The following is a 110633-nucleotide window of genomic DNA, read 5'->3' on the forward strand; positions in this document are numbered from 1 at the left end:
GGCTATGAGGTCTACCTGCGCGGCACCAACCTGCTGAACAAGCTGGCGTACAACCATGCCTCCTTCATTTCGACGGTGGCGCCGCTGCCCGGGCGCAGTGTGCTGCTGGGCGTGCGCATGACGTACTGAGGCTCGGAAACACACAGCAGCAGCGGAGACGGCAACCCCGTCTCCGTTTTTTTTTGCACGCGCGCCGATGCAGGGACCGGTTCCACGGCGTCCGCTCAGGGCTGGCGCTTGCTCAGATGGTTTACGAAGAGCTTGGCGGCGGTCGGCAGGGCGTCGAAGGAGCGCACACAGATCTGGATCTGCCGTCGTGCCCAGGGTTCGGTCAGGGGAATGATGCGGATGTCGAACATGGCCGAGTAGCGGCGCGCGATGTCCAGCGGCAGCACGCCTATGCCCAGCCCAGAGTTCACCATGAAGCACAGCGCGTCGAAGCCAGTGACCTGCACCTTGAGCTGGATGTTGCGCTTTTCATCGCTGGCGGCGTTGGAGAGGATGCGGTTGATGGCGCTGCCGCGGTGCAGCCCCACGAAGTCGTATTCCAGCGCGTCGGCGAAACGAAAGCCAGGCCTGTCCTGCAGCGGGTGGTCAGCGGGCACCACCAGCGCCAGTGTGTCTTCGCGGTAGGGGTGGATCTCGACGTCGTGGTCCGGCGCGGTGCCCGAAAAGATGCCCACGTCCGCCGCGTTCTCGGCGACCGATTTGATGATGGTCGAGGTGATTTTTTCTTCCAGATCGACTTGCACGTTGGGGTAGTCGTTCAGGAAGAGCTTGATGTCCTGAGGCAGGAACTGGGTGATCGCGGAAATATTGGCGTGTACCCGGATGAAGCCCCGCAGGCCGCGCGAGTAGTCGCGCATGTGCACCGAGATTTCATCGAGTTCATGCAGCGCGCGCCGCGCCATGGTGGACAGCGCGACGCCGGCCGGCGTGGGGCGGATGCCCTTGTTGGTGCGGATGAGGAGCCGGATCTTGAGGTTCTCTTCCAGTTCGCTGATGCGCTTGCTGATGGCGGCCGCGGCGATGTGCTCGTGTTCGGCCGCCGCGGCGATGGTGCCTTGCTCGACCACGCTGATGAAGAGCTTGAGGGAGGTGGGGTCGAGACGCATGGCGGGGCGGGCGGGAAAGCGGACGAGAGGTTCCATTGTAGCCATGGCGGGCTTGTCATCGCGGATGGTGATGGCGGCATCGCTAATGACTGCTGTTGCGCAGGCGGGCGCCAGGGCTATCCTCCCCAAAAAATTTCGCACGGCCCAAGCGCGGACGGTGCGGAGCATGATGGATGGAGCGCGAGACAAATGAATCTGCAGAATAGCCAGCTGCTGCGGCAGCAGGCCTACATCGGCGGCGCCTGGTGCGACGCCGACAACGGCGCCACCATCACGGTGCGCAATCCCTTTGACGCCAGCATACTGGGCACGGTGCCCAATCTGGGCCAGGCCGAGACGGCCCGCGCCATCGCGGCCGCCGATGACGCCCTGCCGGCCTGGCGGGCCAGGACGGGCAAGGAGCGCGGTGCCATCCTGCGCAAATGGCATGCCCTGATCGAGGCGCATGCCGACGACCTGGCGCTGCTGCTGACGCTGGAGCAGGGCAAGCCGCTGGCCGAGGCCCGCGGCGAACTGAATTACGCCTTGTCCTTCGTCGAATGGTTCGCGGAAGAGGCCAAGCGCGTCTACGGCGACGTGCTGCCCCACACGCGAGGCGACCAGCGCATGCTGGCCATCCGCCAGCCCGTGGGCGTATGCGCGGCCATCATCGCCTGGAACTTTCCGTCGGCCCTGGTCACGCGCAAGGTCAGCCCGGCGCTGGCCGCCGGCTGCACGGTGGTGCTCAAGCCGTCCGAACTGACGCCGTTCACCGCGCTGGCGCTGGCCTGGCTGGGCGAGCAGGCCGGCATACCGGCCGGCGTGCTCAACGTGGTCATTGGAGACCCCGCGCCAATCGGCACGGAACTGACGCAGAACCCCACGGTGCGCAAGCTGACCTTCACCGGGTCCACCCAGACGGGTCGGCTGCTGATGCAGCAGAGCGCCTCCAACATCAAGAAGCTGTCGCTGGAACTGGGCGGCAACGCGCCCTTCATCGTGTTCGAGGATGCCGACCTGGACGAGGCCGTGCAAGGCCTGGTCCTTTCCAAGTTCCGTAACGCGGGCCAGACCTGCGTCTGCGCCAACCGCGTCTATGTCCACGCCAGGGTCGCCGACGCCTTCAATGACAAGCTGCTGGCGGAAATGCGCCGCATGAAGGTGGGCGGCGGGCTGGAAGAGGGGGTTACCCAAGGGCCGCTGATCGACCAGCGCGCCGTGGACAAGGTGGCCCGCCTGGTGGACGACGCCACGGCGCGCGGCGCACACCTCTTGGCAGGCGGCAAGCTGCGCGAGCCCGGCTCGCTGCTGTATGAGCCGACCCTGCTGGCCGGCATCACGGATGCCATGGAACTGGCGCACGAAGAGATCTTCGGCCCGGTGGTGGGTATCAGCACCTTCGAGTCCGAAGCCGCCGTGCTGGCGCGGGCCAACGATAGCGCCTCGGGCCTGGCCGCCTATTTCTACACCGCCAACCTGGAACGGGTCTGGCGCATGATGGAAGGGCTGGAGTACGGCATCGTCGGCGTGAACACCGGTGCCGTGTCCAACGAGGTCGGGCCCTTTGGCGGCATCAAGGAGTCGGGCGTGGGCCGCGAGGGCTCCAAGTACGGCATCGAAGAGTTCCTGGAAATCAAGTACGTCTGCCTTGCCGGCAAGTCGTTCAACGCGATTCCCTGACGCCCGCGGATTCCAGACATGAGCCAAGCACAGCAGCCCTCCCTCCGCGACGCGGATCAGTTCGATTATGTGATCGTGGGATCCGGCGCGGCCGGTTCCATCCTGGCCAACCGCCTGAGCGCGGACGGCTCGACGGTCTGCGTGCTGGAGGCCGGCCCGCCGGACCGCAGTCCCTACCTGCACATACCCGCAGGCTTCATCAAGGCGGTATTCAACAAGAGGTACGCCTGGCAGTTCTCCAGCGAAGGTACGGCGCAGACCAACGGACGGCGCGTGCCGATTCCGCAGGGCCGAACCCTGGGCGGGTCGACTTCCATCAACGGCCTGGTCTACAACCGCGGCCAGGCGGCCGACTTCGACCACTGGGCCGCGCTGGGCAACAGCGGCTGGTCCTACGACGAAGTGCTGCCGTACTTCAAGTCCATGGAACGGCGCGTGGGCGGCGACGACCGCTACCGCGGCCGCAAGGGCGAGCTGCCGGTCACGGACATAGACTGGATCCATCCGCTTTGCGAGGCCTTCATTGCCGGCGCGGTGGAACAGGGCATCCCGCGCAACCCCGATTACAACGGCGCGGATCAGGCCGGCGTGGGCTACTTCCAGCGCACCATCGACCGCGGTTGGCGCATGAGCACGGCCAAATGCTTCCTCAAGCCGGCCATGGGCCGCAAGAACCTGGAAGTGCGTACCTACGCGCAGGCGACGCGCATCCTGTTCGATGGCGGCAAAGCTGCCGGCGTGGCCTATTGCCACCCGGCGCATCCTTCGCAGGTCCGCGCGGTGCGTGCTCGTCGGGAAGTGATCGTGTCCTGCGGCGCGATCAACACGCCCAAGCTGCTGCAGCTGTCGGGCCTGGGGCCGGCGGACCTGCTGCGCCAGCACAATATCGACGTGGTGTGCGACCTGCCGGGCGTGGGCGAGAACCTGAGTGACCATTATTCGGTGCGGGTCGTGGCGCGCGTGAAGAACAGCCAGACCATGAACCAGCTGGTCAAGGGTCTGAGCCTGGCCGGCCAGATCAGCCGCTGGATGATGAAGCGTCCCAGCATCATGGCCCTGAGTCCGTCGCTGCTGCATTACTTCTGGAAGTCCACGCCTGACCTCGTCTTGCCCGACCTGCAGGGCGTGTTCACGCCGGCCAGCTACAAGGAAGGCTATGTGGGCATGCTGGATGACTTCCCCGGCATGACAGCGGGCGTCTGGCAGCACCGGCCCGAAAGCCGCGGCCAGGTGCGCATCCGTTCGGCGGACCCGCTGCAAGACCCCGTGATCCTGGCCAACTACCTGGAGAACGAGCGCGACCAGATGACGTTGGTGCGCGGTATCCGGCTGGCGCGCCAGCTGCTGCGTTCACAGGCTCTGGCGCCTTACTTCGACAGCGAGGTGCTGCCCGGCCCGCTGTGCGAATCCGATTCCGAATTGCTGGACTTCGCGCGCCGCTATGGCGTGTCGTCTTATCACGTCAACGGCACGGCCCGCATGGGCCAGGCCGATGACAAGTACGCGGTGGTCGATCCCCAGCTGCGGGTGCACGGCGTGGGCAATCTGCGCGTCATCGACTCCTCGGTGATGCCGGCCATGCCGTCGGCCAATATCTGCGCGGCCACCATGATGATCGGCAACAAGGCCGCCGACCTCATCAAACAATCCTGAATTGCCAATCAGCGGTCACCAGAGTGATCCAGAAGGAGACAAGATGTACTTCAAACATTTTCCCAAGACCATGAAATCCCTGCTGCTGGCGGCAGCGTTGGCGGGCGCCAGCGGCGCCGCGCTGGCCGATGACATCAAGATCGGCTTCAACAGCGACATGTCGGCCACCGGCTCGGCGGACTTCGGCATTTCGGCCCTGGCCGGCGCGCGCCAGGCGGCCGACGAACTGAACGCGGCCGGCGGTGTGCTGGGCAAGAAGATCGTCATCGTTGAGCGCGACGACGTGGGCGCGCCGCCCAAGGCCATCCAGAACACCAACGAACTGGTCGACAACGTCAAGGTCAACGCCATGCTGGGCGGGGTCAACTCCGGCAACATGCTGGCCTGGCTGCATCTGGTGCAGCAGAAGAAGATCCCGACGATCTCGCCCGTGGCCACTGCCACCGACATCACCGGCCGCTACGCCAAGTCGCCGCCCAACTACGTGTTCCGCGTGTCCATGCGCGATCGCGACCAGATCGCGTTGCTGGCGGCCTACGCCGCCCGCGCCAGCAAGAACGGCAAGGTCGCCATCATTGCCGACACCACCGGCTACGGCCAGCAAGGCGCCAAGGACGCGGTCGAGATCCTGGCCCTGCACAAGATCACGCCCGTGGCCAACGAGAAGTTCGGTCCCAAGGACACGGACATGTCGTCGCAGCTGAACAAGATCAAGAGTTCGGGCGCCGACACGCTGATCGTCTATGCGCTGGCGGATTCCAACGCGCACGTCATGCGCAGCCTGGAGAAGATCAGCTACTTCCCGACCACGCTGGCCTCCTGGGCCAACCTGAGCTCGCCGTTCCTGCGCATCGCCGGTCCCGAGCTGGCCAGCAAGATGATCTTCACGGCGTCGATCACCGAAGACTCCTCGTCCGAGTCCAAGGCGCTGTATGACACGTTGATGAAGCGCGACGGCCGCGTGCCGACCTACGTCATGGCCGCGCAGGCGTATGACTCCGTCAAGCTCATCGCTGCCGCCATGGAGCAGGCCAAGTCGACCGAAGGCGAAGCCGTGCAGGCCGCGCTGCAGAACCTGGCCCAGGCCAAGGGCGTCATCAAGACCTACGAGAAGCCGTTCACCGCGGAAAACCACGAAGCCCTGTCGGTGAAGGACTTCCGCCTGGTGCGCTGGATCGACGGCAAGGTGGTGTCGGTGGATGACGAATACACCCGCGCGATCAAGCCGGAAGACCTGAAGCTGTAAGACGGCGCGGCAACGAGAAAGATCTCTCCCCGGTGCGCCGCGGCGCGCCGGGGAGTCGTCAATAGGGGGGCATCCAGCATGCAAATACTACAAGCCATCTTGAGCGGGTTGGCCATGGGCAGCGTCTATGCCCTGGTCGCATTCGGGTTCAGCATCACGTACACCACGACCAAGACCTTCAACTTCGGACAGGGCGCGTTCCTGGCGCTGGCCGGCCTGATCGGCATCAGCGCCATCCTGCTGGTCAGCCAGGGCAAGCTGATCGGCTTTCCAAATCCGGAGGACGTGACCTGGGGCACGTTCCTGTTCGCCCTGCTGGCCGCCATGCTGGTCCTGAGCTTGCTGGGGTACGTGCTCTACATCACCGCCATCCGCCACTTCGTGGGCGAGGCGGGCCTGTCCTGGGTGATGAGCACCATCGGCTTTGGCATCATCATCCAGAACCTGGCGCTGCTGGTCTGGGGACCGGCGCCGATAGCAGTGGCTTCGCCGCTGGGCGAGGGCATCATCACGGTCCTGGGGACCGGCGTGCGGCCGCAGGAGATCCTGGTTTTCGGCACCACGCTGGCGCTGATGATCGTGTTCGATTGGGTCTTGCACAAGACCAAGATGGGCAAGGCAGTGCGCGCGGTGGCGTTCAGCAAGACCGCCGCGAGCTTGATGGGCATTAATGCCAACGCGGTGGCGATCGCCGTGTTCGCGATCAGTTCGGCGTTGGCCGCGATTGCCGGCGTGATGGTGGCGCCGATTGCGACCGCCTCGGTATTCGTGGGCACGCTGTTGTCGCTCAAGGCCTTTTCGGCCGCGATCCTGGGTGGGCTGGAGAATCCGCGCGGCTGCATTTTTGGCGGCTTTCTGATCGGGTTGCTGGAATCGCTGATCGGCCTCTGGTATTCGAACCTGCGCGAAATCGCCGTGTTCGCGCTGATCATCGTGGTGCTGTATTTCCGCCCGGCCGGCATCCTCGGCCGCGTGCACGCGGAGAAAGTATGAAGCTCTCCAAGATTCTCATTCCGCTGGTCATCGCGGCGCTTGCCATCGGCTACGCCTATTCGGGCCTGAATGACTTCTATCTGTTGATCCTGTTCAACATCGGGGTCTATTACATCGCTGCCACCGGTTTCAACATCCTGGTCGGCCAGACCGGCCAGAAATCGCTGGGCCATGCCGGCCTGTTCGGCGTGGGCGCCTATACGGTGGCGCTCCTGACCGTGAATTACCAGGTCGATCCCTGGCTGGCGCTGGGCTGCGCCGCGGTTGTGTCCGCGGTCTTCGGCGTGGTGATCGCCATCCCGGCGCTGAAGGTCAAGGGGCCGAGCCTGGCGATGGTGACCATCGCCTTCGGCCTGCTGATCGAGAAGATCGTGTCCGAATGGACCGACGTGTTCAAGGGCCAGGAAGGCTTCTACGGCATCACCGGCCTGACCTTCGGCGGCGCCACGCTGGACAGCCGCCAGTGGGTGGTGGTGGTCGTGGTGCTGGGCCTGGCGCTGCACGCCATGACCTCGCTGCTGTTGAACGGCCGTTTCGGCCGCGGCTTTGCCGCGGTGCGCACCTCTGAAATTGCGGCCGAGAGCGTGGGCATCAGCGTCTACCGCTTCAAGATCCTGGCCTTCGCCATCAGCGCCATCACCTGCGGCATCGCGGGCGGCCTGGTGGCGCAGCAGAACCAGTACATCAATTCGGACTTCGTCAATTTCAACTTGTCGGTGTTTTTCCTGGTGCTGGTGCTGTTCGGCGGCCGTACGCCGGCGGGCTCCTTCCTGGGCGCCGTGGTGCTGACGGTGATCGACGCCATGCTGGCGCGCTGGCCGGAAGTGCAGCATTTCGCCTACGGCCTGATCCTGCTGTTCGCGCTGTACGCCATGCCGGAAGGACTGGCTGGCCTGTTGGCCAAGGTGCTGCCCAAGCGCGGCGAGCGCGAGGCGCTGGCCGCCGAGGCGGGCGCGGCCGATTGGACGCCGGCGCCTCCTGCCGACCATGGCGGCGCGGCGTCCGGCTTCCTGGAGGTGAAGGACCTGTACAAGGCCTTCGGCGGCGTGGTGCCGACCAACAAGGTGTCGTTCTCGCTGGAGCGCGGTTCCGTCGTGTCGCTGATCGGTCCCAACGGCGCCGGCAAGACCACCACGCTGAACCTGCTGTCGGGCCTGGTGGCGCCGGACGCCGGCAGCATCCGCTTCAAGAACCGCCAGATGGTGGGCCTGTCGCCCAATGAGATTGCTGCGTCGGGCATCGGCCGCACGTTCCAGAACCTGAAGCTGTTCGACGGGCTGAGCGCCCTGCAGAACGTGATGGTGGGCTTCTATCGGGTGCAGCAATCCAGCTTCTTCTCCAACCTGCTGGGCCTGCCCGGCAGCCTGGCGGAAGAGCGGCGCATCCGCCGCCAGGCCTACGCCATCCTCAAGTTCTTCGAACTGGACCGCTACGCGGACGAGGCCGCCAACAGCCTGCCCTACGGCCTGCAACGCCGCCTGGAAATCGCCCGCGCGGTGGCGGCCATGCCGGACCTGTTGCTGCTGGACGAGCCTGCCGCCGGCCTGAATCCCGCGGAAACCGACCAGCTGACGGACCTGATCGTGAAGCTGAAGAACATGGGCCTGACCATCCTGTTGATCGAGCATCACATGGATCTGGTCATGGCGATTTCCGACCATATCGTGGTGCTGGATTACGGCGTGAAGATCGCCTCAGGCCTGCCGAACCACATCCAGGAGAATCCGAAAGTCATCGAAGCCTACCTGGGCGCGCCGGCATAGGAGACCGCAATGAGCCGTTTACTCGACATCAAGAACCTGGCGGTCAGCTATGGCGCCGTCAATGCCCTGAAGCAGGTGTCGCTGCATGTGGACACGAACGAGATCGTGACCATCATCGGCGGCAACGGCGCGGGCAAGAGCACCATGATGCGCGCGCTGTCGGGCATCGAGAAATCCACCGGCGACATTGCGTTCGCCGGGCAGGACTTGGGCGGAATCAGCGCGCACAAGCGCGTAGGGCTGGGTATCGCCCACGTGCCGGAAGGGCGCCAGGTGTTCCCCGACCAAACCGTCTACGACAACCTGATGCTGGGCGCGTTCCTGCGCAAGGAGCCGCCCGCTGAACTGGCCGCGCAGATCGAGCAGTGCTTTGCGATGTTCCCGCGGCTGAAAGAGCGCCGCGCGCAGTACGCGGGCACGCTTTCTGGCGGCGAACAGCAGATGCTGGCCATCTGCCGGGCCCTGATGAGCAAGCCGCGCATCCTGATGCTGGACGAGCCTTCGTTGGGACTGGCGCCGCTGATCGTGGCCGAGATCTTCAAGATCATCAAGTCGTTGAAAGAGCGCGGCATGACGATCCTGCTGGTCGAGCAGATGGCCAACCAGGCGTTGGCTATCTCCGACCGCGCATATGTCCTGGAAGTGGGCTCCATTGTGATGGAGGGCACGGGCCAGGAGTTGTTGGCCAGCGAGCGCGTGCGCGAGGCCTATCTGGGCAAACACAAGAGCTGACGAGGCAATCATGTCATCCAAACCATTGAGCGGTATCCGAGTGCTGGAGTTGGGCCAGCTGATCGCCGGACCGTTCGCCGCCAAGATGCTGGGCGAATTCGGCGCCGAGGTCATCAAGATCGAACCGCCCGGCAAGGGCGATCCGCTGCGCAACTGGCGCCTGATCCACGACGGCACTTCCGTCTGGTGGCAGGTGCAGTCGCGCAACAAGAAATCGGTCAGCCTGGACCTGCGCAAGCCCGAAGCGCAGGACCTGATCCGAGCCTTGGTCAAGGACATCGACGTGGTGGTCGAGAACTTCAAGCCCGGCACCATGGAAGGTTGGGGCCTGGGCTGGGAAGAACTGCGCGCCATCAACCCGCGGCTGGTGATGCTGCGCGTGTCCGGCTACGGTCAGACCGGTCCGTACCGCGATCTGCCCGGATTCGGCGCTATCGGCGAGGCCATGGGCGGACTGCGCCACCTGAGCGGCGAGCCCGACCGCACGCCGGTGCGCGTGGGCGTGTCCATCGGCGATTCGTTGTCAGCGTTGCACGGCGTCATCGGCATCCTGCTGGCGCTGCGCGCGCGCGACCAGAATGGCACGGGCCAGATGATCGACGTGGCGTTGTATGAATCCGTCTTCAACATGATGGAGAGCCTGCTGCCCGAGTATTCGGTATTCGGCGAGATCCGCCAGCCGGCCGGCAGCAGCCTGCCGGGCATCGCGCCCAGCAATGCTTACCGCTGCCAGGACAACAAGTACGTGCTGATTGCCGGCAATGGCGACAGCATCTTCAAGCGCCTGATGGGCGTGATCGGCCGGCCTGACCTGGCCGAAGCGCCGGAACTGGCAAACAACGCCGGACGCGTGAAGCACGTGGTCATGCTGGACGACGCGATTTCGCAATGGACCGGCCAGCATCCGCTGGACCTGGTGCTGGAGCGCCTGAATGACGGGCAGATTCCCGCGGGCAAGATCTATGACGTGGCCGACATCGCGGCCGACCCGCATTACCAGGCGCGCGGCATGATCCTGGACGGCGCGCTGCCCGACGGCACGCCCGTGCAGGTGCCGGGCATCGTGCCCAAGCTGTCGGAAACCCCGGGCGAAGTGCGCAGCCCGGCGCCCGCCCTGGGCCAGGACACCGACGAGGTGCTGGCCGGCCTGGGCATCGGCGAGACGCAGCGCCAGGACTGGCGCACGCGCGGCATCATCTGAGGATAGCGGCCATGAATATGACCAACCCCGAAACCACTGCCAGCCGCCCGCGGCTGTACATCCAGGAAGTCGCGCCGCGCGACGGCTTCCAGAACGAAAAGCAGTTCATCGAAACGCAGGACAAGATCGCCTGCATCAACCGGCTGTCCGCCAGCGGATTCGCCAAGATCGAAGCTACGTCATTTACGTCGCCCAAGGCCATTCCGGCCCTGCGCGACGCCGAGATCGTGATGCACGAGATCGAGCGCAATCCGGACGTCGTCTACACGGTGCTGGTGCCTAACGTGCGCGGCGCGCAGCGGGCGCTGGAGTGCAAGGTGGACGAGGTCAATCTGGTGATGTCGGTCAGCGAGACCCATAACCGCGCCAACTTGCGCATGACGCGGGAGCAGTCGTTCGAGCAATTGAGCGATGTGGTCAATGCGGTGCGCGGCAGCCGCGTCGCCATCAACGTGTCGCTGTCCACCGTGTTCGGTTGCCCCATGGAAGGCGACATCAATGCCTTCGAGGTGTTCGAACTGGTGGGGCGCTTCGCGGCGTTAGGCGTGGACGGGGTGACGCTGTGCGATACCACCGGCATGGCCTTTCCCACGCAGGTCGGCAAGATCGGGCGCGAGGTTCGCAAGCTGTTCCCGGGATTGATCACCACCATGCACTTCCACAATACGCGCGGCATGGCGCTGGCCAATACGCTGATGGCCATCGAGGCGGGCATCAACCGCTTCGACGCGTCGCTGGGCGGGTTGGGCGGCTGCCCCTACGCGCCTGGCGCCAGCGGCAACGTCTGCACTGAAGAACTGGTGCACATGCTGGAACTGATGGGCTATGACACCGGCGTGGACCTGGACGCCATACTTGGCGTATCGGCGACCTTGCCCGCGCTGGTGGGACACGACATTCCCAGCCAGCTGCTCAAGGCGGGACCGCGGCTGACCCTGCACCCGGCGCCGGACTTCGGCGCCTAGCGCCGCGGCGATGGCGGGGCGGGCGGTTGTGCTAATTTCCATGCATGCCGCCCGGTCCGGAGCCTCCGCCATGTTGAAGTTCGCCGCCAATCTTTCGATGATGTACACGGAACACGCGTTCCTGGACCGCTACGCGGCCGCCGCGGCGGACGGGTACGCCGGCGTGGAATGCATGTTTCCCTACGAGGCCCCGGCTGCCTTCGTGCGCGAGCGCATGGACGCGGCGGGCGTGACGCAGGTGCTCTTCAACGCGCCGCCTGGCGTGGCCGCTCGCGGCGATCGTGGACTGGCCGCGCAGCCGGGCCGGCAGGCGGAATTCCAGGCGGGCATTGAACAGGCGCTGTCCTACGCCACGGCGCTGGCCTGTCCGAATCTCCATGTGATGGCGGGGCTGGTCCAGCCCGGCGCGTCGCGCGAGGCCATGCTGGACTGCTATCGCGAGAACCTGGACTGGGCCGCGCGCCAGGCGCGTTCGGCCGGGGTCACCGTGCTGATCGAACCCATCAATACCCGCGACATACCCGGCTATTTCCTGAACCGCCAGGACGAGGCGCATGCCGTGGTGCAGACGGTCAATGCGTCCAACCTGAAAGTGCAGATGGATCTCTACCACTGCCAGATCGTCGAGGGCGACGTCACCATGAAGCTGCGCGAATACCTGCCTACCGGGCGGGTCGGCCATCTGCAGATTGCCGGCGTGCCGCTGCGCCAGGAGCCCGACCGCGGCGAACTGGACTATGGCTGGGTGTTCAACGTGCTGCGCGAACTGGAATACGGCGGCTGGATAGGCTGCGAGTATCGGCCGGCCGCCGGCACGTCGGCGGGCCTGCGCTGGCTTGCCGCCGCGCGCACCTGACCCGTGCCGCATCCACGGACTCCGGGTTTCTCCCGTGGTGTGTACCTGCGTGCCGGGCCCGATAATAAATCATTAATATGTTAAATAAATAAGCAGGCGAGGAGAGCGCGTCATGTTCAAAGGCACACTGCATCGCGCCTTGCTGGCCGCGGTGCTGGCAGGGGCTGCGATCGTCCCGGGCCAGGCTGCGGCGGCAGGGTTTCCCGATCATCCGATCCGCTGGCTGGTGCCGTTCAGCGCGGGCGGGGGCAGCGACATCGCCACCCGCATCGTCGCCAAGCATGTGGGTGACGCGCTGGGACAGCCGGTGGTGGTGGAAAATCGTCCGGGCGCGGCCACCATCGTTGCCGCGCAGGAAACCGCCCGCGCGGCGCCTGATGGCTACACCCTGCTGACGGCCGGCATGAGCACGCTGGCGCTGAACCCCTGGCTGTACCAGAAGCTGCCCTACGATCCGGGGAAGGACCTGACCCCGGTTTCCACGCTGGTGTCGCTGCCCATTGTGCTGGTGGTGTCGCCCGATTCCCGGATGCATACGCTGGCCGACGTGAAGGCTTACCTCAAGCGCGATCAGCCGGGCAGCTATGCGTCCCTGGGCGTGGGCAGCCCCCATCACCTGGCCATGGAGCTCTTCCTGGATACCGTCCAGGGCCGCGCCACGGCCATTCCCTACAAGGGCACGCCGCCCGCCCTGCAGGACGTGGCTTCCGGCGTGGTGCCGATGATGATGGCCGACCTGGCCGCCGCCCGGCCCTTGATCCAGGCGGGCAAGCTGCGCGCCATTGCGGTGCCGGCGGCGCAGCGTTCCGGGCAATTGCCGCAGGTGCCGACCTTTGCCGAGGCGGGTGGTCCGGCGTTCGAGGCGGCCGCCTGGCAGGGCGTGGTGGCACCCGCTGGCACGCCAGCGCCAGTGGTGGAGAAGCTCAGCCTGGCCATCGCGCAGGCCTTGCGTTCGCCGGAGGTGGCCGAGCAGTTGAAGCTGCAGGGCATGGAACCCACGGGCAGCACGCCGCAGGCCTTCGCGGACTATGCGCGCAAGGAATACGAGCGCTGGGGGGCGGTGATCCGGAGCAAGAACATTTCCGCCAACTGACGGCGGCCGGTAACAGCCGCCGCAAGGTGTAACCGGCGCGCGCGCGCAGGCGGCGCGGGCGTACGATAAACATACGTACATCCTGCCCGGCAGCCCGGGCAAGGAGCACATCATGTCTCTGATCGTAGCAGCCCGGTTCGAGGGTTTCGAAGCGGCGAACGCCGCGGCCGAGCGCCTGTCCGCCAGCGGTTTTCCCGACTGGGACATCAATACGTTTTACGTCAATCCGGCCGGCGAGCATGGCCGCTACCCCTTGGGCGGCGACCGCCGCTCCGACCCGGACTCGGGACGCGCCGACATCGGCGCATTTCTGGGCGCGGGCGGGGTGGGCGCAGGTTTTGCGGTGTTTGGCGGGTTCGTGATGTCCGAGATCAGCGATTCCACGCCGCTGATCCTGGCCGCGGCCGGCGTCGGCGCCTATCTGGGATCGCTCTTTGGCGCCCTTTGGGTGACGGGCCACGGCAGCACCCAGCATGGCCATTTCAATCCCGATTCCCATGCCGAGATCCGGCAGGCCGGCGTGATGGTCGCGGTACGCACGCGGCCGCAGCGCGAAATGCTGGCATGCCGCGTCCTGCGCGATGCCGGCGGCGTGGACGTGGAGCACGCCAACGGCCGCTGGCGCAACAACCACTGGGAAGACTTCGACCCGCTGGCGCCGCCCCAGCGCGAGATCGGATTCGGCTGAAGCGGCCCTTGGCCGCGGCGGCGGCGCGCGTCCGCGCTCAGTCCGGCGCGGGCGTGGGGGCGGTATTTTGCCGCCGGGCGGTCGCCGCGCAGCCTGCGGAAGCGACGATGATCCCGCCGATGGCCAGCCATTGCGTCTGCGACAGTTGCTCGTTCAACACGATCACGCCAGCCAGCGCGCCCATGGCGGGTTCCATGCTGAGCAGCACGCCGAAGGTCTTCTGCGGCAGGCGGCGCAGCGCCACCATTTCCAGCGAATAGGGCAAGGCGCTGGACAGCACGCCCACCGCGATGCCGGCCAGGATCAGGGTCGGGTCCAGCAGGGCCGTGCCGGCGTGCGCAGCGCCTATGGGCAGCGCCACCAGCGTTGCCGCGGTCAGTCCCAGCGAGGTGGCCTGTCCGCCATGCACGTTGCCGGCCATCTTGCCGAAGATGATGTAGAGCGCCCAGCACACCGCCGCGCCCAGCGCAAAGGCGATGCCGACGGGATCCAGGTCATGCACCGATTGCCCAGTGGGAATCAGCAGCACCAGCCCGGCGATGGCGCAGCCGATCCAGACGAAGTCGATGGTGCGCCGCGACAGCGCCACCGCCAGGGTCAGCGGGCCGATGAATTCGATGGCGATGGCCACGCCCAGCGGCAGCGTGCGCAAGGCCATGTAGAACAGCAGGTTCATGCAGGCCAGCGTCACGCCGTACAGCGCGATCTTGGCCGCGGCCTGGCGCGTCAGCGGAAAGCGCCACGGGCGCCAGATCGCCACCAGGATCAGCGCGCCGATGGCGATGCGGTAGGCGGTGGTGCCCTGCGCGCCCACCATTGGGAAGAGCGACTTGGCGAACGACGTGCCAACGCATAGCGAGGCCATCGCGCCGATCAACGACAGGATGGGGAGCAGGGTGGAGGACGACGCGTTGCGTCCGGTGTTCAGGGTTGCGGCGGTCATGGCAGTGGCGGAAAGGCTGGATACGTACAGGACGGCGGACGGCTCAGGGCGTCAGATTTGCGGCGGTGGAGTAAAGCACATACAGCGCCAGGCCGAGCATGACGGCGCCCAGCAGGCCTTGCTGCATGCGCAGGAACCAGGGATTGCGCCCCACCCAGCCGCGGATGCGGGAAGCGCCGTAGGCGAAGAAACTGCCGTAGGGCAGGCTCAAGACTTTCATCGTCACGCCCAGCACCAGCATCTGGATCCACACCGGCCCATTGTCCGGCGTGGTGAACTGCGGCAGGAAGGCGATCATGAACAACAGCACCTTGGGGTTCAGCAGATTGGTCGTGAAGCCCTGCCAGAAGGCGTCGCGCGCATCCCCGGGGCGCGCGGCCAGCGACACGTCGGCCGAGCGCGCGCAGCGGACGATGGCCTTGACGCCCAGGTAGCCCAGGTACATGCCGCCGGCCGCCTTGATCCCCATGAACAGCGACGGGAACGCCTGCAGCACCGAAGCGAGGCCCAGCACCACCGCCGGCACCTGGATGAATCCGGCGGCGACGTTGCCCAGGACGCTATGGAAGGCGGGCCGGAACCCCTGCGTCATGCCCCGGGAAAGGGTCAGCGCCATATCGGGGCCGGGCGTGAGTTTGAGCGCCGCGTCGGCAGCGAGGAACAGCAGGAAAAGCTGGAGTGACGGCATGATACGGGGGGACGGACGTACCCGCGGCGCGGGCAGAGGGCTCCCAGTGTAAGCAAGCCTGCTGAATAATTCCTGCATCGCGGGACGCGGAAATGAAGTTTCCCGTCAAAATGGGGCCGGATTCCGGCGCGGCCGGGCTTAGAATCTGTTGGCGAGCCCTTTCCAGCCCGTTTCCAGACGTTCCGAGACCCTTATGGAACTAGACGATTTTGACCTTCAGATCCTGCAAAGCCTGCAGGAAGACAACCAGCGCACCAGCCAGGAAGTCGCGCAGCGCGTGAACCTGTCGCCGGTGTCCTGCCTGCGCCGCATGAAGCGGCTGCGCGAATCCAAGGTGGTGCTGGGGGACGTTTCCGTGGTCGATCCGGTCGCCGTGGGCCGCGGCATCATGATGGTCGTGCTGGTGACGCTGGAAAGCGAACGCGCCGACAAGCTCGACCAGTTCAAGCGCGCCATGCAGTCCGCGCCGGAAATCATGCAGTGCCTGTCGGTGACGGGCGAGGTGGACTTCGTCCTGACCATCACCATGCGCGACATGGCCGAATACGAGGCCTTCGCCCAGCGCAATTTCTGGGGCAATCCCAACGTCAAGCGCTTTTCCACGCTGGTGGTGCTGAACCGCGCCAAGTACGGCATGGCGGTGCCGGTGGGCTGATTCCCCCCCGTGCAGTCCGCGCCGGAACGCGGCGCGTTTTCGCGACATCCAACCCCATAAGCAGGCAAGGTTCCTGGCCATTCCGGCCGCGCCTGCATTCATGGTTTGGGGGATGAGATGAAAGCGATTCAAGCAAGATGGTTCCATGCGCTGGCCCTGGTGAGCTGCGGCGTGTTTGCCCATGGCAACGGGCCGACGGATCCGCAGATCGCGGCCATAGTCGTGGTTGCCAACCAGGTCGACATCGACGCCGGCAAACTGGCGCAGGACAAGACCGGCAACAAGGATGTGCGCGAGTTCGCCGCGTTGATGGTGACCGACCATGGCGCCGTCAACCAGTCGGCCGGCGAACTGGTGCAAAAGCTGAAGGTCACGCCCGAACCCAATCCGACCAGCGACAACCTGCAGCAAGGCGGCGACAAGAACCTCGCCGCGCTCAAGGGCATGAGCGGCGCCGCGTTCGACAAGGCTTATGTGGATCACGAGGTGGCCTATCACGAGGCCGTGATCCAGGCGTTGGATACGACCCTGATTCCGGGCGCGACCAACGCGGAGTTGAAGGCCTTGCTGGTCAAGGTGCGGCCCGCGTTCATCGCGCACCTGGAGCATGCCAAATCCCTGCAAAAGAGGCTCAACGGTGGCTGAAAGAACGATCCCCGGCGCGCGCGGGTCCGGACGCGCAAGTCTGGCCGCGCTGGCTGCGGGCCTGTTGCTGGCGGGCGGGTTGGCCACCGCCCAACAGATCCCGCCCGCCACTCAGCAGGCCGAACATGTGGTGACCATCGAAGGGATGCAGTTCACGCCTGCGACGCTGACGCTGAAGCCGGGCGAAAAGGTTACTTGGATCAACAAGGACCTGGTCCCGCATACCGCCTCCGCGGTATCCAAGGCGTTCGACTCAGGGGTTATCGCAGCCGGCGCCTCATGGACCTACACTGTGCGGGAGGCGGGCAGCAGCGCTTATGTCTGCCTGTTCCATCCGACGATGCAGGGCACTTTGATTGCGCAATGACGCATGGCGGAGGTCAGACCCATGACTGCACTTGCGGCGCTGGCGGCACCGCTGGCCGAAGATGAAGACCTGGCGCTCGCGCATCGTATCGTTGCGGGCGAGCAGACCGCGTTCGAATTGATGATGCGGCGGCACAACCGGCGGCTCTACCGCCTGGCGCGAGCCACCCTGCGCAACGACGCCGACGCCGAGGATGCCTTGCAGGAAGCCTACCTGGCGGCATACCGGAACATGGCCGCGTTCTGCGGCGAATCGACGCTGTTCACCTGGCTGACGCGGCTCTTGCTCAACGAATGCTACGGCCGGCTGCGCAAGCACAGCCGGCGCGAGGCGCTGTTGCCCATCGCCGACGACATAGAGAAAGAGGTTGATGCGATGACCATCAACGACTTCAACCCGCCTTACCATGCCGCTGCTCGAGCCGAGCTCAGGGGCCTGCTCGAAGCGCGGCTGGACGCCTTGCCGGTCTCGTTCCGGACCGTGTTCGTGCTGCGCTCGGTCGAGGAGCTTTCCGTCGAGGAAACGGCGCATTGCCTGGGCATCCCCGAGGCCACCGTCCGCAGCCGCCATTTCCGCGCCAATGCGCTGCTGCGCGAAGCGCTGGCGCGGGATGTGGGGGTGGTGGAGAAAAGTTTGTTTGAGTTCGATGGGGATGATTGCGACAGGGTGGTGGCGGGGACGCTGGCGCGGTTGGGCGAGTGTTCCAAAAACTAGGTAAATGTTGATATGTACCTGCATATAGGAACAACGCGTCTGAGCGCAGGCACCTTATAGGCCGAAAACGTCCCATACGCTGTTGTGTGCATCGTCGATGTAGAGCCAGAATTGCTGAAATCCGCAACGACGAGAGAAGCGTATGCAACCGGCGAAGCAAGGGCCCGTGTGTCAGTCTTATAGTGCAAGAATGGGCGTTTCCATTGCCGAGCCTCTAGGTATACTGCGCTTAACAACACCCGCCACACTTCAGGCCTGTGCACGAGCGCAGGCACAGTGCTCCCAGGGCGGGTTTCTCATTTCTGCGATGAATCGAGTTTGGCCAGTGCGAGCGCATTGACGTGGCCGTTCGTACTACCCCAAGTAATGGACGTCCATGCAGTATGGGGCGTTTATTTTTCGCCCCGCAACCTCAACGCATTGAATATCACCGAAGCCGAACTCAGGCTCATCGCCAGCGCCGCAATCATCGGCGACAGCAGCCAACCCGTGAACGGATACAGGACGCCCGCCGCTATCGGCACGCCGATGCCGTTATAGACAAAGGCGAACATCAGGTTCTGCCGCATGTTGCGCACGGTGTCGATGGAGATCTGGCGCGAGGCGGCGATGCCGCGCAGGTCGCCCTTGACCAGCGTCACCTGGCCGCTGTTCATCGCCACATCGGTGCCCGTGCCCATGGCCACGCCCACGTCGGCGCGCGCCAGTGCCGGCGCGTCGTTGATGCCATCGCCCGCCATCGCCACCACATGGCCGTCCTGTTGCAGCTTTTCCACCAGCGCCAGCTTGTCGGCCGGCTTGACCTCGCCGTGCACCTCGTCGATGCGCAGCGCGGCGCCGACGGCGCGGGCGGTGGTCAGGCCGTCGCCTGTCGCCATCACGATGCGCAGACCGCTGCCGTGCAGGTTCTGGATGGCCTCATGCGTGCTGGGCTTGATCGGGTCGGTCACGGCCAGGATCCCGGCGAACTGGCCGTCCACGGCCAGGTGCATGATGCTGGCGCCTTCGCCGCGCAGGCGTTCGCCGTCAGCGCGCAGCGCGTCGACCTGCACGCCTTCCTGTTCCATCAGGGCGGTGTTGCCCAGCGCCAGGCGCTTGCCTTCCACCATGCCGCGCACGCCGATGCCGCTGCCGGAGTCGAAGTCCTCGGCCTTGGCCAGCGTCAGGCCCTGCGCGCGCGCCGCGCTGACGATGGCGTCGGCCAGCGGATGTTCGCTGCCCTGGTCCAGGCTGGCGGCCAGGCGCAGCACCTCGTCGGGCGTGTACCCGGGCGCGGCGACCGCGGTGTCGAAGGCGGGTTTGCCTTCGGTCAGGGTGCCGGTCTTGTCCACGATCAGCGTGTCCACCTCGCGCATCTTTTCGATGGCGCCGGCGTCGCGGAACAGCACGCCCTGTGCGGCGCCGCGGCCCGTGGCCACCATGACCGACATGGGCGTCGCCAGCCCCAGCGCGCAGGGGCAGGCAATGATGAGCACCGCGACCGCGTTGATCAGGCCATACACCCAGCTGGGCTCCGGCCCGAAAAAGCCCCATACCAGCAGCGTGGAGATCGCCACCAGCACCACGCCAATGACGAATTTGCCCGCCACCACGTCCGCCATGCGCTGCATGGGCGCCTTGGAGCGCTGGGCGTTGGCGACCATCTGCACGATTTGCGCCAGCATGGTGGCCGCGCCGACCTTTTCTGACCGCATCACCAGGGTGCCGCTGGTGTTGAGCGTGGCGCCGATCAGCTTGTCGCCTTCGCGCTTGCTGACGGGTACGGGCTCGCCGGTAAGCATGGACTCGTCCACGGCGCTGCGGCCCTCGGTGACGACGCCGTCCACCGGGATTTTCTCGCCGGGCCGCACGCGCAGCAGGTCGCCCACGTGCACGTGATTCAGCGGCACGTCTTCCTCGCTGCCGTCGGCGTTGATGCGCCGCGCCGTCTTGGGCGCCAGGCCGAGCAGGGCCTTGATCGCGGCGGACGTTTGCGAACGCGCCTTCAGTTCCAGGATCTGCCCCAGCATGGTCAGCGAGATGATGACCACGGCGGCCTCGAAGTACACCGCCACGCGGCCCATCGAGACAAAGGAATCCGGGAACACGCCAGGCGCCAGCGTGGCGACCACGCTGTAGATGAACGCGGCCGCCGTGCCCAGGCTGATCAGCGTCCACATGTTCGGACTGCGATGCACCAGGGATTGCCAGCCGCGCACGAAGAACGGCCAGCCCGTCCAAAACACCACCGGCAGGGACAGCGCCAACTCCAGCCAGCTCTGGGTCGCCATGTCGAACCAGCCCAGGCGATGGCCGAGCATGGCCATGACGGCCACGATGAGGGTCAGGGGCAGCGTCCACCAGAAACGGCGCTGGAAATCCTTGAGTTCGCTGTTGTCTTCCTCGTCCAACGGGATGAGCGGCTCCAGCGTCATGCCGCATTTGGGGCAGTTCCCGGGGTGATCCTGGCGGATCTCCGGGTGCATGGGGCAGGTGTAGATGGTGCCTGGGGGGATCTCGGGGGGCGCGGCAGGCTGGGCGGCGGCGTCGTGGCCTGCGTGGCGGCTACCGTGGTCGGGGCCGTGATGCTGGTGCGCTTCATGGTCGCCGTGTGCATGCGCAGCCTGATCCTGTACCTGTCCTTCTGGCACCAGATGCATCTGGCACTTGGGGCAGCGTCCCGGGTGGTCCTGGCGGATTTCCGGGTGCATGGGGCACACATAGAGCGTGCCGTCCTTCGATGCAGCGTCGCCGTGACGAGAGTGATTCATACCCATCCCTTTCGAGTGCCGGTGTGATCCTTCGTGCGCCTATTATGCCCAGGCCGGACGCCTGCGGCGCAACAGACTTGCCGCAGTGGTATCGCTGCGGGGCCGGCCGCAGCGATGACTCATGGCGGTCAGCCCTTGGCCGCCGGGGAAGTTGCGGGTTCCGCCGCCGACGGCGCATCGCCCGTCGATTTCATCATCGATCCCATCATCTCTTGGCAGCCCTGCATGCCGGCGCCATTGGCGGGCATGGACTTCATGTGGTCGGCCATCAAGGCCTGGCGCTCTTCCGGCGTCTGGGCCGTAGCTATTTTCTGATGCATGCCATTCATGGCCTGCATGTGCGCCTCCATGTTCTTCATCATGCCGCCGCCCGGCGCCATTTGCGGCTTCGAGGCCGGCTCGCTCGCCGCGGCGGGAGTGGCGTGATGCGTGGAATGCTCGCCGCCCGCGGCCTGCGCGTGGGCCGCGCCGATCAAGCCCAGGCTCAACGCGCATGCGCTGAAAAAGGTGGTCAGGGTCTTCATGTTCAGCTCCTTTCTGTGGTCTGGAAGTGCATGGACCCCAGTGTGGGGGGCTGACGGGGGCGGGGAGGTTACGTGGGGATTACTTTTCTGTAATGTTGCGGCACAGGTGGGCGTACATCCGACACGATGCGCCGGTCATTGGTTATCAGGCCACCGCGTAAAAATCGCATCCTGCTCCAGCGCGCGCTTGCGCCACGCATTGAGCAGTTCGGCCAACGCTTCGTGGGTCAGCCCGTAAGTTTCACCCAGGCTGGAATTGCGGCCGACGAAATGCCGGTTGAGCCCCATCGTGCCCGCCCGCTCGACCGCCGCGTCGTCGAAAACAATGAGCTTGGACACCGCGCGGCTGACGTTGATCACGCTGAACTCGCTGGTGTCTTGCCAGCGTATCGTCCTGCCGTTCCATACCTGTTGTGTTTCGAAGCCATCGCGGCCCAGGCGCAGGCTGGTGCCGTTCTTGGCGGCGCGCAGCAGCAGCATGACTGCGCCAAACAAAAAGAACGCGGCGCCCGGCCACAGGATCAATTGCTTCAGCGGCGGCAGCGATTCGTGCAGCAGCATCCACAGGATCACGCCGCCGAAGCCCGCCGACAGCAGGGAGAACACCAGCAGCTTGCCTTTCGCTGCCTTGAGCTCCAGGGGGCCTGGATACCGCACCAGCATCGTTGCGGCCGAGCGCGAGTCGCGCTGCAGCAGTTGCGGCCATATCTGTAGAACACCGGTCGCCGCGCAGATGCCGAAGAACAGCGTGACGGGAATGCCCGCCTCGGCGCCGTCCCGGATCATTTCCGTGCCCAGGTAGACAAACACCAGGCTGATGATCAGGCAGACGTAGACGAGCAGGCTGGTCCGCTTTCGGCGGGGAGGGCGCTGCGCGGTATGGAGGGTGGGCGGCTGTGTCATGGATGGTGAGTGTATTGGTCCCAGGCGGCCGTTGTCGCCCATCAAGGATGATGCCGGGCCAGCACTTCGTCGCGCGGTCCCGCATCGACCACGCGCCCCGCGTCCATCACCACGATGGTGTCGAAGCGGTTGAGCAGGCTGGGCCGGTGCACCGAGGCCACGATGCAAGCCGTGGGGAACGCGGCGTACATGCGGTCGAACACCCGGCCTTCGGCTTGCGGGTCGAGCGCGCTGGTGGGCTCGTCCAGCAGCAGCAGGGAACTGCCGTGCGCGGCCAGCGCCCCGCGCGACAGGGCCAGGCGTTGGCGTTGCCCGCCGGACAGGTTGCTGCCCCGTTCATTCATCGGACTGGCCAGGCCGTCGGGCATGCGTTGCAGCACTTCGTCGAACACGCCGGTGTGCACGGCGGCTTGCAGCGCGGCCGCTTCGGCAGGTTCGCCGAAGGTGAGATTTTCCTGCACGCTGGCTTCGAAGACTTCGGCTTCCTGCGGAATCAGCGTGGCCAACGTGCGCAGTTCGGCCCAGTCCACCGGCTTGCCGTCGAGCAGCAGCTCGCCCTGCTGCGGCGGATAGAGTCCGGCAAGAGTGCGCAGCAGGGTGCTCTTGCCGCCGCCGCTGGCGCCGATCAGCGCGACGCGTGAACCGCGCCGCAGCACCAGGTCGACGCCATGCAGGCCGCCGCGGCCTTCATCCGAATAGCGCCAGGTCGCGCCGCGCAACTCCAGGGTCTGCCATGGCGCGTCGGCTTGGACCGCGGGGACGGCGGCATTGGGGTTGCCAGGCGCCTGCCAGATGGGTTCGGCGCTGCTGTAGTCGGTGTGCATGCGCGCGAAGCTCTGGAAGTTGGAAGCGATGGCGCTGACCACGGACGCGGCCTGCTGGGCGTATTGATAGATCATGAAGATAGTGCCCAGCAATAGCGCCTGCCCGGGTTCGCGGTGCCGCAGCACATACTCCACGACGAGGATCCAGGTAAGGCACATGCCCGCCAGGTCCACCACGCACCATTTCACCTCGTTGACCCACAGGGCGCGGCGCAAGGGCTTCATGACCGCCTGCAGGCGGCGGCCCAGGATCTTGCGCGAGGCGGCTTGCAGCCGCAGGCCTATCACGGTGCCGGCATTGCTGACGAAATCGAGCAGCGCCGCGACGTAGCGGCGTTCCTGGTCGTTTTCGTCGCGGGCCAGCCGCATCAGCGCGAGGTCGAAGCGCAAGGTGACCAGGGCGATGATCAGGTAGCCGCTTACGGCGATGATGCCGCTGACGTGGGACAGCAAAGTCAGCGCCACCAGCGGGCCGATGAAATTCAAGGCGCTGTGCAGGTAGCCGTACATGCTGCGGGCGAACGTCGACAAGGCGCGGCTGGATTGCAGCACGCGGTGTTGCAGATCGCCGGAGTGGCGGCCGTCGCGCCAGGTCAGCGGGGCGGCGGCGATACGGGCATAGAGATCGTCGGCCTGCCGTTCGCGGACATGCACGCCCACATTGCCTTCCAGGACGCGTCCCGGCCCGTGGAACACCCAGGACATCATGTAGCTGCCGACCAGGAACAGGATCCACAGGCCGGCGGTGGGCATGTCGTTCTGCTGCAAGGCATTGATGGCGTGCGAGGCCAGCCAGGGCAGGGTCAGCTTGACCAGTTGCGCGCCGGACAGCAGCGCGATGGCGCCCATCAGCTGCCGCCGGGCGCCTTCGGCGTAGTGCCAGAGCGCGCGATACAGCACGAGCGCCGCGCGGCCCATGCCGATGGAGGAAGAGGGGGAGGTGGAGTCAGGCTTCATCGCGTAGGGGGGGAAGTCAGGGATGGCACGGCATGACTATGCTATCCGACATGCGCCGCCGCGCCCCAAAGCAAAAAGCCCCGCCAAAGGCGGGGCCAAGTGCTTGAATTCATTGGTGGCCTGGGGCGGAATCGAACCACCGACACAAGGATTTTCAATCCTCTGCTCTACCGACTGAGCTACCAGGCCAACGCGAAAGTCCGCCACTATACACAATATCCGCGTCATGTGGGCGGCGGCCCGCCATCCGGCGCCGCGCGGCGGGCTTGCGCTAGGACGGCGCTGGCTTCCGGGGAAATGCTGCGCAGGTGCAGATCGGTCTGCGGATAGGGGATCTCGATGCCGGCCTGCGTCAGCGCCTCGTACATTCGCGACAGCATGTCGCTGCGGATGGACATCCATTGGTCGAAGTCCGGCGTCCAGGCGCGGACGCTGAAATCCAGGGAGCTTGCGCCAAAGCCCATGAAGAGCGCGATGGGCGCCGGCTGGGTGGAGACGCCCAGCGTGCCGCGTGCCACCGAGCCCAGCAGTTCGATGGCCTGCGCGGGGTCCGTGCCGTAGGCCAGGCCAAGGTTGATTTCGATGCGGCGGTTGCGGTCCAGCATGGTCCAGTTGGTCAGCTTCTCCGACAGCAGGGTGCCGTTCGGGACCACCACGTCGGCGCCCTCGAAGGTCCGGATGCGGGTGGCGCGCATCCCGATCTCGCGCACCTGGCCGGAGGTTTCGCCGATTTCCACCACGTCGCCGGGCTGGATCGGGCGCTCGAACATCAGGATGAGGCCCGACACGAAGTTGTTGACCACGTTCTGCAGGCCGAAGCCGATGCCCACGCCCAGGGCGCCGAGCACCAGGGCCAATTGGCTGGTCCTGACGCCGGCGGCCGACAGCGCCACCGCCAGGCCCAGCAGCAGCACCGAGTAGTAGGTCAGCGAGGCGATGCTGTTGCCCACGCCGCGCGGCAGCGGCATGCGGGCCAGCACTTCGTCGTGCAGTACCAGGCGGATCGCGCGCGCGGCCCAGAACGCGATCAGCACCGAGATCGCGAACACCAGGATGTTGCCCAGGCTGATGGTGATGTCGCCGAGCGCCAGCGTGTACGAAAGCACCTTCGTGGTGAAGGCGTAGGTGGCGCGCAGGATGCGGAAGCGGTCCATCGTGTAGATGGCCCAGCCCGCGACCGCGCTGGCCATCACCAGGCGGATCAGCAATTGCACCAGAGGCGGAGCATGCTCGCGCGCGATGCGAAAGCGCGACACCCCGGGCCGCGCCAGCATCAGTTGCAGCAGGGTGACGATGATGGTGACCCCGGCGTAGAGCATCAGGCCGAAATAGCCGCTGCTGATGACGGCGCTGGTCAGCATCTCGGCCATCGACAGGTTGCCGACGAGGTTGGCGATGCCGGCAATGGCCAGCAGCGCCACCGCGGCCCAGGCGCCGATGCGCACGGCCTGGTGCAGCCGGCCGGGCGCCTGGGCCGCGCTGCCGCGGCGCTTGGCCCGGGCATGCAGCCACAGCGCCGTGGCCAGGGCCAGCAGGGTGATGACGAGGTTGTGCAGCCGGTACAGCGTTTCGCTGGCCAGGAAGAAGATGCCCAGCCGCTCCGCCAGATACAGCCCGGTGATGGCGTAGGGCCACAGGTCGAGTTGCTCGCGCGCGGTTGGCGGCAGCAGGCGCAGCACGGGGACGACCGCCAGCAGCAGGGCGATCTGCAGCACGATCAGTGGCGCGTCCGACTCCAGCAGTTGCACGCCCATCATGGCTAGCAGCAGCCAGGCTGACAGCGGGCGCCCAAGCACTCGCGCGGCTGTCTCGCTCATTTCGCCGGCCCGGATGGCGTGGCGGCTGTGCCAGGCCAGCCACAGCAGCAGGGGCAGCAGCACCACTTGCAGCACGTGCAGGGCAAGTTGGTTGCCGGTATCGGCCGCCGCGTATTGACGGGCGAAGCGCATTTCCATGTCCAGGCCGCTGCGCAGATAGGCCCTTGCATCGCTGCGGGCGGTGGGCGTGAAGGTGGCGGCCCACAGCGGCGGTCCGTCCAGTTCGAGCAGGCGGGCATCGATGTAGCTGATGGCGTCGGCTACCGAGCGCTGTCCGGCCTGGATGCGTTCTTCGACGGAGTTGGCGCGCTGGCCCAGCGCGATCTGGCGGCCCAGCGGCACCGACAAGGCTTGTTCGGCCCGGGCCAGTTGCGCGATGACCGAATCCATCCGCGCGGTCAGGGCAGGCGGCAGATCGGCGGCGCCGGGCGCGCCCTTGAGCACTTGCCATGCTTCGCGGCGGCGCGCCAGCTCGGCGGCATCGCTGGCGTAGGCGGCGGTCGCCTGGCGCATGTCCGCCTGCCAGTCGGCGAAACGCCTCGCATCGAACATCCAGTGCCGCTCCAGGCTTTCCAGCCGCATGATGGGCAGGGTGCGCAATTGAGCCGGCAGGAACTGCTGGAGCTTTTCGTCCACGGACCGGGAAATCGATTCCAGGCGCGGCGCCAGCGAGTCGGTGGGGTCGGCCCCCGTGATGCGCTCCATGACGCTTTCGGCATAGCGGTGATCGGTGTCCGCGCGCAGCGGGATCTCTGCCACCAGGATCGCGTGGGCCTGCGTGGAAGCCGGGACGGGGCGGGCCGGCTCCGTCGCGGTGCCCTGGGCGTAGGCGGGGCCGAGCAGGCTGGCCAGCAGTGCAATCAGACCGAAAAGCGCTTTTGCTCTTGCCGTTGCTTGGGCGCGCATGTCGCGGCTCCGGTGGATGGATGCGGCGGGCTACGAAAAATGGCGTCTTACGATATCGCGGAAGCGCGCTTGAGGGAAAGGGGCGTCCGGAAAGCAAAAAGCCCAGCCGGTAAGGGCTGGGCTTTTTTTGGCCGCGGATAGAGGGTAGGGCACTGGCAAAAAAACGTCTCGTCAGCGATATTCGTAATTCGCGAATAGCGAATATCACCCTGAGATGGAACTAAAACCTCAAGACCTGCTGGTATTGCTAAAGGTGGCCGCCCATCCGCCGCAGCGCTGGACCTACGCCGCGCTGGGGGCAGCGCTGTCTATGAGCGCTTCGGAGGCCCATGCGAGCGTGAAGCGCTCCGTGGCATCGGGCCTGGCGGTGGCGCCGGCACGCGGTCAATGGTCACCTGTACGTGCCAATCTTCTAGAGTTTGTCGTGCACGGCGCGCGCTACGTCTGGCCGGCCACACTGGGGCCGGTCAAGCGTGGTGTGCCGACAGCCTTCGGCAGCGACCCTTTGGCCAGCCAATTGATGGCAGCTCCAGGAGAGGCGCCCGTCTGGGCACACCCCACGGGCTCATCAAAAGGGCCCACGCTTTCGCCGCTCTACCGCACAGCACCGCAGGCTGCTCTATCGGACCCGGCGCTGCACCGCCTGCTCGCGCTGTTGGATGCCTTGCGCACCGGGCGCGCCCGCGAGCGTGCGCTTGCCGCCAAACTGATGGAGACTGAACTGATGCGCGTTGACGCAGGAGCTGCCGATGCGGGCTGACGACCCTAACCTGCCTTACTTGCGCAGCATCGCCGAGGCACTGGGCGAACTGCGGGGGCAGGTCGTGTTTGTCGGGGGCGCCGTGGCGGGCTTGCTAATCACTGACCCATTGGCCGACCCCGTACGCGCTACGCGCGACGTGGATGCCGTGCTGGAGGGTAATTGAGCCAGGTTCCATCGCTTCGAAGAAGCCGTGGCGGCGCGCGGATTTGCGCGCGATGTGAGCAGCGATGTTATTTGTCGGTGGGTACACAAGAAATCTGGCGTGATCTTTGACCTTATGCCAATTCAGCCGGAGGTCCTGGGCTTTTCCAATCGCTGGTATCCCTACGCGGCCGAGACTGCGGGCACCATTGATCTGGGAAATGGTGTCACGATCAAGCTAATGAGCGCTGTGGCCTTTGTCGCCACCAAACTTGAAGCTTTCGCCAGCCGAGGGGGCGGCGATTTCATAAACAGCCATGACCTGGAAGATGTGCTGAACATCATCGATGGGCGTGGGGAACTGGGCGCAGAACTGGCCGTCGCCCCAGTCGAATTGCGCAAAGCCGTAGGCGATGCATTCGCCCGATTAGTCAAGAATCCTGACTTCGCGAACGTGCTGCCAGGTCTTATTTCCGAGCCAGAGCGCGCCGGCCTCATCATGGAGCGCTTGATCAGCCTCAGCCAATGAAATGAGCCGGCATCAGGGCGCCAAAAGTGGCAGAAGCCGACAGACCAAAGCAAAAAGCCCCGCTTGTGCGGGGCTCGTTGCTTGAATCTTTTGGTGGCCTGGGGCGGAATCGAACCACCGACACAAGGATTTTCAATCCTCTGCTCTACCGACTGAGCTACCAGGCCAACGAAGTCCGCAACTATACACAATTTTTGAGGCTTGCGCCAGTCGGGGAGAAAATCCCTGGATATTTCGCCGCCCTGCCGGGGCGTCGTCTGAATCAAGGGCCGAATTGTTGGGCGGACGGCACGAAAGGTGCGACCCAGGGTCGCGGCCCGGGGGTGAAATGGCCTGGGGATTACCCGCAGGGGTATAATGATTAGCGGTCTGACGCTGCATCCAGGTTTGTATATCCCCGGTGCGGCGCCTCGTTCTTAGTGGCAGTACTTAACGCTTACGCGCGGATGGCCCGGCCATCCTTCCCACATGTCGGTAGCTGTCCTTGCCTTCGGTCTGAATCACACGTCCGCGCCGGTTTCGGTCCGCGAACGCGTTTCCATGCCCGTCGATCTGGTGAAGCCCGCGCTGGAAGGCCTGCGTTCGGCGTTCGGCGGCTCGGTCCGCGAAGCCGCCATCCTGTCCACCTGTAACCGCACCGAAATCTATTGCGCTGCCGACGGCCACGTGGCCGATCAGCTGCCGGCCTGGCTGGCTGACTACAACCGCCTGGACGCCGGCACGCTGCGCCCGCATCTCTACCGCCATCATCAGGACGACGCCGTGCGCCACGCCTTCCGCGTGGCCAGCGGCCTGGACTCCATGGTGCTGGGCGAAACCCAGATCGTGGGCCAGATGAAGGACGCCGTGCGCGCGGCCGGCGAAGCCGGGTCGCTGGGCACCTTGCTGCACCAGATGTTCCAGCGCACCTTCTCGGTGGCCAAGGAAGTCCGGTCGCAAACCGCCATCGGCGCGCAGTCGGTGTCCATGGCCGCCGCCGCGGTGCGCCTGGCCGAACGTGTGTTCGGCAACCTGGACCAGGCCCGCACGCTGTTCATCGGCGCGGGCGAAATGATCGAATTGTGCGCCACGCACTTCGCCGCGCAGCGTCCGCGCAGCATGGTGGTGGCCAACCGCACGGCCGAACGCGCCGAGGTCCTGGCCAACCGCTTTGCGGCCAGCACCATGAAGCTGTCGGACCTGACGGACCGCCTGTCCGAGTTCGACGTCATCGTCTCCTGTACGGCAAGCTCCCTGCCCATCCTCGGTTTGGGGATGGTGGAGCGGGCCACGCGCCTGCGCCGCCACCGCCCCATGGTCATGATCGACCTGGCCGTGCCGCGCGACATCGAACCCGAGGTCGGCCGCCTGGACGACGTCTACCTGTATTCGGTGGACGACCTGGGCCGCCTGGTGCAGACCGGCACCGACGCGCGCCGCGCGGCCGTGGTGCAGGCCGAAGCCATCATCGAAACCCGCGTCCAGGGCTTCATGCACTGGATGCAGTCCCGCGAAGTGGTGCCCGTCATCCGCGACCTGCACCAGGCCGCCGAAGACGTGCGCAGCGCCGAGCTGGAACGCGCCCGCCGCCTGCTGGCGCGGGGCGAATCGCCGGAAGCCGTGTTGGAACAACTGGCCCACGGCTTGACGCAGAAGTACCTGCACGGCCCGCTGGCGGCCCTGAACCGCAGCGAAGGCGAGGACCGCAAGCAGCTGCTTGCCTGGATGCCGCGCCTGTTCCCCGGCCGCGACTCCCGCCGTTAGCGACTCTGCCCCACGTCCCGCCTCCTGGCGGGCGTTCGTCTTTTGGGCGCCCGCTATCCGCTTTCCCGCTTTTCTTTTTGGTCATTCCCCATGAAATCTTCCATGCGCAGCCGGCTGGAGCACCTGTGCCACCGCCTCATTGAGGTCGACGCATTGCTCGCCGAACCGGAAACCGCGTCCGACATGGACCGTTTCCGCAAGCTCTCGCGTGAACGCGCGGAACTGGAGCCCGTGGTCGAGGCGTTCACCGCCTTTGCCCGCACCGAGGATGATCTGGCCGCGGCGCAAGAAATGCTGTCCGACCCGGACCTGAAATCCATGGCCGAGGACGAGATCAAGTCCGGCCGCGTCAAGCTCGAGGAGCTGGAAGGCGCATTGCAGTTGCTGCTGCTGCCGCGCGATCCCAACGACGGACGCAGCGTGTTCCTGGAAATCCGCGCCGGCACGGGTGGCGACGAAAGCGCGCTGTTCTCGGGCGACTTGCTGCGCATGTATACCCGCTACGCGGAGCAACGCGGCTGGCGCGTGGAGCTGATGTCTGAAAGCGCATCCGAGCTCGGCGGCTACAAGGAAGTGATCGCGCGCATCGACGGCGACGGCGCCTATGGCCGCCTGAAGTTCGAGTCCGGCGCGCACCGCGTGCAGCGCGTGCCCGCCACCGAGGCGCAGGGCCGCATCCATACCTCGGCCTGCACGGTGGCCATCATGGCCGAAGCGGACGAGATGTCCGAAATCGTCATCAACCCCAGCGATTTGCGCATCGACACCTTCCGCGCCAGCGGCGCGGGCGGCCAGCACATCAACAAGACCGATTCGGCCGTGCGCATCACCCACCTGCCGACCGGGCTGGTGGTGGAATGCCAGGACGACCGCTCGCAGCACCGCAACAAGGACAAGGCCATGCAGGTGCTGGCCGCTCGCCTGAAGGACAAGGAAACCCGCGAACGGCAGAGCAAGGAGGCCGCCGAACGCAAGAGCCTGATCGGTTCGGGCGACCGCTCCGAGCGCATCCGCACCTACAACTTCCCGCAAGGCCGCGTGACCGACCACCGCATCAACCTGACGCTGTACAAGCTGCAGCAGATCATGGAAGGCGACCTGGAAGAGCTGACCGGCGCCTTGATCTCCGAACACCAGGCCGAGCAGCTGGCGGCCCTGGGCGACGACATCTGAGACCGGCCATGACGCCGCCCCAGCTGAAAAGCCTGCTGCTCGACGCCCGCCTGCCCCGCCTGGAGGTGCGCATGCTGCTGGAGCACGTGCTGGCCAAGCCGCGCGCCTGGCTGCTGGCGCACGATACCGATCCCTTGCTGCCCGAAACGGCCGCGGCCTACGAGGCCCTGGCCCAGCGGCGCCTGGCCGGGGAACCCATGGCCTATCTGCTGGGCCACCGCGAATTCATGGGCCACCGCTTCCGCGTGACCCCGGACGTGCTGATTCCGCGCCCGGACACCGAGGTGCTGGTGGAGACCGCGCTGGAATGCCTGGCCGGCCTGGCCGCGCCCGCGGTGCTGGATCTGGGCACCGGCAGCGGCGCGATCGCCATTTCGATTGCGCTGGCGCGCCGCGACGCCCGGGTGATGGCGTCCGACGTCAGCGCGGCCGCGCTGGCGGTCGCCGCCGGCAACGCCTGGGACCTGGCCGCCTCCGTGCGCCTGGTCGAAGGCAGTTGGTACGAGGCCGTGCCGGCCGGGGAGGGCTTCGACCTGATCGTGTCCAATCCGCCCTACGTGGCCTGCGACGACCCGCACCTGGACCAGGGCGACGTGCGTTTCGAGCCGCGCGGCGCGCTGACCGACGGCGCGGGCGGGCTGGAAGACCTGGCCCGCATCGTCCAGGGCGCCGGCCGCCACCTGAAACGGGGCGGCTCCCTGTGGCTGGAGCACGGTTGGGACCAGGCGCAGGCCGTGCGGGACCTGCTGGCCGCGGCCGGATTCCAGGACGTGCACAGCCGCCAGGACCTGGCCGGCATCGAGCGTATTTCCGGGGGGCGCCAGTCCGCCTGACCGCATTCCCGGCGGGACGCCCGGGGTATCCGGGCGGATTTTCCTGCTGTACCTATAATTGGCGTATTCCGTTATGCCTGTCCAAGAGACCACCATGAGCGACGTTCAAGAATTCATCCGCGAAACCGTGACCCAGCACCCCGTCGTGCTGTTCATGAAGGGCACCGCCCAGTTCCCGCAATGCGGCTTTTCCGGCAAGGCCATTCAGATCCTGAAGGGCTGTGGCGTGAAGAAGCTGGTCACCGTCAATGTGCTGGAGGACGACGAAGTCCGCCAGGGCATCAAGGAATTCTCCAACTGGCCCACGATTCCGCAGTTGTACGTGGCCGGTGAATTCATCGGCGGCTCGGACATCATGAACGAGATGAACGAGTCCGGCGAACTGAAGACGCTGCTGGACCAGTCCGGCGCAACGGCCTGATCAGCCCATGCGGCGATTGGTCATCGGCATCACGGGCGCCACGGGCTCCCTGTACGCCGTGCGCATGCTGCAGGCATTGCGCGGCGTGGACGATGTCGAAACGCATCTGGTGGTGTCGGCCTCGGGCGTGCTGAACATCAAGCACGAGCTGGACGTCAGCCGCCACGATGTCTATGCCCTGGCCGACCACGTGCACAGCGTGCGCGACGTGGGCGCCACGCTGGCCAGCGGCGCGTTCCAGACGGCCGGCATGGTGATCGTGCCGTGCTCCATGCGCACGCTGGCGGCGGTGGCCCATGGCCTGTCGGATAACCTGATCACCCGCGCCGCCGACGTCACCCTCAAGGAACGCCGGCGCCTGGTGATGATGGTGCGCGAGACGCCGTTCAATCTGGCGCATCTGCGCAACATGACGGCCGTCACCGAAATGGGCGGCATCGTGTTTCCGCCGCTGCCCGCGTTCTATCACCGGCCCGCCTCCATCGAAGAGATGGTGGACCACACCGTGGCGCGGGTATTGGAACTGTTCGATATCATCGTGCCCGGACCGCATTGGGAAGGCATGAAGTAGCGGTTGCTGCATGAAAAAGAGCTCCTGTCTGGAGCTCTTTTCATTTGCGCGATGGCGCTTGGTCGCGGACGACTACACCGTTGCGATCGGCGTGACCGGCGATCCAATGGCATGCGGCAGGCGCAGGGGCGGAGCGGTCAGCATGAAGTGGTGGCGGCCGTTGGCGTGCAGCCAGTCCGCCAGATCCTTCAGGTACCAGAGTTCCGCCAGCGGCAATCCCAGCTTGAACAGGCAATGGTGATGCAGCGGCAGCATGGCGCGCGGGCCGGTCTGCTCGCGCGCGGGGTAGGCTTCCACGGCGTAGTTGTCGGCGCAGATGGCGGCGATGCCGCTGTCCGTGATCCATTGCAGCAGCGCCTGGTCGGTGCCGTCCAGCGCGGCGCCGTAGGTGTGCAGCGTTTCGGCGTCGGGCTTGCCGTTCATGGCGACCACCGCTTCCGCGTAGCCGGTGCGCAGCACCAGCATGTCGCCGGCTTCGACGCTGATGCCGTCCGTCGCCAGCACATGCATCAGTTCGACGTGGCCGATCAGCGTGCGGCCGGGGCCGTAGTGGCGCAACAGGTCCACCAGCACGCCGCGGCCCTGCATGCCCTTCTGCGCCAGGTTTTCCACGCCCAGCTTCAGCGCCGCCGACGGGCCGCCGCTGTTGCAGCCGCAGCCGGTATGGTCGCCATCGGCCGGACCGATGACGTCCACGCCAGCCTGGTAGCCGTTGTAGTAGCGCAGTTCGGGCTTGCCGTCGCCGTCGGCGTCGAACAGGGCGCCCACGTGGGCCAGCGCGTCCCATTGCGTCGAATACTGCATCGACAGCAGCACCTGGTCATCGCTCAGCACGTCCACCGCGTCCGGGTTGACGTTGCGCAGCGGGAAGTTCAAGTACGGCGTGTCCGCCAGGCGCGTGGGGCTCAACTGCGGCGGATGGCGCCGCGGGTTGAGCACGTTGCCGCCGGGCAGGTCCAGCGGCAGCGACAGGCAGAAGGTCTTGCCCGCGCGGATCTCGCGTGCGCCCTTCAAGACCTGTTCTTCGGTGATGAGGTTCAGGCGGCCGAGTTGGTCGTCGGGTCCGAAGTCGCCCCAGTTGGAGCCTTCGGGCCGGTTTTTCCAGCGCTGCATGCCGCTTACCCCTTCAGGAAGTCGACGACCGTGCGGGTGAAGACTTCCGGTTGTTCCCAGTTCGAGATATGGGAGGTGTTCATTTCGAAGTAACGCGCGCCGGGAATGGCTGCGGCCAGTTCGCGGCCCTGGGCCGGGGTGGCGGCCAGGTCGTGCGTGCTGCTGATGACCAGCGTGGGCGCCTTGATCGAGGCCACCTGTTCGCGGAAGTCGGCGTCGCGCAGCGCGGCGCAGTTGCCCGAGTAGCCGGCGTCCGGCGTGCGGCGCAGCATGTCGATCAGCACCTGGGTCAGGCCCGGCTCGGCCGCGCGGTAGCTGTCGGTGAGCCAGCGTTCGACCAGCGTGGGCGCCATCTTTTCCAGGGTCTGCTCGGCGACCGCGGCGATGCGGGCGCTCCAGCCTTCGGCGGAGCCGATGCGCGCGGCGGTGTTGCAGAGGATCAGCTTGTCCAGCAGTTCGGGACGCGCGAGCGCCAGCCACAGGCCGGTGGGGCCGCCCATCGACAGGCCGCAGAAGTGCGCGCGCTTGATGTTCAGGTGCGCCAGCAGTTCGGCGACGTCGTTGCCCAGTTGTTCGAAGCTGTATTCGCCTTCGGGGATCGACGACTTGCCGTGGCCGCGGGTGTCGTAGCGCAGCACGCGGAAGTGCTTGCTGAGTTCGGGAATCTGGCGGGCCCACATGTCGGAGCAGGTGCCCAGCGAGTTGGAGAGCACGAGCACCGGCGCGTCGGCGGGGCCATCGATGACGTAGTACAGCCGTGCCTGGCTGAGATCGGCGTAAGACATGTGGGTTTATTCCTTGCGATTACAGATGGCAGACGCCGTCGACGTAGGCCTTGCGCCAGCGCGTGATGGTCACGCGCTCGAACAGGTCGGCCAGGGAGAACGGGTCGGCGTCGATGAACTGCTGCGCGGCTTCGCGCGTTTCCAGGGCCACGATGTACAGGCCGCCGCCGGCGTCCTTGCCGTCGTCCTGCAGCTTGGCGCCGCAGGCCAGCAGCAGCTGCTTGTTGGCGTCCAGGTATTCCAGGTGCGCGGCGCGATGCTGCTGGCGCACTTCCTGGTGGCCGGGCTTGTCGAAGGTTTCGATGATGTAGGGCATCAGCCGCTCCTGGTCAGATTGCCGAGGGGTGGCGCGCCAGCGCCGTGACGTTGATGTCCATGTACGGGAACAGCGGCAGCGAGGACAGCAGCGTGTGCAGTTCGTCGTTGCTTTCGACGTCGAAGATGCTGACGTTGGCGTAGCGGCCGGCCACGCGCCACAGGTTCTTCCATTTGCCGTCGCGTTGCAGCTGCTGCGCCAGGGCCTTTTCGTCGGCCTTCAGTTTGTCGGCGCGCTCGGCGGGCATGTCGACGGGAAGATTGACTTGCATTTGAACCATGAACAACATGATGACTCTCTCCAGGAATGCCGCTCCGGCGGAGCCGGAGCGCGGGATCATGAAAACTCAGCGGGAAAACTTCAGCGGCAGGCCGGTCAGGCGCAGCAGCTCGTCGGCGGTGGTGTCGCCGAACATGTCGATGACGGTCACGCCGTCGGCGCGGATGTCGAATACCGCCACGTCGGTGTACACGCGCGACACGCAGCGCACGCCGGTCAGCGGATAGGTGCAGGCCTCGACCAGCTTGCTCTGGCCTTCGCGGGTTTGCAGTTCCATCATCACGAAGACGTCCTTGGCGCCGATCGCCAGGTCCATCGCGCCGCCCACGGCGGGAATCGCGTCGGGCGCACCCGTATGCCAGTTGGCCAGGTCGCCGTGCTGCGACACCTGGAAGGCGCCCAGCACGCAGATGTCCAGGTGGCCGCCGCGCATCATCGCGAACGAGTCGGCGTGATGGAAGAACGAGCAGCCCGGAAGTTCGGTCACGGGCTGCTTGCCGGCGTTGATCAGGTCGTAGTCTTCCTCGCCCTTGGCGGGGGCGGGGCCCATGCCCAGCATGCCGTTTTCGGTGTGCAGGATGACTTCGCGGTCCGCCGGCAGATGGTTGGCGACGAGCGTGGGCAGGCCGATGCCCAGGTTCACGTAGGCGCCTTCAGGAATGTCCTGCGCCACGCGGGCGGCGATCTGGTCGCGGGTCAGTTTGGTGCTCATTGCTGCTCCTTGGCGGCCGGGGTGGCTGCGATCTGCACGACGCGTTTCACGAAGATGCCGGGGGTCACGACGGTTTCCGGGTCCAGCTCGCCCAGTTCAACCACCTCGCGCACCTGCGCCACGGCCACGCGCGCCGCGCTGGCCATGATGGGGCCGAAGTTGCGGGCGGTCTTGCGGTAGACCAGGTTGCCCCAGCGGTCGCCGCGTTCGGCCTTGATGAGCGCGTAGTCGGCGTGCAGCGGATACTCCAGCACATACTGGCGGCCGTTGATCTCGCGGATTTCCTTGCCGTCGGCCAGCGGCGTGCCGTAGCCGGTGGGCGTGAAGAATGCGCCGATGCCGGCGCCGGCGGCGCGGATGCGCTCGGCCAGGTTGCCCTGCGGCACCAGTTCCAGCTCGATCTTGCCGCTGCGGTACAGGCCGTCGAAGATCTGCGAATCCACCTGGCGCGGGAACGAGCAGATGATCTTGCGCACGCGGTTCGCGCCCAGCAGGGCGGCCAGGCCGGTGGTGCCGTTGCCGGCGTTGTTGTTGATGATGACCAGGTCCTTCGCGCCCTGCTCCAGCAGGGCGTCGATCAGTTCCATGGGCTGGCCGGCGGTGCCGAAGCCGCCGATCATGACGGTGGCGCCGTCGGGTACGTCCGCCAGGGCGGCCGCCGCGCTTGCAACAAGCTTAGAAATCATGATGTTTGCTCATAGGTGGCGTGTCATAATTTGTTCTTAATTAGAACTTTCGTTCTTCTGAAGAACATCGTTTCATGGGGACGAGCCGAGCGTCAAGGCGAGCCGGCGCGGCGTCATCCCCATTTACTCTTTTTGTGGTAGACGGATGGCCGAGCAAGATACCCAGCAACCCAGTGACAGCTACGTGCAGTCCTTCGCGCGCGGCTTGTCCGTGATCCGGGCCTTCGGCCCCGACCGTTCGCAAATGACCTTGTCCGAGGTTGCGGCGGTGACCGGGCTGACCCGCGCCGGCGCGCGCCGCATCCTGCTGACGCTGGAGCACCTGGGCTATGTCACCGTCGACGACCGCAAGTTTTCGCTGACCCCGCGCATCCTGGAGCTGGGCTACGCCTACCTGTCCGGCACGCCGCTGTGGAACCTGGCGTTGCCGTACATGGAAGAAGTGGCCGAGCAGACGCGGGAGTCGTGTTCCGTGTCGGTACTGGAAGGCGCGGACATCGTCTACATCCTGCGCCTGTCCACGCACAAGGTCATGACCATCAACCTGGCCGTGGGCAGCCGCCTGCCGGCCTGGGTGACGTCGATGGGCCGCGTGCTGCTGGCGGGCCTGACGGAGCCGGAGCTGGACCGGGTGCTGGCGCTGAGCCAGATCCAGTCCTACACCCCGCACACCATCACCGACATCGCGGAGTTGAAGCGGGTGCTGGCTGGCGTGCGCGCCGACGGCTACGCCTGCGTCGCGCAGGAGCTGGAGCCGGGGCTGCAGTCGGTGGCCGTGCCCATCATGGACCGCAGCGGCCGCGTGATCGCCGCGATGAACGTCAGCGGCCATGCCAACCGCTTTACGCGTGAGGAAATGCTGGCGGCGTTCCTGCCGCCCTTGCGCCGCGCGGCTGACCAGATCAACCACGCCCTGCTGCGCCGCTAGGCGGCGCAGGGGATGGAGGAGGGCGGCGGACAGGCGCATGGCGGGCCTCAGATGGGCGCGACGCCCAGCGTCGTGCCGCCGCAGACGTACAGCATCTGGCCGGTGACGAAGCCGTTGTCCGGCGACAGGAAGAACATCGCGGCGCGCGCCACGTCTTCGGGCGTGCCCAGGCGCTTGACCACGATGCTGTTGATGATGCGTTCGGTCTGCGGCGCGCCTGCCGGGTTGCTCTTGGTGAACAGGTCGGTGGCGATGGGGCCGGGACCGATGGCGTTGACGGTGATGCCGTCGCCGCCCAGCTCCATGGCCAGCGTGCGGGTCAGGCCCACCAGGCCGGCCTTGGTGGCCGAATAGACCACGCGGTCAGGCTTGCCCAGCGCGGCCCGCGACGACATGTTCACGATGCGGCCGAAGCCGGCTTCGCGCATGGCGGGCAGCGCCGCCTGCACCAGGATCAGCGCGGTGCGCAGATGCAGGTTGACCACGTAGTCCAGATCCGCCAGCGTGGCCGTGTCGGCCGTGCCGGGGCGGGTGGCGCCAGCGTTGTTGACCAGGCCCACGATGTTGTAGGCCGCGGTCACCTCGCGGGCGACTTCCTTGGTGCGCGCTTCGTCGGTCAGGTCGGCCTGATACGACACCAGTCCCGCGGGCGGATTCTCGGGCAGCTTGTAGTCGATGTTGACGACCTTGTGTCCCGCATCCAGCAGCATGCGGATGATCGCCGCCCCGATCCCGGCGCTGCCGCCGGTCACGAGATACGCAGTAGGTTTGCTCATATCGGTTCCGTTCCTAAAGTAAGCGCTTCGATCAGTGAGTGAGATAACCCCAGAGCAGGACCGCAGTGATGTGGATCACGCCGACCCACAGCATCATGATGACGGTATAGCCCATCACGTCGCGCAGCTTGAGCTTGGACAGCGCCAGCGCGGGCAGGATCCAGAAGGGCTGCACCAGGTCGTTCCAGGCATTGCCCAGCATGACGGCCATGGTGGTCTGGTTCAGCGCGCTGCCGATTTCCTTGGCGGCGTCGATCATGAACGGACCCTGGATGACCCAGTGGCCGCCGGCCGACGGCGCGAAGAAGTTGATGACGAACGAGCTGATCAGGCCCCAGAACGGCAGCGACTCGGGCGTGGCCACGTCGACGAACACTTGCGAGATCGTGGTGACCAGGCCAGAGGCGGCCATGATGGCCATGATGCCGGCATAGAAGGGGTATTGCAGGATGATGCCGGAGATCGTCTTGATGCCTTCGGTCAGCTTGGCCACGTAGGCGGCCGGCGTGCCCAGCAGGATGATGCCCAGGAACAGGATGATGAAGTTGATCAGGTTCAGGTCCAGCGAGCCGCCGTCCATGAAGTGGAAGGTCACGTAGGCGATGCCCAGCGCGCCGATCAGCAGGCTCAGGATGCGGCTGTTGTTCAGCTTGGAGGCGATGGTGCCTTTTTCCAGCATGTCTTCGGCGGCGTTGGACGTATTGGCGTCGCGGTCGATGGCCGGGTCCACTTCAACGATCTTCTCGCCCTTCTTGGGGTGCAGCCAGGCATTGAGCAGCGGCAGCGTCACGATGATCACCAGGCTGGTGATCAGCATCGGCACCGAGAAAATGGTCTCCGACAGCGGGATGGTGCCCATCTGCTTGGCGGTGGGGTGGTTGGGGGTGGCGACCAGCACGGGGATGCTGGCCGACAGGCCTAGGCCGTACATGGTGAAGCCGCTGTAGGCCGCGGCGATGATCAGGGGGTAGTGCACGCCCTTGACCTTCAAGGCCAGCTTCTTGGCGACGATGCCGCCGATGACCAGGCCGAAGCCCCAGTTCAGGTAGCTGCCGATGCCGCCGACCAGCGTTGCCACGATGATGGCGGTGTGCGGCTTGTGCACGTGGCTGACGATGCGGTTGAGCATGCGGTCGGTGAGCGGCGCGGTAGCCAGCACGTAGCCCATCGCCAGGATCACGGCCATCTGGGTCGTGAAGGCCAGCAGGCTCCAGAAGCCGTTGCCCCAGGCGCGCGTGATGTCGCCGATGCCCTTGCCCTCGACGCCCATGGCCAGCAGCACGGTAAGCAGGGTCAGCGCGATCGCGAAGACGAAGGGGTCGGGCAGATACTTGCGCATCAGCTCCGTAAAGAATGAAGCCAGTTTATTCATGATGCTTCCTACAAACTCCGGTCAGGCTGGTTTTCTTGCGTCTTGCGCCGCCCGGCGCCGGGTGTCGGCGGGGGCGGGTGGGACGATTGCTTTCTTTGTGTGGTTGGGCTTGTGGCCCGCTGGCGCTGGTGGCGGGATGCCCCGCGCCTTATGGTGTGAATGCTTTGCTTGCTCGTCCGTCAGGAGCCGCTGGCCTTGCCGTTGAGCCACTCAGCCAGTTCGCCCAGCGCGGCGCTTTTCTCGCGCAGCACGCGCTCGCGGCGTTCGGGGCTCCAGGTATAGAAGCCCTGGCCGCTCTTGGCGCCGATCTGGCCGCTTTCGACCTTGCTCTTCAGGAGTTCGGAGGGTTCGGTACGGTTTTCGAGGTCTTTGTAGAGATAGCTGGCGATCGCGTAGTGCACGTCGATGCCGTTCATGTCGCGTTGTTCCAGCGGTCCCGACAGGGCCAGGCGGATGCCCAGGCTCCACTTGACCACTTCGTCGATGTCCTCGGCGCTGGCCACGCCTTTCTCCAGCAGCGAGATGGCTTCTCGGGCCAGGGCGTGCTGGATGCGGTTGGCGATGAAGCCGGGGATGTCCTGGCGCACCAGCACCGGACGCTTGCCCGCGTAGCGCAGCGTGGCCATCACCCGGGCGACGGTGTCTTCAGACGTACCGTCGTTGCGCACCACTTCCACCAGCGGAATCACGTCCGCGGGCGTGAAGAAATGGGTGCCGACGAAACGGTCGCGGCGCACCACCGCGCTGGCGATGGCGTTGATGGACAGGCCGGAAGTGTTGGTGGCGAAGAGGGTGTGCGCGGGGCACAGGGAATCGAGCTTGGCGAAGATGCCGCGCTTGAGTTCCAGGTTTTCTGGCACGGCCTCGATCACCAGGTCGCTGTTGCAGGCTGCTTCCAGCCCGGGCGCGACTTGAATGCGCTGCATCGCTTCCTGGACGTTGCCCGGGGCGTACACATTCAGCTGGCGGTCTATGGTCTGCAGCGCGCGGTCCAGCGCGCCTTCCATCGGGTCGATCAGGACGACGTTCAAGCCCTTCGAGGCGAACAGCGCGGCGATGCCGCTGCCCATGGCGCCTGCGCCGACGATGGCGAGATTCTTGAGGGGAGTATCCATGATGGTTCGCTCGATGCTGACACGCCGGGCTTGCGGGCGGGCACGGGCGGAACCAGGGTGCTTTCTGTCTCTTCCGGGGTGCCTTCCTGTGCGCCTGGCCAGAAAAATCGTTTTGTTCTATATACGAACATTTGTGCGTATATAGAATTTCTGAAAGAGATAGTACTAAAAGTCGCGGGGGGCGGACAAATGGGGAATTTTTGGTGTCCGTCTGGTGGACGGCGGCGGACGGAAGCCACCGGCGGGAGTGAACGCGGTGGCTACGGCAGCAGGGGGCGGCAAGAGGGATGCCGCAAAGGAAGGGCGCGAAAGGGATGGGTGTCGCGGCGCGCGGCCCCATCCTCGGGAATGATCGGGCTCAGCCCGAGTTGCGCAGCCCCGCCGCAATCCCGTTGATGGTCAGGTGGATGGCGCGCTGCACACGCTTGTCCACTTCGGCCTCGGGATGCTTCTGCGCCGCGCGGTGGCGGCGGATCAGGTCGATCTGCAGGTAATTGAGCGGATCGATGTAGGCGAAGCGCTCGCGCAGCGAAGCCTGCAGCGTGGGATTGTCGGCCAGCAGTTCGCGCTGGGTCAGCAGCTTGAGCATGGCCAGCGTGCGGCCGTGCTCGGCGCTGATGGCGCCGAAGATGCGCTCGCGCACGCCGCGCTGCGGCACCAGCTGCGCGTAGCGCGCGGCGATCGCCAGGTCGGACTTGGCCAGCACCATTTCCATGTTGGACAGCAGCGTGCGGAAGGCGGGCCAGTCGCGCGCCATTTCGCGCAACTGGGCCAGGCGGCCGCGGCGCGAGCGGGGCGCGTCGGGGGCGCCGGTTTCCAGATAGGCCTCGATGGCCGAGCCCATGCCGTACCAGCCGGTCAGCATCAGGCGGCATTGCGCCCAGGAGAAGCCCCAGGGAATGGCGCGCAGGTCTTCGATGCGCTGGCCCTTCTTGCGCGAGGCGGGACGCGAGCCGATATTCAGGCCGGCGATTTCGCTGATGGGCGTGGCGGCGAAGAAGTAGTCGGCGAAGCGCGGGGTGTCGTAGACCAGGCCGCGGTAGGTGCGCTGCGCGGTTTCGGACATGAAGGACATGGCGGGGCCGTGCTGGGCCATGTGCGCGTCTTCGGCGCTGGTGGCTTCGGCGCGCGGCGCCAGGCTGGATTCCAGCGTGGCGGCGACCAGCAGTTCCAGGTGCCAGCGGCCGACCTCGGCGTCCTTGTACTTGCTCTGGATGACTTCGCCCTGTTCGGTCAGGCGGATCTGGCCGGCCACGGTGCCCGGGGGCTGCGCCAGGATGGCGTCGAAGCTGGAGCCGCCGCCGCGTCCGACCGAGCCGCCGCGGCCGTGGAACAGGCGCAGGCGCACGTTGCGGGCGGAGAACACGTCGACCAGCGCGCGTTCGGCCTGGTAGAGCGACCAGTTGGACGTGAGGAAGCCGCCGTCCTTGTTGCTGTCTGAATAGCCCAGCATGACCTCCTGCGCGCCGTTCTGCGCCAGCTTCACGCGCTGGCGGACTTCGGGCAGGTCCAGCCAGGCGGCCATGATCTCGGCGCCGCGCTGCAAGTCGGGAATGGTCTCGAACAGCGGCACCACCATCAGGCCGTCTTCGGGCTGGATCTCCTGGCCCGCGGGGGCGATGAGACCGGCTTCCTTCTGCAGCACCATCACTTCCAGCAGGTCGCTCAGGGTTTCGGTGTGCGACACGATGGTCTGGCGCACGGCCTGCTTGCCGTAGCGCGCGCGGCCGGCGGCGGCGGCGCGCAGCACGGCCAGTTCGCGCGTGGTGTCTTCGCTATAGGCGATCCAGGGCGAAGCCAGCGGACGCGCCTGCGCCAGTTCGGCGCGCAGCAGTTCGACGCGTTCTTCTTCGGTAAGCGCCAGGTAGTCCAGCGGCTTGCCGTCGCGCTGCGTGCCGGCGAGGGCGAACAGCTCGGCCAGCGCGCGCTCGTGCACGTCGGAACTCTGGCGCAGGTCCACCGTAGCCAGATGGAAGCCGAACACTTCCACGGCCTGCTGCAGGCCGGCCAGACGCAGCTTGGCGATGGGCGAGCCATGGTGGGCGGCCAGCGACGCGGCGATCACGGCCAGGTCGGCGGACAGTTCTTCCGGACCTTCGTAGGCGCTTGCTGCGACGGTGCTGCGGCGGGCCAGGTCCTGGCCCGTCAGGCGCTGCGCGGTGGCGGCCAGGCGGGCGTACACGCCGACCAGCGCGCGGCGGTAGGGCTCATCGCGGCGGTGCGGCGAATCGTCGCCGCTGGCGTCGGCCAGCGCCAGCAGTTCGGCATCCACGCCGATCAGCAAGGTGGTGACGGACAGCTCCGCGCCCAGCGCGTGGACCTCTTGCAGATAGTGCTCGAACAGCACGGTGGCCTGGCGCAGCAGCGCGCGTTCCAGGGTGCTGGCGTCGACGTTGGGGTTGCCGTCGCGGTCGCCGCCGATCCAGCTGCCCATGCGCAGGAAGGGCTCCAGCGGCGCGGGCGGAGCGGCGAAGGGCTTGGCGGATTCGCGGCTCAGCAGCTTGGACAGGTCGCCGTACACGCGGGGAATGACTTGCAGGAAGGTGCTGCGGTAGTACGACAGCGCGTTCTCGATTTCGTCGGCCACCGTGAGGCGCGTGTAGCGCAGCATGCGGGTCTGCCACAGCGTGGCGACGCGGCCGAGCAGGGAGGCATCCAGGTCGGCCAGCTCTTCCGGCGTCAGCGTGCCTTCGCGCTGCGTCAGCGCGCTGGCGATCTCGCGGTGCACGTCCAGCGTGCTCTTGCGCTGCACTTCGGTGGGGTGCGCGGTCAGCACCGGCATCACGCAGGCCTCGGCCAACAGGCGGCGGATGCGGGCCACGCCCACGCCCTGGCGGCCCAGGGTCTGCACGGCGTCGCGCAGGCTGCCGCGCTCGGGCGCGCCGCTGGCGATGGCGCGGGCGCGCTGGCGGCGGTTCTGGTCGCGGTCTTCGGCGATATTGGAAAGGTGCAGGAAGTAGCTGAAGGCGCGCGCCACCGAGTTGGGGTCGCTGCCTTGCAGGCGCTTGACGCGTTGCTCCAGCAATTTGCCGTCGGCGTCGTTGCCTTCGCGGCGGAACTTCACGGCCGTGCGGCGCAGGGTTTCGATGGTGTCGAAGACGCGTTTGCCCTCACATTCCTCGATGACGGTGCCCAGTAATCGGCCTAATAGCCGGATATCGTGACGCAAGGGTTCTGCTGAATCGGACTGCGGGCGCATGGCATTCATCTGGCGGGGATCCGTCGAGGCTGCTGAGAGAGGGGGAAGGGGTGGGAAAGAAGAGGCGTTGCAGGTAAACCGGGAAAAAGAACCAGGAAGATTTTACGCAGACTTTTTACGCCAGCCGCCGGCGTCGGTTTAAAGTCCGCCAGCAGCATGTTTACACTAAAGGCAGGCCGTCACCTGTGCGTACAAGCCTTCAGTCCCTTCGTCTTTCCAGAAGCCCCCATTTATGCAAAATCATCAACGTCGCGCGCTCGTGCTGTTTTCGGGTGGCCAGGATTCCACTACCTGCCTGGCCTGGGCGCTGGACCGCTATGCCCATGTGGAAACCGTGGCGTTCGATTACGGGCAGCGCCATCACATCGAACTGACAGCGCGGCTGAACGTGCTGCGCGAGATCCGCAGCAACTTCCCTGACTGGGCGCCGCGCCTGGGCGAGGACCACCTGCTGGACCTGAAGGTGCTGGGCCAGGTGGGCGACACCGCCATGACCAGCGACCGCGCCATCGAGATGCAGGCCAACGGCCTGCCCAACACGTTCGTGCCTGGGCGCAACCTGCTGTTCCTGACGCTGGCCGCCGCGCTGGGCTACCGGCGCCAGCTGGACGTGCTGGTGGGCGGCATGTGCGAAACCGATTTCTCTGGCTATCCCGACTGCCGCGACGACACCATCAAGGCGCAGCAGGTGGCGCTGGGCCTGGGACTGGGCTCGCGGATCACGATCGAGACGCCGCTGATGTGGATCGACAAGTCCGAGACCTGGGCGCTGGCGCATCAGCTGGGCGGCGACGCGCTGGTGGAAACCATCGTCGAGGAAAGCCACACCTGCTACCTGGGCGAGCGCGGCGCGCGCCATGACTGGGGCTACGGTTGCGGCGAGTGTCCCGCCTGCAAGCTGCGCAAGATCGGTTGGGAAAAATGGGTGGTGGCTTCCGCCGCCGAAGGCTGAAACGCCGGCCGCCGCCATCGCGCGGCGGGCGCTTCAGGCAAGTGCCGCGCGCGTCCTGGCGATGAACTTCCACCTTAGCGCGAACGCCGCCGCACCGATAGCCGCGGCCAGGCCCAGCGACAGCGCCATCGCGCCGCGCGCGCCGTAGCTGTCCACGATGTAGGCATAGGCGACCGGCGAGGCGGCGGTGAGCAGGAAGCTGGGGATCAGCAAGGAACCTACCAGCGTGCCATAGCTGCGGAAGTCGAAGAGCGCCAGCGGCAGGGTGCCGCGGGTAATGGTCAAGAGGCCGTTACAGGCGCCATAAAGCAGCGCGTAGGCGGCGGTGGCATAGAGGTTGCCGCCGGACAGCAGCGCCAGCAGGAAACACAGGGGCAGCATCGCGCCGACCGCCAGGGTCAAGGTCAGCGGATGCAGGCGCGAGCCCAACGCCACATCGGCCAGACGGGCCGCGAACTGGCCGACGCCCCACAGGGCCGCGACGCTTACCGCGGCGGCCGCGGCCAAGCCCAGGCCCGACAGCAATGAAATCAGATGGGCCGCGTTGCCCGCCGCCAGGAAGTTGGTCAGCATGGCGACCAGCGCGTACAGCGCGCCCGCCAGGCGGCGCTCGGCGGCGTTGCGGGTGAGGCCGGCGGGCGCCTTGTCCTTGCTGCCGGGCGCCGCGGCATAGCGTTCGCGCGGCAGCGCCAGGTAAAGCGGCACCGTGGCCAGCGCCAGACCGGCATAGGCCAACGCCGCGCCGCGCCAGCCCAGCCAGCCCGACAGCGCATGACCTACCGGCCACATCACCGTGGACGCCAGTCCGCCAAACAGCGTGATCTGCGACATGGGCCGCCGCGCCGACGGTCCGGCCGCGCGCGCCAGCGAGGCGAAAGCCGCGTCGTACAGGCTCAGCCGCATGCCGATGCCCAGCACGGCCCAGGACAGGAAGTACCAAGGGATGGCGTGCGCGATCGACAGGCCCGCGCAGCCCAGCGCGCCCAGTACCGCGCCCAGCGGCATGACGCGATGTCCGCCCCAGCGGTCCACGGCCATGCCGGCCAGCGGCGACACCAGGGCCATCACCACGATGGCCGCCGAAAAGCCGCCGTAGACGGTGGCGGCGTTCCAGCCCAGGTCGGCGGCCATGGCGGGTCCCAGGGCGCCGATCAGGTAGTACGTCACGCCCCAGCCGACCAGTTGCGTCAGCCCCAGGCAGACGATGGCGCGCGGCGCAATCACGGCCGTTGCGGCGGCGTGTTGTCGCCTTCGCCCAGCGCGCGCTGCATCAGCACCGTGTCGCGCCATTCGCCGTGCTTATGCCCCACCGAACGCAGGGTGCCGGCGGGATGGAAGCCCTGGCTGGCGTGCAGCGCGAGCGACGCGGCGTTGCGGCTGTCGCCCACCACGGCCAGCATCTGGCGCCAGCCGGCGGCGGTGCAGCGTTCGATCAGCGCGGCCAGCAGCTTGCCGCCGATGCCCAGTCCGGAGCGGCCCGCCTTCACGTACACCGAATCTTCGACCGTGTGGCGGTAGGCCGGGCGCGGGCGGTAAGGCGTGACGTAGGCGTAACCCACGACCTCGCCGTTGATCTCGGCCACCAGATAGGGCATTTCCTTTTCCAGTACGGCGCCGCGGCGCTGGCGCATTTCCTGGATGGACGGCGGCTCCAGCTCGAACGAGGCCGTGCCGTGCAGCACGTGGTGGGCGTAGATGGTCTTGATGGCGGGAAGGTCGGCTTCCGCGCTGTCGCGGATGAGGACGGTGGGAGCGGGGGACGACATGGGCGGGCCGTGAGCAGGAAAGAAAAATAGAAGCCGCCAGTGTCGCGCAAGCTTATTTATTAATAAAGCTTTGGTCCATTATGATTTGTATAAGTAAAACTTTGGATTGAGCGATGCGCGGTCTCAACCTGGATCACCTGCGCACCTTTGCGCAGGTGATCGAACTGGGCAGTTTTTCCGCCGCCGCGGAGCGGGGCGGCGTGACGCAGCCCGCCGTCAGCCTGCAAATCCGCCAGTTGGAGCGGCGCTTCGGCATGAAGCTGGTGGAACGCATCGGCCGCCGCGCCGGGCCGACAGCGGCAGGGCTGGAGCTGCTGTCGCACGTGCGCGTCATCGACGCGGCGCTGGCGCAGGCCGAACTTGCCATGACCGCGCATGCGTCGCAGGTGTCCGGCCGGGTCCGGCTGGGCACGGGCGCTACCGCCTGCACCTATCTGCTGCCGCCTATCCTGGCGGATCTGCGGCGGCGCTTTCCGGCATTGGACATCGTGGCCAGCACCGGCAATACGGCGGACATGCTGCGCGGGCTGGAGAACAACACGCTCGATATCGGCCTGGTCACCTTGCCCGCGCCGGGACGCATGTTCCAGGTCACGCCGGTGCTGGATGACGAGTTCGTGGCGATCTTTCCCGCCGGCGATGCTGCCGCCATTCCCGCGGCCGCCACGCCGCAGGCGCTGGCGCAGTTGCCGCTGGTGCTGTTCGAACCGGGCGCGCGCACCCGCCGCCTGGTGGACGATTGGTTCGAGGACGCCGGGCTGGCCGCCAAGCCCGTGATGGAGCTGGGCAGCACCGAAGCCATGAAGGAGATCGTCGCCGCCGGCCTGGGCTGCGCGATCCTGCCCAGGCTGGCGGTGTCGGGCGCGGGCCGGCGCCAGGCGCTGGAGGTGCGCTCGCTGGCGCCGCGCCTGTCGCGCAGCCTGGCCATCGTGCTGCGGCGGGACAAACCGCTCAGCCGGGGGTTGCGGCATCTGCAGGAGTCGCTGCTGGCGTTGCGTGGATGAATCCGAGGACGTGGGTACACTGGCGCAGACCATTCCACGCCACTTGAATCGCAATCATCGCAAAATGGACAAGCCTGCTGCCCGCAAGCCCTACAAGCCCGCAGAGCTGGACCTGTTTCCCTATGAGTCCTCGCGGCGTCCGGTGGCCGGGCTGGCAGTGGATTACGAAGACGGCCATCGCGTCCGCCGGCACCGCCACCGCCGCGCCCAATTGCTCTATGCGATCTCCGGCGTGATGGTGGTGGATACCGACGCCGGGATCTGGGTGGTGCCGCCCACGCGCGGCGTCTGGGTGCCGGCCTGGGTATCGCACGGCCTGCGCATGAGCGGCGAGCCGCGCATGCGCACCGTGTTCGTCGAGCCCGGCGCGGCCGCGCACCTACCGTCCAGCTGCTGCGTGTTGTCGATTTCCCCCCTGTTGCGGGAGCTGATGGTCGCGGCCGCCGAGGTGCCGCTGGACTGGGCGCCCGACACGCGCGACGGCCGGCTGATGATGCTGCTGCTGGATGAATTGCGCCAGGAGCCGGTGCTGCCGCTGCATCTGCCGCAGCCCGCCGAGCCCCGCCTGGCGCGCATCTGCCGGGCCATCGTGCGCCACCCGGAACGCCAGGACGGCGCGGCCGATTGGGCGCGCGCGCTGGGGGTGGACCCGAAGACTGTGCACCGCCTGTTCCTGCGGCATACGGGCATGACTTTCGGCCGCTGGCGCCAGCAGGCGCGGCTCCTGGCGGCGATGGAGCGGCTGGCGCGCGGCGAGCGCGTGCTGGAGGTGGCGCTGGACCTGGGCTACGAAAGCCCCAGCGCCTTCGCGGCCATGTTCCGCAAGGCCGTGGGCGAGCCGCCCAGCGCCTTTGCGGCCCGTGGCATGGCGTCCGCCTGATGGCCGCGGCCGCGGCCCGGGGGCGGCCAGCGGGCGGGCGCGGCCCGAACCAGCGTATTATTTAACGTTTTGCCGCCTACGCTAACAGCTACAGCCAGAGACAAACCATGCCGCACTACCGCTCCCGCACCTCGACCCACGGCCGCAACATGGCCGGCGCCCGCGCCTTGTGGCGCGCCACCGGCATGAAGGACGGCGACTTCGGCAAGCCGATCATCGCGGTAGTGAACTCGTTCACGCAGTTCGTGCCGGGCCACGTGCACCTGCGCGACCTGGGCGCACTGGTCGCCAAGGAAATCGAGGCCGCAGGCGGCGTCGCCAAGGAATTCAACACCATCGCCGTGGACGACGGCATCGCGATGGGCCACGGCGGCATGCTGTATTCGCTGCCCTCGCGCGAACTGATCGCCGACTCGGTCGAATATATGGTCAACGCGCATTGCGCCGACGCCATGGTCTGCATCTCGAACTGCGACAAGATCACCCCGGGGATGCTGATGGCCGCGATGCGCCTGAACATCCCGGTCGTGTTCGTGTCGGGCGGTCCGATGGAAGCGGGCAAGGTCAAGTCGCCCACCGATGGCAAGGTCATCGCCAAGATCGACCTGATCGACGCCATGATCAAGGCCGCCGACCCCAAGGTGTCGGATGCCGAAGTGGCCGAAGTCGAACGCAGCGCCTGCCCGACCTGCGGCTCCTGTTCCGGCATGTTCACCGCCAACTCGATGAACTGTCTGACCGAGGCCATCGGCCTGGCGCTGCCGGGCAACGGCACCATCGTCGCCACGCACGCCTGGCGCAAGGGGCTGTTCGAACAGGCCGGCCGCCTGGTGGTGGACCTGTGCCGCCGCTACTACCAGGAAGAAGACGAGTCGGTCCTGCCGCGCAGCATCGCCACCAAGAGCGCGTTCCAGAACGCGATGGCGTTGGACGTGGCCATGGGCGGCTCGACCAACACCGTGCTGCACTTGCTGGCCGCGGCGCAGGAAGCGGGCGTGGACTTCACCATGGCCGACATCGACCGCATTTCGCGCAAGGTGCCCTGCCTGTGCAAGGCGGCGCCCGCCACCGACAAGTACCACATCGAAGACGTGCACCGCGCTGGCGGCATCCTGGGCATCCTGGGTGAACTGGCGCGCGCGGACCTGCTGGACCTGTCCTGCGGCAACGTGCACAGCGGCACGCTGGGCAACGCAATCAAGCAATGGGACGTGGCCGGCGGCGCTGGCGAAGAGGCGCAGAAGTTCTACCGTGCGGCTCCGGGCGGCATTCCGACCACGGTGGCGTTCAGCCAGGACGCAACCTTCCTGACGCTGGATACCGACCGCAAGACGGGCTGCATCCGCAGCAAGGAAAGCGCCTATTCCAAGGATGGCGGCCTGGCCGTGCTGTACGGCAATCTGGCTGAAAAGGGCTGCATCGTCAAGACGGCGGGCGTGGACGAGTCGCAATGGGTCTTCACCGGCCGCGCGCGCGTCTTCGAAAGCCAGGACGATGCGGTGGAAGGCATCCTGGGCGACCAGATCGTTCCGGGCGACGTGGTGGTGATCCGCTATGAAGGCCCGAAGGGCGGTCCGGGCATGCAGGAAATGCTGTATCCGACGTCGTACCTGAAGTCCAAGGGCCTGGGCAAGACTTGCGCGCTGTTCACGGATGGCCGTTTCTCGGGCGGTTCGTCGGGTCTGGTGATCGGCCATGCTTCGCCGGAAGCGGCGGAAGGCGGCACGATCGGCCTGGTGGAAGAGGGTGACGTGATCGAGATCGATATCCCGAACCGCAAGATGCATCTGGCGGTGTCCGACGAGGAACTGGCGCGCCGCCGGGCGGCCATGGATGCTCGTGCTGACGGCTGGGAGCCGGTCGGCCGCGAACGTGTCGTGTCGCAGGCGCTGCAGGCGTATGCGGCGTTGGCGACTTCGGCGGATCGCGGGGCTGTGCGGGATTTGTCGCAGCTGAAGCAGAAGGGCAAGCGTTGATTTTGCTTGCTGGTGGATAAGAGGGCGGCGCTTTTTAGCGCCGCTTTTTTTTGGTCGTTTGGTGAGTGCTGGTTGGTGTTGACGCCGTGTGGGTGCCGGTGTGGGTGCCGGCGCCGACGGGCTACTTGAGTCTTGACTTGTGGCGCTGCTGCATCCGTGGTCGGGGGCGGGGCTTTTGGTGCCCGTCATTATTGGCCGCGCGGGCGGCCAATAATGACATACGTGATTTCTTTCATTTCTATTGTGTTCGCTGGCGCGAATGCCGTAGCGGAGGCGGCAAGCGCGTCCCTATTTAGGGGCTCAAAGTATCTAGATACTTTCCCCATTTGCGCCTCGGGATCTTCAGGTATATATTTCAAGCCTAAACTATCCAGGTTTAAATATCTGCGGCCGCCAGCTCCAGGAATTCAGAGCGGATGTCGCTTACCACGGAGCGCTACGGCAATGAAAATAGTCTGCATCGGCGGGGGCCCCGCCGGCCTGTATTTCGGTCTGCTCATGAAGCTGCAAGACCCCGCCAACGAAGTCACCGTGATCGAGCGCAACCGCCCTTACGACACCTTCGGCTGGGGGGTGGTGTTCTCCGACGCCACCATGCAGAACCTGCGTGAAGCCGACCCCGTTTCCGCCCAGACCATCGGCGACGCCTTCAACCACTGGGACGACATCGACATCAACTTCAAGGGCCGCAGCATTCGCAGCGGCGGCCACGGCTTCATCGGCATCGGCCGCAAGAAGCTGCTGAACATCCTGCAGGCGCGCTGCGAGGACGTGGGCGTGAAGCTGGTGTTCGAACAGTTCATCCAGGACGACCAGGCCATCGCCCGCGAATACGACGCCGACCTGGTCATCGCCTCGGACGGCATCAACAGCCAGGTCCGGACCCGCTACGCCGACACTTTCCTTCCGGACATCGACCAGCGCCGCTGCCGCTTCGTGTGGCTGGGCACCAAGAAGGTGTTCGACGCCTTCACCTTCGCCTTTGTCCAGACCGAGCACGGCTGGTTCCAGGCGCACGCCTACCGCTACGAAGACGGCATGTCCACCTTCATCGTGGAAACGCCCGAGGAAACCTGGCAGGCCGCCGGCATCGAGCAGATGAGCCAGGAAGAGGGCATCGCCTACTGCGAAAAGCTGTTCGCGCCCTGGCTGGACGGCAATCCGCTGATCAGCAACGCCACGCACCTGCGCGGCTCGGCCATCTGGATCCGCTTCCCGCGCGTCATCTGCAATACCTGGGTGCACTGGAACAAGCTGGATACCGCCCGCGGCGAGCGCCGCGTGCCCGTGGTGCTGATGGGCGACGCCGCCCACACCGCCCACTTCTCGATCGGCTCCGGCACCAAGCTGGCCCTGGAAGACGCGATCGAGCTGGCGCGCTGCCTGAGCGGCGCCGAAGGCAGCGTCGAAGCCGGCCTGAAGCACTACGAGGAAGTGCGCAGCGTCGAAGTGCTGAAGATCCAGAACGCCGCCCGCAACTCCACCGAATGGTTCGAGAACGTCGAGCGCTATGCCGACCTTGAGCCTGAACAGTTCGCCTATTCGCTGTTGACCCGTTCGCAGCGGATCTCGCACGAAAACCTGCGCCTGCGCGACCCGGCCTGGCTGGAAGGCTTCGAGCGCTGGATCGCGGAACGCGCCGGCGCTGCCGCCGCGCCGGGCCAGCGGCCCGCGATCCCCATGCTGACGCCCTATCAGGCGCGCGGCGTGCGGCTGAAGAACCGCATTCTGGTGTCGCCGATGGCCATGTATTCCTGCACCGATGGCGTGCCGGGCGACTTCCACCTGGTGCACCTGGGCGCACGCGCCATGGGCGGCGCGGGCCTCGTCATGGTCGAGATGACCTGCGTGTCGCCGGACGGCCGCATCACCCCGGGTTGCCCGGGCCTCTGGAATGACGAGCAGCGCGACGCGTTTGCCCGCATCGTCGGCTTCGTGCATGGCAACAGCGATGCCCGCATCGGCCTGCAGCTGGGCCACGCCGGTCGCAAGGGTTCCACGCAGCTGGGCTGGCAGAAGATCGATCATCCTCTGGCCGAAGGCAACTGGCCGCTCTTGTCGGCGTCGGCCCTGCCTTACATCGAAGGCGTGTCGCAGACGCCGCGCGCCATGACGCGCACCGACATGGACGACGTGCGCGACAACTTCGTGGCCGCCGCCCGCCGCGCCGAGCAGGCCGGCTTCGACTGGCTGGAGCTGCACTGCGCGCACGGCTACCTGCTGTCGAGCTTCATTTCGCCGCTCACGAACCATCGCACCGACGAATACGGCGGTAGCCTGGAGAACCGCCTGCGCTTCCCGCTGGAGGTGTTCCATGCCGTGCGCGCGGTATGGCCCGAGAACAAGCCCATGTCGGTGCGGATTTCCGCCAGCGACTGGGTCGAAGGCGGCATCACGGCCGATGACGCGGTGGAGATCGCGCGCCACTTCAAGGCTGCCGGCGCCGACATGATCGATTGCTCGTCCGGCCAGGTCAGCAAGGAAGAAAAGCCGGTCTACGGCCGCATGTTCCAGACCCCGTTCGCGGACCGCGTGCGCAACGAGGCCGGCATCCCGACCATCGCGGTGGGCGCCATCTTCGAGGCCGACCACGCCAACGGCATCATCGCCTCGGGCCGCGCCGACCTTTGCGCGCTGGCGCGTCCCCATTTGGCTGACGCCTCCTGGACGCTACGCGAAGCCGCGCGAGTGGGCTACCGTGATGTTTCCTGGCCGAGCCAGTACTTCGCCGGCAAGCGCCAACTGGAAACCAACTTCGAACGCGCCGCCGCGATGGCGCAACTGGATATCAAATGAACGCAACTCCGCTCCCGCTGGCCGGACGCCACGCCCTGGTGACGGGCGGCGCCCGCGGCATCGGGCTGGCCTGCGCCCGGGCGCTCTTGCAGCGCGGCGCGCGCGTCACGCTGCTGGGCCGCGACGGCGCCGCGCTGGACGCCGCGGCCGACAGCCTGGCCAGCCTGGGCCAGGTGCAGGCCGTCAGCGCCGACATCGCCAACGAAGCCTCGGTGCGGGCGGCCTTCGCCCAGGCCGAGGCCGAGTTCGGTCCGGTACTGGTGCTGGTGAACAACGCCGGCCAGGCCGTCAGCCAGCGCTTTGACCGCACCGACGCGGCGCTGTGGCAGTCGATGCTGGACGTCAATCTGACCGGGACCTTCCACTGCATCCAGGCGGCCTTGCCCGGCATGCTGCAGGAAAAATGGGGCCGCGTAATCAACGTGGCCAGCACGGCCGGCCTGATCGGCTACGGCTATGTCAGCGCCTATTGCGCCGCCAAGCACGGCGTGATCGGCCTGACCCGTTCGCTGGCGCTGGAAACGGCGCAGAAGGGCGTCACGGTCAACGCCGTATGCCCCGGCTACACGGAAACCGACATCGTGCGCGGCGCGGTGTCGAACATCGTCGACAAGACCGGCATGACGCCGGACGCCGCGCGCGCCAAGCTGGCCGAGCGCAACCCCCAGGGCCGCCTGGTGCAGCCCGAGGAAGTGGCCGAGACGGTCGCCTGGCTGGCCTTGCCGGCTTCGGCTTCGGTCAACGGCCAGGCCATCGCCGTAGACGGCGGCGAAGTGATGACCGGCTGAAGCCGGCGCCCCATCCACCCCAATTCACGAACGGAGACACCATGAGCACCCAGCCCGAAGAGCACACCATGAAACACCACAAGCGTCCGTTCGCCGGCTACCAGGCCAAGACGTTCCTGTGGCAGGTGTCGGCCGACGGCAAGATCGGCACGGTGACGCTGAATCGCCCCGAGCGCAAGAACCCGCTGACGTTCGATTCCTACGCCGAGTTGCGCGACCTGTTCCGCGCGCTGGTGTACGCCACCGACATCAAGGTCGTGGTGGTGACGGGCGCGGGCGGCAACTTCTGCTCGGGCGGCGACGTGCACGAGATCATCGGTCCGCTGACCAAGATGAGCATGCCCGAGCTGCTGGACTTCACCCGCATGACGGGCGATCTGGTCAAGGCCATGCGCGCTTGCCCGCAGCCCATCGTGGCGGCGGTCGACGGCATCTGCGCCGGCGCCGGCGCCATGGTGGCGCTGGCCTCGGACATGCGCCTGGGCACGCCCGCCGCGCGCACCGCCTTCCTGTTCACGCGAGTCGGCCTGGCCGGCGCCGACATGGGCGCATGCACCTTGCTGCCGCGCATGATCGGCCAGGGCCGCGCGTCCGAACTGCTCTACACGGGCCGCGCCATGACGGCGGAAGAAGGCGTCAGCTGGGGCTTCTTCAATGCCCTGCATGAACCCGGCGCGCTGGCCGACGCCGCGCAGACGCTGGCCGCGCAGCTGGCGGCGGGGCCGACCTTCGCCCACGGCGTGACCAAGAAGCTGCTGCACCAGGAATGGAACATGGGGGTGGACGAGGCCATCGAGGCCGAAGCCGAGGCCCAGGCCATCTGCATGCAGACGCGCGATTTCCGTCGCGCCTACGAGGCCTTCGTGGCCAAGCAAAAACCGGTGTTCCAAGGGGACTGAGCATGCGCGACGCAAGCTGGCTGGATTGGCCGTTTTTCGACGATGCGCACCGCAAGCTGGCGCACGAGGTCGACGCCTGGTGCGAAGCGTCCCTGGGGAACGTGGATCACCATGACGCCGACGCTGCCTGCAAGAAGCTGGTGCGCGCCATGGGCGAGGCCGGCTGGCTGCGCTACGCCGTCGCGGGCGGCCCTGGCGGCGCCTGGGGCGGCGCGCTACCGGAAGTGGATTCCCGCGCGGTGTGCATCCTGCGCGAAACCCTGGCGCGCCATGAAGGGCTGGCCGATTTCGCCTTTGCCATGCAGGGCCTGGGCAGCGGCGCCATTTCGCTGATGGGCTCGGACGAACTGCGTCAGCGCTATCTGCCGCGCGTGGCGCGCGGCGAAGCCATCGCCGCCTTTGCGCTGTCGGAGCCCGACGCCGGCTCGGACGTGGCCGCGCTGGCCTGCGAGGCCACGCTGGACGGTGACCATTATGTGTTGAACGGCGCCAAGACCTGGATTTCCAACGGCGGCATCGCGGACTTCTATTGCGTGTTCGCGCGCACGGGCGAAGCCCCCGGCGCGCGTGGCATCAGCGCCTTCGTGGTGGATGCCGATACGCCGGGCTTCGAGGTCAGCGAACGCATCGACCTGATCGCTCCGCACCCGCTGGCGACCATCACGTTCGACAACTGCCGCATTCCGGCGTCGCACCGGCTGGGCGACGCGGGCCAGGGCTTCAAGCTGGCCATGATGACGCTGGACATCTTCCGCGCCTCGGTGGCGGCCGCCGCGCTGGGTTTCGCGCGCCGCGCGCTGGACGAAGGGCTGGCGCGTTCCAAGTCGCGCCGCATGTTCGGCCAGACGCTGTCGGACCTGCAGCTGACGCAGGCCGCGCTGGGCGACATGGCGACCGCCATCGACGCCTCGGCGCTCCTGACATACCGCGCGGCCTGGATGCGCGACGTGCTGAAGCAGCGCACCACGCGCGAAGCGGCCATGGCCAAGATGACCGCCACGGAATCGGCGCAGACCGTGATCGACCGCGCGCTGCAGATGTTCGGCGGCGCGGGCGTGGTGTCGGGGATGCCGGTGGAGAAGCTTTACAGGGAAATACGCGCGCTGCGGATCTACGAAGGCGCGACAGAAGTGCAGAAGTTGATCATTGCCCGTGAACTGCTGAAGGCGTAAGGCAGCCATCGAGCTCCGTCGTCCCGGCACAGCAACTACACCGCAATAGCAAGGGGAATTCCATGGAAGCATCCGCCCACATCGACACTTTCGCCCGGGACAATCTGCCCCCGGGCGAACAATGGCCAGAGTTCCTGCTCGACGGCCCCGACGTGGCCTATCCGAAACGTTTGAACTGCGCGGTCGAACTGGTGGACGCCATGGTCGAGCGCGGTCACGGCGAGCGCGTCGCGCTGCGCTGGAGCCAGGACGGCAAGCACGCCACGATGACCTACCGCGAACTGGCCGCGCTGACCAACCGTATCGCCCGAGTGTTGGCCGAAGATATGGGCCTGGTGCCGGGCAACCGCCTGCTGCTGCGCGGACCGAACAATCCCATGATGGCGGCCTCGTGGCTGGCAGCGATCAAGGCCGGGCTGGTGACGGTGCCGACGATGCCGCTGTTGCGCGCCAAGGAACTCAAGCAGATCATCGACAAGGCGCAGATCCAGGCCGTGCTGTGCGATGCCCGCCTGAAAGACGAGGCGGAGTTCTGCACCCAGTCCAGCCATGAGCATTATTGCCCTGGCCTGACCAAGGTCATGTACTTCAACGACAAGGCGCCCGACGCGCTGGATGCGTTGGCAGCGGCCAAGCCGGATGATTTCAAGGCCTGCGATACGGCGGCCGACGACGTGTGCCTGATCGCCTTCACCAGCGGCACCACCGGCGCGCCCAAGGGCTGCATGCACTTTCATCGCGACGTCCTGGCGATGTGCGACCTGTTCCCCAAGCACGTCATCAAGCCGGGTCCGGACGACATTTTCTGCGGCACGCCGCCGCTGGCATTTACCTTCGGCCTGGGCGGCCTGCTGTGCTTCCCGCTGCGCGTGGGCGCGAGCACGGTGCTGGCCGAGAAGCTGTCGCCGGAAAGCCTGCTGCAGCTGATCCAGGATTTCCGCGCCACCATCGTGTTCACGGCGCCCACGTTCTACCGCCAGATGGCGGCATTGGTGGGCAAGTTCGATCTGTCGTCGCTGAAGAAGAGCGTGTCGGCGGGCGAGGCGCTGCCGGATGCGACGCGCCAGCTCTGGAAAAAAGCCAGCGGCATCGAGATGATCGACGGCATCGGCGGCACGGAAATGATCCACGTGTTCGTGTCCAGCCCGCCGGAGTCGGTCAAGGCCGGCGCCATCGGCCGCGTGGTGCCGGGTTATGTGGCGCAGATCGTCGATGACGATATGAATCCCGTGCCCAACGGCACGGTGGGCCGGTTGGCGATCAAGGGGCCTACCGGCTGCCGCTATCTGGCGGACGAACGCCAGCGGCGCTTCGTGCAGAACGGCTGGAACCTGCCGGGCGATACGTTCCTGCAGGATGACGACGGCTATTTCTTCTATCAGGCGCGCAATGACGACATGATTGTTTCGGCGGGCTACAACATTGCCGGACCCGAGGTCGAGGACGCGCTGCTGCGTCACGAGGCCGTGGCGGAGTGCGGCGTGGTGGGCGCGGCGGACGACGAGCGCGGCCAGGTGGTCAAGGCCTTCGTGGTGCTCAAGCCGGGCTATGAAGCCGGCAGCGAGCTGGTCGCGGCGCTGCAGCAGTTCGTGAAGGCCAATATCGCGCCCTACAAGTATCCCCGTGCCATCGAGTTTGTCGACGCGCTGCCGCGCACCGAAACCGGCAAGCTGCAGCGTTTCGCGCTGCGCAAGATGGCCTGAACCGGCAACAAGGAAATTCCATGGCAGCCCCTTTCATCAGCCAGGTCGAAGTCCGCTTCCGTCATTGCGATCCGGCGGGCATCGTTTTCTACCCTCGCTACTTCGAGATGATCAATGACTTTGTCGAGGAATGGTTCGACAAGGGCATGGGGTTGCCGTTTCATGCGCTGCACGTGGAGCGGCACATCGGCACGCCGATGGCGTCGGTGCAGTGCGATTTCAGCGCGCCCAGCCGCTGGCACGAGCGTCTGCGCCAGGTGCTGGAAGTACAGCGCATCGGCGGCGCGTCGTTCAAGGCGCTGGTGCGCTTCGAGGGGCCGGATGGCCAGTTGCGCTTGTCGGCGACGCTGACGATCGTAACGGTGGATTTGCGGACGATGAAGTCCATGCCGCTGCCTGCGGATCTGCGGGAACGCATGCAGGCTTATCTGGTTCCCGCAGCGTAAGCGGCGGGGATCGTTTGCTTTTCTTAAATATAGGATGACGTTATGAAAATTCTGCAACCGCCGGATTGGATGGCGCCCCGGGGCTATTCGAATGGCGTGCTCACCGAGATGCAGGTGGGCAGCAAGCTCGTATTTGTGGGCGGGCAGGTGGGGTGGAATGGCCAGCAGCAGTTCGAGACCGACGATCTGGCGGAGCAGGTGCGCCAGACGCTGGCGAACATCGTCGCGATTCTGGCCGAGGGCGGCGCCAAGCCTGAGCATATCGTCCGGATGACGTGGTACGTGACGGACAAGAACGAGTATGTGGCGGCTTATCCCGCCATCGGCAAGCACTATCGTGAGTACATCGGCCGGCATTTCCCGGCGATGACGGCCGTGGAGGTGGCGGACCTGGTCGAGGACCGCGCCAAGGTGGAGATTGAGGTTACTGCCGTGGTGCCGGCGCAGTAATCGCCGGTTGCTCCTGAGCGCCGAGGGCCGGCTATCGCCTGGCCTTCGGCGTTTTTTTTGCAGGCTTCTTGAGCGCTGGGGCTCGATACAATCGATCCATCAACCAAGGAGCCTGCCTCATGTCCCTGAACTCTGACGCGGTACGCCTGTTCCTGGGCGTGGTGGACGCCGGATCCCTCAGCGCCGCCGCCGAGCTTCTGGGCCATACTGCGTCGGGCGTCAGCCGCGGCCTGTCGCGGCTTGAGGAAGAGCTCGGCGTCATCCTGATCAATCGCACCACCCGGCGCATGGAACTGACCGAGGAGGGCAAGCATTTCCTGCCCAAGGCCCGGCACATCGTCGCGTCGCTGGACGAAGCCGAGGATTGCATGCGCATGGTGCATCAGCGCCCGGCGGGCCGCTTGCGGGTGGATGCGTCGGTGCCCGTCATGCTGCATTGCGTGGTGCCGCTGGTGGCGGAGTTCCGGCACGAGTATCCGGCGATCACGCTCGAACTCACCAGCAACGACCGCATCGTGGACCTCATGGAACACCGCACCGACGTGGCGCTGCGCATGGGGCCGCTGACGGATTCCACCCTGCATGCGCGCACGCTGCGGCCGTCGCCGCGCTGGGTGATGGCCAGCCCGGACTACGTGGCCCGGCGCGGCGCGCCGCAGACGGTGGAGGACCTGGCGGCGCATGAAGTGCTGGGTTTCACCCAGCCTGAGAGCCTGAACGTCTGGCCCTTGCGCCACGCGGGCGGGTCCAGCTATCTGGCGGTGCCGACGCTGGCGACGTCCAGCGGCGAGACGCAGCGGCAACTGGCGGTGCGCGGCGTGGGCATCGCCTGCCTGTCTGACTTCGTGGTGCGCGAGGACGTCAAGGCCGGCCGGCTGGTGAAGCTGATGGAAGCCGCGCACACGGACTATCTGCAGCCCATGCACGCGGTGTATCACCGCAACACGCAGCTCTCGCGGCGCATCGCCTGCTTCCTGGATTTCTTCGCGGCGCGGATCTGAACCCGCGCCGCGCTTGGCATGGCGCCTAGGCGTGCAAGGCGCGGCCAAAGGCCGACAGCACCGATTCGTGCAGCGTTTCCGACAGGGTCGGGTGGGCGAACACGGTGTGCATCAGGTCTTCTTCCGTGGCTTCCAGCGAGGCCGCCACGCCGTAGCCCGTGATCAGCTCGGACGCTTCGGGGTGGATGATGTGCGCACCCAGCAGCTCGCCGCTCTTGGCGTCGAACACCGTCTTCACCAGTCCCTGGTCCTCGCCCATGGCGATTGCCTTGCCGTTGCCGGCGAAGGTGAATTTGCCCACGCGGATGTCGCCGCCGGTCTTGGCGGCGTGTTCGCGGGCGCGGGCTTCGCTCATGCCGATGCTGGCGACCTGTGGGTACGAGTAGGTGCAGGCCGGGATGCGCAACGGATCGATGGGATGCGCGGGCCTGCCGGCGATGGCTTCCACGCACAGCACGGCTTCGTGGCTGGCCTTGTGGGCAAGCCACGGCGCGCCCGCCACGTCGCCGATGGCATAGACGCCGGGCTCGCCCGTGCGGCACAGGCCGTCGGTGACGATGTGGGTCTTCTCCACCTTGACGCGGGTCTGCTCCAGGCCCAGGTTCTCGACGTTGCCGACGATGCCGGCGGCGACGATGACGCGGTCCACTTCCAGCTCGCTGCGCTTGCCTTGCTGGTCCAGCGTCACCTTCACGCCGCTCGCGGTCAGCGAGGACGAGGCCACGGCGCACTGCGTCAGTACCCGGATGCCTTGCTTTTCGAAGGCCTTGCGCGCCAGCGCCGAGATCTCGGCGTCTTCCTGCGGCAGGATTTCCGCAGTCATGTCGATCAGCGTGACTTCCGCGCCCACGGCGCGGTAGAAGCTGGCGAACTCCGCGCCAATGGCGCCCGCGCCCACCACCAGCAGCGACTTCGGAATCTCGGCTGGGACCAGCGCCTGGCGGTAGGCCCAGACGCGTTCACCCAGGGGCAGCGCCGGCAGCTCGCGGGCGCGCGCGCCCGTGGCCAGGATGATGTGCTTGGCCGACAGCGTGCTGCCGTTGTCCAGCACCAGGCGGCCGCCGCCCGCCAGCTTGGCGCTGGCGGCGAACACGGTCACGCCGTTCTTCTTCATCAGGTGCGCCACGCCCTGGCCCAGGCGGCCCGCCACCTTGCGTGAACGCGCCACCATGGCGGCCAGGTCCGGACGCGCTTCGCCCGCGCCCGCGACGCCGTAGTGCGCCGCCTCGCGGCAGGCGCGCAGCACGGTGGCGCTGTGCAACAGCGCCTTGGTGGGGATGCAGCCCCAGTTCAGGCAGATGCCGCCGAGTTCGGCGCGTTCCACCAGCGCGACCGACATGCCCAGCTGGGCCGCACGGATGGCCGCGACATAGCCGCCGGGGCCGCCGCCCACCACGACGAGATCAAACGTAGTCTTGGTCATGGCGGGGCTCACAGCAGGATGCGCACGGGGTTTTCGATCAGCGTGCGGAAGGCGGCCAGCCAGCGCGCGCCCACCGCGCCGTCCACCACGCGGTGGTCCGCGGACAGGGTCACGGTCATGACGGTGGCGGCGGCCAATTGGCCGTCGCTGTCCACCACCGGACGCTTTTCCGCCGCGCCCACCGCCAGGATGGCGGCCTGCGGCGGATTGATGATGGCGGCGAACTGGCTGATGCCGTACATGCCCAGGTTGCTGACGGTCAGCGAGCCGCCGGTGAATTCCTCGGGCTTGAGCCGGTTGATCTTGGCGCGTCCGGCCAGCTCGACGATTTCGCCTGCAATGGCGGACAAGGATTTCACGTCGGCATCGCGCACGATGGGCGTGACCAGGCCGCCGTCGGTCGCCACCGCCACCGAGATGTCGGCGCCGGCATGGTATTCGACCGCGTCCTCGTGCCAGCTGGCATTGACCTCCGGCACTTCGCGCAGGGCCAGCGCGGCCGCGCGCACGATGAAGTCATTGACCGACAGTTTCACCGCGCCGCCCTGGTTGGCCTGGGCGCGCAGCGCCAGCAGCGCGTCCATCCGGCAATCCACCGTCAGGTAGAAGTGCGGCACGTTCTGCTTGCTCTCGGTGAGACGGCGGGCGATGGCGCGGCGCATGCCGGTATGCGGCACGCGGCGCGCGGCGGGACGGCCGGCCAGCGCTGCGGGCGCCGCGGCCGGGGCGCGGTCGCGCGCCGCTTCCACGTCGCGGCGCACGATGCGGCCGTGCGGACCGGTGCCGGTCACGCCCAGCAGATCCACATGCCATTGCGCGGCCAGGCGGCGCGCCAGCGGGCTGGCGAACAGGCGCCCGCCGGGGACCGGAGCGTTGCTGGCGGCGGCCGGCGCCTTGGGCGCGGCTGCGGCGCCGGCAGGGGCGGCAGCGCAGTTGGCCGGGGGGCAAACGGCGGCGGCATTGCCGGCGGGAGCCGAAGCAGCGGCAGCGGCTGCCGGCTGCACGGCCGCGCCGGCTTCGGCCAGCGCGCGGTCGATGGCCGAGGCGTCTTCGCCCTGCGCCAGCAGCACGCCGATCACGGTGTTCACCGGCACGGAGGCCGCGCCTGCCTGGACCACGATGCGGCCCAGCACGCCGGCCTGCTCGGCATTGATCTCGACAATGGCCTTTTCGGTTTCGATTTCCGCCAGCGCATCGCCCACGGCGACCACGTCGCCTTCTTTCTTGAGCCACTGGTGCAGCGTGCCGCCCGAGGTGTCGGCAGCAACGGAGGGGAGCTTGATAAGGTGTGCCACGATATTCGTCCTATTCAGCGGCGCCAGCCAGGTCCGGCCGGTAGGTGGCGGGATCGTCGTATTCGACCAGTTCCAGCACATTGCCTTCAGGGTCGCGGAAGAACGCCAGCCAGGTGCCGGGGCGCACTTCCATCGGCGCGGGCTTGCTGTCGAAGACCACGCCCCGGGCTTCCAGGTCGCGGACCACGCCGGGCAGGTCCCGCACGATGAAGGTCAGGTAGGTTGCGCCCTGGCGGTCCAGGATGGCCGCGCCGCGCGCAGCGGCCTCGGGTGCGGCGGCGGGTTGCAGCAGCTTGATGCGTTCGCCGTAGCTGGTCTGCAGGCGCGCCACGTCGTAGCCATGGCGCGTGAGGCCGGTGGCCTGCGCCTTGTCGGCCGGCACGTGCACGCGGTTGACGAGCTTCAGGCCCAGGATGCCGGTGTAGAAGGCCAGCTGCGCGTCCAGGTCGGCGCAGCAGATGCCGACTTCCATCGGCACGGTCATGTGCAGGGTCATGCCTGTTCTCCCAGATCGGCCAGCACGTCGGCCAGGCCGGCCATGACTTCCTCGGTGTCGGCGAAGGCCGCGCGCTCGAGCACCTTGGAGATGCTGGGCGAGGCTTCGCCGCCGGTCACGCGCTTGACCGGCTGGTCCAGCCAATCGAAGTAGCGGCGCTGGATCTCGTCGGCCAGCATGGCGCCGTAGGAGGTGCCGCGCGCGCCTTGCTCCACGATCAGCACGTTGTTGGTCTTCATGATGCTGGCGCCGATGGTGTCCCAGTCCAGGCTGGCGCGGTCCAGCGTGCGCAGGTCGATGACCTCGGCGTCCACGCCGGCTGCTTCAGCCGCCTTGAGCGCGCGGCTGACCATGGACAGATAGGTCAGGATGGTGACCTTGCCGCCCTCGCGGCGCACGCGGGCCTTGCCAAACGGGATCGCATAGTCGAGGTCGTCCGCGGGCACTTCGCCCGAGGAGGCGTACAGGTCCACGTGCTCGATCACCAGCACCGGGTCCTTGGAGGCCAGCGCGGTGTTCATCAGGCCGACGTACTCGTAAGGCGTGGACGGCGCGACCACGCGCCAGCCGGGCGCGGTGGCGAAGATGCCGGCCGGATCCATCGAGTGCTGCGAGCCGTAGCCCGTGCCCATGGCGACCTTGGTGCGCAGCACGAAGGGCACGTCGATGTCGCCGCCGAACATGTGGCGGGCCTTGCCGATCTGGTTGAAGATCTGGTCGGCCGCGACCCACATGAAGTCGGGGTACATGAACTCCACGATGGGCCGGTAGCGGCCGTCCATGGCCAGGCCGCCGCCCAGGCCGGCGAAGGCGTTCTCGGAAATGGGGGTGCCCAGCACGCGGTCCGGATACTTGTCCTTCAGGCCGCGCGTGGCGCCGTTGGTGCCGCCCTTCAGGCGGTGCACGTCTTCGCCCAGCACCACCACACCGGGGTCGGTTTCCATGCGGCGGTCCAGCACGTCGGCCACCGCGTCGACGAACTTGCGCTCGGCGGATTGGCCGGCGTAGTCGGCGGCTTCCTGGTAGCGCAGGCCGGCCAGTTCCGAGCCGTCGCTGCGCAGGCCCACGTCGCGGAAGTCCGGGCTGGGCCAGAGGTCGGCGCGCACGCGGCGCTTGCCGCCGTCGGCGGCTTCGGTCAGGCGGCCGGTCACGTCCTTCATCACGTCCTTGCAGCGCTGGCGCAGGGCGTCCACTTCGGCTTGCGTGATCAGCTGGCGGGCGATCATTTCCGCGGCGATCTTGTCCAGCGGATCGCGGCGGCGCCATTGCGCTTCCTCGTCCTTGCTGCGGTAGCCGAAGGCGCTGCCGGGGAACGGGCCGTTCTGGTGGAAAAAGCGGTACACGTCCACTTCGACGATGGTGGGACCGTTGCCGGCGCGCATGTGCGCCACGGCTTCGGACATGGCCAGGTGAACCGCCAGCGGATCCATGCCGTCCACCTTCCACGACGGGATGTTGAAGGCCAGGCCGCGCGCCGACAGGCGCGGTTCGGCGGTGGACTCTTCCACGGTGGTGGACACGGCGTAGCGGTTGTTCTCGATGAAGAAGCACAGCGGCGTCTTCCAGGCCGCGGTCAGGTTCATGGTTTCCAGCACCGAGCCGATGTTCACCGCGCCGTCGCCGAAATAGGTCACGGCGACGCGGTCGGTGCCGGCGTGCTTGTGCGCCCAGCCCGCGCCGGCCGCCAGCGGCACGCCGCCGCCGACGATGGCGTTGGTGCCCAGCGCGCCGGCTTCGAGCCAGCGCAGGTGCATGCTGCCGCCGCGGCCGCGGCAGTAGCCCTGGGCCAGGCCCATGATCTCGGCCAGCGTCTTCTGCAGGACCTCATCGATGGCGGGCGTGAGCGGATTGCGCGGGTCCAGGCCCAGCGGCGCGACGTGCTGCAGCGCCTTGGCCAGGAACTGGTGGTGGCCGCGGTGCGAACCGTTGATCTGGTCGCCGGCGCCCAGCGCCAGCACCGAGCCGACCGCGCCGCCTTCCTGGCCCACGGACGAATGCGCGGGGCCGTGCACCAGGCCTTCGGCGGCCAGGTCGAGCACGGCTTCTTCAAAGGCGCGGATCCAGTGCAGCTGGGTCAGCATGGTGCCCAGCAGGGCCGGGTCCGCCTGTTGCCAGTCCTTGGCGTCTACCGTCAGTTGCCGCCAGGGCGCTTGGGGCTCAAGCGGTTGGTGGGTGGCCATGAGTGAATCTCCAGAGATGTGTGTATGCGTTCTTGCGATTAGAGGTAGCTGTAGCGGCTCCAGCCGCCGTCGGCCACCAGGGTGTGTCCGTTTACGTAGGCGGCCTGGCGCGAGGCCAGGAACACCGCCAGGTCGGCCATTTCGGCGGGTTGCGCCAGCCGGCGCAGCGGCGTGCGCTGCTTGAGGCGCTCGGGGTCGAGACGGCCGCGCGCGGCCAGGTCGCGCACCAGGTCCGTTTCCACGTAGCCCGGCGCCAGCGCGTTCACGCGCACGCCCATCGGGCCCCATTCCACGGCCAGGGTCTCGGTCAGCAGCACCACCGCGCCCTTGGTGGCGCAATAGGCGGCGCGGTCGGGCGCCGCCACCACGCCGTACATGGAGGCCAGGTTGATGATGGCGCCTGCGCCAGCGGGCACCATGCGGCGGCCGGCGGCCTGGGCGCACAGGAACACGCCGGTCAGGTTGATGTCCACGGCGCGGCGCCATTCGTCCACGGTGACTTCCAGCGTGGGCTTGTTGGCGGAGACGCCGGCGTTGTTGACCAGCACGTCGATGCGGCCCCAGGCCCTTTCGACCTGTGCGAAAGCCTGCTCGACCGCGTCGGCGTCGATGACCGAGGCCTGCACGGCCAGCGCTTCGCCACCCAGCGCGGCCAGGCCGGCGACGGCTTCGTCCAGCGCAGCGGCGTCCATGTCCAGCAGCGCCACGCGCGCGCCCTGGCGCGCGAAGGCCTGCGCCGTGGCCAGGCCTATGCCTTTGGCGCCGCCGGTGATGACGACGCTCTGGCCGCGCAGGTCGGGATGGATGACTTCCGGAGTTTGGTCCAAGATGTTTGCCTCTTAGCGATGTATTTGCCGGCGCTCAGACCGCCAGCCATTCCTGGACCACGTCCTGGCGCTCATGCAACTGCGCGGGCGGTCCTTCGAAAACGATGCGGCCGTGGCCCATCACGCTGACGCGGGTGGAGACCTTCAGCGCGATGGTCAGCTTCTGCTCCACCAGCACCACGGACACGCCGCGCTTGTGGATGTCGCGGATCACGTCGGCGATCACTTCCACGATCTTCGGCGCCAGCCCTTCGGTGGGTTCGTCGATCAGCATGACCTTGGGGTTGCCCAAGAGCGAACGGCACATGGTCAGCATCTGCTGTTCCCCGCCCGACAGGTTGCCGGCCTTGGTGCCGCGACGTTCCTTCAGACGCGGGAAGTAGTCGAACATCTGCTCGGTCGACCAATAGGGCGCGTCGTCGCGCTTGGGCTGTTCGCCCATGCGCAGGTTTTCGTCCACGGTCAGGTTGGCGAACACCTCGCGCTCTTCCGGCACGAAGCCCAGGCCGGCGCGGGCGATCTCGAAGGGGCGCTTGTTGGTGATGTCGCGGCCTTCGATGGCGATGCTGCCGCCGGTCACGTCCACCAGGCCCATGATGCTCTTCATGGTGGTGGAGCGGCCCGCGCCGTTGCGGCCCAGCAGGCTTACGACTTCGCCGCGGCCGACCGTCAGGTCGATGCCGTGCAGGATGTGGCTCTTGCCGTAGTGGGCATGCACGCCTTGCAGGCTCAGCAAGGGGGATTGCGTCGTCATACCGTTTCCTCTCCCAGGTAGGCTTCGCGCACGCGGGCGTCGCCGCGGATGTCGGCCGGCGTGCCGGTGGCGAGGATCTCGCCATAGACCAGCACGCTGATGCGGTCGGCCAGCGAGAACACCACCTGCATGTCGTGCTCCACGATCAGCAGCGTGCAGTCGCGGGTCACGTCCTTGATGAGCTCGACCGTGTAGTCCACCTCGTGCTGGGACATGCCCGCCATGGGCTCGTCCAGCAGGATGACCTTGGGGCGCGAGGCCAGCGTCATGCCGATTTCCAGCGAACGCTGTTCCGAATAGTTCAGGTCGCCGGCGGCGGTGTGCTGCTTGGCGGCCAGGCGCACTTTCTCCAGCAGGCGGTCGACGTCTTCGTTGACGGCGCGGTTGCGGGCGATGGGGCGCCAGAAGTTGTAGACCAGGCCGTGCATGCGCAGCACCGCCAGCCGCAGGTTCTCGCGCACCGACAGGCGCGGGAACACGTTGGTGATCTGGAACGAGCGCGCCAGCCCCAGGCGGTTGATGCGCTCCGGCGGCAGGCCGCCGATGGAGCGCGAACGCAGGCTGATGTCGCCCGAGGTCGGCGCGAACGAGCCCGACATCAGGTGGAACAGCGTGGACTTGCCGGCGCCGTTCGGGCCGATGACGGCATGGCGTTCGCCGGCCTCGACCTTCAGGTTCACGCCGCGGATGATCTGCGCGTCGCCAAAGGACTTGCGCACGTCGGTCAGGGTCAGGATTTCGTGGCTCATTGTGCAGCCTCCAGCGCGGGAGCGGCTTGTTCGTCGTCGCGCCACAGGGCCAGCGCCCAGCGGCAGGCCGCCAGGCCCGCCACGAACAGCGCCAGCGGAATCAGCCAGGTCGACAGCGCCAGCGGCGCCCAGTCGTGGCCGAACAGCGGAATCTCGGGCCAGCCGGCCTCGGGGTTCATGGCCAGCAGCGAGCGGTAGTCGCGGGCGAACATGCGTTGCAGCAGCTCAACCGTGAAGACCGTGGCGCAGGTCAGCAGCAGGCCGCCCGCCACCGAGACCGCCGCGCGCGGCAGCCAGTTGCCCAGGCCGCGCTCGCGCAGCGAACGGGCGGCGCCCTGCACCAGGCCGACCAGGCCGTCCGGCACGAACAGCATCACCAGCACGAACAGGATGCCCTGGTACAGCAGCCAGGAGCGCGTGATGTCGGCCAGCGTCTGCGACAGGAAGGTCAGGATGGAGGCGCCCAGCACCGGGCCGAGGAAGGCGTTGACGCCGCCGATGTAGGCGAACAGCACCGCGTCGGTGGACAGCTTGACGTCGAACAGCACGTAGTTGCCGGCCTCGATGTTCAGCGCCTGCAGGCCGCCGGCGATGCCGGCGAACATGGCGGACAGCGCGAACACCAGGGTCTTGAGCGTGTGCGGCCGATAGCCCAGGTAGCGCAGGCGGTTGGCGTTCTCGCGCAGGCCCAGCGTCAGCCGGCCCAGCGGCGTGCGCGTCAGGCCATAAAGCGCGGCCAGCGACACCAGCACCCAGGCCAGCACCAGGAAATAGACCTCGATGTCGGAACCGAAGGTGAAGCCCCAGGCCGGCATGCGCATGGCGGATACGCCCGCCTCGCCGCCGAACACGCCTTTCAGGTGCGGCGCCAGCGCATGCAACAGCTCGGCCAGCGCCAGCGTGATCATGGCGAAGTAGACGCCGGCGCGCATGGTGGCGAACCAGCCCGCGACCAGGCCGAACAGCAGGCCGGCCACGCCGCCCGCCAACGGCATCAGCGGCGTGGGCAAGAGGCCCGCGCCGCCCAGCGCATTCATGGCGTGGATGGTGGCGAAGGTGCCCACGCCGAAGTAGGCGGCGTGGCCGAAGGACAGCATTCCGCCCTGGCCGGCCAGCAGGTTGAAGGCGCAGGCGAACAGCGCGGCGATCAGCATCTGCACGGCTGCCACCAGCTGGCCCGGGGGCAGCAGCCAGGGCAGCGCGCAGAGCGCGGCCACGCACAGGACGAGGAGCAGCAGGGCGGAAGTACGGCGGGTCTGGCTCATGCCTGTTCTCCCTTCAGGCCCGAAGGCTTGACCAGCAGCACCACCAGCATCAGCAGGAAGGGCAGGGTCGCGGCCAGGCTGGAAATCTTCACGGTCATCAGGCCGCCCACGCTTTCGGCCCATTCGCCGGCGCCGAACAGGCCGAACAGGGTCGCCAGGCTGGCGTCGATGCCGACCGAGAACGAGCTGATCAGGCCGATCAGCAGCGAGGCGATCATCGCGCCTTCGAGCGAGCCCAGGCCGCCCACCACCACCACCACGAACACCAGCACGCCCAGTTCCAGCGCCATGTTGGGATTGGTGGTGTAGAAGGCGCCTGCGACCGCGCCGGCCAGGCCGGCCATGGCCGCGCCCACGCCGAACACGCTCATGAACACCAGCGGCACGTTATGGCCCAGCGCCTCGGCCATGCGCGGACGGTAGATGGCCGAACGCACCACGATGCCCACGCGGGTGCGCGACAGCAACAGATAGATCACGGCGAACATCGCCAGGGACACGCCGCCCATCAGCAGGCGGTAGAACGGATAGTCCGCGTCGAACACGCGGAAGGCCGCGAAGTTGAGGAACTGCGGCACGCGGTAGTCGACCGGGAAGTCGCCGTAGAACAGCTTGATCAGCTCCGCCACGATGAAGGCCAGGCCGAAGGTCACCAGCAGTTCCTGCGCATGGCCGAACTTGTGGACGCGGCGCAGGAAATAGCGCTCAACGCCCATGCCGAGCAGGCCGGCGATGATGGTGGCCAGGACCAGCGCGGTCCAGAAGCCGGTGACGGGCGTCAGGGTGTAGGCGGCGTACGCGCCTATCATGTAGAACGAGGCGTGCGCGAAGTTGAGCACGCCCATCATTCCGAAAATCAGTGTCAGGCCTGCCGACACCATGAATAGCAGCAGGCCGTAAATCACGCCGTTCAACAGCGAGACGGTAAAGTATTCCATGTCCGCTCCAGGATTCTTGCGCTAAGACGACGGACGTCTTGCGAGCGATTGCGCACCAGGTTTTTCCGGCCCGCGCCGGGGGTGCGCTTATTGGGGTTGCCAGGGGCAATGAGGGGGTGTGCGCGGCCGGGCCGTCACGCGCAAGCTGACGGTCCGGCCGCGCAACCCATCAGTTCGGCCGCTGCATCTTGCAGGTGGCTTGCGGCGGCGCCGACACGTCGGCCGCGGCCAGCACCTTGACCGGCTCGAAGCCCATGTCGGTGCCGTCGGCCTTGTACTTGGCGTTCTTGCCGACCTTGGACACCACCATCGGCAGCTGCACCTGGTGGTCTTCCGCGCGCATCGTGTAGGTGCCCAACGACGAGGTGTAGGTGACCTTCTCCAGCGCGCCGGCCAGTTGCGGCACGGACAGCTTGCCGTCCTGCGGCTGCACTTGCTTGAGCGCTTCGCCCAGGAAGCGGATGCCGATCACGGTCTGCGGCTCGGTATAGCTGGGATAGTGGCCGGTCTTGGACTTGTAGTCCTCGGCGAACTTGGCGCCTTCCTCGCCCGCGGCTTCGATGTTGTAGGGGTGGGCGATGTAATGGCCCAGCGCGACTTCACCGGCGTTGGCCAGGTTGCCCACCTGGTCCAGGAACACGGTGGCGAAGCGGACCTTCAGACCCGCGGCCTGCGTGGCCTTCATCAGCAGCAGCAGGTCGTTGGACCAGTTGCCGGTGATGACGGTGTCGGGGTTGGACGAGCGGATGCGCGCGACGTAGGGCGCGAAGTCCTGGATCTTGTTGACTTCGTGCAGCGTCTTGCCGACCACTTCATAGCCGTACTGCTTGGCGAAGCGCTCGGTGGCGCCTTCCATGTCCTGGCCCCAGGAGTAGTTCTGGTTGATGGCGTACACGCGCTTGCCCAGCGTGCCGTCGGCCGACATGACCGAGGCCAGCGCCTTCACGCGCAGGTCTGCGTTGGTGGTGAAGCGGAAATGATAGAAGTGGCATTTCTGGCCGGTCAGTTCCAGCGCCTCGCCGCCCACGTTCAGGAACACGACTTCCTTGCCCGGGTTGCGCAGGTTGTGCTTGCGCACGTCTTCGGTCAGCTGGCCGGAAATGGCGGACGACGAACCCTGCACCAGGATCTGCACGCCTTCGGCGGCGGCCGCGCGGAAGCGGTCGGACGCGCCCACCGGGCCGCCCTGGTTGTCGAACTCGACCAGTTCCAGCGGCTGGCCGTTCCAGCCGCCGGCGGCGTTGATGCGGTCCAGCTCATATTTGACCGCGGCGCGGAACATCAGGCCGGTCGAGGCCTGCGGGCCGGACAGCGTCTCGATCAGGCCGATCTTGACGGGCGCGGCCTGGGCCGATGCGGCGATGCCGGCCAGGCACAGCAGGCCGGTGGTGAAAGCCAATTTCATGCGTGTCTCCTCCGTGGGACGGGAGTGTGGTGAATGTGTTGATCAGGCAAGCGCGCGGGCGGGCTTGCGCGGCTCTTCTATGCCCAGGAACCGGGCAATTTCGGCAATCTGTCCTTCCAGCATGTACAGGCCCGGATGCGTGCGGCAGCCGCGCGCGGCGGCGGCGCGCAGCAAGGGCGTATCGACGCGGCTCATGACGGCGTCGGCGATGACGGTGCCGGCGGCAAGCGCGTCCAGCTGGAAGGGCAGGGGATCGGTGTCGTTCAGGCCCAGCGAGGTCGCATTGATGGCGATGTCGCAAGCCTCGGGCGTGACGCTGGCCACGCTGATGGCCAGGCCGGGATATTGGCGGCCCAGATGGGCGGCGAAGGACAGCGCCTTGTCGGCGCTGCGGTTGTACAGGCGCAGGCTGGCGGGGCCGGCGTCGGCCACGGCACAGGCGATGGCCTTGCCGGCGCCGCCCAGGCCGGCCAGGTAAACGTGGCGGCCGGCGGGATCGTGGCCCTGGCTGCGCAGGCCAGCGACGAAGCCCAGTCCGTCGAAGTTGCCGCCGGTGAGCACGCCGTCGCGCAGGCGCACCGCGTTGACCGCGCCGCTCAATTGGGCCGAGGGCGTCAGCGCGTCGCACAGGGCGGCGGCATGTTCCTTGTGGGGCACCGTCACGACGATGCCGCCCAGATTGGCCAGCCCGCGGATGCCGGCGAACAGGCCGGGCAAGGCGTCGGGGGCCACATGGAACGGGACCATGACCGCGTCCACGCCACGCTCGCGCAGCAGGTTGTTGAGCCGCTGGGGCGTCTTGACGTGCGCGATCGGGTCCGCCGCGATCGCGAAAACGGTAGTGCTGCCGGTGATTTCCACCTGTTTGTCCCCTGCCTGGGTAGCGGTTTGCCGCTGTGTCGTTCCCGACTCTCTTGCCTGAAAGCGTCAGTTGCTTTACGCTTTCGGAATAAGTTGTCAGGCAACTTTATTAAGTTGTCCGATAAATCATAGGGCAAGCGTTTTTCCCGTGTCAAGCGGCGGTTTCGGGAGTCCAATCGGAATTTCCGCCGCCGCCGGAACGGCGCTCAGCCCGCGTACGAGCGTGCTACAGGAGACAGAATGATTTCGTTCGAAGGAAAGGTTGCCGCCATCACCGGCGCGGGCAATGGCATCGGCTTGGCGACGGCGCGGCTGATGGCGGCGCATGGCGCCCGGCTGGTGCTGACCGATATCGACAACGCGCGCCTGGAAGAGGTGGCGGCCGAGCTGGATCCCAGCGGGCAGCGCGTCTACACGCACGCGCTGGACGTGTCGGCATCGGCCGACTGCGAACGCGTGTTCGAGGCCGCGGCCAAGCATTTCGGCGGGCTGGACCATCTGGTGCATTGCGCCGGCATCTACCCGGAGCAGCTGGTCAAGGACACCAGCGACGAGGCCTGGCGCACGCTGATGCGCGTGAACCTGGACGGCACCTTCTATGTGTGCCGCGCCGCCCAGCGCCACTTGCGCCATGACGGCGCCATCGTGCTGCTGACCTCGCTGGCGGCCCAGCGCGGCAGCTATGCGCACGCGGCCTACTCCGCGTCCAAGGGCGCGGTGCAGAGCTTCACGCGCAGCCTGGCGCTGGAACTGGCGCCGCAGATCCGCGTGAACGCGGTGGCGCCGGGCATCATCGCCACCTCCATGACCCAGGACCTGATCGGGCAAAAGGGCGCGCAGCTGCTGGAAAGCACGCCGCTGCGCCGCTACGGCACGGCCGAGGAAATCGCCGGCTCCATCGCGTTCCTGTGCTCGCCGCTGGCCGGTTTCGTCACGGGCGAAGTCATGCAGGTCAACGGCGGCATCTATATCGCGTAAAGTCCCAGGATGGCGCGGCTGCCCATGCCGCGGCCGCTCTTCCGGGCATTCCCATAAACAAGAGGCGGCGCGCCTGCGCGCCGCCCGCAAGTTTCCACCATTCGACCATGCAGCCCAACCAAGAACAGGATCCGCCGCGCGCCGCGCCCAAGAGTTCGCTTTCGGCGGCGCTGGGCGACGCGTTGGCGGAGCAGATCCGCCAGGGCGTGCTCGCGCCCGGCGATCGCTTGCCCACGGAAAAGCAGCTGACGGAAACCTATTCGGTCAGCCGCGCCGTCGTGCGCGAAGCGCTGGCGCGCCTGAAGTCCGAAGGCCTGATCACGTCGCAGCAAGGCAGCGGAGTGTTCGTCGACCCGAACTTCCAGAAAAACGCCTTCCGCATTGCCGCGCCCACGCCGGGCGACAACCAGGAACTGGAACACATCCTGGAGCTGATGCTGTCCATCGAAGTCACCGCCGCGCGCTATGCCGCGCAGCGCCGCACCGATGCGGACCTGAAGAAGATGCGCCAGGCGCTGGTGGGCATGGAATATGCGCTGCTCAACGACAAGCTGGGCGACGAAGAGGACTACCAGTTCCACCACGCCATCGTGCAGGCCACCCATAATCCGCACTTGGTGGCCCTGAACGATTACCTGGAAGCCAATGTGCGCCGGGTCATCCGCAGCGCGCGCAACAACACGGCGCGCATGTACACCGAACGCATGGCCGCAGTGCAAAGCGAGCATCAGGCGATCTTCGCCGCCATCGACGCGGGCGATCCGGACGCCGCTGGCCGCGCCGCCGACCAGCACCTGCGCAACGCCGCGGATCGTCTGCGCCTGTTCCAGGCGGAGCGGCCGGCGCCGGTCTAGGGCGCGGGGGACTGCCCGCAGCGCGGGCGGACTCTAGGCGAAGGTCTGTTCCATTTCGCGGCGGAACTGCACCGCCGTGGACCTTTCGTCGTACTCCACGTCGGCCCAGCGGATCGCCTGGGACTGACGCACCGGGTTCTTCAGCTTGACCTGGTGCGACAGGCCCAGCGGCAGATAGCCTTCATCGACCGAATCGCGCGCCGGCATCAGCCGGCCGTACACCGTGTAGCCGCCTTCGCCGTCCAGGATCTGTCCGGCCGGCAGGTCGCGCTTGGCGGTGGCGACGACGTCGCCATGCCAGCCGGCGGGCGCGCCGGTGGGTTCGCGCCGCAAACCGACGCTGGCCACGCTGATGCCCAACTCCAGCCCGATCAGGTGATAGGGCTTGTACATGGCGGTGTAGTTGCCGCTGGGATCCGTGACCAGGCCGTATTCCTTGAAGCAGCGGCGCACGTAATCGCTGTCGGCGGCCAGTGTCACGTACACGCCCCAACGCAGGTCGCGGAACACCGGGCGGCCGTCGCGCTCCAGCGAGGAAATCACCTCGACCTGACCGCGGTGGTGCAGGATGCCGCCGCTTTCGCGCGGCCGCAGCACGCGCGCCAGATCGTCCACGCCGCAGGGCGGGAAGTGCAGGCCGGACGGCGAGGGCAGCAGCCCGGTGGCGTTGGAAACCGCGGCCATCTCGATGGCGCTCTTGGTGCCGTCGAGGAAGCTGTTGAACATCTGCGCGTTGAAGTCGCCGGCCGCGACCATCTCGGCGGTGAAGCCGTAATAGGGCCAGACGGTGTCCGGCGTGGAGGTATGGAATTCCGGCAGGTACTTGGTGCCCTTGCCCGCGGCCATGACCTCGAAACCGCTGGCGCGGGCCCAGTCCACCATTTCGCAGATCAGGGCGGGCTGGTCGCCGTAGGCCAGCGAATAGACAATGCCGGCTTCGCGTGCGCGCCGCGCCAGCAGCGGGCCGGCCAGCGCGTCGGCCTCGACGTTGACCATGATGATGTGCTTGCCGTATTCGCAGCAGGCCAGCACATGGCTGATGCCGGCGGCGGCCTGGCCGGTGGCGTCGATGACGATATCGACATCGGGGCTGGCGATCACGGCGTGGGGGTCGTCGCAGAAATAGACCTTGCCGTTCTTCAGCGCATCATTGGTGCTGGCGGCATTGAGTGCCGTGGCGGGCCAGCCGACGCGGGTAAGCGCCGCGCGGGCCCGGTCGGGTACCAGATCGGCGACCGCGACCAGCCTCATACCGGGCGTGCGCGGGGCCTGGCTCATGAACATTGCGCCGAACTTTCCGGCGCCCAGCAGTGCAACACGCAAGGGCTTGTGATCGGCTTCACGCTGCTTCAGAAGACGGTACAGATTCATGGCGCAGGCTCCTCCGGGGTGGGGCTACAGCAACACAGAATAGTCCCAAATCGCGGCTGCTGAACAGGACTCACTCATCTGCCGTATACAGCTCTCCGGCCAGTACGTTGCGCCAGTTCTGCCAGCTGATGCGGGGGCGGTCCGACACCTCGCGGTTGTAGGGCGCGTCGAACAGGATGTGCTTCCAGCGCGGCTTGACCGCGCCTTCGATCAGCGGCTTGTCGTCGATCAGCAGGTGGCCGTGCACCAGGGTCTTGTCCTTGGTCAGGATCAGGCGGTTGGTCGCTTCGCGGCCCAGGTGCTTTTCCACCCACAGGTACTTTTCCGCCACGCAGTTCTCGAACTGCGACAGGGGCGAGGAGCAGATGCGCACGTCCATGCCCAGCGCCAGCAATTCCTTGATGGCTTCCAGCGCGCCGGGTACCGGCGGCAGGTCGCGGATGAAGCCGGGCGCCGTATAGATAGCTTCGGCCATGCCGCGCAGCTCGGGGGCGTAATCCTGGCGGATGTAGAAGGACTTGCGGTCCTCGAACGCCACTGGCGGGATGTCAGGATGGCGCGCGCGCCAGGCGTCGATGAAGGCGTGTTCGAAATCGGCGAGCACGCCGTCTTGGTCCAGCAGGATGATCATGGCGGTCCCGGGGGGTGGCAACCGGCTGATTGTGCCAGAGCGGGAGGTCAGGAGGCTTGCGGCCGGGACTGCGTCACGATGCGATAGCGGCTGCCGCCCGATTGCGATTCGGAGGCGACCAGCACCATGCGGTCGTAGCGCCAGGGCAGGGGGACGGGGGCCTCGGCAGGGGGGCTGGCGCGCTCGATGTTGCGCAGCAGGGTGACGTGCGGGCGGAAAGGCTGGGGCGGCGCGGCCAGGCCGAAGCCGGACAGCCACAGCCAGAGCTCATCGTGGGCGGCCTGCAGGCCCGCGGGCGTGTCGCCGGGGCCGGCCCACAGGATGCGCTGGCGGCCGAAGACGCCGTAGCGGTCCAGCAGGATGTCGTCGGGGGCGAGGCGGCGTTCAGGAGTCGCCGCGGCCAGCTCGTCGGCGAGCGCCGCGTCGACCGGCCCCAGGAAGGCCAGGGTCAGGTGCAGGGTTTCCGTGCGCATGGCGCGCCCGCCGCAGCCGGGACGCGCCTGCTCCGCCCAGGTCGCGAGCTGGGCGGCCAGCGAGGGGGCAGGCCACAGGGCGTAGAACAGGCGGACGGTGGACATGCGCTGATTGTAGGGGCGCATGCGGCGCGATGCGCGTGCGCGGCCCTTCAGTCGCTTGTGGTCTCGGTGCGGCGCCGGCGGGTCAGGGCGGTGTCGAAGCGTTCCACGCCTGGGCGGGCGGGACGGTCGAAGCGTTCCACGCCCGGACGGGCCGGGCGGTCGAAACGTTCCACGCCGGGGCGGGTGAAGCGCTCGACGCGCTGCGGGGTTTCGGTCTTGGCCTGCACGCTCTGGGCGGCCGCCTGTTCGCGCTTGGCGATGATTTCCTCGGCGCGCTGGTGGTGCGGCGCCATCTTGCGGACCATCACCCGGCCGTCGCGCGGGAAGTAGTTGATGCGGCGCGCGTGCACGTCGCCCAGGTCTTGCGCCTTGACGGGGATGCCTTCGGTCTTGAGATAGCTCAGCACGAACTGGCCGTTGCGTTCGCCGATGTTCATCTGCTGCATGGCGGACAGCACGGCGCCGCCGCCGAACACCTTGGCTTCGAGCCGGTCGCGCACCGCGCCGGCCTTCAGCAGTTCGTTGATCAGCACTTCCATGGCGAAGGCGCCATAGCGCATGGTGGCCGAGGCGGGCGACTGCATGTCGCCCTCCGGCAACATGAAATGGTTCATGCCGCCCACGCCCGTGACCGGGTCGTGGATACAGGCGGCGACGCACGATCCCAGGACGGTCGAGATCATCAGGTCTTCGTTGGTGACGTAGTACTCGTTGGGCAGTACTTTCACCGCCTGACACTGGAACGCGCTGTCGAAATAGTGGCGCGTCGCACGGGCTTCAAGACGGGCGGCCATGGGACTCGATTAAGGGCAAGAACAACGATTGGGACACGAAGTTGGCAGCTCGGAAATCAGGTATGTATCAAAATATGTAAGAAAATGTCGCTTTATTCTTGCATACTCAAGCTTCCAGCGGGTGAATTGCTATGTAACGGGCGCAGTAATGTGTCCTGTTTTTGCAGCGCGGCCCAAAGCCGAAGACGCCCGCGGGCAGGCATGCAAGCATCCTACACAGGCGGGCGGAAGTCGTTCCCCGGATCACGGGGAAGAAGGGGCTTTATACGGAGCTTTAGGCGCCGCGCGTCAGAAGCGCGTGCTGCGGGTAACCGACCAGCGGGCCGACAGGGCGCCCAGGGCGGCCGAAGCCACCACCGCGCCGATCAGCACGGCCGGGCCTGGCAGGTGCAGGGCGAATTCGGCCCCGTAGCTGCGGGCCAGCCCGACCAGGGCGTCGTTCAGCGGCGACAGCGCGACCGCCGCCACGCCGATGGCCAGAAGCGAGGCCACCGCGCCCGATAGCGCGCCCAGGTAGAGGAAGGGGCGGCGCACGAAGGATTCGGTGGCGCCGACCAGCCGCGCCACGCCGATCTCCTCGCGTTGCGAGAGCGCCTGCATACGCACGGTGTTGAAGACCGTCGCCAGCACCACCACCGCCACGCAGGCGGCCAGGAAGGCCAGGCCGATGCGGGCAAAGCGCAGGATCGCCTCCAGGCGCTGCACCCAGGCGCTGTCCAGCTGCACCAGGTCGACGTGGTTCCATTGTTTCCAGGAGGCGGCCAGCTTGTCGGCCCGGCCGGCGAGGTTGTCGCCATCGGCCAGCGTCACCACCACCGCGTCCGGCAGCGGATTGCCCGGCAGCACGGCCAGCGCCTGCTGCCAGGCCGGGTTGGCGCGCAGATCCGCCAAGGCGTCCTCGCGGCCAACCACGCGCACGGCTCGGATGTCGTCCTTGAATTCGTCCTGGATGCGTTTGGCCACGTCCGCGGCGGCGCCCGCGGGGGCGTCCACGCGCATGAAGACGGTGACTTCGGGGGTGACCGACATCTGGCGCGCCACCGGCTGGACCGAAACCAGGATGGCGCTGCCCAATAGCGGCAGCGCCAGCGCCAAGGCCATGACCAGCAGGTTGGCCAGGGAGGAGAACGGTTGCTTGATCAGCCGGCGCAGGGTGACCAGCAGCGCGTAGCGATGTTGCCGCAGCCAGGCGTTCATGCGGACTCTCCCGGGTAGGCGCGGCCGGACGCGGCGCCCGGCTGCTGTCCGATACCGGGTTGTCCCGCGCCGGCCTCAGGCGGCGGCGTTGCGGAACCCTGGGAGTCGGCGAACTTGCCCGGGTCGATGCGCAAGGTGCGGGTGGCGTAGCGCGCCATGAGGTCCTGGTCGTGCGAGGCGATCAGCGTGGTCACGCCGACGCGGTTGAAGTCGCGGAACACATTCATGATGCGCTGCGCGTTGTCATGGTCGAGGTTGGCGGTGGGTTCGTCGGCAATCAGAATGGCGGGCCGGTTCACGATAGCCCGCGCGATCGCCAGGCGTTGCTGTTCGCCGCCGGACAGTTCGATCGGATTCAGGTCTTCCTTGCCGGACAGTCCCACCTTGTCCAGGGCGGCGCGGGCGCGCGCCGCAGCCGAGTCCCAGGCGTGGCCGGTGACCGCCAGCGGCAGCATGACATTTTCGAACGCGCTTCGATCGAACAGCAGATGCGTGTCCTGAAGAATCACGCCCACGGCGCGGCGCAGGTACGGCCGGGCGCGGGCGGGCAGCTTGTCCAGCCGCTGGCCGTTGACCTGGATCGAACCCCGGCTGGCGGGCTCCAGCCCGCCGATCAGCTTGAGCAAGGTGGACTTGCCGGCGCCGGACGGCCCGGATACGAAAACGAATTCTCCCGCGCTCACGCGGAAGTTGATGTCGGCCAGGATATTGCGGCCGCGACCATATGATTTGAATACGTGCTGGAATTCGATCATGGCGGCTGTCAGATGAAGCCGCAATAGTAACTCGGGGACACTAAGGTGGCCTAAACCGCCTGGACGAGGGGCGGACAAATATTTGCGCGCAAGGCGTCCGGGCGCGTTTGTCCCGGCTCAAACAGTGCCCCCATTTTTGGTAGAAAACAGCGTTTCATTTCACCCAGTGTCCCTATATTTCAAGGGAATTCCCGGATGCGCCGCGTGCTGCGCGGACGCTACCATCCGCCCCATACGTGGACCCAACCCGGCCTGCGTGCTACTTCGCTTTATCCCACACGGAGAACACGATGAAAGTACTGAAACTCGCTGCGATCGGCGCCGCTTTGTTTGCTGCATCCACGGCTGCCAATGCGGGCGCAACCTTCGATAACGTCAAGAAAAAAGGGTTTGTCCAGTGCGGGGTTTCGACGGGCATTCCGGGGTTCTCCATCGCTGACAGCAAGGGCGAATACAAGGGCATCGACGTGGACCTGTGCCGCGCCATCGCCTCGACCATGTTTGGCGACGCCACCAAGGTCAAGTTCACCCCGCTGAACACGCAACAACGCTTCACTGCGCTGCAGTCCGGCGAAGTCGACGTCCTCACCCGCAACACCACCGTCACGCTGACGCGCGACACGACGCTGGGCCTGATCGGCGTGGGCGTGAACTACTACGACAGCCAGGGCGTCATGGTCTCCAAGGACCTGAACGTCAAGAGCGCCAAGGAACTGAACGGCGCCACCATCTGCGTGCAGCCCGGCACCACCACCGAACTGAACCTGGCTGACTGGTTCCGCGGCCAGAAGATCGAATTCAAGCCGGTCGTGATCGACAAGTACGACGAAATCATCCGTGCCTTCTCGGCCGGCCGCTGCGACGCCTTCACCACCGACAAGTCGCAGCTGGCTTCCACCCGCACCACGCTCGAGAACCCGGACAAGTTCATCATCCTGCCGGAAGACTTCTCCAAGGAGCCGCTGGGCCCCATGGTCCGCCAGGGCGACGAGCAATGGTTCAACATCGTGCGCTGGTCGCTCAACGCCATGCTCGAAGCCGAGGAATACGGCATCACCAAGGCCAACGTCGATGAAATGGCCAAGAGCCCGAACCCCAACATCCAGCGCATCCTGGGCGTGACCCCGGGCATGGGCAAGAACCTGGGCGTGGATGACAAGTGGGCCTACAACATCATCAAGAACGTGGGCAACTACGGCGAGAGCTTCGAAAACACGCTGGGCAAGAGCAGCGCGATGAAGCTGGAGCGCGGTCTTAATGCTTCCTACAAGCAAGGTGGCTTGATGTACGGCTGGCCGGTGCGCTAACACACGGCTGCCTGGAAAAACGGAGCCCCGCGCTCCGTTTTTCCTCTCCCGCCCTCGGGCGGGTGGCAGGAGTGGGTGGCGCGGCCCTACCGGCTTCGCCGCCCGGTGTCCGACTTCTGTAGATTTACTCATGAATACTCCCAATAAAAGCGCGCCTGCATCGGCACCTCCCCGGCGTCTGAACTGGAACGATCCCGGGGTGCGCTCCGTGGTCTATCAAGTCCTGGCGCTGGCCGCGGTGGCCTGGGCCGTGTGGTTCCTGGTTTCAAACACGCTGCACAACCTGTCCGTGCGCAACATCGCCACGGGCTTCGGCTTTCTGGACCGCGAGGCCGGCTTCGCGATCGGCGAAACGCCCATCGCCTATACCCCTGCGGATACCTATGGCCGCGCCATCCTGGTGGGCCTGCTCAACACGCTGCGCGTGGCGGTCATCGGCATCGTGCTGGCGACCATCCTCGGTACGCTCATTGGCATCGGCCGCCTGTCCAAGAACTGGCTGGTCGCCAAGATCACCTCGGTCTACGTCGAGATAATGCGCAACGTGCCGCTGCTGCTGCAGCTGTTCTTCTGGTACGCGCTGATCACGGAAAACATGCCGGGTCCGCGCCAGGCGCACAATCCGCTGCCCGGCGTCTTCATCTCCAACCGCGGCTTGAAGGTGCCGGGGCTGGAAGGCAATTCGCTGGACTGGATGCTGGCCGGACTGGGCCTGGCCATCGTGGCGATCATCCTGCTGGGCCACTGGGGCAAGAAGCGCCAGGAGGCGACCGGCCGCGTGTTTCCGCTGGGCCGCGCCGCCATCGGCCTGCTCATCGGCTTGCCCATCGTCGGTTGGCTGGTCAGCGGCGCTTCGCTGACCCTGGACATGCCGGAGCTCAAGGGCTTCAACTTCTCGGGCGGCCTGACCTTGTCGCCGGAATTCGCCGCCCTGATGGCGGGCCTGGTGATCTACACCTCGGCCTTCATCGCCGAGGTGGTGCGTTCGGGCATCCAGGCGGTCAACAATGGCCAGTGGGAAGCTGCCGGCTCGCTGGGCCTGCGCCGCAAGCAGGTGCTGCGCCTGGTGGTGCTGCCGCAGGCGCTGCGCGTGATCATCCCGCCGATGACCAGCCAGTACCTGAACCTGACCAAGAACAGCTCGCTGGCGGTGGCCATCGGCTACCCCGACATCGTGTCGGTGGTGAACACCACGCTGAACCAGACCGGCCAGGCCATCGAGGGCATCCTCATCATCATGGCCGCGTACCTGACGGTCAGCCTGTCGATCTCGATATTCATGAACTGGTACAACAAGCGCATCGCGCTGGTGGAGCGTTGATATGAGCAGCACTTCGCATATCCCCGCCGAAGGCCTGCCGCCGCCCAGCACCCACGTGGGCGCCTGGGCCTGGATCAAGTCGCGCCTGTTCTCGTCGCCGCTGAACATCCTCATCACGGTGCTGCTGGCCTGGTTCCTGCTGATGGCAGTGCCGGCGTTGGTGGAATGGGCCTTCATCAAGGCGAACTTCTCCGCGGCCAACGCGCAGGAATGCCGCGCTTCCGGGGGCGCCTGCTGGGCGTTCATCATCGAGAAGCACCGGCTGATCCTGTTCGGCACCTATCCCTACGACGAGCAATGGCGTCCGCTGATCGCAACCATCATCCTGGTGGCTGTGATCGTCTGCAGCGGCATCCGCCGCTTCTGGAACTGGAAGCTCGCCGTCATCTGGACCGTGGGCCTGACGGCCGTGGCGCTCCTGATGTGGGGCGGCGTGTTCGGCCTGACCTACGTGGAAAACGCGCGTTGGGGCGGCCTGCCGCTGACGCTGATCCTGTCCACGTTCGGCATTGCCTTCGCCTTCCCCATCGGCGTGCTGCTGGCCCTGGGCCGGCGCTCCAAGATGCCTGCCATCAAGGCGCTGTGCGTCGTGTACATCGAGCTGATCCGCGGCGTGCCGCTGATCAGTCTGCTGTTCATGTCGTCGGTGATGTTGCCGCTGTTCTTGCCTGAAGGCTTCTCCATCGACAAGCTGTTGCGCGCGCAGATCGCGATCATCATGTTCGCGGCGGCGTACATCGCCGAAACGGTGCGCGGCGGCCTGCAGGCGATTCCCAAGGGCCAGTACGAGGGCGCGGATTCGCTGGGCCTGAACTACTGGCAGCAGATGCGCAAGATCATCCTGCCGCAGGCGCTGAAGATCGTGATTCCGCCGCTGGTCAGCATTTTCATCGCGCTGTTCAAGGACACCTCGCTGGTGGTGATCATCGGCATCTTCGACCTGACGCTGGCGGCCAAGGCGGCCTTGTCCGACGCGGCATGGCGCGGATTCGGGGTGGAGGCGTACCTGTTCATTTCGCTCATCTACTTCGTCTTCTGCTTCTCCATGTCCAAGTACAGCCAGGCGCTGGAAAAACGCCTGGCCACGGGACACGCACGCTAGAACTTTGCAGCGCGTCCGCCCCGGGCGGACGCGCACCGCGATACTTACGGGAGTACAGGCATGTCTGATGCCATCATCAAATTGCAGGACGTGAACAAGTGGTACGGGCAGTTCCACGTGCTGCGCAACATCAACCTGGACGTCGCGCCGGGTGAGCGCATCGTGGTGTGCGGGCCGTCGGGTTCGGGCAAGTCCACCATGATCCGCTGCATCAACCGCCTGGAAGAGCACCAGAAGGGCCACATCATCGTGGACGGCACGGAACTCACCAACGACCTCAAGCACATCGAAACCATCCGCAAGGACGTCGGCATGGTGTTCCAGCACTTCAACCTGTTCCCGCACCTGACGGTGCTGGAGAACCTGACGCTGGGACCCATGTGGGTGCTGAAGAAGCCGCGCGCCGAAGCCGAGGCCACGGCCATGAAGTACCTGGAGCGCGTGCGCATTCCGGACCAGGCCAAGAAATTCCCCGGCCAGCTGTCGGGCGGGCAGCAGCAGCGCGTGGCGATTGCGCGTTCGCTGTGCATGAGCCCCAAGATCATGCTGTTCGATGAGCCGACCTCGGCGCTGGACCCGGAAATGGTCAAGGAAGTGCTGGACGTGATGGTCAACCTGGCGCAGGAAAGCGGCATGACCATGATCTGCGTGACCCACGAAATGGGCTTCGCGCGCAAGGTCGCCAACCGCGTGATCTTCATGGACCGCGGCGAGATCATCGAGCAGAACAGCCCGGATGAGTTCTTCGACAATCCGCAGAACGACCGGACCAAGCTCTTCTTGAGCCAGATCCTGCACTGATGCTTCAAAACCGCCTTCGGGCGGTTTTTTCTTGGGGCGGCCTGTTGCCGCGGCGGGGGCAGCGGCGTGAACAGCCGGGGGTTGTGCTGGTATCTCTTTGTTACGCCTGATTCCTCGCTGCGGTATGCTACTGACCGCTATTGATCCGAAGCGAGGAGAACAACATCATGACGCAGACCCCCCGCAGCGCTGTGCGCCGCGCCCTGTTGCAAGGCGCCGTGGCGCTGGCCGCCACCCTGCCTTTCGGCGCTCCGGCGCTGGCCCAGGCCACCGATTTCCCGACCAAGCCGCTGCGCTTCGTCGTGCCTTACCCGCCCGGCGGCCCGCTGGACACCATGGCCCGCATGCTGGCCGAGAAGGTGCGCGGCTCGCTGGGGCAGCCGGTCATCGTGGAAAACCGTTCGGGCGCGGGTGGCAACATCGGCGCCGACCTGGTGGCCAAGGCGCCGGCCGACGGTTATACGCTGGTGATGGGCGCGGTCGCGACCCACGCCATCAATCCCTGGCTGTTCGCCAATCTGCCGTATGACCCGGTGAAGGATTTCGCGCCGGTGACCATCGTGGCCTCGGTGCCCAATGTGCTGGTGATGAACGTCGAGTTCGCGCAGAAGAACAAGATCGAGAAGCTGGCCGATCTGATCGACTACGCCAAGAAGAATCCGGGCAAGCTGAACTACGGTTCGGGCGGCAACGGCAGCGCGGGCCATCTGTCGGGCGAGCTGTTGAAGGCGCGCGCGGGGATCAATGTCGAGCACATTCCTTACCAGGGCGCGGCGCCTGCGCAGCTGGCGTTGCTGTCGGGCCAGTCGGATTTCATGTTCGATAACCTGGCGGCTTCGGCGCCGCTGATCAAGGACGGCAAGGTCAAGGCATTGGCCGTGACCACCGCCAAGCGTTCGTCGCTGCTGGCGGATGTGCCTACGGTGGAAGAGTCGGGGATCAAGGGTTTTGACCTGGGGACCTGGTTCGGAGTGTTCACGACGGGCGGTACGCCGGCGCCGGTGGTGGCGAAGCTGAACAAGGCTTACTCGGAGGCGATGCAGCAGGCGGATGTGAAGCAGCGCTTGCTGACGATGGGGTCTGAGGCTGCGCCGATGACGCCTGAGGCGTTTGCCGAGTTCGTCAAGAGCGAGAAGGCGAAGTATCAGGAGATTGTGAAGATCTCGGGTGCTAGTTTGAATTGATTGGTTTGTCTTGATGGGCGTCGTTGGTTCTTAAGACGCCCGGTGCGTCGGTGGCCCGGGAGGCGCGGGTCAACGATTGCGGTCCGGAGCCTTCGCTCCGGACTTCCCCGTCCTCATCCTCGTCCAGGCCTTCGGTCTTCCCTACGGATTCCGTCGGGCTTATCGACGCCCCGCGCCTCCCGGGCCACCGACGCACCGGGCTCTGGCGGTTGAAACTTGACGTCAGCTGGGGCGATTGGCGTTCTTCTGGTTCTTGCCGACATCTGTGTGGGGGGGCGTGTCTTGCGGGGCCCGCCCCAGGCCGGCCGCGCGGGCGGCCTTTTGGGGCTTACGCGGTGTCTTGCGTCGTGATGCTGTGTGCCTTGTGCCTTGTGCTTTGCGCTTTGCGGTGCGGCTTGTGATCTATGCTGAGCGTCCTTGCTTTTTTATCTGGGGCCGTCATGCATCTGCAAGCTGCCATTCCCATTTTGCGCATTTTCTCCGTGGAGAAGGCGCGTGAGTTCTATCTGGATTTCCTGGGGTTCGAGTGGGACTGGGAGCATCGCTTCGAGCCGGGCATGCCGCTGTATGCGCAAGTGCATCGCGGTGACCTGGTGCTGCACCTGAGCGAGCACCACGGCGATGCCACGCCCGGGTCCGCGGTGTTCGTGCGGATGCGGGGCGTGGACGAGTTCCAGGCCGAGGTGAACGCCAAGGGCTATGGCTATATGCGGCCCGGCGTGGAAGAGATGCCTTGGGGGCGGGTGATGGCGGTCATCGATCCGTTCGGGAATCGGCTGAGCTTCTGCGAATCATCCGATTAGACGCCCAGGTAGCGCTGCGCCAGTTCGGGCTGCGCGGCGAGTTCCGTGGGGCTGCCTTGCCAGACGACGCGGCCTTTTTCGAGAACGTGGTGGCGGTCGACGAGCGTCGCCATTTCCTTCAGGTTCTTGTCTATCACCAGGATGGTCTGGCCTTCTTCCTTCAGGCGGCGCAGGCAATTCCAGATTTCGTGGCGGATCAGCGGCGCCAGGCCTTCGGTGGCTTCGTCCAGGATGAGCAGGCGCGGGTTGATGAGGAGGGCGCGGCCGACGGCGAGCATTTGCTGTTCGCCGCCGGACAGGGTGCGAGCGGATTGGGCGCGGCGTTCCTTCAGGCGCGGGAACAGGTCGAAGACGCGGCCGACGTGCCAGCCGGCGCGGGTGTTGCGGGCGGTGGCGATCAGGTTTTCTTCCACCGACAGCGAGCCGAAGACGCGGCGGCCTTCGGGCACCAGGCCTATGCCCAGTTGGGCGATGCGGTGCGGCGCCTGGCCCGCGATGGGTTGGCCGTCGAGCAGGATGCTGCCGCCTTGGGCGGGCAGCATGCCCATGATGGTTTTCACGGTGGTGGTCTTGCCCATGCCGTTGCGGCCGATCAGGGATACGACCTGGCGCGCGGCGATGTCCAAGTCCACGCCGAACAGCACTTTGCTTGCGCCGTAGCCGGCCTGCAGTTGCTTGAGTTGCAGCATCAGTCCTCCTCGCCCAGATAGGCGGCGCGCACGTCGGGGTGATGGCGCACCTCGTCGGGCGTGCCGGTGAAGATGGTCTTGCCATAAACCAGCACGGTGATGCGGTCGGCCAGGGCGAAGACGGCGTCCATGTCGTGTTCGACCAGCAGGATGGCGTAGCGGCCCTTCAGTTCCTGCAGCAGCGCGGTCATGCGCTGGGATTCCTCGGCGCCCATGCCGGCCATGGGTTCGTCCAGCAGCAACAGCGAGGCATCCAGCGACAAGGCCATCGCCAGTTCCAGCTGGCGTTTCTCGCCGTGGGCCAGTTCTGAAACTCGCACGTGGGTGCGGCCGCCCAGGCCGACGCGTTCCAGCGCCTCTCTGGCAGGTTGGCGCAGTTGCGGCAGGCTGCGGGCGTTCTTCCACAGGTTGAAGCCGCCCGGGCTGCGCGCCTGTACCGCCATGGCGACGTTGTCCTCGGCGCTGAAGGCGGGATAGAGCTGGCTGATCTGGAACGAGCGCGCCAGACCCGCCGCGGGCCGCTTGTGGGCCGGCATGCGGGTGATGTCGCGGCCGTCCAGCAGGATGCCGCCCGCGTCCGGCAGGATCTCGCCGCTGATCTGCGACAGCAGCGTGGTCTTGCCCGCGCCGTTGGGGCCAATGAGCGCATGCAGTTCGCCGGGCCGGACCCGCAGGTTGACGCCTTGCGTCGCACGCACGGCGCCGAAGGATTTCTGCAGGTCGCGGATTTCCAGTTTGGGATGATCAGTCATGGTGCTTGCCTCCCACCAGCCAGCCATAGACGCCGCGCTTGCCGAACAGCACCACCAGCACCAGCACCGGGCCCAGGATCAGCATCCAGTGCTCGGTCCAGGCGGTGGCGATCTGTTCCAGGCCCAGGTACACGGCCACGCCCAGAACGGGACCGAAGATGGAGCCCATGCCGCCCAGGATCACCATGGCCATGAGTTCGCCGGACTTCTGCCAGGAAGTCATGTCGGGGCTGACGAAGAGCGCATAGTTGGCCCATAGCGCGCCCGCCAGCCCGGTGCCCGCGGCCGACAGCACGAAGGCGGTGAGCCGGTAGCGCAGGGGCGCCAAGCCCAGGCCGATGCTGCGGCGCGGATTCTGCTTGATGCTTTGCAGCGCCATGCCGAAGGGCGAGTTGACGATGCGGCGGCAGGCCAGGATCCATGCCGTCATGAGCGCCAGGCAGACGTAATAGAAGGTCGCGGGACGGTTCATGTCCATGCCGGGCAGGGTGTTGCGCACGTCGATGGACAGGCCGTCATCGCCGCCATAGACCATCAGGCCGACCAGGATGAAGTACAGCATCTGTCCAAAGGCCAGGGTGATCATGATGAACTGCACGCCGGAGGTGCGCAGCGACAGGAAGCCCACCACCAGGCCGGCCAGCGCGGCGGCAGCGATGGCCAGGGGCCACATCACCAGCGCCGCGTTGCTGCCGCTCCAGCCGAACAGCGTGTCGCCCTGGGCCAGGTGAAAGCCGGCGATGCCGATCACGTAGCCGCCCAGTCCGAAGAAGGCGGCATGGCCGAAGCTGACCATGGCGCCGTAGCCCAGGATCAGGTCCAGGCTGACGGCGGCGATGGCGTAGATGAGAAAGCGGGTCATCAGGTTGACCAGGAAGCTTTCGCCGGTGGCCGACGCGATGGCCGGCACCAGGGCGAACAGCAGCAGCCCGATCATGTTGACGAGTGTTTTTCTGGTCATGGATATCGTTCCTATCGCTGCGCGGGTACCAGGCCGCGCGGCTTGAACAGCAGCACGATGGCCATCAGGATGTAGATGCTGGCCGAGACCAGGCTGGAACTCGCCGAGTCCGACAGCTCTGGCGGCAGCAGCCGCGACATCCAGAACGGGATGTAGGCGCGCCCCAGCGCATCGGTCATGCCTATCATGAGCGAGCCGACCAGCGCGCCGCGCACCGAACCCACTCCGCCCACCACGATGACGACGAAGGTGGTGATGAGGATGCGCTCGCCCATGCCGATTTCCACCGCCAGGAGCGGCGCCGCCATCACGCCGGCAAAGCCGCAGAGCAGGGCGCCCAGCGTGAAGATCAGCGTGAACAGGCGCTGGATGTTCACGCCCAGCGCGTCGACCATTTCGCCGTCGTCGGCGCCGGCGCGCACCAGCATGCCGACGCGCGTGCGCGAGATCAGCAGCCACAGCCCCAGCGCCACCAGCACGCCGGCGCCGATGAAAGCCAGCCGCATGAGGGGATAGTTAAGGCCGGGCAGAATCTCCACGGAACCTGACAGGAAGGGCGGAATGTCCATGAAAGGCGGGCTGCGGCCGAACAGAACCGTCACCATCTCGTTGGTGAACAGCGTCAGGCCCAGCGTGGCCAGCACCTGGTCCAGGTGGTCGCGGCGGTACAGATGGCGGATCACCAGCAGTTCCACCACCAGCCCATAGAGCGCCGCGCCCGCCAGCGCCGCCAGCAGCGCGGCCAGGAACGATCCGGTGGCCGCCGCCGCGCTGGCCGCGCAGAACGCGCCGACCATGTAGAACGAACCGTGCGTCAGGTTGATGACGTTCATGATGCCGAACACCAGCGTCAAGCCCGCCGACAGCAGGAACAGCAATGCGCTGTACTGCAGGCCATTCAAGACCTGCTCCAGGAACATCAGCATGGGGACTCCTTGTGGAGTGGGCCCGGCGGACTGCGCGCAATCCGCCAGGCGTCGTGCGGACTTACATCTTGCAGTCGGCGGCGTGCACGTCGGTATGGTCGCGGGCGATGACCTTCAGGTTCTTGTAGACCAGCTTGCCGTCCGGGCCATCTTCAATGTGCAACAGGTACCAGTCCTGGATCGGATGCTGGTTGGAGCCGAACTTGAACTTGCCGCGCACGCTGGGGAAGTCGGCGCGGCGCAGCGCGTTGCGGAAGTCGTCGGCGCGGCCGGTGATGTCGCCGTCCACCGCCTTCAGCGCGGAGCCGATCAGGTTGGCGGTGTCGTAGGCCTGCGCCGCGTAGGCGGTGGGCGCGCGGTTGTAGGCTTTGGTGAAGGCTTCGACGAAATGCTTGCTCTGCGGGTTGTCGAGATCCGCGCTCCACAGCGAGCTCAGGTAGAAGCCCTTGCCGGCGTTGCCGGTGGCGGCCAGCATGCGGTCGTCCATCGAGTAGATGGGCGTGATCATGCGGATCTTGTCGGCCAGGCCGGAGTTGGCGAATTGCTTGGTCAGGTTGATGCCGGCGCCGCCAGGGTGGAACTGGAAGATGGCGTCGGGATTGAGCGAGCGGATGCGCGCCAGTTCCACCGAGAAGTCGGCCTGTTCCAGCTTGGTGTAGATCTCGTCGGCGATTTCGCCTTTGTAGGTGCGCTTGAAGCCTGCGACGGCATCGCGTCCGGCCTGGTAGTTGGGCGCCATGATGACCACGCGCTTGGCGCCCAGCTCGTTGGCGGCCAGGCCCGCGGTGTCGGCGTAGGAGTCGTTCTGGAACGCCACCGAGAAGTAGTTCGGGTTGCAGGCCTTGCCGGCGTAGTTGGAGGGGCCTGCGTTCAGGCTGACATAGAAGCCGCCCGCGTTCAGCACCGTGGGCCCCACGGCCGCCATGACGTTGGAGAAATTGATGCCGGTGAACAACCGCACGCCGCCCTGCACCATCTTGTCGGCGATCTGCTTGGCGTTGGCGGGTTTGAGCGCATCGTCCTCCACGCGCACATTGACCGGCACGCCGCCCAGCTTGCCCCCGCCTTCCTTCACGGCCAGCATGAAGGCGTCGCGCTCGTCTTCGCCGATGTAGCCGGCGGGCGTGGACAGGGTGCCGATGAAGCCGATATCGACCGGCTTCTGCTGCGCGGCGGCCGCGAACGCGGTCAGCGCAAGCGCGAGGGCGGCGCTGCCGCGGATTGCGGTTTTTCTCATGGTTGTCTCCTTGGGTGCCTGCATTTTTTCTATTGAGAGGAATGCCCCGCGAGGCAGTTTTCCACCTTCCAGCCGTACAGCCACTGCAACGCGTCGTAGAACTGCGACTGGCTGCGGCCAGTCCACAGCATGTTGCGCACGGTGCGTTCGACGCCCCGCGCGTGATAGAGCCTGCCCATTTCGCGCGTGGACCACACCACCCGCGCGCTGCGCGGGATGCGGACGGATTCGTACAGGCGGAACGCGGCCTCCAAGTCGTGGCCGCACTGCTTCACGGCCTCGCCCAATGTCACCGCATCCTCCAGCGCCATGCAGGCGCCCTGGGCCATGTATTGGGTCATGGGATGGGCGGCATCGCCCAGAATGGTCACGCGGCCCTGGCCCCAGCGCTCCACGGGTTCGCGGTCGGCGGTGGCCCAGCGCTTCCAGGAACTGGGGCGGTCCAGCATCTGGTGCGGACGCGGGTGGATGCCCTGGAAGTAGGAAAGCACTTCTTCCTTGCTGCCCTCGCGCACGCCCCATTCTTCTTGTTCGCGGCTGTGGAAAGTCACCACCAGGTTGTATTGTTGGCCGCCGCGCAAGGGGTAGTGCACCAGATGGCAGTGCGGGCCGGCCCACAGCACCGGCGCGTTGATGCGCAGCTCCTCGGGCATGTTCTCGCGTTCGACCACGGCGCGGTAGACCACGTGGCCGGTCACGCGCGCCGGGTCGCCCACCATGCGTTCGCGGATCACGGACTTCACGCCGTCCGCGCCCACTACGGCGTCGGCGCGATAGCGGTTGCCCTGCGTGTCCACGGCCTCCACGCCCTTGTCGTCCTGCGACATGGAGGCGATCTGGGTGGAGGTGCGAAAGCTGATCAGCGGATTCTGCCGCACGGCCTCCAGGATGGACAGGTGGATGTCGGCGCGGTGGATCACGGCGTAGGGGCCGCCGAAGCGCTCGCGGAAGGCCTCGCCTGTATCGATGCGCACGACCTCTTTGGCGTCGACCGCGTCCATCATGATGATGTGGTCGGTGAAGACGGCGCGGGCGCGCGCGGTCTGGCCCACGCCCAGGGCGTCCAGCGCCGCGAAGGCGTTGGGGCCCAGCTGGATGCCGGCGCCGATTTCGCCGATGTGCGCGGCCTGCTCCAGCAACTGCACGGCGATGCCTTGCCGGGTCAGCGCCAGCGCGGCGGCCAGGCCGCCGATGCCGCCGCCCACCACGATCACGGATTTATCGGTTTGCGTTGCGTTCATATGTGGCCTCCGCGCCGTTCAGTCCTGGCCGCCCAGGAACACGCCTTGTTTCAACAGCTGCGCCTGCAAGGCGGAAATGGGCACGTCGCCCGGTGCGATGCCGGCGCGCAGCGCCATGGCGGCCGCCGTGCCCGCGGCCTCGCCCATGACGAAGCAGCTGCCGCTTACGCGCGCGGCCGACTGGCCTTCGTGCGTCATGGAGGCGCAGCGTCCGGCCACCAGCACGTTGCCCGCCACGCCCGGGGCGCGTTTGGGGACCATCATGCGGAATGGCAGCTGGTTATAGCCGCGGGACTCGGGGATAGGAGGCCAGAGCCATTGCACGTCGCCGGCCGTGTGCATTTCCAGCGGCCAGCCGTTGACGCCGATGCTGTCCGGAAAGTCGGCGCAGCCCAGCACGTCTTCCTTGCTCAGGACGGCCTCGCCCACGATGCGGCGCGTTTCGCGGATGCCCAGCTGCGGTGCGATGTCCAGCACATAGGCGTTCTCGAAACCCGGCACCTTGGCGCGCAGGAAGGCGAGGTATTGCACGATCTGGCGGCGGCCTTCGAGTTCGCCGGCCGACAGGGAATCGGCGTCGGTGCCGTCGGCCGCGCTGCCGTCGGCGTTGGCCAGCTGGGTGACGTTGACCCGCCATTCGTAGTCATGTTTTTGCGGGCGCACGATGGCGCCGCGGCGCGGGAAGGTGAATTCGCCGCTGGCCGCGGCCTGGTCCATCAGCTGCGGAATGGTCTTCCAGGCTTCCTGGGCGCGGGCGCCGTCGACATTGCCGACCTTGAACATCAGCGTGGGGTAAAGCATGCCGCCGTGCTCGTCGCCCTTTTCGAAGGGCAGGCCGCCCCATTGGGCGATGTCGGCGTCGCCCGAGCAATCGATATAGACCTTGGCGCGCACGGCGCAGCGGCCGGACTTGGTTTCCAGGAACAGCGCATCCACGCTGCCGTCGGCGCCGCGCGCCAGGCCGGTGGCCAGCGCATGGAACAGCACCTGCGCGCCGCTGGCCTGGACCAGCCCGTCGGCGGCGCACTTGAAGGCCGAGATGTCGTAGGCCTGGGCGTGGATCTTGCCCAGGATCAGATGCGGCTCGTTGAGGCCGTCCAAGGCCCGCATGCGGTCCAGCAAGTCCTCCGTCATACCGTGGACCACCTGGCGGATATTGCCGCGGACGTTCGCGTGCAGGCCGCAGAAGTTGGATACGCCGGCCGCCGTGCCCATCCCTCCCAGGAAGCCGTAACGTTCCACCAGCAGCACGCTGGCGCCGTTGCGCGCGGCGCTGGCGGCGGCCAGCAGGCCGGCGGGGCCGCCGCCCAGCACGACGACGTCATATTCGCCGTAGAGCGGAACCTGGCGGGCGGGTTCGGTGATGAGCATCCCGAGTTCTCCTTGTGTGGATTGCGAGGCGTGGCCGGGCGCCGGCTTACTGGCCCTTGATGCCCAGTTTCTTGATGAGCGGCTCCCAGCGCTTGAGTTCGTCATCCATATAGGCGCGGAATTCGGCGGGCGTGGTGCCGGCGGGATCCATGAACTGGGCCTGCAGGCGCTTGGTGACCTCGGGATCGCGTATGGCCTGGATCAGCGCGTCGGACAGCTTCTTCTGGATGTCGGCGGGAACCTTGGACGAGATCACAAAGCCGATCCACGCCGAGCCTTCGATTCCCGGCACGCCGACTTCGGCCAGCGTCGGGATGTCGGGCAGCAGGGCCGAGCGCCTGGAAGAGGTGACGGCCAGCGCCTTCAGGCGTCCGTCCTTCACCATGGGCATGACGGCGATGGGCGGCAGCGCGGCGAACTGTGTGTCGCCGGACAACAGCGAGGTCAGCGCCGCGGGCGACGAGGGATAGGGCACGTGGGTGGCGCGCGCGCCGGTCTGCTGCAGCATCAGTTCCACGGCCAGGTGCGACACCGTGCCGGCGCCCGTGGACGGGAAGTTGTACTTGTCTGAATTTTTCTTCAGCGCTTCCAGCAACTGGCCGATGTTGTCGATGCCGGCCGAGGCGGGCACGACCAGCACATTGGGCTGGTGCACCGCCAGCGTCAGCGGCGCCAGGTCGGTAGCCGGCGCATAGGGCAGCTTGTCGAACAGCAGCGTGTTGTTGACCAGCGGGCCGGTAATGGACACGCCGAAGGTGTAGCCGTCGGGCTTGGCGTTGGCGATGGCATAGGTGCCGATGTTGCCGCTGGCGCCCGGCTTGTTCTCGATGACGATGCTCTGGCCCAGGATGGCGCCGGCCTTTTCGCCGACGATGCGCGCCACCTGGTCGGGGCTGGAGCCCGGGCCGAAGGGCACGATGGCCTTGAGCGGCTGGGCCGGCCAGGCCTGGGCTTGCGCGGCGGCCAGCGGCGCAAGCGCGGCCAATCCCAGGATCAGCGCATGGGCGGCGATACGGCGCGCGTAGGGCTTATGCATGGGTGTCTCCGAGATCTTTCATGGTGTTGAAATAGGTTTGTTCGTTGGCGATGAAGGCCGCGACCATGGCGCGATAGGTGGCGTCCACGACCTGGTCCAGATTGGCGAAGCCCTGGTTGTGGCGTTCGGCCAGCAGGCGCGCCTTTTCGAAGACCTGGGCCTGGCGGGCCGGGGCGCTGACCTGGAAGGCGTCGCGCTTGAAGCGCGCGGCGTCCTTCACGTACATGGCGCGCTCGGCGATCAGGCGCACGATCTCGTCGTCCAACCGGTCGATGTTGGCGCGCACGTCCGCCAGGGTGGCGCATAGAGGGCGGTAGGCGGGATCGGTGTATTCGCGCAGCGGCGCGCCCTGGGTGTCGGGTTCCTGGTTGCTCACTTGGTGTAGTCCGGTTGCTGGGTGGGGGCCGCCTGCTGGAAGGCGGGCTGCGCATTGCAGTACTCATAGACGCGCATGGCGCGCGGATAGGCCGACAGGTCGCAGCCCATGCGCTGGGCGTTCGCCATCTGCGGCACCAGGCAGCAGTCCGCCAGCGTGGGCGCATCGCCGTAGCAATAGGCGCCGTGGCCGTGGCGCGCCAGCAGCGCTTCCACGGCCGTCATGCCTTCGCGGATCCAGTGGTGATACCAGGCGTTCTTCTGTTCTTCGCTGGCGCCCAGCACGTCCTGCAGATAGCGCAGGATGCGCATGTTGTTGACGGGGTGGATGTCGCAGGAAATGGCGTCGGAAAGCTCCAGCACGCGGGCGCGTTCCAGCGTGCCGGCCGGAATCAGGCGCGGCTCGGGGTGGGTGGCGTCCAGGTAGTCGATGATGGCCAGCGACTGCGACAGCTGGGTGTCGCCATCGATCAACAGGGGTACGCCCGCCGAGGGATTCCTGGCCACGTAATCCGCGGCGCGCTGCTCCTGCTTGCGCAGGTTCACGGGCAGGTACTCGTACGGCAAACCCTTGAGCGCCAGCGCGATGCGCACGCGATAAGAGGTGGAACTATTGAAGAAGCTGTGCAGTTGCATGCGAATTTCCGGAGGGTTCACGCCATCTGCACGCTGAGCGTGCCCAGGCCGTCCACGCCGCCGACCATCTTGTCGCCGCGCACCACCGGGCCTACGCCTTCGGGCGTGCCGGTGTAGATCAGGTCGCCGGCTTCCAGGCGGAAGTACTTGGACAGGTAGGCGACGGTTTCGGCGACTGACCAGATCAGCTTGCCGATGTCGCTTCTTTGTTTGTCGGCGCCGTTGACCTGCAGCCAGATGGCGGCCTGGTCGATGTTCTTGACTGCGCCAGCAGGATGCAGGGGGCCGATGGGCGCGCTCTGGTCGAAGGCCTTGCCCAGTTCCCACGGGCGGCCGGCTTCGCGCATCTTCATCTGCAGGTCGCGGCGGGTCATGTCCAGGCCCACGGCATAGCCCCAGACGTGTTGCAGGGCCTCGTCGACGGAGATGTTGGCGCCGCCCTTGCCAATGGCCGCCACCAGTTCGATCTCGTAGTGCAGATTGGCGGTCTCAGAAGGATAGGGCAGCGACAGGGTGCTGCCTTCAGCCACCGGCACCACGGCGTCGGCCGGCTTGCAGAAGAAGAACGGCGGTTCGCGGTCGGGGTCGAAGCCCATTTCGCGGGCATGGGCGGCGTAGTTGCGGCCGACGCAATAGACGCGGCGCACGGGGAAGCTGTCCTGGCTGCCGGCAACGGGCACGGCGATGGGGGCTGCGGGGTCGAAGACGAAAGACATGGGTCACCTTTAAGGAATGCGGAGCGGGGCCTGGCGCGGCCCCGGCCTGAAATGGAAGCGGAGGGAGCGCGCCGGCTTCTAGCCGATGCGCGCTTCGCGCCACACGCCCAGCGCGTCCTGCACGGGGCGGTCGGAATAGCTGAACAGGGTGGCGTCGTCCAGCGCGGCCAACTGCACCGGCTGCCAGGACGGCGCGACGAAGACGTCGCGCGGCCCGAAGTGGAATTCCTGGTCGCCGATGCGCGCGGTGCCGCGGCCTTCGACCACGCTGTAGACCGTCGAGTCGGTGCTGCGGCAGGTCTTGCCCTGGAATCCGGCAGGCAGGAATTGCATGAAGGTGGCCATGGTCGGCATGGGGTAGCCGCCGGTGGCCGGATTCAGGTAGCGCAGCTTCACGCCGTCCCAGGGATCCAGTTCGCCGTGGCGGTAGAGCTGGTCCAGCGCCTCGCGGCTGCGTTCATAGGGATAGTTGAAGATGGGCGAGGTGCCGCTGGCGGTCTGGTGGCGCACCGGCGCCATGTTGTGGCCGTAGCGCGCCATGCTGTCGCCCTCGGGGCGGGTCACGGGTTGTGTGGCCGAGGGATAGTTTTCGGCGAAACCCGCGTCCAGGAAGCGCAGCAGCGGAATGTCCAGGCCGTCCAGCCAGACCACGGGCTCGCCGCCTTCGGCGGTTTCGGCGTTGCCATGGTCGTGCCAGGTCCATGACGGGGTGATGATGAAGTCGCCAGGGTGCATGGTGGTGCGTTCGCCGTTGACCGCGGTGTAGGCGCCGCGGCCTTCGACGATGAAGCGCAGGGCCGACTGCGTGTGGCGGTGGCTGGGCGCGATCTCGCCGGGCAGGATCAGTTGCAGGCCCGCGTACAGGCTCTGCGTGATGCTGGCCTGGCCGGGCAGGCCGGGATTCTCCAGGATGAGCACGCGCCGCACGGCTTCTTCCGCCGTGATGAGCGAACCGGACGCCATGACGTCGTCGCGCACGTCTTCGTACTTCCAGATGGCGGGGACGCAACGCGGCGCGGGTTCGCGCGGCACCAGGTTGTGCAGCGACTCCCACAGGGGCGCCATGTGTTTTCTGGCAATGCGTGCGTAATAGGCGGCGCGGTCCGCGCCGGGGGGGTGACCGTCGGGCATGCTTGTCTCCGGAATGTCCGGCTGGCGCCGGCTTCGCGTGGCCGCCGCGTGGTTCGCGGCTGGTCCTGATATGGAGACGATTATGCGTAAGGAGCTATGTGTTTTGAAATGAATTTATCTTATTATCCATACCAATAAGAATATACATAGACGAGACGAGGGCCTGCATGGACTGGACCCACCGGTTGCGCCTGCGCAACCTGAAAATGCTGCTCAGCCTGGCCCAGACCCGCAACATCAGCCACTCGGCCGCGATGCTCAATACGACGCAGCCGGGCTTGTCCAAGTGGCTGAAGGATCTGGAAGACGACATCGGGCTGCCGTTGTTCGAACGGCATGCGCGCGGCCTGCGGCCCACGCCGTACGGCGACGTGCTGATCGCGCATGCCCAGCGGGTGGAGGCGCAACTGGATCGCGCCAGCGCGGACATGGCGGCCTTGCGCGAGGGCGGCGGCGGCCGGGTGGTGATAGGCGCGTCGGGCGCGTCGGCGTCGGACACGGTGCCGCTGGCGGTGATGAAGCTGCTCGAGCGCATGCCACAGGCCCGCGTCAAGCTGGTGGAGGGCACGACCGACCAGCTGCTGGCGCAGTTGGCGCAGGGCGACCTGGACATCGTGGTGGGACGTTCGGCGCCGGAGCATCACGACCCGGCGATCCGCTTCGAGGCCCTGTACCTGGAACCCATCCATCTGGTTGCGCGGCCGCGCCATCCGCTGTTCGCGATCGAGCAGCCCTCTTGGCCGGACCTGCTGTCTTACCGCTGGATCCTGTGGCCCAAGGGCACGCCCATCCGCAATGCGGTGGACGCGGCGCTGGCGGCGGCGGGCCAGGCGCCGCCGCCGGACCACGTCGAATCGAATTCGGTGACCATCAATCTCACGTTGATCAACAACAGCGACATGATCGGCGTGGCTTCGCACCGGGCGGCGCTGCGGTTTTCGCAGATGCGGGCGATGCGGATCATTCCGGTGCGGCTATCCGGCTTCGGGTCGGTGGCGATGTACTGGCGCGAGGACCCGTTCCGTCCGATCGCGGTGCAGGAGGCAATGGCGGCTTTGCGCAGCACGGTGGCGGAACACGCGCCGGGCGCGGCGAGGGCGTGATGGATGCGCCGCGAGCGGGGCTGAACGCGTTGATCGCGCAGTGCCGCAAACTGGAGGCGGCGCTGCCGCAGCGGGACCAGCTAGCCATGTCGGCGGCGATGCATCGCTTCGTGGCAGAGATGGATGCGCGTCGAGCGCCACCGGGGATGTGGTCGCCGCTGGTGTTGGCGGTGCTGGTGATGACGGGCGGGTTGGGTGTAGGGATAGGCCTGCTGAGCCTGCTGCTGCGCGGCGCGGGGCCGGCATTGGCGGCGTTCGCGCTGGTGCTGGTCTGTGCGGCGACGGCCCTGGCGTTGGCCATCGGCGTGGTCGCCTTCATGGGCGGGCACGCATTCGGGCTGGTGGTGCTGAAGCGGCTGTCCTTGGGCTTGATAGCTGTCGGCTTCCTGGGCTTGATCGCGTGGACGCAAGGGGATGTTCGGGCGGTGGGGCCGGTGGTTGCTCTGCTCGGCGGGCTGGGAGCTTGGCTGGTGCTCAATAGCAACGGGTTTTATGTGTTTGCGGGGTATCAGATGGCGCGGAGGTATATGGAGCGGCGGGGATAACAACTTTTAAAACGCCTCGCCCACAAGAATACGGACAGGCTCAGACCTGCCGTTTATGCCAGCCGAACTGGAGGATCAATTTTTTTATCGCTTAAATAGCATCAACAGGCCTGATCTGAACAACGATCAGGCTTCCAACGCCTTAAACACAAAAAAACGGACCTCTCCCTGTTCGCTGCCCCCAGGCTGCCGCCAGAGCAGAAGGCTCTACTCCTGCCCGCCCACAGCCGGACTAATCTCCCCGATATACCGGCAATCCAGCTCCAGAGACAACTCATCCATCCCCAGGATATCGATCTCCACCGCAGTCCCCCGCTCCAGCTCCGGCATCCCGCCCACCCGAGTCACCAGCGGCGCATTCGCGAACCGCACCAGATCCTCGCGCAGTACGTGCGCCACGGTGCGGGTCACGTTGTGCTGTTTCAGCCAGCGCAGGCACCAGTAGCGTTCCATTGCGCTCTGGAACTCCGCCCAGGCCGCGTATTGCGCATCGAACGCGCCGATGATGGCGAACAGGTCCGCGTCGCGCGGCTTGAAAGGGGCGACCAGGCGGGCGGACACGCCGTGTTCGACCGCAGCGATCAACTGCCACTGGTTCACCAGGTCCACGTAGCGGCGTAGCGGCGAGGTGCTCCAGGCGTATTGCGGTACGCCGATGGCCTCGTGCGGCAGGGCCTGGGTGCTCATGCGCACGCGGCCCGCCTGTTGCGAACGGTAGATGCCCGGCACGCCGTGCTGGTGCAGCAGGCCGCCCCAGAGGTTGTTCGCCAGGATCATGTATTCCGCCACCATGCGGTCCAGCGGCGCGTTGCGCTGGCGCGGCACCAGGCGTACCGGCGTGTCGGGATCGTCGGGGTTGCCGTCCAGGTAGAAGCTGTACTCCACCCGCGAATTGTTTTCCGGCTTGCCGCGCACGTTTTCGCGTTGCGCCGACAGGGCCTGCGCCAGCTTCCACAGCGGGCGCAGCCAATGACCATAGGGCAGGTCGGCCGACGGATCGGACAGGCTGGCTTCCGTGACCTGGGCGTCCAGCATGTTGTGGCGCAGGTTCTCGCGCACCACGATACGTTCCAGGCGGGTTTCCGATTCGATGATTTCGCCGGTTTCCGGATCGGCCACGACGTACAGGGACAGCGCCGGCACTTCGCGGCCGGCATCCAGCGAGAACGCCTGGATGATGCTGTCCGGCTGCATCGGGATCTTGTCGCCCGGCATGTAGACGGTGGACAGGCGCGCGCGCGCCAGCTTGTCGAAATCGCTGTCGCGGGTCACGGTGATGCCCGGCGCCGCCACGTGCACGCCGACGCGCAGGCGGCCGTCGGGCAAGGTGGAGACGGACAGCGCGTCGTCGATTTCCGTGGTGGTGACGTCGTCCACCGAATAGATTTCGGCGTCGGACAACGGCAGCTCGCGGTCGATGGCAGGCAGTTCCAGATCCGGGAACGCCAGCCCGCGCGGGAAGTTCACCGCCAGGAAGCGGCGCTTGTGCAGCGCCAGCGCGTGCGGCCAGGCGCCCAGCTCCAGCAGCAGGCGGTCGGGGCTCTTGCCCAGCTTGGCGCAGGCTGCATCCAGCGCCTTCCATTGCTGCGAATTCTTGTCGGGGCGGATCAGCAGCGATTCCGCGGCCTGGGCGATGGGCTCGGGCAGGCGTCCGGCAGCCATTTCATCGACCCATTCCTGCTGCTGCTCGGCCTGGCGCTGCTTTTTCTCCAGGGCGGCCAGCGCGGCGGCCAGGATGTCCGGCGGGGCGGGGCGGTAACGGCCCTTGCCGCGACGATGGAAGTACGCCGGCGCGCCGTGCAGGCGCATCAGCAGCGCGGCCTGTTCCACCGGCGTGGGCGCGTGGCCGAAATAGTCGGCGGCCAGCGCGGGGGAATCGAATTCATCCTGCGGCGCGCATTCCCACAGGAATTGCAGGTCCAGGGTTTCGGCGGTCGCGGCCGCCTGGCTCATCAGCGCGGCCGGTTCGGGCGAGGCGAAGGTGAACAAGGTATTGGCGCGCTTGATCTTGCTGCGCTTGCCCGATTCCGATTCCACCTGCAGGCTGGCGTCGGTCTCGGACAGGATATTGCCGGCCTTGAAGCTGCCGTCGTCTTCGTAAAACACATACATGGTGGGGATCGTCCTGGGCGGCGCGCACGCGCCGCCTTGCGCTGCTATATAGAGTGGTGAAGTCTGATACTGATTATTGGGGGCGAACCTGCTTGTCGCCAAGGGCGAATTCAAGCACTTCGGGCATCCATTCCGCAAAATCGGACAAACCGTGGTCGCTGCCTTGCACGATGCGTTGGCGGCAGCCCGCGTAACGGTCGCGCATTTCGCGCCAATCCAGCACCTCGTCGCCGGTGGCCGCCACCAGGAAGTAGCGGTCGGGGTGGGTGATGCGGGGGACATGGATGGCGGCCAGTTCGTCCACGTATTCGGGCAGGAAGACGAACGGCGCGTCGGAATGATACATGCGGTGCTCGCCGATCTGGGTGGCGAGGTCGCGGGCGGCCTCGACCGCCGGATTCAGCAGCACCGCCTTGCAGCCCAGCTGTTCGGCCAGCCAGGTGGCGTAGAAACCGCCCAGCGAAGAGCCGATGACGGTCAGCGCGCGGGGAGAATCCGCGCCTTCCAGCTGGCGCCGGGCGATCTCCATCGCCAAGGCGACGGCCTCGCGCGGGCTGGCGGGCAGTTGCGGGCAGGCCCAGGCCGCCGACAGGCCGCGTTCGGCCATGGCGTCGGCCATCATGCGGGCCTTGAGCGAGGTCGGCGAGGAACGGAAACCGTGCAGATAAAGAATCATTGCTCGCCTTTGCGGTGTCTTTGGCGGAATCAGCCGCGCGCCTGCAGGGCGTCCAGCAGCTTGCCGTGCACGCCGCCGAAGCCGCCGTTGCTCATGACCAGCACCTGGTCGCCCGGACGAGCGGCGCCGGCCACGGCGGCGACCAGCGCGCCGATGTCATCGTAGCTGGAAGCCCGGTCGCCCAGGGGCGCCAGCACTTCCGCCGGATTCCAGCCCAGGGCGTGCTTGCCCGCGTGCGCGCCGAAGCAGAACACCAGGTCGGCGTCGGCCAGGGCTGCGGGCAGGCGGGCGGCCATGGTGCCCAGCTTCATTGTGTTGGAGCGCGGCTCCAGCACTGCCAGGATACGGGCCGGCCCGACCTGGCGGCGCAGGCCTTCCAGGGTGGTGGCGATGGCGGTGGGGTGGTGCGCGAAATCGTCATAGACCTTGATGCCGTTGACCGTGCCGCGCAGCTCCATGCGGCGCTTCACGCCCGCGAAGCGGCTCAAGGCCTCGATGCCCTGGGCTGCCGGCACGCCCACGTGTTCGGCGGCGGCCAGCGCCGCCAGCGCGTTCATGCGGTTGTGTTCGCCCGTCAGGTTCCAGCGCACGGTGCCGGCTGTCACGCCGCCGCGCAGCACGCTGAACGCGCCTTCGGCATCCGGCGCCGTTGCCTGCCAGGCGCCATCGGCGCCGAACGTGACGGTTTCGGACCAGCATCCGCGCGCAATCACGCGGTCCAGCGCGGCGCAGCGCGCCGGACGCACGATGCGGCCCGATCCGGGAATGGTGCGCACCAGGTGATGGAACTGGGTCTCGATCGCCGCCAGATCGGGGAAGATGTCGGCGTGATCGTATTCAAGATTGTTCAGGATGGCCGTGCGCGGACGGTAATGCACGAATTTCGAGCGCTTGTCGAAGAAGGCCGTGTCGTACTCGTCCGCCTCGATCACGAAGGGACGACGCGACGGATCGAAGCGCGCCGACACGTGCAGGTCCTGCGCCACGCCGCCAATCAGGAAATTGGGCGCCATGCCCGCGGCTTCCAGCACCCAGGCCAGCATCGAGCTGGTGGTGGTCTTGCCGTGGGTGCCGGCCACCGCCAGCACGTGCTGGCCGGGCAGGATGTTGTCGCCCAGCCATTGCGGGCCGGACACGTAGCGCGCGCCGGAGTCCAGGATGGCCTCCATCAGCGGATTGCCGCGGCTGACTACGTTGCCGATCACGTAGAGATCGGGCTTGAGCGCCAGCTGTTCCGCGCCGAAGCCTTCGATCAGCTCGATGCCTTGTTCGGACAGTTGCGTGCTCATGGGCGGGTACACGCCCGCGTCGCAACCAGTGACCTTGTGGCCGGCAGCGCGCGCGATCAGCGCCAAGCCGCCCATGAACGTACCGCAGATGCCAAGAATATGCAGGTGCATTGAAAAACTCTCCTGTCCTGCATTGTATATATATAGAGTGGCGACCCGCCGCGGCCCGCACGGCGCGAAACCTGCGCGGCGCAAAACCTGCGCGGCGCAAAACGGCGGCAGCGGTTATGATCGCGCCATGAATCGACGCCTACTTCTTTCCGCCGGCGTGGCCATAGCCGCCACGGTTGCGGGCGGCTATACCCTGATGGGCCGTAAGACCTCGACGCCCTCGGCTACTGCCGATGCCGGCGATCCCGTCGCCGCACTGATGCAGATGCCGCTGCCGGACTTGAACGGGGCGTCTCATACGCTGGCAGGCTGGAAAGGCCAGCCCATCGTGGTCAATTTCTGGGCAACCTGGTGCGCGCCTTGCGTCCGAGAAATGCCCGAACTCGACGTCTTGCAGAAAAAATACCCGCATGTACGGTTTGTCGGCATTGGCGTCGATTCGGCTGCGAATATGCAAAAATTTGTCGAGAAAGTACAGGTTTCCTACCCCTTGTGGGTGATAGGCGCCGGCGCTATCGATACATTGCGCAAGCTGGGAAACCCCAGCGGCGGCCTGCCTTTTACTATTGTTTTCAACGCAGATGGCGGAATTAACCGGAAGATATTGGGTGAAATTCAGCCCGATGACTTGGATCGCACCCTGTCTGGTTTAAAGGCGTAAGTCTGTTGGACAAATAGTAGGAATTGGCGTAAAAAGCTGGTTTATCGGCTGTTTTGCCAACAATTGGCAAACCACTCATTGGCAAGCGCATGGCGCAAAACATACTGGTATTGCATGGCCCGAACCTGAACCTGCTCGGCACCCGAGAACCTCACATCTACGGCAGCCTCACGCTGCAACAGATCAACGAGGGTCTTGAGCTGCTCGCAGGCGAACTGGGCGCCACGCTGACAGCGTGGCAAGGCAATCACGAAGGCGCATTGGTTGACCGCATCCAGGCGGCCCGGCAAGACGGCACCGACTTCATCATCATCAACGCGGCGGCATATACGCACACCAGCGTCGCAATTCGCGATGCGCTGGCTGGGGTCGCGATCCCATTTATTGAAGTACATTTGTCCAATCTGTATAAGCGAGAGCCCTTCAGGCATCACTCGTATCTGTCCGACTTGGCGGTAGGCCTCATCAGCGGCCTGGGCGCGGACGGCTACGAGGCGGCTCTGCGTTACGCAGTGCGGCACTGATCTCGCACCAAACCACAGCATTTACATCTTATACGGCGCGGACCCGACGCAGGGACGTCGCCGACACTATCTCGGGAAGCAGCTTCTATGGACCTCCGAAAACTCAAAACCCTGATCGACCTGGTGGCTGAATCGGGCATCGCCGAGCTGGAAATCACCGAAGGCGAAGGCAAGGTGAGGATCGTCAAGTTCTCGCAGACCTTGCAACCGGTCGCCTACCACCACCCCGAAGCCGGCGTGCCGGTTGCGCCAGCGGCCCAGGCCGTCGCTCCGGCCGCGCCCGCCGCCGCCGAAGCTGCGCCGGTGATCCAGGGCCATGTCGTGAAGGCTCCGATGGTCGGCACGTTCTACCGCGCGCCGAACCCGGGCGCCGCGCCGTTCATCGACGTGGGCGCCACCGTCAAGGAAGGCGATCCGCTGTGCATCATTGAAGCCATGAAGCTGCTCAATGAAATCGAAGCCGACAAGTCCGGCGTCATCAAAGAAATCCTGGTCGAAAACGGCGAGCCCGTCGAGTACGGTCAACCCCTGTTCGTCATTGGCTGATAGCTGAAAATGTTCGAAAAAATCCTGATCGCCAATCGGGGCGAAATCGCCCTGCGCATTCAGCGCGCTTGCCGCGAGCTGGGCATCAAGACCGTGGTGGTGCACTCCGAGGCCGACCGCGAAGCCAAGTACGTGCGCCTGGCCGATGAATCGGTGTGCATCGGGCCCGCGCCGTCGCGTGAAAGCTACCTGAACATGCCGGCCATCATTTCGGCGGCCGAAGTCACGGATTCCGAGGCAATCCACCCGGGTTACGGGTTCTTGTCCGAAAATGCCGACTTCGCCGATCGCGTCCAAAAGAGCGGCTTCGTCTTCATCGGTCCGCGTCCCGACACCATCCGCCTGATGGGCGACAAGGTCAGCGCCAAGCGCGCCATGATCGAAGCCGGCGTGCCGGTGGTGCCGGGTTCGGAGGGCGCGTTGCCCGACGATCCGCAGGAAATCGTCCGCATTGCGCGCGAAGTCGGGTATCCGGTCATCATCAAGGCGGCAGGCGGCGGCGGTGGCCGCGGCATGCGCGTGGTGTACACCGAGGCCGCACTGCTGAACGCCGTCACCATGACGCGTTCCGAAGCGGGCGCCGCGTTCAACAACCCCGAAGTCTATATGGAGAAGTTCCTGGAGAATCCGCGCCACGTGGAAATCCAGGTGCTCGCCGACGGCGGCCGCAACGCGGTCTGGCTGGGCGAGCGCGATTGCTCCATGCAGCGCCGCCACCAGAAGGTCATCGAAGAAGCGCCGGCGCCCGGCATCGCGCGCCGCCTGATCGAGCGCATCGGCGACCGCTGCGCCGACGCCTGCCGCAAGATGGGCTACCGCGGCGCGGGTACGTTCGAGTTCCTGTATGAAAACGGCGAGTTCTATTTCATCGAAATGAACACCCGCATCCAGGTCGAACACCCGGTCACCGAGCTGATCACCGGCATCGATCTGGTCCAGCAGCAGATCCTGATCGCCGCCGGCGAAAAGTTCACGCTGCGCCAGCGCGACATCGAATTCAAGGGCCACGCGATCGAATGCCGCATCAACGCGGAAGATCCGTTCCGCTTCGTGCCCAGCCCCGGCCGTATCACCAACTGGCATACGCCGGGCGGCCCGGGCGTGCGTATCGATTCGCATGCGTTCAACGGCTATTTCGTGCCGCCGAACTACGACTCGATGATTGCCAAGGTCATTACCTACGGCGACACGCGCGACCAGGCGCTGGCCCGCATGCGCACCGCGCTGTCGGAAATGGTGGTGGAAGGCATTTCCACCAACATCCCGCTGCATCGCGAAATGCTGCAGGACGCCCGCTTCATCGAAGGCGGCACCAGCATCCATTACCTGGAACACAAGTTGGCTCAGCGTCCCTGACCGCGATCCGGGGGCTTTCCGCTCCCGGGCCGCTCCTGTTTTGTTTTACGGTCAACGGGCCGCGGCGCAAGCCGCGGCCCGTTGACCAGATGGAAGAATCATCATGCGTGAACTCGTGCTCCATTGCCTGGAGGCGCAAGCCGAAGCCCTCTCGGACGCCTTGCTGGAAGCAGGCGTGCTGTCGGTATCCGTCGAAGATGCCGACCTGGGCACCGATGACGAACGCCCCTTGTTCGGCGAGCCGGGCACCGAGCCCGACGTGCAGGCCTGGGACCGCAATCGCGTCGTCGCCCTGCTGCCCGACGGAGCCGATCCCGCGCAGATCATGGAAGAAGCCGCCGCCGCGGGCGAACTCGATCCCGCCGTGTTCGAGGGCTGGAGCCTGCGCGACGTGCCCGACGCCGACTGGGTGCGCCTGACGCAGTCGCAGTTCGGCCCCATCCATATCGCCGAACGCCTGTGGATCGTGCCCAGCTGGCACCGCGACAACCCCGATGTGCCGGCCTTCGAGCCGGACGCCGCCACCCAGGAAGGCGCGATCCACATCGAGCTGGATCCGGGCCTGGCTTTCGGCACCGGCAGCCATCCCACGACGCATCTGTGCCTGGCCTGGCTGGAAGCCGAGTTGCCGGCCGGCGCCACGCTGCTGGACTACGGCTGCGGCTCGGGCATCCTGGCGATCGCAGCGCGCAAGCTGGGCGCGGGCCCGACCCAGGCGGTGGACATCGATGCCCAGGCGGTGCAGAGCACCATCTTCAATGCCGAGGTCAACCATGTCGAGCTGCAAGCCATGCTGCCCGATGGACTGGCGGAAGGCACTTTCGAAGTGGTGGTGGCCAACATCCTGTCCAACCCCCTGAAGGTGCTGGCGCCCATGCTGGCCGGACGCGTCGCCGCGGGCGGTCATCTGGTGCTGTCCGGCGTGCTGGAGCGGCAGGCCGAGGAAGTGGCCGCCGCCTACGCGCCCTGGATCGCCATGTCGGTCTGGCGCGCGCGCGACGGCTGGGTGTGCTTGCACGGCCAGAAGGCCTGAGCGCTGCCGCTGCTGGATCGCGCCATGGCCCTGACCACCCGTTGCCCGCAGTGCGGCACCACCTTCAAGGTGGTGCCTGACCAGCTACGGGTCCGCAATGGCCTGGTGCGCTGCGGCGCCTGCTCGACCGTGTTCGACGGGCGCGCCTGCCTATTGCCGGCCGCCGGAGCGGCGCCGCAAGCCGTGCCGCCCGCCGCGCCGCCGATGCCGGTGACACCCGCCGCCAGCCAGGCCGCACCGGTCCTGGCGACGCCGGCAGCGGCTGTTGCGCCGCAGGTGCCGGCAGCCCCCATTGCACCTGTGCCTCCCGCCGCGCCGCCGGCTGCGCGTCCCGCGCCCGCGGTGGATTTTTCACAGATCCCGCCCTGGGACGACGAGCCGGAACCGCCGCGCGCGCCCGTGGCGGCGCCCTATGGTGCGCCCGCGGTGCCGCCTGCCGTGCTGCGCGGCCGCGACGATATCCGCCGGCGCGCCGAACCGATACCAGGCGAGGAAGATGCGGGGCGTCATGAGTCGGACGACCTGGCCGACGACGACATCGACGCTGACGAGGATCCGCTGCGCTGGACTGCGCCCGCCGTTTCGAGGGCGGGGCATCATGCCGATACGGCCGCGCGCGGCCCGCTCGCTGAGCCGTCCTTCACCATAGGCCGCGCTCGCGCCGATGTGCGCGACGAAGCGCGCGACGACGAATACGACAACGAATACGCCGACGAGCATCGCGACGAGGACCCCGGCGATTACCGGGAAGACTACCGCGACGATCACGGCCCCGGCCGCGAAGACGCTGGCGAGCCCGTGCTGGGCGACACCCGCACGCGTTATTCCAGCGCCACCGACGTGGGCCGCGCGCCGCCCGAATTCCTGGATCAGGACCGCGAGGAGCGGCAAGGCCTGTTGCGCAAGGTCTGGGGCTATGCCTGCCTGGTCGGCCTGATCGCGCTGGGCCTGCAGCTGGTGTACGCGTACCGCACCGATATCGCCAATTCCGTGCCCATTCTGCGGCCGGCGCTGGAGATGGCGTGCCAGCCGCTGGGCTGCACCGTGGGATACGCGCGCCGCCTGGAACTCATTCACATCACCTCCTCGTCGCTGCAGCCGCCGACCGGCGCGGCAGCGATCGATGACGGCCGCAGCCGCTTGGTGCTGACGGTGGTGATGCGCAACCGTCACGACAAGCCGCAGCACTGGCCCGCCCTGATGCTGGACCTGAACGACCTGTCGGATACGGTGGTGGTGCGCCGCGCGCTCAAGCCCGAAGATTATCTGACGCCCGAGCAGCTGCGCGGTCCTTTCGCGCCTCAGGGCGAATTGAAGATTTCCGTGCCGATCGAAGTGACTGGCGTCCAGGTCAATGGCTTTCAAATCAATAAATTCTTTCCTTAAGGGATGACTCGCATGGCTACCCCAGTTCTGGTTTGCGGTTCGATGGCGTTCGACACCATCGCGGTGTTCGAAGGGCGTTTCAAGGAACACATTCTCGCTGACCGCATCCAGTCGTTGAGCGTGTCGTTCCTGGTGCCCAGCATGCGCAAGGAATACGGCGGCTGCTCGGGCAACATCGCCTACAACATGAACCTGCTGGGCGGCAAGCCCGTGCCCGTCGCGACCGTGGGCGAAGACGCGGGCGAGTACATGGAGCGCATGGCGGGCCTGGGCATCGATGTCAGCCGCGTGAAGGTGATTCCGGAAACGTTCACCGCGCAGTGCTTCATCACCACCGATCTGGACGACAACCAGATCACCGCCTTCCATCCGGGCGCCATGTCGCACGCGGCGGAAAACGATCTGAGCGACGCCGATGCGGCCTGGGCCATCGTTGCGCCCGACGCCAAGGAAGGCATGTTCGCCCATGCCGAGCGCCTGCATAAGCGCGGCATTCCGTTCATCTTCGACCTGGGCCAGGCCATGCCGCTGTTCGACGGGGCAGACCTGGAGCGCATGCTCAAGCTGGCGCAGGCGTTGACGGTGAACGATTACGAAGCCGGCGTGGTGGAGCAGCGCACGGGTCGCAGCATGGACGACATCGCCCGCAGCTTGCAGGCGGTGGTGGTGACGCGCGGCGCGGAAGGCGCCACGTTGCTGACCGAAGGCAAGACCATCCTGATCCCGCCGGTGCGCGCGGCGCAGGTGGTCGACCCGACCGGCTGTGGCGACGCGCAACGCGGCGGCCTGCTTTACGGCCTGACCAGCGGCTGGGGCTGGGAAGACAGCTGCCGTCTGGGCAACGTCATGGGCGCCATCAAGATCGCTTCGCGCGGACCGCAGAATCATGCGCCCTCGCGCGCCGAGATCGACGCCGTGCTGCACGCGACTTACGGCATTCATCTGCCGCTCTGAGACCCTCGGGAACCCGGCAGTTGAGCTGAGGTCGAAGCGTTGGGAAGGGATGAAGACGCGCTGTTCCGGCGTCTTGACCAGCCGAGCTTTTCGCCGGGTTTTTCAGCTTCTGGCGGTGCGTTTCAGTGTGTTGCAGCATCGCTGGCCCCAATTCGGGGTCAGGGTATGATGAGTACATCGTCGGCAACGGCCGATCGAGGAGTCCAAATGAATCAAAGCAAAACTTTTTCCCTGGTGACGCCGCGCGCGGGGCGCTGGCTCGCGATCGCCGCCGTCGTGACCTCGATGGCGGTCCTGGGTGGCTGCGCCAACCGCAGCGCGTCCAGCGGCGTCTACAGCTATGACCAGGCGCAGCGCGAGCAGATCGTCCGTACCGGCACGGTCACTGGCGTGCGTCCCATCGTGATCCAGAACGACAAGTCCAGCGGCGTCGGCATGGTGGCCGGCGGCGCGCTGGGCGGCGTGGCGGGCAACGCCGTCGGCGGCGGCACCGGCCGCACCATCGCCACCGTGGGTGGCGTGATCCTGGGCGCGCTGGCAGGCAATGCCATCGAGAACCAGACCGGCAAGAATTCCGGCTACGAAATCACCGTGCGCCTGGACAACGGCGAAACCCGCGTGGTCGCGCAGGAAGCCGATGTGCCCATCAGCGTGGGCCAGCGCGTGCAGGTGATCAGCGGCGCCGGCCCGACCCGCGTCACGCCGATGTAATTACTGTCCAGCGCCGCTTGCGGCGCGGCCAGTCGAGAAAGCCCCCGCCAGGGGGCTTTTTTGTTGCCGGCGACATTGGGCGAAAACGGGGGCAAGGTGGTAGGAGCCGCGCAAGCGTAAAAATCTGTCGCTCGGCCGCAACGCCGCGCCCAGGGACTTACCCGCGAACGTTACGTTTGCCAGCGTTTTCTCGCGATTTCCTCCAAAAGCGTCATGGAGATTTGACGAACGTAGTGCCATGATTGCGCCTGCGAACGACGTCGCATTGCGAAAATCATGTAACTGAGTGCATCGGGGCGTCGTTTGTCGGGGGGCTGGATGTTCAGCCTGGTTTCAGCAGTTTCTTTGTAATCTCGTCGTCCTGAATCCCGGGGGCGGGGGATTGTTGGCCGATCAGGCCTGTAACGCCGCACTATCTATGCATACCGAGCAAGAACTCCACACCAAGATCGGCGAGATCGTCGAGTCGATCGTCATGAAGAAAGTCACCCCCGATACGCAGTTGATTGCTACCGGCCTGGTCGATTCGCTCGCCGCCGTGGACATCACGCTGGCGGTCGAGTCGGAGTACGGCTGCAGCATCCCGGCTCCCGAGATCGCGGAGCACCTACAGTCGGTCCGCACGCTTGCCGGCTATGTCGCTGCCCATACTTCGTAATACCCGGCTGTTGTCTCACGTCGCGGCAGCCGCGACGGCGGTGGCTCTGGCGGTGGGTACGTATTGCGGCGCGGACGATCTGC

108 protein-coding genes and 2 tRNA genes (2 of these 110 cut by a window edge) are annotated in these 110633 nt (G+C 66.5%); 56 read left to right on the plus strand and 54 right to left on the minus strand.

The window, feature by feature from the left end:
* On the plus strand, positions 1–129 hold the end of the coding sequence (locus ACZ5YA_RS24845; protein ID WP_410469193.1) for a TonB-dependent receptor domain-containing protein. 1896 nt of this gene lie to the left of the window's left edge; only the last 129 of its 2025 coding nucleotides appear in the window; its start codon lies beyond the left edge, outside the window; its stop codon occupies positions 127–129.
* 95 nt (positions 130–224) lie between these two features.
* Here the strand turns inward: ACZ5YA_RS24845 and ACZ5YA_RS24850 are convergent, their stop codons facing one another.
* Positions 225–1115, minus strand: a complete 891-nt coding sequence (locus tag ACZ5YA_RS24850) for a LysR family transcriptional regulator (RefSeq protein ID WP_059378055.1) — start codon at positions 1113–1115, stop codon at positions 225–227.
* Between the two features lie 189 nt (positions 1116–1304).
* Here ACZ5YA_RS24850 and ACZ5YA_RS24855 point away from each other — a divergent pair, with 189 nt between their 5' ends.
* From ACZ5YA_RS24855 to ACZ5YA_RS24905, 11 genes are all read left to right on the plus strand, one after another.
* Positions 1305–2774 (plus strand): NAD-dependent succinate-semialdehyde dehydrogenase, encoded by a 1470-nt coding sequence (locus ACZ5YA_RS24855; protein ID WP_464091375.1) that lies wholly within the window; start codon positions 1305–1307, stop codon positions 2772–2774.
* A gap of 18 nt (positions 2775–2792) precedes the next feature.
* On the plus strand, positions 2793–4427 hold the full coding sequence (locus tag ACZ5YA_RS24860) for a GMC family oxidoreductase (RefSeq protein ID WP_464091376.1): 1635 nt from the start codon (positions 2793–2795) through the stop codon (positions 4425–4427).
* Positions 4428–4470: 43 nt separating this feature from the next.
* Complete coding sequence (locus tag ACZ5YA_RS24865) at positions 4471–5673, plus strand: ABC transporter substrate-binding protein (protein WP_464091377.1); 1203 nt, start codon at positions 4471–4473, stop codon at positions 5671–5673.
* A gap of 114 nt (positions 5674–5787) precedes the next feature.
* Entirely contained in the window at positions 5788–6666 is an 879-nt protein-coding gene (locus ACZ5YA_RS24870; protein ID WP_240633203.1) for a branched-chain amino acid ABC transporter permease, read from the plus strand.
* Positions 6663–8429: a branched-chain amino acid ABC transporter ATP-binding protein/permease gene (locus tag ACZ5YA_RS24875; RefSeq protein WP_464091378.1), complete on the plus strand. Its 1767-nt coding sequence runs from the start codon at positions 6663–6665 to the stop codon at positions 8427–8429. Before ACZ5YA_RS24870 ends, ACZ5YA_RS24875 begins: the two co-directional genes overlap by 4 nt.
* Positions 8430–8438: 9 nt before the next feature.
* Entirely contained in the window at positions 8439–9161 is a 723-nt protein-coding gene (locus ACZ5YA_RS24880) for an ABC transporter ATP-binding protein (protein WP_280015739.1), read from the plus strand.
* 10 nt (positions 9162–9171) lie between these two features.
* Positions 9172–10362, plus strand: coding sequence for a CaiB/BaiF CoA transferase family protein (locus ACZ5YA_RS24885; protein WP_059378044.1), 1191 nt, complete (start codon positions 9172–9174; stop codon positions 10360–10362).
* Between the two features lie 11 nt (positions 10363–10373).
* On the plus strand, positions 10374–11327 hold the full coding sequence (locus tag ACZ5YA_RS24890; protein ID WP_464091379.1) for a hydroxymethylglutaryl-CoA lyase: 954 nt from the start codon (positions 10374–10376) through the stop codon (positions 11325–11327).
* Between the two features lie 70 nt (positions 11328–11397).
* Positions 11398–12183 carry a 2-oxo-tetronate isomerase gene (gene otnI, locus ACZ5YA_RS24895; RefSeq protein WP_251878083.1) on the plus strand — a complete coding sequence of 262 codons (786 nt, stop codon included), beginning with the start codon at positions 11398–11400 and terminating at the stop codon, positions 12181–12183.
* A 112-nt stretch (positions 12184–12295) separates the two neighbouring features.
* Positions 12296–13276, plus strand: a complete 981-nt coding sequence (locus ACZ5YA_RS24900; protein WP_059378039.1) for a Bug family tripartite tricarboxylate transporter substrate binding protein — start codon at positions 12296–12298, stop codon at positions 13274–13276.
* A gap of 112 nt (positions 13277–13388) precedes the next feature.
* Positions 13389–13964 carry a hypothetical protein gene (locus tag ACZ5YA_RS24905; RefSeq protein WP_118931667.1) on the plus strand — a complete coding sequence of 192 codons (576 nt, stop codon included), beginning with the start codon at positions 13389–13391 and terminating at the stop codon, positions 13962–13964.
* A 37-nt stretch (positions 13965–14001) separates the two neighbouring features.
* Here the strand turns inward: ACZ5YA_RS24905 and ACZ5YA_RS24910 are convergent, their stop codons facing one another.
* Complete coding sequence (locus ACZ5YA_RS24910; RefSeq protein ID WP_464091380.1) at positions 14002–14907, minus strand: EamA family transporter; 906 nt, start codon at positions 14905–14907, stop codon at positions 14002–14004.
* A gap of 43 nt (positions 14908–14950) precedes the next feature.
* Positions 14951–15595 (minus strand): LysE family translocator, encoded by a 645-nt coding sequence (locus ACZ5YA_RS24915; protein ID WP_118931668.1) that lies wholly within the window; start codon positions 15593–15595, stop codon positions 14951–14953.
* Positions 15596–15788: 193 nt separating this feature from the next.
* Between ACZ5YA_RS24915 and ACZ5YA_RS24920 the strand changes: the two genes are divergently transcribed.
* The 4 genes from ACZ5YA_RS24920 to ACZ5YA_RS24935 all read left to right on the plus strand — a co-directional run bounded on the left by ACZ5YA_RS24920 (position 15789) and on the right by ACZ5YA_RS24935 (position 17976).
* Entirely contained in the window at positions 15789–16250 is a 462-nt protein-coding gene (locus tag ACZ5YA_RS24920; protein WP_280015743.1) for an Lrp/AsnC family transcriptional regulator, read from the plus strand.
* A gap of 117 nt (positions 16251–16367) precedes the next feature.
* The gene (locus ACZ5YA_RS24925) at positions 16368–16895 is read left to right on the plus strand and encodes a DUF4142 domain-containing protein (RefSeq protein ID WP_118931669.1); all 528 of its coding nucleotides are present in this window, start codon (positions 16368–16370) and stop codon (positions 16893–16895) included.
* The gene (locus ACZ5YA_RS24930) at positions 16888–17262 is read left to right on the plus strand and encodes a cupredoxin domain-containing protein (protein WP_240633189.1); all 375 of its coding nucleotides are present in this window, start codon (positions 16888–16890) and stop codon (positions 17260–17262) included. The genes ACZ5YA_RS24925 and ACZ5YA_RS24930 overlap by 8 nt, the downstream gene beginning before the upstream one ends.
* Before the next feature lie 21 nt (positions 17263–17283).
* A complete protein-coding gene (locus ACZ5YA_RS24935; protein ID WP_464091381.1) occupies positions 17284–17976 on the plus strand; it encodes an RNA polymerase sigma factor in 693 nt (230 codons plus the stop codon).
* Positions 17977–18368: 392 nt separating this feature from the next.
* On the opposite strand, the gene ACZ5YA_RS24940 is transcribed toward ACZ5YA_RS24935, so the two are convergent.
* The 6 genes from ACZ5YA_RS24940 to ACZ5YA_RS24965 form a co-directional block, all read right to left on the minus strand.
* The gene (locus tag ACZ5YA_RS24940; RefSeq protein WP_464091382.1) at positions 18369–20726 is read right to left on the minus strand and encodes a copper-transporting P-type ATPase; all 2358 of its coding nucleotides are present in this window, start codon (positions 20724–20726) and stop codon (positions 18369–18371) included.
* A 128-nt stretch (positions 20727–20854) separates the two neighbouring features.
* Positions 20855–21250 (minus strand): hypothetical protein, encoded by a 396-nt coding sequence (locus ACZ5YA_RS24945; RefSeq protein WP_464091383.1) that lies wholly within the window; start codon positions 21248–21250, stop codon positions 20855–20857.
* A gap of 135 nt (positions 21251–21385) precedes the next feature.
* Positions 21386–22153, minus strand: a complete 768-nt coding sequence (locus ACZ5YA_RS24950) for a hypothetical protein (RefSeq protein ID WP_464091384.1) — start codon at positions 22151–22153, stop codon at positions 21386–21388.
* A 41-nt stretch (positions 22154–22194) separates the two neighbouring features.
* Complete coding sequence (locus ACZ5YA_RS24955) at positions 22195–23934, minus strand: ABC transporter ATP-binding protein (protein WP_251878066.1); 1740 nt, start codon at positions 23932–23934, stop codon at positions 22195–22197.
* Positions 23935–24047: 113 nt separating this feature from the next.
* Positions 24048–24123: transfer RNA gene (locus tag ACZ5YA_RS24960), tRNA-Phe, on the minus strand.
* A 35-nt stretch (positions 24124–24158) separates the two neighbouring features.
* Positions 24159–26657: a mechanosensitive ion channel family protein gene (locus tag ACZ5YA_RS24965; RefSeq protein WP_464091385.1), complete on the minus strand. Its 2499-nt coding sequence runs from the start codon at positions 26655–26657 to the stop codon at positions 24159–24161.
* Positions 26658–26871: 214 nt separating this feature from the next.
* On the opposite strand from ACZ5YA_RS24965, the gene ACZ5YA_RS24970 reads away from it, so the two are divergent.
* Complete coding sequence (locus ACZ5YA_RS24970; RefSeq protein ID WP_118931677.1) at positions 26872–27417, plus strand: MarR family transcriptional regulator; 546 nt, start codon at positions 26872–26874, stop codon at positions 27415–27417.
* 265 nt (positions 27418–27682) lie between these two features.
* Positions 27683–28090: a hypothetical protein gene (locus ACZ5YA_RS24975; protein WP_464091386.1), complete on the plus strand. Its 408-nt coding sequence runs from the start codon at positions 27683–27685 to the stop codon at positions 28088–28090.
* Positions 28091–28181: 91 nt separating this feature from the next.
* On the opposite strand, the gene ACZ5YA_RS24980 is transcribed toward ACZ5YA_RS24975, so the two are convergent.
* Positions 28182–28257 (minus strand) — tRNA-Phe (locus ACZ5YA_RS24980).
* A 301-nt stretch (positions 28258–28558) separates the two neighbouring features.
* On the opposite strand from ACZ5YA_RS24980, the gene hemA reads away from it, so the two are divergent.
* The 5 genes from hemA to ACZ5YA_RS25005 all read left to right on the plus strand — a co-directional run bounded on the left by hemA (position 28559) and on the right by ACZ5YA_RS25005 (position 32831).
* Positions 28559–29833: a glutamyl-tRNA reductase gene (gene hemA, locus ACZ5YA_RS24985; RefSeq protein ID WP_059378015.1), complete on the plus strand. Its 1275-nt coding sequence runs from the start codon at positions 28559–28561 to the stop codon at positions 29831–29833.
* A gap of 90 nt (positions 29834–29923) precedes the next feature.
* Complete coding sequence (prfA, locus tag ACZ5YA_RS24990) at positions 29924–31006, plus strand: peptide chain release factor 1 (protein WP_054457628.1); 1083 nt, start codon at positions 29924–29926, stop codon at positions 31004–31006.
* A gap of 8 nt (positions 31007–31014) precedes the next feature.
* The gene (gene prmC / locus ACZ5YA_RS24995) at positions 31015–31839 is read left to right on the plus strand and encodes a peptide chain release factor N(5)-glutamine methyltransferase (RefSeq protein WP_118931679.1); all 825 of its coding nucleotides are present in this window, start codon (positions 31015–31017) and stop codon (positions 31837–31839) included.
* Positions 31840–31933: 94 nt separating this feature from the next.
* Positions 31934–32260 (plus strand): Grx4 family monothiol glutaredoxin, encoded by a 327-nt coding sequence (gene grxD, locus ACZ5YA_RS25000; RefSeq protein ID WP_042797530.1) that lies wholly within the window; start codon positions 31934–31936, stop codon positions 32258–32260.
* Positions 32261–32267: 7 nt separating this feature from the next.
* Positions 32268–32831 (plus strand): UbiX family flavin prenyltransferase, encoded by a 564-nt coding sequence (locus ACZ5YA_RS25005; protein WP_054457626.1) that lies wholly within the window; start codon positions 32268–32270, stop codon positions 32829–32831.
* Between the two features lie 72 nt (positions 32832–32903).
* Here the strand turns inward: ACZ5YA_RS25005 and ACZ5YA_RS25010 are convergent, their stop codons facing one another.
* Genes ACZ5YA_RS25010 through ACZ5YA_RS25035 form a run of 6 tightly spaced genes read right to left on the minus strand, consistent with a single transcriptional unit; the run spans position 32904 to position 36722 of the window.
* Positions 32904–33944, minus strand: coding sequence for a cyclase family protein (locus ACZ5YA_RS25010; protein ID WP_464091387.1), 1041 nt, complete (start codon positions 33942–33944; stop codon positions 32904–32906).
* A gap of 5 nt (positions 33945–33949) precedes the next feature.
* Complete coding sequence (pcaD, locus tag ACZ5YA_RS25015; protein ID WP_118931681.1) at positions 33950–34729, minus strand: 3-oxoadipate enol-lactonase; 780 nt, start codon at positions 34727–34729, stop codon at positions 33950–33952.
* A 19-nt stretch (positions 34730–34748) separates the two neighbouring features.
* Positions 34749–35045 carry a YciI family protein gene (locus ACZ5YA_RS25020; protein WP_088143190.1) on the minus strand — a complete coding sequence of 99 codons (297 nt, stop codon included), beginning with the start codon at positions 35043–35045 and terminating at the stop codon, positions 34749–34751.
* A 13-nt stretch (positions 35046–35058) separates the two neighbouring features.
* Positions 35059–35334 (minus strand): muconolactone Delta-isomerase, encoded by a 276-nt coding sequence (gene catC, locus ACZ5YA_RS25025; RefSeq protein ID WP_042796227.1) that lies wholly within the window; start codon positions 35332–35334, stop codon positions 35059–35061.
* 57 nt (positions 35335–35391) lie between these two features.
* Entirely contained in the window at positions 35392–36036 is a 645-nt protein-coding gene (locus ACZ5YA_RS25030; protein ID WP_013396545.1) for a 3-oxoacid CoA-transferase subunit B, read from the minus strand.
* A complete protein-coding gene (locus ACZ5YA_RS25035) occupies positions 36033–36722 on the minus strand; it encodes a 3-oxoacid CoA-transferase subunit A (RefSeq protein ID WP_013396544.1) in 690 nt (229 codons plus the stop codon). Before ACZ5YA_RS25035 ends, ACZ5YA_RS25030 begins: the two co-directional genes overlap by 4 nt.
* A 145-nt stretch (positions 36723–36867) precedes the next feature.
* On the opposite strand from ACZ5YA_RS25035, the gene ACZ5YA_RS25040 reads away from it, so the two are divergent.
* On the plus strand, positions 36868–37650 hold the full coding sequence (locus tag ACZ5YA_RS25040) for an IclR family transcriptional regulator (protein WP_059378008.1): 783 nt from the start codon (positions 36868–36870) through the stop codon (positions 37648–37650).
* 47 nt (positions 37651–37697) lie between these two features.
* On the opposite strand, the gene ACZ5YA_RS25045 is transcribed toward ACZ5YA_RS25040, so the two are convergent.
* From ACZ5YA_RS25045 to ppc, 4 genes are all read right to left on the minus strand, one after another.
* Positions 37698–38426, minus strand: coding sequence for an SDR family NAD(P)-dependent oxidoreductase (locus ACZ5YA_RS25045; protein WP_054459427.1), 729 nt, complete (start codon positions 38424–38426; stop codon positions 37698–37700).
* A gap of 31 nt (positions 38427–38457) precedes the next feature.
* Positions 38458–39798: a short-chain fatty acid transporter gene (locus tag ACZ5YA_RS25050; protein ID WP_118931682.1), complete on the minus strand. Its 1341-nt coding sequence runs from the start codon at positions 39796–39798 to the stop codon at positions 38458–38460.
* A gap of 179 nt (positions 39799–39977) precedes the next feature.
* A complete protein-coding gene (locus ACZ5YA_RS25055) occupies positions 39978–40913 on the minus strand; it encodes a 3-hydroxyacyl-CoA dehydrogenase family protein (protein WP_059378003.1) in 936 nt (311 codons plus the stop codon).
* Between the two features lie 358 nt (positions 40914–41271).
* Entirely contained in the window at positions 41272–44121 is a 2850-nt protein-coding gene (ppc, locus tag ACZ5YA_RS25060; RefSeq protein WP_118931683.1) for a phosphoenolpyruvate carboxylase, read from the minus strand.
* 223 nt (positions 44122–44344) lie between these two features.
* Here ppc and queC point away from each other — a divergent pair, with 223 nt between their 5' ends.
* Positions 44345–45064: a 7-cyano-7-deazaguanine synthase QueC gene (gene queC / locus ACZ5YA_RS25065; RefSeq protein WP_118931684.1), complete on the plus strand. Its 720-nt coding sequence runs from the start codon at positions 44345–44347 to the stop codon at positions 45062–45064.
* 33 nt (positions 45065–45097) lie between these two features.
* On the opposite strand, the gene ACZ5YA_RS25070 is transcribed toward queC, so the two are convergent.
* Together ACZ5YA_RS25070 and ACZ5YA_RS25075 are read right to left on the minus strand one after the other, a co-directional pair.
* Positions 45098–46288 carry an MFS transporter gene (locus tag ACZ5YA_RS25070; protein ID WP_280015756.1) on the minus strand — a complete coding sequence of 397 codons (1191 nt, stop codon included), beginning with the start codon at positions 46286–46288 and terminating at the stop codon, positions 45098–45100.
* Positions 46285–46830 carry a GNAT family N-acetyltransferase gene (locus ACZ5YA_RS25075; RefSeq protein ID WP_059377986.1) on the minus strand — a complete coding sequence of 182 codons (546 nt, stop codon included), beginning with the start codon at positions 46828–46830 and terminating at the stop codon, positions 46285–46287. Before ACZ5YA_RS25075 ends, ACZ5YA_RS25070 begins: the two co-directional genes overlap by 4 nt.
* Before the next feature lie 113 nt (positions 46831–46943).
* Between ACZ5YA_RS25075 and ACZ5YA_RS25080 the strand changes: the two genes are divergently transcribed.
* From ACZ5YA_RS25080 to ACZ5YA_RS25130, 11 genes are all read left to right on the plus strand, one after another.
* Positions 46944–47834, plus strand: a complete 891-nt coding sequence (locus ACZ5YA_RS25080) for a LysR family transcriptional regulator (RefSeq protein ID WP_059377982.1) — start codon at positions 46944–46946, stop codon at positions 47832–47834.
* Between the two features lie 64 nt (positions 47835–47898).
* A complete protein-coding gene (locus ACZ5YA_RS25085; RefSeq protein WP_059377979.1) occupies positions 47899–48714 on the plus strand; it encodes an AraC family transcriptional regulator in 816 nt (271 codons plus the stop codon).
* Positions 48715–48821: 107 nt separating this feature from the next.
* On the plus strand, positions 48822–50690 hold the full coding sequence (gene ilvD, locus ACZ5YA_RS25090) for a dihydroxy-acid dehydratase (protein WP_059377972.1): 1869 nt from the start codon (positions 48822–48824) through the stop codon (positions 50688–50690).
* A gap of 444 nt (positions 50691–51134) precedes the next feature.
* Positions 51135–53486, plus strand: a complete 2352-nt coding sequence (locus tag ACZ5YA_RS25095) for a bifunctional salicylyl-CoA 5-hydroxylase/oxidoreductase (protein ID WP_464091388.1) — start codon at positions 51135–51137, stop codon at positions 53484–53486.
* Positions 53483–54274 carry an SDR family NAD(P)-dependent oxidoreductase gene (locus ACZ5YA_RS25100; RefSeq protein WP_059379141.1) on the plus strand — a complete coding sequence of 264 codons (792 nt, stop codon included), beginning with the start codon at positions 53483–53485 and terminating at the stop codon, positions 54272–54274. Before ACZ5YA_RS25095 ends, ACZ5YA_RS25100 begins: the two co-directional genes overlap by 4 nt.
* Positions 54275–54315: 41 nt before the next feature.
* Complete coding sequence (locus tag ACZ5YA_RS25105) at positions 54316–55173, plus strand: enoyl-CoA hydratase family protein (protein ID WP_464091389.1); 858 nt, start codon at positions 54316–54318, stop codon at positions 55171–55173.
* Between the two features lie 2 nt (positions 55174–55175).
* On the plus strand, positions 55176–56345 hold the full coding sequence (locus ACZ5YA_RS25110; protein WP_464091390.1) for an acyl-CoA dehydrogenase family protein: 1170 nt from the start codon (positions 55176–55178) through the stop codon (positions 56343–56345).
* Positions 56346–56407: 62 nt separating this feature from the next.
* On the plus strand, positions 56408–58048 hold the full coding sequence (locus tag ACZ5YA_RS25115; RefSeq protein WP_059379137.1) for an AMP-binding protein: 1641 nt from the start codon (positions 56408–56410) through the stop codon (positions 58046–58048).
* A 20-nt stretch (positions 58049–58068) separates the two neighbouring features.
* Positions 58069–58494: an acyl-CoA thioesterase gene (locus tag ACZ5YA_RS25120; protein WP_013391343.1), complete on the plus strand. Its 426-nt coding sequence runs from the start codon at positions 58069–58071 to the stop codon at positions 58492–58494.
* 42 nt (positions 58495–58536) lie between these two features.
* On the plus strand, positions 58537–58944 hold the full coding sequence (locus ACZ5YA_RS25125) for a RidA family protein (RefSeq protein ID WP_042796274.1): 408 nt from the start codon (positions 58537–58539) through the stop codon (positions 58942–58944).
* A gap of 119 nt (positions 58945–59063) precedes the next feature.
* On the plus strand, positions 59064–59945 hold the full coding sequence (locus ACZ5YA_RS25130) for a LysR family transcriptional regulator (RefSeq protein WP_059379131.1): 882 nt from the start codon (positions 59064–59066) through the stop codon (positions 59943–59945).
* Between the two features lie 25 nt (positions 59946–59970).
* Here the strand turns inward: ACZ5YA_RS25130 and lpdA are convergent, their stop codons facing one another.
* The 11 genes from lpdA to ACZ5YA_RS25185 form a co-directional block, all read right to left on the minus strand.
* On the minus strand, positions 59971–61368 hold the full coding sequence (gene lpdA, locus ACZ5YA_RS25135; RefSeq protein ID WP_251878044.1) for a dihydrolipoyl dehydrogenase: 1398 nt from the start codon (positions 61366–61368) through the stop codon (positions 59971–59973).
* A gap of 8 nt (positions 61369–61376) precedes the next feature.
* Positions 61377–62663, minus strand: coding sequence for a pyruvate dehydrogenase complex dihydrolipoamide acetyltransferase (locus ACZ5YA_RS25140; RefSeq protein ID WP_187774069.1), 1287 nt, complete (start codon positions 62661–62663; stop codon positions 61377–61379).
* Between the two features lie 10 nt (positions 62664–62673).
* Positions 62674–63159: a VOC family protein gene (locus ACZ5YA_RS25145; protein WP_464091391.1), complete on the minus strand. Its 486-nt coding sequence runs from the start codon at positions 63157–63159 to the stop codon at positions 62674–62676.
* Positions 63156–65339, minus strand: coding sequence for an alpha-ketoacid dehydrogenase subunit alpha/beta (locus ACZ5YA_RS25150; protein WP_059379123.1), 2184 nt, complete (start codon positions 65337–65339; stop codon positions 63156–63158). The genes ACZ5YA_RS25145 and ACZ5YA_RS25150 overlap by 4 nt, the downstream gene beginning before the upstream one ends.
* A gap of 38 nt (positions 65340–65377) precedes the next feature.
* Positions 65378–66166 carry an SDR family NAD(P)-dependent oxidoreductase gene (locus ACZ5YA_RS25155; RefSeq protein WP_464091392.1) on the minus strand — a complete coding sequence of 263 codons (789 nt, stop codon included), beginning with the start codon at positions 66164–66166 and terminating at the stop codon, positions 65378–65380.
* A gap of 34 nt (positions 66167–66200) precedes the next feature.
* Positions 66201–66920 (minus strand): ABC transporter ATP-binding protein, encoded by a 720-nt coding sequence (locus tag ACZ5YA_RS25160; protein ID WP_054458931.1) that lies wholly within the window; start codon positions 66918–66920, stop codon positions 66201–66203.
* Positions 66917–67669 carry an ABC transporter ATP-binding protein gene (locus ACZ5YA_RS25165; RefSeq protein ID WP_059379120.1) on the minus strand — a complete coding sequence of 251 codons (753 nt, stop codon included), beginning with the start codon at positions 67667–67669 and terminating at the stop codon, positions 66917–66919. Before ACZ5YA_RS25165 ends, ACZ5YA_RS25160 begins: the two co-directional genes overlap by 4 nt.
* Positions 67666–68934 (minus strand): branched-chain amino acid ABC transporter permease, encoded by a 1269-nt coding sequence (locus ACZ5YA_RS25170; RefSeq protein ID WP_059379118.1) that lies wholly within the window; start codon positions 68932–68934, stop codon positions 67666–67668. Before ACZ5YA_RS25170 ends, ACZ5YA_RS25165 begins: the two co-directional genes overlap by 4 nt.
* Positions 68931–69872, minus strand: coding sequence for a branched-chain amino acid ABC transporter permease (locus ACZ5YA_RS25175; protein ID WP_054458937.1), 942 nt, complete (start codon positions 69870–69872; stop codon positions 68931–68933). Before ACZ5YA_RS25175 ends, ACZ5YA_RS25170 begins: the two co-directional genes overlap by 4 nt.
* Positions 69873–70041: 169 nt before the next feature.
* Positions 70042–71277, minus strand: a complete 1236-nt coding sequence (locus tag ACZ5YA_RS25180) for a branched-chain amino acid ABC transporter substrate-binding protein (protein WP_059379114.1) — start codon at positions 71275–71277, stop codon at positions 70042–70044.
* A gap of 42 nt (positions 71278–71319) precedes the next feature.
* On the minus strand, positions 71320–72138 hold the full coding sequence (locus ACZ5YA_RS25185; RefSeq protein ID WP_464091393.1) for a shikimate dehydrogenase family protein: 819 nt from the start codon (positions 72136–72138) through the stop codon (positions 71320–71322).
* 240 nt (positions 72139–72378) lie between these two features.
* Between ACZ5YA_RS25185 and ACZ5YA_RS25190 the strand changes: the two genes are divergently transcribed.
* Both ACZ5YA_RS25190 and ACZ5YA_RS25195 read left to right on the plus strand, forming a co-directional pair.
* Positions 72379–73116, plus strand: coding sequence for an SDR family NAD(P)-dependent oxidoreductase (locus tag ACZ5YA_RS25190; RefSeq protein WP_059379111.1), 738 nt, complete (start codon positions 72379–72381; stop codon positions 73114–73116).
* Positions 73117–73223: 107 nt separating this feature from the next.
* A complete protein-coding gene (locus tag ACZ5YA_RS25195) occupies positions 73224–73970 on the plus strand; it encodes a FadR/GntR family transcriptional regulator (protein ID WP_059379110.1) in 747 nt (248 codons plus the stop codon).
* A 33-nt stretch (positions 73971–74003) separates the two neighbouring features.
* On the opposite strand, the gene ACZ5YA_RS25200 is transcribed toward ACZ5YA_RS25195, so the two are convergent.
* The 6 genes from ACZ5YA_RS25200 to ACZ5YA_RS25225 form a co-directional block, all read right to left on the minus strand.
* Positions 74004–75341: an NAD(P)H-dependent oxidoreductase gene (locus ACZ5YA_RS25200; RefSeq protein WP_059379109.1), complete on the minus strand. Its 1338-nt coding sequence runs from the start codon at positions 75339–75341 to the stop codon at positions 74004–74006.
* A 70-nt stretch (positions 75342–75411) separates the two neighbouring features.
* Positions 75412–75972: a 5'-3'-deoxyribonucleotidase gene (locus ACZ5YA_RS25205; RefSeq protein ID WP_059379108.1), complete on the minus strand. Its 561-nt coding sequence runs from the start codon at positions 75970–75972 to the stop codon at positions 75412–75414.
* Between the two features lie 47 nt (positions 75973–76019).
* Positions 76020–76571, minus strand: a complete 552-nt coding sequence (gene thpR / locus ACZ5YA_RS25210) for an RNA 2',3'-cyclic phosphodiesterase (RefSeq protein WP_464091394.1) — start codon at positions 76569–76571, stop codon at positions 76020–76022.
* 26 nt (positions 76572–76597) lie between these two features.
* Positions 76598–77344 (minus strand): chemoreceptor glutamine deamidase CheD, encoded by a 747-nt coding sequence (gene cheD / locus ACZ5YA_RS25215; protein ID WP_059379106.1) that lies wholly within the window; start codon positions 77342–77344, stop codon positions 76598–76600.
* Positions 77345–77632: 288 nt separating this feature from the next.
* Positions 77633–78541 (minus strand): cell division protein FtsX, encoded by a 909-nt coding sequence (locus ACZ5YA_RS25220; RefSeq protein WP_059379105.1) that lies wholly within the window; start codon positions 78539–78541, stop codon positions 77633–77635.
* Complete coding sequence (locus ACZ5YA_RS25225; protein WP_306634325.1) at positions 78538–79296, minus strand: cell division ATP-binding protein FtsE; 759 nt, start codon at positions 79294–79296, stop codon at positions 78538–78540. Before ACZ5YA_RS25225 ends, ACZ5YA_RS25220 begins: the two co-directional genes overlap by 4 nt.
* Before the next feature lie 290 nt (positions 79297–79586).
* On the opposite strand from ACZ5YA_RS25225, the gene ACZ5YA_RS25230 reads away from it, so the two are divergent.
* From ACZ5YA_RS25230 to ACZ5YA_RS25255, 6 genes are all read left to right on the plus strand, one after another.
* A complete protein-coding gene (locus ACZ5YA_RS25230; protein WP_059379103.1) occupies positions 79587–80603 on the plus strand; it encodes an amino acid ABC transporter substrate-binding protein in 1017 nt (338 codons plus the stop codon).
* Positions 80604–80733: 130 nt separating this feature from the next.
* On the plus strand, positions 80734–81924 hold the full coding sequence (locus tag ACZ5YA_RS25235) for an amino acid ABC transporter permease (RefSeq protein ID WP_118933915.1): 1191 nt from the start codon (positions 80734–80736) through the stop codon (positions 81922–81924).
* A gap of 1 nt (position 81925) precedes the next feature.
* The gene (locus ACZ5YA_RS25240; RefSeq protein WP_280016898.1) at positions 81926–83026 is read left to right on the plus strand and encodes an amino acid ABC transporter permease; all 1101 of its coding nucleotides are present in this window, start codon (positions 81926–81928) and stop codon (positions 83024–83026) included.
* Between the two features lie 60 nt (positions 83027–83086).
* Positions 83087–83827 carry an amino acid ABC transporter ATP-binding protein gene (locus ACZ5YA_RS25245; RefSeq protein ID WP_042795434.1) on the plus strand — a complete coding sequence of 247 codons (741 nt, stop codon included), beginning with the start codon at positions 83087–83089 and terminating at the stop codon, positions 83825–83827.
* A 167-nt stretch (positions 83828–83994) separates the two neighbouring features.
* Entirely contained in the window at positions 83995–85011 is a 1017-nt protein-coding gene (locus ACZ5YA_RS25250; RefSeq protein WP_059379098.1) for a Bug family tripartite tricarboxylate transporter substrate binding protein, read from the plus strand.
* Between the two features lie 440 nt (positions 85012–85451).
* On the plus strand, positions 85452–85814 hold the full coding sequence (locus ACZ5YA_RS25255; RefSeq protein ID WP_118933914.1) for a glyoxalase superfamily protein: 363 nt from the start codon (positions 85452–85454) through the stop codon (positions 85812–85814).
* On the opposite strand, the gene ACZ5YA_RS25260 is transcribed toward ACZ5YA_RS25255, so the two are convergent.
* The 12 genes from ACZ5YA_RS25260 to gtdA all read right to left on the minus strand — a co-directional run bounded on the left by ACZ5YA_RS25260 (position 85811) and on the right by gtdA (position 96885).
* Positions 85811–86503 carry an ABC transporter ATP-binding protein gene (locus ACZ5YA_RS25260; protein ID WP_059379096.1) on the minus strand — a complete coding sequence of 231 codons (693 nt, stop codon included), beginning with the start codon at positions 86501–86503 and terminating at the stop codon, positions 85811–85813. The genes ACZ5YA_RS25255 and ACZ5YA_RS25260 overlap by 4 nt on opposite strands.
* Positions 86503–87255, minus strand: a complete 753-nt coding sequence (locus tag ACZ5YA_RS25265) for an ABC transporter ATP-binding protein (RefSeq protein WP_280016857.1) — start codon at positions 87253–87255, stop codon at positions 86503–86505. Before ACZ5YA_RS25265 ends, ACZ5YA_RS25260 begins: the two co-directional genes overlap by 1 nt.
* Positions 87248–88216, minus strand: coding sequence for a branched-chain amino acid ABC transporter permease (locus ACZ5YA_RS25270; protein ID WP_251878031.1), 969 nt, complete (start codon positions 88214–88216; stop codon positions 87248–87250). Before ACZ5YA_RS25270 ends, ACZ5YA_RS25265 begins: the two co-directional genes overlap by 8 nt.
* Before the next feature lie 11 nt (positions 88217–88227).
* Positions 88228–89142 carry a branched-chain amino acid ABC transporter permease gene (locus ACZ5YA_RS25275; RefSeq protein WP_082401347.1) on the minus strand — a complete coding sequence of 305 codons (915 nt, stop codon included), beginning with the start codon at positions 89140–89142 and terminating at the stop codon, positions 88228–88230.
* Positions 89143–89203: 61 nt separating this feature from the next.
* On the minus strand, positions 89204–90379 hold the full coding sequence (locus tag ACZ5YA_RS25280; protein WP_251878029.1) for an ABC transporter substrate-binding protein: 1176 nt from the start codon (positions 90377–90379) through the stop codon (positions 89204–89206).
* A 29-nt stretch (positions 90380–90408) separates the two neighbouring features.
* Positions 90409–91620, minus strand: coding sequence for a 3-hydroxybenzoate 6-monooxygenase (locus ACZ5YA_RS25285; RefSeq protein WP_306634317.1), 1212 nt, complete (start codon positions 91618–91620; stop codon positions 90409–90411).
* Between the two features lie 18 nt (positions 91621–91638).
* A complete protein-coding gene (locus tag ACZ5YA_RS25290; protein ID WP_059379086.1) occupies positions 91639–92991 on the minus strand; it encodes an FAD-dependent oxidoreductase in 1353 nt (450 codons plus the stop codon).
* 46 nt (positions 92992–93037) lie between these two features.
* Complete coding sequence (locus tag ACZ5YA_RS25295; protein WP_059379085.1) at positions 93038–94027, minus strand: Bug family tripartite tricarboxylate transporter substrate binding protein; 990 nt, start codon at positions 94025–94027, stop codon at positions 93038–93040.
* Positions 94020–94403 carry a chorismate mutase gene (locus ACZ5YA_RS25300; protein ID WP_059379083.1) on the minus strand — a complete coding sequence of 128 codons (384 nt, stop codon included), beginning with the start codon at positions 94401–94403 and terminating at the stop codon, positions 94020–94022. The genes ACZ5YA_RS25295 and ACZ5YA_RS25300 overlap by 8 nt, the downstream gene beginning before the upstream one ends.
* Positions 94400–95038 (minus strand): maleylacetoacetate isomerase, encoded by a 639-nt coding sequence (gene maiA, locus ACZ5YA_RS25305; protein ID WP_464091395.1) that lies wholly within the window; start codon positions 95036–95038, stop codon positions 94400–94402. Before maiA ends, ACZ5YA_RS25300 begins: the two co-directional genes overlap by 4 nt.
* 17 nt (positions 95039–95055) lie before the next feature.
* The gene (locus ACZ5YA_RS25310; protein ID WP_118933908.1) at positions 95056–95754 is read right to left on the minus strand and encodes a fumarylacetoacetate hydrolase family protein; all 699 of its coding nucleotides are present in this window, start codon (positions 95752–95754) and stop codon (positions 95056–95058) included.
* Positions 95755–95832: 78 nt separating this feature from the next.
* Complete coding sequence (gene gtdA, locus ACZ5YA_RS25315) at positions 95833–96885, minus strand: gentisate 1,2-dioxygenase (RefSeq protein WP_251878022.1); 1053 nt, start codon at positions 96883–96885, stop codon at positions 95833–95835.
* Positions 96886–97052: 167 nt separating this feature from the next.
* On the opposite strand from gtdA, the gene ACZ5YA_RS25320 reads away from it, so the two are divergent.
* Both ACZ5YA_RS25320 and ACZ5YA_RS25325 read left to right on the plus strand, forming a co-directional pair.
* Complete coding sequence (locus ACZ5YA_RS25320; protein WP_464091396.1) at positions 97053–97988, plus strand: LysR substrate-binding domain-containing protein; 936 nt, start codon at positions 97053–97055, stop codon at positions 97986–97988.
* A complete protein-coding gene (locus tag ACZ5YA_RS25325) occupies positions 97988–98533 on the plus strand; it encodes a hypothetical protein (protein ID WP_464091397.1) in 546 nt (181 codons plus the stop codon). Before ACZ5YA_RS25320 ends, ACZ5YA_RS25325 begins: the two co-directional genes overlap by 1 nt.
* A gap of 207 nt (positions 98534–98740) precedes the next feature.
* On the opposite strand, the gene ACZ5YA_RS25330 is transcribed toward ACZ5YA_RS25325, so the two are convergent.
* The 3 genes from ACZ5YA_RS25330 to mpl form a co-directional block, all read right to left on the minus strand.
* Positions 98741–100645, minus strand: coding sequence for a ribonuclease catalytic domain-containing protein (locus tag ACZ5YA_RS25330; protein WP_059379075.1), 1905 nt, complete (start codon positions 100643–100645; stop codon positions 98741–98743).
* A 73-nt stretch (positions 100646–100718) separates the two neighbouring features.
* On the minus strand, positions 100719–101321 hold the full coding sequence (locus ACZ5YA_RS25335; protein ID WP_059379074.1) for a YqiA/YcfP family alpha/beta fold hydrolase: 603 nt from the start codon (positions 101319–101321) through the stop codon (positions 100719–100721).
* 29 nt (positions 101322–101350) lie between these two features.
* The gene (gene mpl, locus ACZ5YA_RS25340; RefSeq protein WP_059379072.1) at positions 101351–102721 is read right to left on the minus strand and encodes a UDP-N-acetylmuramate:L-alanyl-gamma-D-glutamyl-meso-diaminopimelate ligase; all 1371 of its coding nucleotides are present in this window, start codon (positions 102719–102721) and stop codon (positions 101351–101353) included.
* Positions 102722–102848: 127 nt separating this feature from the next.
* On the opposite strand from mpl, the gene ACZ5YA_RS25345 reads away from it, so the two are divergent.
* From ACZ5YA_RS25345 to ACZ5YA_RS25390, 10 genes are all read left to right on the plus strand, one after another.
* The gene (locus ACZ5YA_RS25345; protein WP_118933904.1) at positions 102849–103382 is read left to right on the plus strand and encodes a TlpA family protein disulfide reductase; all 534 of its coding nucleotides are present in this window, start codon (positions 102849–102851) and stop codon (positions 103380–103382) included.
* Between the two features lie 89 nt (positions 103383–103471).
* On the plus strand, positions 103472–103906 hold the full coding sequence (aroQ, locus tag ACZ5YA_RS25350; protein ID WP_013391376.1) for a type II 3-dehydroquinate dehydratase: 435 nt from the start codon (positions 103472–103474) through the stop codon (positions 103904–103906).
* An 87-nt stretch (positions 103907–103993) separates the two neighbouring features.
* A complete protein-coding gene (gene accB / locus ACZ5YA_RS25355; protein WP_118933903.1) occupies positions 103994–104452 on the plus strand; it encodes an acetyl-CoA carboxylase biotin carboxyl carrier protein in 459 nt (152 codons plus the stop codon).
* A 9-nt stretch (positions 104453–104461) separates the two neighbouring features.
* Positions 104462–105808, plus strand: a complete 1347-nt coding sequence (gene accC, locus ACZ5YA_RS25360; RefSeq protein ID WP_464091398.1) for an acetyl-CoA carboxylase biotin carboxylase subunit — start codon at positions 104462–104464, stop codon at positions 105806–105808.
* 103 nt (positions 105809–105911) lie between these two features.
* Positions 105912–106841, plus strand: a complete 930-nt coding sequence (gene prmA / locus ACZ5YA_RS25365; protein ID WP_059379066.1) for a 50S ribosomal protein L11 methyltransferase — start codon at positions 105912–105914, stop codon at positions 106839–106841.
* 24 nt (positions 106842–106865) lie between these two features.
* A complete protein-coding gene (locus ACZ5YA_RS25370; protein ID WP_251878015.1) occupies positions 106866–108227 on the plus strand; it encodes a DUF3426 domain-containing protein in 1362 nt (453 codons plus the stop codon).
* A 12-nt stretch (positions 108228–108239) separates the two neighbouring features.
* Positions 108240–109181 (plus strand): carbohydrate kinase family protein, encoded by a 942-nt coding sequence (locus tag ACZ5YA_RS25375; protein ID WP_118934846.1) that lies wholly within the window; start codon positions 108240–108242, stop codon positions 109179–109181.
* 207 nt (positions 109182–109388) lie between these two features.
* A complete protein-coding gene (locus ACZ5YA_RS25380) occupies positions 109389–109892 on the plus strand; it encodes an outer membrane lipoprotein (protein WP_059379058.1) in 504 nt (167 codons plus the stop codon).
* A 418-nt stretch (positions 109893–110310) separates the two neighbouring features.
* Positions 110311–110550, plus strand: a complete 240-nt coding sequence (locus ACZ5YA_RS25385) for an acyl carrier protein (RefSeq protein ID WP_006226661.1) — start codon at positions 110311–110313, stop codon at positions 110548–110550.
* A protein-coding gene (locus ACZ5YA_RS25390; protein WP_059379057.1) for a D-alanyl-lipoteichoic acid biosynthesis protein DltD crosses the window boundary here: on the plus strand, positions 110528–110633 show its start. The gene runs 1082 nt beyond the window's last position; 106 of the gene's 1188 nt are visible here — the first part of the coding sequence; it begins with the start codon at positions 110528–110530; the stop codon falls past the right edge of the window. Before ACZ5YA_RS25385 ends, ACZ5YA_RS25390 begins: the two co-directional genes overlap by 23 nt.

This window comes from Achromobacter sp. JCM 18799, from assembly GCF_055395645.1.

Excerpts from the sequence above, each read along its gene's own strand:
- ACZ5YA_RS25240 (WP_280016898.1), top strand. The coding sequence starts at position 81,926 with ATGAGCAGCACTTCGCATATCCCCGCCGAAGGCCTGCCGCCGCCCAGC.
- prfA (WP_054457628.1), top strand. The coding sequence starts at position 29,924 with ATGAAATCTTCCATGCGCAGCCGGCTGGAGCACCTGTGCCACCGCCTC.
- accB (WP_118933903.1), top strand. The coding sequence starts at position 103,994 with ATGGACCTCCGAAAACTCAAAACCCTGATCGACCTGGTGGCTGAATCG.
- ACZ5YA_RS24920 (WP_280015743.1), top strand. The coding sequence starts at position 15,789 with ATGGAACTAGACGATTTTGACCTTCAGATCCTGCAAAGCCTGCAGGAA.
- otnI (WP_251878083.1), top strand. The coding sequence starts at position 11,398 with ATGTTGAAGTTCGCCGCCAATCTTTCGATGATGTACACGGAACACGCG.
- ACZ5YA_RS25165 (WP_059379120.1), bottom strand. The coding sequence starts at position 67,669 with ATGAGCCACGAAATCCTGACCCTGACCGACGTGCGCAAGTCCTTTGGC.
- ACZ5YA_RS25220 (WP_059379105.1), bottom strand. The coding sequence starts at position 78,541 with ATGAACGCCTGGCTGCGGCAACATCGCTACGCGCTGCTGGTCACCCTG.
- ACZ5YA_RS25180 (WP_059379114.1), bottom strand. The coding sequence starts at position 71,277 with ATGAAATTGGCTTTCACCACCGGCCTGCTGTGCCTGGCCGGCATCGCC.
- ACZ5YA_RS24950 (WP_464091384.1), bottom strand. The coding sequence starts at position 22,153 with ATGACACAGCCGCCCACCCTCCATACCGCGCAGCGCCCTCCCCGCCGA.
- ACZ5YA_RS25045 (WP_054459427.1), bottom strand. The coding sequence starts at position 38,426 with ATGAGCAAACCTACTGCGTATCTCGTGACCGGCGGCAGCGCCGGGATC.
- ACZ5YA_RS25200 (WP_059379109.1), bottom strand. The coding sequence starts at position 75,341 with ATGAATCTGTACCGTCTTCTGAAGCAGCGTGAAGCCGATCACAAGCCC.
- ACZ5YA_RS24940 (WP_464091382.1), bottom strand. The coding sequence starts at position 20,726 with ATGAATCACTCTCGTCACGGCGACGCTGCATCGAAGGACGGCACGCTC.
- ACZ5YA_RS24925 (WP_118931669.1), top strand. The coding sequence starts at position 16,368 with ATGAAAGCGATTCAAGCAAGATGGTTCCATGCGCTGGCCCTGGTGAGC.
- ACZ5YA_RS25270 (WP_251878031.1), bottom strand. The coding sequence starts at position 88,216 with ATGACCAGAAAAACACTCGTCAACATGATCGGGCTGCTGCTGTTCGCC.
- ACZ5YA_RS24885 (WP_059378044.1), top strand. The coding sequence starts at position 9,172 with ATGTCATCCAAACCATTGAGCGGTATCCGAGTGCTGGAGTTGGGCCAG.
- gtdA (WP_251878022.1), bottom strand. The coding sequence starts at position 96,885 with ATGCCCGACGGTCACCCCCCCGGCGCGGACCGCGCCGCCTATTACGCA.
- prmC (WP_118931679.1), top strand. The coding sequence starts at position 31,015 with ATGACGCCGCCCCAGCTGAAAAGCCTGCTGCTCGACGCCCGCCTGCCC.
- ACZ5YA_RS24860 (WP_464091376.1), top strand. The coding sequence starts at position 2,793 with ATGAGCCAAGCACAGCAGCCCTCCCTCCGCGACGCGGATCAGTTCGAT.
- ACZ5YA_RS24910 (WP_464091380.1), bottom strand. The coding sequence starts at position 14,907 with ATGACCGCCGCAACCCTGAACACCGGACGCAACGCGTCGTCCTCCACC.
- ACZ5YA_RS25150 (WP_059379123.1), bottom strand. The coding sequence starts at position 65,339 with ATGGCCACCCACCAACCGCTTGAGCCCCAAGCGCCCTGGCGGCAACTG.
- ACZ5YA_RS25230 (WP_059379103.1), top strand. The coding sequence starts at position 79,587 with ATGAAAGTACTGAAACTCGCTGCGATCGGCGCCGCTTTGTTTGCTGCA.
- ACZ5YA_RS24875 (WP_464091378.1), top strand. The coding sequence starts at position 6,663 with ATGAAGCTCTCCAAGATTCTCATTCCGCTGGTCATCGCGGCGCTTGCC.
- ACZ5YA_RS25080 (WP_059377982.1), top strand. The coding sequence starts at position 46,944 with ATGCGCGGTCTCAACCTGGATCACCTGCGCACCTTTGCGCAGGTGATC.
- ACZ5YA_RS25175 (WP_054458937.1), bottom strand. The coding sequence starts at position 69,872 with ATGGAATACTTTACCGTCTCGCTGTTGAACGGCGTGATTTACGGCCTG.
- ACZ5YA_RS24880 (WP_280015739.1), top strand. The coding sequence starts at position 8,439 with ATGAGCCGTTTACTCGACATCAAGAACCTGGCGGTCAGCTATGGCGCC.
- ACZ5YA_RS25040 (WP_059378008.1), top strand. The coding sequence starts at position 36,868 with ATGGCCGAGCAAGATACCCAGCAACCCAGTGACAGCTACGTGCAGTCC.
- mpl (WP_059379072.1), bottom strand. The coding sequence starts at position 102,721 with ATGCACCTGCATATTCTTGGCATCTGCGGTACGTTCATGGGCGGCTTG.
- ACZ5YA_RS25375 (WP_118934846.1), top strand. The coding sequence starts at position 108,240 with ATGGCTACCCCAGTTCTGGTTTGCGGTTCGATGGCGTTCGACACCATC.
- ACZ5YA_RS25130 (WP_059379131.1), top strand. The coding sequence starts at position 59,064 with ATGTCCCTGAACTCTGACGCGGTACGCCTGTTCCTGGGCGTGGTGGAC.
- ppc (WP_118931683.1), bottom strand. The coding sequence starts at position 44,121 with ATGAATGCCATGCGCCCGCAGTCCGATTCAGCAGAACCCTTGCGTCAC.
- ACZ5YA_RS25260 (WP_059379096.1), bottom strand. The coding sequence starts at position 86,503 with ATGCTGCAACTCAAGCAACTGCAGGCCGGCTACGGCGCAAGCAAAGTG.
- ACZ5YA_RS25075 (WP_059377986.1), bottom strand. The coding sequence starts at position 46,830 with ATGTCGTCCCCCGCTCCCACCGTCCTCATCCGCGACAGCGCGGAAGCC.
- ACZ5YA_RS25385 (WP_006226661.1), top strand. The coding sequence starts at position 110,311 with ATGCATACCGAGCAAGAACTCCACACCAAGATCGGCGAGATCGTCGAG.
- ACZ5YA_RS24900 (WP_059378039.1), top strand. The coding sequence starts at position 12,296 with ATGTTCAAAGGCACACTGCATCGCGCCTTGCTGGCCGCGGTGCTGGCA.
- ACZ5YA_RS25005 (WP_054457626.1), top strand. The coding sequence starts at position 32,268 with ATGCGGCGATTGGTCATCGGCATCACGGGCGCCACGGGCTCCCTGTAC.
- ACZ5YA_RS25160 (WP_054458931.1), bottom strand. The coding sequence starts at position 66,920 with ATGACGACGCAATCCCCCTTGCTGAGCCTGCAAGGCGTGCATGCCCAC.
- ACZ5YA_RS24915 (WP_118931668.1), bottom strand. The coding sequence starts at position 15,595 with ATGCCGTCACTCCAGCTTTTCCTGCTGTTCCTCGCTGCCGACGCGGCG.
- aroQ (WP_013391376.1), top strand. The coding sequence starts at position 103,472 with ATGGCGCAAAACATACTGGTATTGCATGGCCCGAACCTGAACCTGCTC.
- ACZ5YA_RS25050 (WP_118931682.1), bottom strand. The coding sequence starts at position 39,798 with ATGAATAAACTGGCTTCATTCTTTACGGAGCTGATGCGCAAGTATCTG.
- thpR (WP_464091394.1), bottom strand. The coding sequence starts at position 76,571 with ATGCGCCCCTACAATCAGCGCATGTCCACCGTCCGCCTGTTCTACGCC.
- ACZ5YA_RS25245 (WP_042795434.1), top strand. The coding sequence starts at position 83,087 with ATGTCTGATGCCATCATCAAATTGCAGGACGTGAACAAGTGGTACGGG.
- ACZ5YA_RS25055 (WP_059378003.1), bottom strand. The coding sequence starts at position 40,913 with ATGGATACTCCCCTCAAGAATCTCGCCATCGTCGGCGCAGGCGCCATG.
- ACZ5YA_RS25290 (WP_059379086.1), bottom strand. The coding sequence starts at position 92,991 with ATGCTCATCACCGAACCCGCCCGCCAGGTTCCGCTCTACGGCGAATAT.
- ACZ5YA_RS25280 (WP_251878029.1), bottom strand. The coding sequence starts at position 90,379 with ATGAGAAAAACCGCAATCCGCGGCAGCGCCGCCCTCGCGCTTGCGCTG.
- ACZ5YA_RS25110 (WP_464091390.1), top strand. The coding sequence starts at position 55,176 with ATGCGCGACGCAAGCTGGCTGGATTGGCCGTTTTTCGACGATGCGCAC.
- ACZ5YA_RS25325 (WP_464091397.1), top strand. The coding sequence starts at position 97,988 with ATGGATGCGCCGCGAGCGGGGCTGAACGCGTTGATCGCGCAGTGCCGC.
- cheD (WP_059379106.1), bottom strand. The coding sequence starts at position 77,344 with ATGGCCGCCCGTCTTGAAGCCCGTGCGACGCGCCACTATTTCGACAGC.
- ACZ5YA_RS25190 (WP_059379111.1), top strand. The coding sequence starts at position 72,379 with ATGATTTCGTTCGAAGGAAAGGTTGCCGCCATCACCGGCGCGGGCAAT.
- ACZ5YA_RS24955 (WP_251878066.1), bottom strand. The coding sequence starts at position 23,934 with ATGAAGCCTGACTCCACCTCCCCCTCTTCCTCCATCGGCATGGGCCGC.
- maiA (WP_464091395.1), bottom strand. The coding sequence starts at position 95,038 with ATGCAACTGCACAGCTTCTTCAATAGTTCCACCTCTTATCGCGTGCGC.
- ACZ5YA_RS24855 (WP_464091375.1), top strand. The coding sequence starts at position 1,305 with ATGAATCTGCAGAATAGCCAGCTGCTGCGGCAGCAGGCCTACATCGGC.
- ACZ5YA_RS24850 (WP_059378055.1), bottom strand. The coding sequence starts at position 1,115 with ATGCGTCTCGACCCCACCTCCCTCAAGCTCTTCATCAGCGTGGTCGAG.
- ACZ5YA_RS25125 (WP_042796274.1), top strand. The coding sequence starts at position 58,537 with ATGAAAATTCTGCAACCGCCGGATTGGATGGCGCCCCGGGGCTATTCG.
- ACZ5YA_RS25380 (WP_059379058.1), top strand. The coding sequence starts at position 109,389 with ATGAATCAAAGCAAAACTTTTTCCCTGGTGACGCCGCGCGCGGGGCGC.
- ACZ5YA_RS25255 (WP_118933914.1), top strand. The coding sequence starts at position 85,452 with ATGCATCTGCAAGCTGCCATTCCCATTTTGCGCATTTTCTCCGTGGAG.
- ACZ5YA_RS25310 (WP_118933908.1), bottom strand. The coding sequence starts at position 95,754 with ATGTCTTTCGTCTTCGACCCCGCAGCCCCCATCGCCGTGCCCGTTGCC.
- lpdA (WP_251878044.1), bottom strand. The coding sequence starts at position 61,368 with ATGACCAAGACTACGTTTGATCTCGTCGTGGTGGGCGGCGGCCCCGGC.
- ACZ5YA_RS25335 (WP_059379074.1), bottom strand. The coding sequence starts at position 101,321 with ATGATTCTTTATCTGCACGGTTTCCGTTCCTCGCCGACCTCGCTCAAG.
- ACZ5YA_RS25085 (WP_059377979.1), top strand. The coding sequence starts at position 47,899 with ATGGACAAGCCTGCTGCCCGCAAGCCCTACAAGCCCGCAGAGCTGGAC.
- ilvD (WP_059377972.1), top strand. The coding sequence starts at position 48,822 with ATGCCGCACTACCGCTCCCGCACCTCGACCCACGGCCGCAACATGGCC.
- ACZ5YA_RS25020 (WP_088143190.1), bottom strand. The coding sequence starts at position 35,045 with ATGCCCTACATCATCGAAACCTTCGACAAGCCCGGCCACCAGGAAGTG.
- ACZ5YA_RS25225 (WP_306634325.1), bottom strand. The coding sequence starts at position 79,296 with ATGATCGAATTCCAGCACGTATTCAAATCATATGGTCGCGGCCGCAAT.
- ACZ5YA_RS24970 (WP_118931677.1), top strand. The coding sequence starts at position 26,872 with ATGGAACTAAAACCTCAAGACCTGCTGGTATTGCTAAAGGTGGCCGCC.
- ACZ5YA_RS25295 (WP_059379085.1), bottom strand. The coding sequence starts at position 94,027 with ATGCATAAGCCCTACGCGCGCCGTATCGCCGCCCATGCGCTGATCCTG.
- grxD (WP_042797530.1), top strand. The coding sequence starts at position 31,934 with ATGAGCGACGTTCAAGAATTCATCCGCGAAACCGTGACCCAGCACCCC.
- ACZ5YA_RS25115 (WP_059379137.1), top strand. The coding sequence starts at position 56,408 with ATGGAAGCATCCGCCCACATCGACACTTTCGCCCGGGACAATCTGCCC.
- hemA (WP_059378015.1), top strand. The coding sequence starts at position 28,559 with ATGTCGGTAGCTGTCCTTGCCTTCGGTCTGAATCACACGTCCGCGCCG.
- catC (WP_042796227.1), bottom strand. The coding sequence starts at position 35,334 with ATGTTGTTCATGGTTCAAATGCAAGTCAATCTTCCCGTCGACATGCCC.
- ACZ5YA_RS25285 (WP_306634317.1), bottom strand. The coding sequence starts at position 91,620 with ATGAACGCAACGCAAACCGATAAATCCGTGATCGTGGTGGGCGGCGGC.
- ACZ5YA_RS25170 (WP_059379118.1), bottom strand. The coding sequence starts at position 68,934 with ATGAGCCAGACCCGCCGTACTTCCGCCCTGCTGCTCCTCGTCCTGTGC.
- queC (WP_118931684.1), top strand. The coding sequence starts at position 44,345 with ATGCAAAATCATCAACGTCGCGCGCTCGTGCTGTTTTCGGGTGGCCAG.
- ACZ5YA_RS25265 (WP_280016857.1), bottom strand. The coding sequence starts at position 87,255 with ATGACTGATCATCCCAAACTGGAAATCCGCGACCTGCAGAAATCCTTC.
- ACZ5YA_RS25120 (WP_013391343.1), top strand. The coding sequence starts at position 58,069 with ATGGCAGCCCCTTTCATCAGCCAGGTCGAAGTCCGCTTCCGTCATTGC.
- ACZ5YA_RS25195 (WP_059379110.1), top strand. The coding sequence starts at position 73,224 with ATGCAGCCCAACCAAGAACAGGATCCGCCGCGCGCCGCGCCCAAGAGT.
- ACZ5YA_RS24965 (WP_464091385.1), bottom strand. The coding sequence starts at position 26,657 with ATGCGCGCCCAAGCAACGGCAAGAGCAAAAGCGCTTTTCGGTCTGATT.
- ACZ5YA_RS25010 (WP_464091387.1), bottom strand. The coding sequence starts at position 33,944 with ATGCAGCGCTGGAAAAACCGGCCCGAAGGCTCCAACTGGGGCGACTTC.
- accC (WP_464091398.1), top strand. The coding sequence starts at position 104,462 with ATGTTCGAAAAAATCCTGATCGCCAATCGGGGCGAAATCGCCCTGCGC.
- ACZ5YA_RS24935 (WP_464091381.1), top strand. The coding sequence starts at position 17,284 with ATGACTGCACTTGCGGCGCTGGCGGCACCGCTGGCCGAAGATGAAGAC.
- ACZ5YA_RS25105 (WP_464091389.1), top strand. The coding sequence starts at position 54,316 with ATGAGCACCCAGCCCGAAGAGCACACCATGAAACACCACAAGCGTCCG.
- ACZ5YA_RS24905 (WP_118931667.1), top strand. The coding sequence starts at position 13,389 with ATGTCTCTGATCGTAGCAGCCCGGTTCGAGGGTTTCGAAGCGGCGAAC.
- ACZ5YA_RS25345 (WP_118933904.1), top strand. The coding sequence starts at position 102,849 with ATGAATCGACGCCTACTTCTTTCCGCCGGCGTGGCCATAGCCGCCACG.
- ACZ5YA_RS25370 (WP_251878015.1), top strand. The coding sequence starts at position 106,866 with ATGGCCCTGACCACCCGTTGCCCGCAGTGCGGCACCACCTTCAAGGTG.
- ACZ5YA_RS25100 (WP_059379141.1), top strand. The coding sequence starts at position 53,483 with ATGAACGCAACTCCGCTCCCGCTGGCCGGACGCCACGCCCTGGTGACG.
- ACZ5YA_RS25235 (WP_118933915.1), top strand. The coding sequence starts at position 80,734 with ATGAATACTCCCAATAAAAGCGCGCCTGCATCGGCACCTCCCCGGCGT.
- ACZ5YA_RS25095 (WP_464091388.1), top strand. The coding sequence starts at position 51,135 with ATGAAAATAGTCTGCATCGGCGGGGGCCCCGCCGGCCTGTATTTCGGT.
- ACZ5YA_RS25145 (WP_464091391.1), bottom strand. The coding sequence starts at position 63,159 with ATGACCCTGCACATGACCGTGCCGATGGAAGTCGGCATCTGCTGCGCC.
- ACZ5YA_RS24945 (WP_464091383.1), bottom strand. The coding sequence starts at position 21,250 with ATGAAGACCCTGACCACCTTTTTCAGCGCATGCGCGTTGAGCCTGGGC.
- ACZ5YA_RS25250 (WP_059379098.1), top strand. The coding sequence starts at position 83,995 with ATGACGCAGACCCCCCGCAGCGCTGTGCGCCGCGCCCTGTTGCAAGGC.
- ACZ5YA_RS24890 (WP_464091379.1), top strand. The coding sequence starts at position 10,374 with ATGAATATGACCAACCCCGAAACCACTGCCAGCCGCCCGCGGCTGTAC.
- ACZ5YA_RS25275 (WP_082401347.1), bottom strand. The coding sequence starts at position 89,142 with ATGCTGATGTTCCTGGAGCAGGTCTTGAATGGCCTGCAGTACAGCGCA.
- pcaD (WP_118931681.1), bottom strand. The coding sequence starts at position 34,729 with ATGTCTTACGCCGATCTCAGCCAGGCACGGCTGTACTACGTCATCGAT.
- ACZ5YA_RS25030 (WP_013396545.1), bottom strand. The coding sequence starts at position 36,036 with ATGAGCACCAAACTGACCCGCGACCAGATCGCCGCCCGCGTGGCGCAG.
- ACZ5YA_RS24865 (WP_464091377.1), top strand. The coding sequence starts at position 4,471 with ATGTACTTCAAACATTTTCCCAAGACCATGAAATCCCTGCTGCTGGCG.
- ACZ5YA_RS25330 (WP_059379075.1), bottom strand. The coding sequence starts at position 100,645 with ATGTATGTGTTTTACGAAGACGACGGCAGCTTCAAGGCCGGCAATATC.
- ACZ5YA_RS25205 (WP_059379108.1), bottom strand. The coding sequence starts at position 75,972 with ATGATCATCCTGCTGGACCAAGACGGCGTGCTCGCCGATTTCGAACAC.
- ACZ5YA_RS25035 (WP_013396544.1), bottom strand. The coding sequence starts at position 36,722 with ATGATTTCTAAGCTTGTTGCAAGCGCGGCGGCCGCCCTGGCGGACGTA.
- ACZ5YA_RS24870 (WP_240633203.1), top strand. The coding sequence starts at position 5,788 with ATGGGCAGCGTCTATGCCCTGGTCGCATTCGGGTTCAGCATCACGTAC.
- ACZ5YA_RS25320 (WP_464091396.1), top strand. The coding sequence starts at position 97,053 with ATGGACTGGACCCACCGGTTGCGCCTGCGCAACCTGAAAATGCTGCTC.
- prmA (WP_059379066.1), top strand. The coding sequence starts at position 105,912 with ATGCGTGAACTCGTGCTCCATTGCCTGGAGGCGCAAGCCGAAGCCCTC.